Source organism: Streptomyces sp. YIM 121038 (genome assembly GCF_006088715.1).
GTDB lineage: Bacteria > Actinomycetota > Actinomycetes > Streptomycetales > Streptomycetaceae > Streptomyces.
Window position 1 is genome coordinate 2402534 of sequence record NZ_CP030771.1, and the last position, 114834, is coordinate 2517367.

Sequence of the window (114834 nt, forward strand, 5' to 3'; positions counted from 1 at the left end):
CCGGTCCTCGCCCTCGAGGACCTGCACGCCGGAACGCGTCACGGACCCGTCGTGCGTCTTCTCCACCAGCAGCTGCCGGTCCGCGAACGCCGCCACCTGCGGAAGGTGGGTGACCACCACCACCTGCGCGGACTTCGCGAGCTTCGCCAGGCGCCGGCCGATCTCGACGGCGGCCTTGCCGCCGACGCCCGCGTCGACCTCGTCGAAGAGGTACGTCGGCACGGGGTCCGTCCCGGCGAAGACGACCTCCACGGCGAGCATGACGCGCGACAGCTCACCGCCGGACGCGCCCTTGGCGATGGGCCGGGGCGGCGCCCCGGGGTGGGGCGCGAGCAGCAGCTCGACCTCGTCGACGCCGGAGGGGCCGTAGGCGACGGTCCGCCCGTCGATCTCCACGCCCTCGGGGTCATCGGTCTGCCGTACGTCGATCGTCACGCGCGCGTGCGGCATCGCCAGCGAGGCCAGCTCTTCCGTGACGGCGGCCGCGAACCGCGCGGCGGTCTCGGCGCGCGCCTCGGTCAGCTCCCGCGCGAGCCCGGCGAGTTCGGTGCGCAGCGCGTCCCGCTCGGCGGTGAGGTCCTCGAGCCGGTCGTCGTCGCCCTCCAGCTCCGCGAGCCGCGCCGCCCCGGCCTCGGCCCAGGCGAGCACGGCGCCGACGTCCTCGCCGTACTTGCGCGTCAGCTGGGTGAGCGCCGCCCGCCGCTCCTCGACTGCGGCGAGCCGCAGCGGATCGGCGTCCAGGTCGTCGGCGTACCCGGCGAGCTCGCCCGCCACGTCGGCGAGCAGGATGCCGACCTCGCCGATGCGCTCGGCGAGGGCGGCGAGGGCGGAGTCGTGGGACCGCACGGTCTCCAGGACCCGGTGCGCGCCCGCGACGAGCGTGGAGGCGTCGACGCCCTCGGGGTCCTCGGGGTTGCCCGCGAGCGCCGCGTGGGCGGCGGTGGCGGCGGAGGCGAGCGCCTCGGCGTGGCCGAGCCGCTCGGCCTCGGCGGCGAGTTCGACGTCCTCTCCGGTGCGCGGCTCCACGGCGGCGATCTCGTCGAGGCCGAAGCGGAGCATGTCGGCTTCCTGGGCGCGCTCCCGCGCGCGCGTGGTGATCTCGTCCAGCTCCGCGCTGACGGCCCGCAGCCGCCGGTACGCCGCCGTGTACTTGTCCAGCGGCCCGGCGACGGCGTCCCCCGCGTACCGGTCGAGCGCGCCGCGCTGCCGGGCGGGCTTGAGCAGGCCCTGCTGGTCGCTCTGGCCGTGGACGGCGACGAGGTCGTCGGCGAGCTCGGCCAGCAGCCCGACGGGCACGGACCGGCCGCCGAGGTGGGCCCGGGAGCGCCCCTCGGCGGAGACGGTGCGGCTGATCAGGAGGGCGCCGTCGTCCAGTTCGGCCCCGGCCTCCTCGGCGCGCAGGGCCGCGGCGGCGCCCGCGGGCACGGTGACGCGCCCCTCCACCACCGCCGACTTGGCGCCGATCCGCACCAGCGCGGGGTCGGCGCGCCCGCCGAGCAGCAGCCCGAGGCTCGTGACGACCATCGTCTTGCCCGCTCCGGTCTCGCCGGTCACGGCGGTGAAGCCGGGCGACAGCTCGACCACGGCGTCGTCGATGACTCCGAGCGACCGTATCCGCATCTCCTCCAACACGGACAAGACCATACGAGGTCAGGGCGGCGGTGTGCGACGTGCCCTGGTGTCATCGCGTAGCTGTTCTGTGAAGGCGCAGGTAAGGCGTGCCGTGCCAGAGCCGCCTGTCACCCACGGGAGTGGGGATATCCCCCGGGAAATCCTGAGGCGATCTTCATGGTGGACGGTGGTCCTGACACCCCACCATGATCTGTATGAGTACGGGACTGGCACGGGCGGCGCTGCGGGCGCACCGCCCCGCGTTCATCGGCACGGCCGTGGCGGCGCTGTTCGCCGCGACGGTGGTGAGCGCTTCGACGATGGTGCTGCGCAGCACGAGCACGAGCGGGCTCCCCGCCGCGACCCGCCACCGCCTCACGGAGAGCGGCGTGGGCGAGATCGCCACGGTGCTCCTGATCGGCTCCGTCTATATGTCGATATTCGTGGTGGCGTCGACCATGGGCACGGCCGTCGTCCAGCAGCACCGCGAGCTGGCCCTGGTGCGCTCCATCGGCGCCAGGCCCCGGCAGGTCCGCCGCGCGGTGGCCGGACAGGCCCTGGCGGCCTCGATACCGGCGGCCCTGGCCGGCTTCGTCCTCGGCGGTGTGCTGGCCCGCGTGTGGTTCACGGGGATGGTGGAGCACGGCCTGGTCCCGGCCGAGGTGCCCTTCCGGTTCAGCTGGCTGGCGCTGCCGGTGTGCGTGGGCGTCGCGGTGGTCACCTCCGCGCTCGCCGCCGTGCTGTCGGCGCTGCGGTTCTCCCTGCTGCGCCCCGCCCGCGCGCTGGCCGAGGCGACGGCCGGGAGACGCGGCCTCGGCCGGCTGCGGGCCCCGCTCGGGCTGCTCGCGGTGGCCGGTGCCGTGGCCCTGTCGGTGCTGCTCTCACGGCAGGACGCGGCCGAGGCGAGCGAGGGCGCCTTCCTGGTCCTGATCCTGTTCTGCGTGGGCGCGGGGCTGCTCGGCCCACGGCTCATCGGGCCCGCGGCCTGGCTGGTGTCGGCGGCGGTCGGCCGCCTCGGCGGCGCCTCGGCCCGGCTCGCGATGGTCAACGTCCGCTCCCAGCCCCGGCGCTTCTCGGCCGCGGTGGTGCCGCTGCTGCTCGTCGTCGGCTTCGGCGTCACCAAGATCGCTATGCATACGACCGCCGAGCACCACACGGGCTCCGCGGGCACCACCGGCGAAGTCTGGATGGACTACATGGGCACGGGCCTGTACGCGGGCTTCGCCGCCATAGCCTCGGCGAACACACTGGCCATGATCTCCTTCGAGCGCCGCCGCGACCTGGCGCTGCTGCGCGTGGTCGGCTCCCAGCGCCGCCAGGTGCGGGCGATGGCGGCGTGGGAGGCCGTGGTCGTGGCCGGGACGGCGCTGCTCGTCGGCGGCGCGATAGCCCTCGCGACGCTCGCGCCGATCCTGAGTACGGCGTTCGGCTCGGCGGTGCCGTATCTGCCGGGTGCGGTCGTGGCGGGCATCGCTGCGGGCACGCTCCTGCTGACGCTGGCCGCCACCGGCCTGCCGGTCGCCTCGGTGCTGCGCCGCCGCGCGATAGCGGTGGTGAGCGGCACCTGATCCGCGGGCCCGCAGACGGAGCGCTCTTTCAGGGGCGCGGGGAGCTGCGCGACCCGTGACAACGAACCCGCGGGCGATCCACACGCCGCCCCCCCGCAGCCCCAGCGGCAGCGTCAGTGCGGCGCTCCCCGCCACCCGGACACCGGCAGGGCGAATTTGGCGACGAGCCGGTCCGTGAACGAGGCGTGGTGCAGCCGCGCGAGCCGTACGGGCACGGCCCCCCTGCGCACCTCCACCCGTGCCCCGGCGGGCAGTTCGACGGTCCGCCGCCCGTCGCACCACAGCACTCCGTGCGGCGTGTGCGGCTGCACCTCGACCGCGAGGACCGAGTCCGGCGAGGTCACCAGCGGCTTGGCGAACAGGGCGTGGGCGCTGATCGGCACCATGAGCAGCGCCTCCACCTCGGGCCACACCACGGGCCCGCCCGCCGAGAAGGCGTAGGCCGTCGAGCCGGTCGGGGTCGCGCACACGATGCCGTCGCAGCCGAAGCCGGTGACGGGACGGCCGTCGATCTCCAGGACGACCTCGAGCATCCGCTCGGCCGACATCTTCTGCACGGCGGCCTCGTTGAGGGCCCAGTCGCGGTGGACGACATCGCCGTTGCTGTGCACGACGACGTCGACGGTCATGCGCTCCTCGACCTCGTACGCCTTGGTGACGACGCGGTCGACGACCTTGTCCAGGTCGTCCCGCTCGGCCTCGGCGAGGAAGCCGACGCGGCCGAGGTTCACCCCGAGCATCGGCACACCGGAGGCGCGGGCGAACTCGGCGCCCCGCAGCAGCGTCCCGTCACCGCCGAGGACGATGAGCAGCTCGCACCCGTCGAGGCAGGCGGGCGTCGCCTCCTTGACGGTCTGCACCGAGTCCGGCAGCGGCAGGTCGGCCGCCTCCGCCTCCAGGACCCGTACGCCGAGACCGCTGCGCAGCAGCCCCTGCACGACGAGTTCGGCACTGCGGATGGCCGCGGGACGGCCGGTGTGTGCAAGGAGAAAAACAGTACGAGCTCGGCTCTGACTCAACGGGGCCCCTCCGCCACGGCACGGTCGACGTCCGCCGGGTCGAGTTCCGGCGCCCCGGCGCGCAGCCACAGAAAGTACTCGACGTTCCCGGACGGTCCCGGCAGGGGGCTCGCGGTGACGCCCCGCACCCCGAGGCCGAGTTCCTGCGCCTGCCGCGCCACGGTGCGCACCATCTCGGCCCGCAGCTCGGGCGAGCGGACCACGCCGCCGCTGCCGAGCCGCTCCTTGCCGACCTCGAACTGCGGCTTGACCATCAGGACGAGGTCCGCGTCCGGGGCCGCGCAGCGCACCAGGGCGGGCAGCACGAGCCCCAGCGGAATGAAGGAGAGATCGCCGACCACCAGGTCGACGGGGACGCCGTCGATGAGGTCGAGCGTCAACTCGCGTACGTTCGTACGGTCCTTGACGGTGACCCGGTCGTCACTCTGCAGGGACCAGGCGAGCTGGCCGTAGCCGACGTCGACGGCGACGACGTGCCCGGCGCCGGAGCGCAGCAGCACATCGGTGAAGCCGCCGGTGGAGGCGCCCGCGTCGAGGGCGCGCCGGCCCTTCACCACGAGGCCCTCGGGGACGAAGGCCTTCAGGGCGCCGGCGAGCTTGTGGCCGCCGCGCGAGACGTAGTCGGGGTCGCCGTCGTCCTGGGCGACGACGATCGCGGCGGCCGTCTCCACCTGGGTCGCGGGCTTGGTCGCGACGGTCTTGCCGACGGTCACGCGACCGGCGGCGATCAGCTGGCTCGCGTGCTCGCGCGAGCGCGCGAGCTTCCGGCGCACCAGCTCGGCGTCGAGGCGGCGGCGTGCCACTCCTGCCACGTTCGGTTCAGCTCCTGTTGTCGTTCGTGGTCGGTGCCCCTGAGGGGGCCGGGGGCCCGGGGCGTGCGTCCAGCGCGGTCAGCGCGTCGCGCAGGCCCCGGTGCACATCCTCGTACACCTCGATGTGGCCGTCCGTGGCGAGGTGGTCGGCGTCGCCGAGCCGGTCGAGTCCGGCGTCCACGGCGGCGTTGCCGGTGGGGGTGCGGGGCACGCCGAGGGGGGCGGGTGCGGCCGGGTCGACGGGCTCGGCGAGGGCCTCCCCCGCCGCGTCCGCCAGCTGCGGAACGGACACGTCCGCCTCTGTGACCTCGGGCTCGGGGCCCGGCGTCGAGTCGCTCATGCCCCGACGCTACCTCGAAGCCCTGCGGTACTGTCGATCACGATGGCGACCATGGCGGAGTGCCGCAGCGCACTGGACGAGCTGTCGGCGAGCCTGGCGGCGGCCGACGGCGACGTTCGCGGTGCGGCGGCGCTCGACCGCTCGCTGAGCTGCCACATCAAGGATCTGGACGCCACCTTCACCGGCCGTCTGGAGAACGGCCGGATCGAGGTGTCGGGCCACCACCCGGGTCCGCCGCGCGAGCGGGCCGAGGTCCGGCTCGCCCTGACGGGCGACGACCTGGTGGCGCTGGTGTCCGGTCGCCTGGACTTCGCCAAGGCCTGGGCCGCGGGCCGCGTCCGCCTCGAAGCGGGCTTCCGCGATCTGCTGCGCCTCAGGAAGCTGCTGTAGCCACCGCGGTCCTGCGCGCCCGCCGGGCCGCGGGCACCACCAGCGGCGTCCCGGTCTCGGGGTCGTCGATGACCTGGCAGGACAGCCCGAAGGCCGCCTCGACGAGATCCGCCGTGACGATGTCGCGGGGCGCGCCCTGCGCGATGACCTTGCCGTCGCGCAGCGCGATGAGGTGCGTGGCGTACCGGGCGGCGTGGTTGAGGTCGTGCAGCACGGCGACGAGCGTGCGGCCCTGCTCCTCGTGGAGCTCGGCGCACAGGTCGAGTACGTCGATCTGGTGCTGGATGTCGAGGAAGGTGGTGGGCTCGTCGAGCAGCAGCAGCGGCGTCTGCTGGGCGAGCGCCATCGCGATCCACACGCGCTGGCGCTGGCCGCCGGAGAGCTCGTCGACGTACCGCTCGGCGAGCTCGGCGACGCCGGTGGACTCCATCGACTCCCGCACGATCCGCTCGTCGTCGGCCGACCACTGGCGCAGCAGCCCCTGGTGCGGGTAGCGGCCGCGTGCCACCAGGTCGCCCACGGTGATCCCGTCGGGCGCGATCGAGGACTGCGGGAGCAGCCCCAGGGTGCGCGCGACCTTCTTGGCGGGCATCGAGTGGATGACGTCGCCGTCCAGGAGCACCCGCCCGGCCGACGGCTTGAGCATCCGGGACAGGGCGCGCAGGAGCGTGGACTTGCCGCAGGCGTTCGGGCCGACGATGACCGTGAAGGAGTTGTCGGGGATCTCGACGGAGAGCCCCTCCGCGATGACGCGCTGGTCGTAGCCGAGGGTCACGTCGTCGGCGATGAGCCGGTTCACTGGGCACGCTCCTGGTCGTGTGCTTCTTCGTACGAGGGGGTGGTGCGCGGGCCGGTTCGCGCCCCGTCGCGCGCGGTGCCGCTCTTCCCGGTTCCGTCGCGCGCGGTGCCGCTCTTCCCGGCTTCGCCGCGCGCGGTACGGCTCCGCGCGGGCCCGCCGCGCGTACGGCTCCGCCCGGTTCCGCCGCGCGCCGTGCGGCTCATATGCGCCCCGCCTTGCGCTCGGTGGCGAGGAGCCACAGCAGATAGACGCCGCCGAGGACGCCCGTGACGACGCCGACGGGCAGCTGGTCGGCGCCGAACGCCCGCTGCGAGGCCCAGTCGGCGACGATCAGCAGGGTGGCGCCCATGCACATCGACGGCAGCAGGTTCGGCCCCGGCGAGCGGGTGAGGCGGCGGGCGAGCTGCGGCGCGGTCAGGGCGACGAAGCTGACGGGCCCGGCGGCGGCCGTCGCGGCGGCGGTGAGCAGCACGGCGGAGCCCATCAGGGCGATGCGGGTGCGCTCGACGGGCACGCCGAGCGCGTACGCGACGTCGTCGCCCATCTCCAGCATCCGCAGCGGCCGCGCGTGCGCGACGACGATCGGCAGCAGCACGACGCACAGCCAGAACAGGGGCCACACCTGCTCCCAGTCGCGGCCGTCGAGCGAGCCGGTCATCCACACGACGGCGCGCGCGGCGTCGACGAAGTCGGCCTTGGTGAGCAGATAGCCGTTCACGGCGACGGCGAGGGCGTTCATGCCGATGCCGACGAGGACGAACCGGTAGCCGTGCACGCCCCGCTTCCAGGCGAGCAGATACATCGCGGCGCCGGTGACGATGCCGCCGACGAGCGCTCCGGCCGCGACCTGGGCCGCACCGCCGGAGAAGACGACGATCACCAGGAGCGCGCCCGCGGTCGCGCCCTGCCCGAGGCCGAGCACGTCCGGGCTGCCCAGCGGGTTGCGGGAGATGGACTGGAACAGGGCGCCGCCGAGCCCGAGGGACGCGCCCACCAGCAGGCCGACGAGGACCCGCGGCAGCCGCAGGTCGTTGATGATGAACTCCTGCCCGGCGTCACCGTTGCCGAGCAGCGTGCGGATGACGTCGGCGGCCGGGATGGGGAAGTCGCCGGTGCCGATCAGCACGACGCTCGCGGCGAGCCCGGCGGCCACGAGCGCCGCCACGACCACGGCCGTGCGGACGTCGAGGCGGACGGAGAGCCCGCCCTTGGTGCGTATCGCCTTCACAGCTGGGCCATCCTCTGCCGTCGTACCAGGAAGATGAAGACCGGGGCGCCGATGGCCGCGGTGACGACGCCGACCTGGAGCTCCGCGGGGCGCGACACCACGCGGCCGAGCACGTCCGCGCCGAGCAGCAGCACGGGCGAGAGGAGCGCCGCGTACGGCATGATCCAGCGCATGTCGGGCCCGGTGAAGGAGCGCACGACGTGCGGCACCATCAGGCCGACGAACATGATGGGCCCGCAGGCGGCGGTGGCGGCCCCGCACAGCAGCGTCGCGGCGGCCATGGAGAGCGCGCGGGTCCGGTTCAGCCGGGCGCCGAGGGCACGGGCGGTGTCGTCGCCCATGCCGAGCGCGTTCAGGGGCCGGGCGAGGCCGAGCGCGATGAGGGTGCCGAGGACGAGGAACGGCAGGACCTGCTGGATGGTCTCCGTCTTGGCCGAGGCGAGCGAGCCCACGGTCCAGAAGCGCATCTTGTCGAGCGCGGTGTTGTCGGTGATCATCACGGCCTGCAGATAGCCGGTGAGCGCCGCGGTCAGGGCCGTGCCGGCGAGCGCGAGCCGCACGGGCGTGGCGTTGCGGGTGCCGCCGAGCATGTACACGAGTACACCGACGATCGCGGACCCCGCGAAGGCGAACCACACATAGCCGCTCAGCGAGGTGACGCCGAAGAAGCTGATGGCGGTGACGACGGCGGCCGAGGCGCCCATGTTGATGCCGAGGAGTCCCGGGTCGGCCAGCGGGTTGCGGGTCAGGGCCTGCAGGACGGCGCCGGAGAGGCCGAGGGCGACCCCGACGAGCACCCCGAGCAGCGTCCGCGAGACCCGCTCGCCGACGACCACGTCGGCGTACGTCCCCGAGTCCTGGAAGAGACCGTGCCAGACCTGGCCCATGGACAGCGGTTTGGCTCCGACGGCGATGCTGGCGAACACGACGGCCAGCAGCAGGACGGCGGAGAGGAGCAGCCCGACGCCGCGCAGCGCGCGGCGGTTGGGCGGCGCGGCCGGGGATTCCGCGCGGGGTTCGGGGGGACTGTCGACCAACACGAGGTTAGGTTAGCCTACCCTCCCATTGGCCCCCTGCTGGCTCGATGAGAGAAGAACCACGCATGCCCCGGTCCCCTCGCGCCCTCCGGCCCGCCGCCCCCTCCCGGCGCGCACTGCTGTCCGCGGGCGCCGCCCTCGGCCTCGGGGGCCTGCTCACCGCCTGCGGCAGCGACGACGGCGAGCCGTCGCGGAGCACCGGCGGGGGCTGGAGCTTCACGGACGACCGCTCCGAGGTCGTCAGGACCGACGCCGTGCCCGAGACCATCGTGGCGTTCATCAGCACCGCCGCCGCCCTGCACGACTACGGCGTCGAGTGCACCGGCGTCTTCGGCCCGTCCCGTCCCGTCGACGCAAGCCCGACCCGCAGGCGGGCGACCTCGACGTCAGCAAGCTGACCAGCCTCGGCGAATCCTGGGGCCGGTTCAACGTGGAGAAGTACGCGGCCCTGCGGCCGGACGTGCTGATCAGCAACATGTTCCCGCCGCCCGCCCTGTGGTTCGTCCCCGAGGAGAGCGGCAAGAAGATCGCCTCCCTCGCGCCCACCATCGGCATCAACGGCGCCCGCGTCTCCCTGCTCGAACCGCTCCGGCGCTACGCCGAGCTGGCCGCGGCACTCGGCGGCGACCTGGAGTCGGCGAAGGCGCGGGCCGCCAAGTCCCGCTTCCAGAAGGCCGAACGGACCCTGCGCAAGGCCGCGGCGGCCAACCGCGGCCTGAGGGTCCTCGCCATGACCGGGGACGCCGACCAGATGTACGTCGCCGTCCCCGACTCCTACTGCGACCTGAACTACTTCAAGGACCTCGGCGTGGAGTTCGTCGAGGGCAAGAAGAGCGACGAGTGGGGCTTCTGGGAGTTCCTCAGCTGGGAGAACGCGAACAAGTACCACGCCGACCTCATCATGGTCGACAACCGCTCCACCGCCCTGTCGCCCGGGGAACTCGCGAGGAAGCCCACCTGGACGAAGCTCCCCGCGGTGAAGGCGGGCCAGACCGTCCCGTGGTCCATGGAGGAGCGCTACAGCTACGCGGGCTACGCCCCGGTCCTGGAACGCCTGGCCGAGGCCGTCACCCAGTCCGGGAAGCTCGCGCCCTGAAGACCGGGGCGGCCCCGGGAAGGGCGCCCTTCACAGCCCGAGCCGGGCCAGCGCCTTCTCCCCGTCGAGCCCGCACACCCCGTCCCCCGCTTCGCTCCAGGCCACCGCGCACAGCGCCCGCAGCCCGTCGAGCGCGGCGCCTTCGCCCTCGAGGGCCAGCGCGTCCCCGCGCGCGGAAGCGCTCCAGCCCCCGCACGCGAACCCGCCCTCGACGGCCTCCACTTCGGGCTGCCCGCCCAGCAGCCCCCGCAGATCGGCGTCGACGTACGTCGGCCGGTGCTCGGGCCGCGCACCGAGCAGTGCCGCCCCGTCCGTCACGCCGGTGAGGACGAGCAGCGAGTCCACACCGCCGTTGAACGCCCCCTCGATGTCCGTGTCGAGCCGGTCGCCCACCACCAGCGGCCGCTCCGCCCCGGTCCGCAGGATCGTCTCCCGGTGCATGGGAGGCAGCGGCTTCCCGGCCACCTGCGGCTCCGCTCCCGTGGCGATGCGGACCACCTCCACGGCCGCGCCGTTCCCCGGCGCGATGCCCCGGGCTCCGGGGATCGTCAGGTCCGTGTTGGAGGCGAACCACGGCACCCCGCGCGCGATCGCGTAACAGGCCTCCGCGAACCGCCCCCACGGCAGCTCGGGCCCGCCGAACCCCTGCACCACCGCCGCCGGCGAGTCGTCCGCCGACTCCACCGGCTCCAGGCCGCGCTCACGCAGAGCGACCCTCAGGCCCTCCCCGCCGACCACCAACACCCTTGCCCCGGTGGGCAGTTGGTCACTCATCAGCCGCGCCACGGCCTGCGCCGAGGTGATCACGTCCGTCGGCTCGGCGGGGATGCCGAGCTCGGTCAGGTGCTCCGCCACCGCTTCCGGGGTGCGCAGCGCGTTGTTCGTCACGTACGCGAGATGCATGCCGCCTGAGCGGGCCGTTTCGAGCGACTCCACGGCGTGCGCGATCGCGTGCCCGCCCGCGTACACCACCCCGTCCAGGTCGAGCAGTGCCGTGTCGTACGCCTCGCTCAGCGCACGCGCGCTGCCCGCGGGCCGGGTCCGGACGCTCTGACCGCCGGTCTGGCTCATTACGTATCGCTCCTCGTGAGATCCACTACACCGATCATCGCGCATGCCACTGACACACTTACGATGCACTAATGAACACAGTGGGTCACACGGACGTCCAAGGCCTCGACCTGATTCCGTTCCGCGGCGTGCGCTACGACCCGCAGCAGGTCGGCAGTCTCGCCGCCGTGACCTCACCTCCGTACGACGTGGTGGTACGGCCCGACGGGCTCCTGGAGTTGGAGTCCTCCGACCCGCACAACATCGTCCGTCTCATCCTGCCGCAGGCCACCACCCAGGCCGCACGCGACCAGCAGGCCGCGGACACCCTGCACGACTGGCTGAGCGAGGGCGTCCTCGCCCCGGACGCGCTGCCCAGCCTGTACGTGTACGAGCAGCACGACGGCGACATCCTGCAGCGCGGCATCATCGGCGCCCTGCGCCTGTCCGAGCCCTCGCAAGGCGTCGTCCTGCCGCACGAGGACGTCATGCCGCACGTGATCGACGACCGCGCCGCCCTGATGCGCGCGACGGCGGCGAACCTCGAACCGCTGCTCCTGACCTATCGCGGCGGCGCCACCCCGGGCGGTGCCGCCACCGCCATAGACCGCGCCATACTCCACAAGCCGTTGCTCTCGACGACCACGGAGGACGGTTTCAGCCACCGCCTGTGGGCGGTGACCGACCCGGCCGAGATCGCCGCGATCCAGTCAGATCTGGCCCGCCACCAGGCCCTGATCGCCGACGGCCACCACCGCTGGGCCACCTATCTGCGGCTGCGCGGCGAGCACGGCTCGCCGAGCCCGTGGGACTTCGGTCTGGTCCTGCTCGTGGACACCCTCCGCTATCCGCTGCGGGTCCGCGCCATCCACCGCTACCTCCACCGCCTCCCGGTCGCCGACGCCCTGGCGGCCCTGGACGGCTCGTTCCGGGTACGCACGCTGGAGTGCCCGCTCGGCCAGGCCCTGGACGCCCTCGCGGACGCCGTCTCGGAGGGCAACGCCTTCCTCCTGGCGGGCGACGGCACGTACCACCTGATCGACCGCCCCTCCCCGGACCTGATCGCCCGGACGGTCCCCCTCGGCCGTCCGGAGGCGTGGCGCACCCTCGACGCGACGGTCCTGCACGCCACGCTCCTGGACCACATCTGGCGCATCCCGGACGCGCCCGAGCACATCGCGTACATCCACCACACGGAGGCCACGGTCGAGAAGGCCGAGCGCGAGGGCGGCACGGCCGTCCTCATGCACCCGGTCCGTGAGGAGGTCGTCCGCGACCTGGCCCGGCAGGGCGTCACGATGCCCCGCAAGTCGACGTCGTTCGGCCCGAAGCCCGCGACGGGCGTGGTCCTGCGCGACCTGGCGTTCTAGCCGGGCGTCGGCGGACACTGCGGCGGTCCACCGACGCGTCTGTACGTGTCTTGTACGTCTTGTCATGCGTTACGCCGCAGGGGCGGCCCTCCGTGTGGAGGGCCGCCCCTGTTGCTCACTGCTCTTGCTGCTCTTGCCGCTCTTGCTGTTCTTGGACGTCAGTCCTCGTTCCGCTCCGGGGTCTCGGCGTCGGCCTCGGTGTCGGTGTCGGTGGCGGCCTCGGCGGGGGCCTGCGGCTCGTCGCCGTCCGCCGCCGGCTGCTCGGGGGCTTCGCCTTCCGTCACGAGGGCGTCGACGAACTCGACGCCGTCCAGCTCGGCGAGCCGGTCGGAGGCGTCCGTGCTGCCGTCCTTGTCGGACTCGACGGCCTTGGCGAACCATTCGCGCGCCTCGTCCTCGCGCCCGGCGGCCAGCAGCGCGTCGGCGTACGCGTACCGCAGCCGCGCGGTCCAGGGCTGCACCGAGTTGGAGGCCAGCTCGGGGCTCTGCAGCGTCACGATCGCCGCGTCGAGCTGCCCCATGTCACGCCGGGCTCCGGCGGCCACGAGGCGCATCTCGACCTGCCCGGCCTTGTCCAGCTTGTGCACCTCGGGCGCACCGGCCATCTCCAGGGCCTTCTCCGGCCGGCCGAGGCCGCGCTCGCAGTCGGCCATGACCGGCCACAGCTCCACGTTGCCGGTCATCCGCCGGGCGGTGCGGAACTCCGCCAGCGCCTCGCTGTACTTCTGGTTCGCGTACGCGGCGAAGCCCGCGGCCTCGCGTACGGCCGCGACGCGCGAGGCGAGCCGCAGGGCGACCTTCGCGTAGCCGTAGGCCTGCTCGGGGTCCTCGTCGATGAGCCTGGCGACCATCACCAGGTTCTTGGCGACGTCGTCGGCGAGCCCCTTCGGCATGCTCTGGAGCTCCTGCCGCACGTCCTTGTCGATCTCCTCGCCAGTGACGTCCTCGGGGATCGGCAGCCGCTTGACCGGCTCGCGGTCACCGCGGTCGTCGCGCCGGTCGTCACGGCGGAAGCCGCCGCGGTCGCCCCGGTCGTCGCGGCCACGGAAACCGCCGCCGCCCGGCCGTCCCCGGCCGTCGTCGCGCCGGGGCCCGTTCCCACGGAAGCCGCCGCGGTTGTCGTCGCGGCGGAAACCGCCGCGGTCACCGCGGTCGCGGTCGTCGCGACGGTCGTCGCGCCGGTCATCGCGGCGATCGTCCCTGCGGTCGTCACGCCGGTCGTCACGTCGGAAGGCCGGACGGTCGCCGTCGCGGCGGAAGCCGCCACGGTCGCCACGGTCGCGGTCGTCGCGCCGGTCGTCGCGACGGAAGCCACCGCGATCGTCCTGGCGGAAGCCACCGCGCTCACCGCGCTCGCGGTCGTCACGACGGTCATCGCGACGGAAGCCGCCACGGTCACCGCGGTCGCGGTCGTCACGACGGTCATCCCGGCGGTCGTCGCGCCGGTCGTCGCGGCCACGGAAGCCACCACGGTTGTCATCGCGGCGGAAACCGCCACGGTCGCCACGGTCATCGCGGCGGTCGTCGCGACGGAAGGCCGGACGGTCACCGTCACGACGGAACCCACGGTCCCGGTCGCCACCACGGCTGTCATCACGGCGGAAACCGCCACGGTCGCCACGGTCATCGCGGCGGTCATCTCGGCGGAAGGCCGGACGGTCGCCGTCGCGGCGGAAGCCGCCACGGTCACCGCGGTCGCGGTCGTCGCGCCGGTCGTCGCGACGGAAGCCACCGCGATCGTCCTGGCGGAAGCCACCGCGCTCACCGCGCTCGCGGTCGTCGCGGCCACGGAAGCCACCACGGTTGTCGCCACGGTTGTCGTCACGGCGGAAGCCGCCACGGTCGCCACGGTCATCGCGGCGGTCATCGCGACGGAAGGCCGGACGGTCACCATCACGACGGAACCCACGGTCCCGGTCGCCACCACGGCTGTCATCGCGACGGAAACCGCCACGGTCACCGCGGTCGCGGTCGTCACGGCGGTCATCCCGGCGGTCGTCGCGCCGGTCGTCGCGGCCACGGAAGCCACCACGGTTGTCGTCACGGCGGAAGCCACCGCGGTCGCCACGGTCATCGCGGCGGTCATCGCGACGGAAGGCCGGACGGTCGTTGTCGCGACGCGGTCCGCTTCGGTAGCCGCCCCGGTCGCCACCGTCCCGGCGGCGCTGCTCGCGCTCCGGTCGCTCGTCGGGAGAGTTGGTGGACATCGGTGACTCCTAGTCTTCGGTACCGCAGTCATTCTGACGCAGCCGCGTAGTCTGCGCCCTTCGGCAAAAACAAAAAGGACCCTTGGTCCCAGCGTGAACGCTGGGACCAAGGGTCCTCCAAAAATTGTTCGGCGGCGTCCTACTCTCCCACAGGGTCCCCCCTGCAGTACCATCGGCGCTGTAAGGCTTAGCTTCCGGGTTCGGAATGTAACCGGGCGTTTCCCTCACGCTATGACCACCGAAACCCTATGAATTCCCGCCGCGAAGCGGGACCTCAAACAGGGCAGCGAACAAGCACACTCTTCAATTAAGTGGTGTTGTTCAGCCGACACGGCTGTTCGTGGTTTCAGAACCAACACAGTGAACGCGAGCAACTGAGGACAAGCCCTCGGCCTATTAGTACCAGTCAACTCCACCCGTTACCAGGCTTCCATATCTGGCCTATCAACCCAGTCGTCTACTGGGAGCCTTACCCTCTCAAGGAGGTGGGAATACTCATCTCGAAGCAGGCTTCCCGCTTAGATGCTTTCAGCGGTTATCCCTCCCGAACGTAGCCAACCAGCCATGCCCTTGGCAGAACAACTGGCACACCAGAGGTTCGTCCGTCCCGGTCCTCTCGTACTAGGGACAGCCCTTCTCAATATTCCTACGCGCACAGCGGATAGGGACCGAACTGTCTCACGACGTTCTAAACCCAGCTCGCGTACCGCTTTAATGGGCGAACAGCCCAACCCTTGGGACCGACTCCAGCCCCAGGATGCGACGAGCCGACATCGAGGTGCCAAACCATCCCGTCGATATGGACTCTTGGGGAAGATCAGCCTGTTATCCCCGGGGTACCTTTTATCCGTTGAGCGACGGCGCTTCCACAAGCCACCGCCGGATCACTAGTCCCGACTTTCGTCCCTGCTCGACCCGTCAGTCTCACAGTCAAGCTCCCTTGTGCACTTACACTCAACACCTGATTACCAACCAGGCTGAGGGAACCTTTGGGCGCCTCCGTTACCCTTTGGGAGGCAACCGCCCCAGTTAAACTACCCATCAGACACTGTCCCTGATCCGGATCACGGACCCAGGTTAGACATCCAGCACGACCAGAGTGGTATTTCAACGGCGACTCCCCCGATACTGGCGTACCGGGTTCACAGTCTCCCACCTATCCTACACAAGCCGAACCGAACACCAATATCAAACTGTAGTAAAGGTCCCGGGGTCTTTCCGTCCTGCTGCGCGAAACGAGCATCTTTACTCGTAGTGCAATTTCACCGGGCCTATGGTTGAGACAGTCGAGAAGTCGTTACGCCATTCGTGCAGGTCGGAACTTACCCGACAAGGAATTTCGCTACCTTAGGATGGTTATAGTTACCACCGCCGTTTACTGGCGCTTAAGTTCTCAGCTTCGCCACCCCGAAGAGTGACTAACCGGTCCCCTTAACGTTCCAGCACCGGGCAGGCGTCAGTCCGTATACATCGCCTTACGGCTTCGCACGGACCTGTGTTTTTAGTAAACAGTCGCTTCTCGCTGGTCTCTGCGGCCACCCCCAGCTCAGGATGTAAAACCCATCACCAGGCGTGGCCCCCCTTCTCCCGAAGTTACGGGGGCATTTTGCCGAGTTCCTTAACCATAGTTCACCCGAACGCCTCGGTATTCTCTACCTGACCACCTGAGTCGGTTTAGGGTACGGGCCGCCATGAAACTCGCTAGAGGCTTTTCTCGACAGCATAGGATCATCCACTTCACCACAATCGGCTCGGCATCAGGTCTCAGCCTTAATGTGTGACGGATTTGCCTATCACACGGCCTACACCCTTACCCCGGGACAACCACCGCCCGGGCTGGACTACCTTCCTGCGTCACCCCATCGCTTACCTACTACCACCTTGGATCGGCGGCTCCACCACTCCCCTTTGCCCGAAGGCTCCAGGGCGGCTTCACGGCCTTAGCATTAATGGGCTCGATATTGGGCGTTTCAAAGCGGGTACCGGAATATCAACCGGTTATCCATCGACTACGCCTGTCGGCCTCGCCTTAGGTCCCGACTTACCCTGGGCAGATCAGCTTGACCCAGGAACCCTTAGTCAATCGGCGCACACGTTTCTCACGTATGTATCGCTACTCATGCCTGCATTCTCACTCGTGAACCGTCCACCACTGCCTTCCGGCGCAGCTTCACCCGGCACACGACGCTCCCCTACCCATCACAGTCCCCGTTGGGGGTATGTACTGCAATGACACGACTTCGGCGGTACGCTTGAGCCCCGCTACATTGTCGGCGCGGAATCACTAGACCAGTGAGCTATTACGCACTCTTTCAAGGGTGGCTGCTTCTAAGCCAACCTCCTGGTTGTCTCTGCGACTCCACATCCTTTCCCACTTAGCGTACGCTTAGGGGCCTTAGTCGATGCTCTGGGCTGTTTCCCTCTCGACCATGGAGCTTATCCCCCACAGTCTCACTGCCGCGCTCTCACTTACCGGCATTCGGAGTTTGGCTAAGGTCAGTAACCCGGTAGGGCCCATCGCCTATCCAGTGCTCTACCTCCGGCAAGAAACACACGACGCTGCACCTAAATGCATTTCGGGGAGAACCAGCTATCACGGAGTTTGATTGGCCTTTCACCCCTAACCACAGGTCATCCCCCAGGTTTTCAACCCTGGTGGGTTCGGCCCTCCACGAAGTCTTACCTCCGCTTCAGCCTGCCCATGGCTAGATCACTCCGCTTCGGGTCTTGGGCGCGCTACTCAATCGCCCTATTCGGACTCGCTTTCGCTACGGCTTCCCCACACGGGTTAACCTCGCAACACACCGCAAACTCGCAGGCTCATTCTTCAAAAGGCACGCAGTCACGAGACACCAAGCAAGCTTGATGTCCGACGCTCCCACGGCTTGTAGGCACACGGTTTCAGGTACTATTTCACTCCGCTCCCGCGGTACTTTTCACCATTCCCTCACGGTACTATCCGCTATCGGTCACCAGGGAATATTTAGGCTTAACGGGTGGTCCCGCCAGATTCACACGGGATTTCTCGGGCCCCGTGCTACTTGGGTGTCTCTCAAACGAGCCGCTGACGTTTCGACTACGGGGGTCTTACCCTCTACGCCGGACCTTTCGCATGTCCTTCGCCTACATCAACGGTTTCTGACTCGTCTCACAGCCGGCAGACTGTGAAAGAGAGATCCCACAACCCCCCAAGCGCAACCCCTGCCGGGTCTCACACGCTTGAGGTTTGGCCTCATCCAGTTTCGCTCGCCACTACTCCCGGAATCACGGTTGTTTTCTCTTCCTGCGGGTACTGAGATGTTTCACTTCCCCGCGTTCCCTCCACACCGCCTATATATTCAGCGGTGGGTGACAGCCCATGACGACTGCCGGGTTTCCCCATTCGGAAACCCCCGGATCAAAGCCTGGTTGACGACTCCCCGGGGACTATCGTGGCCTCCCACGTCCTTCATCGGTTCCTGGTGCCAAGGCATCCACCGTGCGCCCTTAAAAACTTGGCCACAGATGCTCGCGTTCACTGTGCAGTTCTCAAACAACGACCAACCACCCGTCACACACCACCAAAATGGCGCTTCACCGGGGTCGGCATTGAGGTCGGAAAGCAAGTTCCGTACCCTCAGATACCCAACAGCGTGCCCGACCCGGTCCCGCCCGGAGATCATGCGTTCCACGCTCTTACGAGCAGTACTAGCAGCCTCCGACCCGTGAACCAGGCCGAGTAGTCAACGTTCCACCCATGAGCAACCAGCATCAGACATTCGCTGATGTACTGGCCTCTGGACTGTCAGCAGAGCCGGCAGCCAAGAAGTGCTCCTTAGAAAGGAGGTGATCCAGCCGCACCTTCCGGTACGGCTACCTTGTTACGACTTCGTCCCAATCGCCAGTCCCACCTTCGACAGCTCCCTCCCACAAGGGGTTGGGCCACCGGCTTCGGGTGTTACCGACTTTCGTGACGTGACGGGCGGTGTGTACAAGGCCCGGGAACGTATTCACCGCAGCAATGCTGATCTGCGATTACTAGCGACTCCGACTTCATGGGGTCGAGTTGCAGACCCCAATCCGAACTGAGACCGGCTTTTTGAGATTCGCTCCACCTCGCGGTATCGCAGCTCATTGTACCGGCCATTGTAGCACGTGTGCAGCCCAAGACATAAGGGGCATGATGACTTGACGTCGTCCCCACCTTCCTCCGAGTTGACCCCGGCGGTCTCCCGTGAGTCCCCAGCACCACAAGGGCCTGCTGGCAACACGGGACAAGGGTTGCGCTCGTTGCGGGACTTAACCCAACATCTCACGACACGAGCTGACGACAGCCATGCACCACCTGTACACCGACCACAAGGGGGCGACCATCTCTGGCCGTTTCCGGTGTATGTCAAGCCTTGGTAAGGTTCTTCGCGTTGCGTCGAATTAAGCCACATGCTCCGCCGCTTGTGCGGGCCCCCGTCAATTCCTTTGAGTTTTAGCCTTGCGGCCGTACTCCCCAGGCGGGGCACTTAATGCGTTAGCTGCGGCACGGACGACGTGGAATGTCGCCCACACCTAGTGCCCACCGTTTACGGCGTGGACTACCAGGGTATCTAATCCTGTTCGCTCCCCACGCTTTCGCTCCTCAGCGTCAGTATCGGCCCAGAGATCCGCCTTCGCCACCGGTGTTCCTCCTGATATCTGCGCATTTCACCGCTACACCAGGAATTCCGATCTCCCCTACCGAACTCTAGCCTGCCCGTATCGACTGCAGACCCGGGGTTAAGCCCCGGGCTTTCACAACCGACGTGACAAGCCGCCTACGAGCTCTTTACGCCCAATAATTCCGGACAACGCTCGCGCCCTACGTATTACCGCGGCTGCTGGCACGTAGTTAGCCGGCGCTTCTTCTGCAGGTACCGTCACTTTCGCTTCTTCCCTGCTGAAAGAGGTTTACAACCCGAAGGCCGTCATCCCTCACGCGGCGTCGCTGCATCAGGCTTTCGCCCATTGTGCAATATTCCCCACTGCTGCCTCCCGTAGGAGTCTGGGCCGTGTCTCAGTCCCAGTGTGGCCGGTCGCCCTCTCAGGCCGGCTACCCGTCGTCGCCTTGGTGAGCCATTACCTCACCAACTAGCTGATAGGCCGCGGGCTCATCCTGCACCGCCGGAGCTTTCCACACGAAGATCATGCGATCCCGTGTCATATCCGGTATTAGACCCCGTTTCCAGGGCTTGTCCCAGAGTGCAGGGCAGATTGCCCACGTGTTACTCACCCGTTCGCCACTAATCCACCCCGAAGGGCTTCATCGTTCGACTTGCATGTGTTAAGCACGCCGCCAGCGTTCGTCCTGAGCCAGGATCAAACTCTCCGTGAATGTGTACCCGTAATCGGGTGCAACACCACGAGAGCGGAACAACCAGGAGGAATAATCCCGGTCGTTCACAGCGTCCTCGCTGTGCGCCTCCCACAGTGTGGAAGGACTTTTTCAAAGGAACCTCGCCGCCGGAACTGATGTCCGGCAGACGGGGTATCAACATATCTGGCGTTGACTTTTGGCACGCTGTTGAGTTCTCAAGGAACGGACGCTTCCTTTGTACTCACCCTCTCGGGCTTTCCTCCGGGCGCTTCCCTTCGGTATTTCGTGTTTCCAACCCTACCAGATCCGTTTTCCGTTCCGTTCCCGGTTCGGATTTCATTTCCGGTGGCCGTTGGAGGGCCTTTGCCTTTCGGCGTGGTCACTACTTTAGCGGATTCTCCCGGCGACTCATAATCGAGTCTGCGGATTCGAATTTCGGCATGCGGACATGCGAAATAGGACCCCGCGAAGGGGAAGTCGTAGGTAGTGGTTGGCCGCTTCCGGCTGCAGGCTGAATGCCGTACCCGGGTCAAGCGGCTCGGGCCACATTACGGACCTGCCAACGCCACGTCAAGTTCGTCGACGCCGGGGCGTATGAGCCCGATAAGGGCTGACCGTGGGGTCGTTGGCCGCCCAGAAGCGCCAGGGGTGGACGCCACCCTCGCCGCCGACTCCGGTTCGGGGTCCGCTCTTGACCTGGTCGGGGTGGGTGGGCGTCCCGGTGAGGAGGCTGAGCGGCGCCCCGGGGCCCGCGCAGAAGTCGGCGCCGTTGAGAGCGCGGTCCACGTCGAGGGCCGTGGCCAGGCGTGCGGGCCCTTTGGCCAGTTCCTTGTCGTTCCGGGCCGAGAGTCGACGTTTGCGAGCCAGCTCGGCGCCTTCGACCACCTCGCCCGCCCGCAGCAGCACTCCGCTCGCGGTGCCCTCCGGGCCGCACACGACGTTGAGGCAGTGCCACATGCCGTAGGTGAAGTACACGTACGCGTGCCCGGGCGGGCCGAACATCACGTCGTTGCGGGCGGTGCGGCCGCGATAGGCGTGCGAGCCGGGGTCCATCTCCCCCGCGTACGCCTCGACCTCCGTGAGGCGCAGCTCGATCGGGCCGTCCGGGGAGGCACGCACGAGGACGCGGCCGAGCAGGTCGGGAGCCACCTCCAGGACGGGCCGGTCGAAGAAGTGTCGGGGCAGGGGCGTACGGTCAGGTCCCGCGATCATGCCGAACGAGCGTAGTGCACCGGATGTGTGCGGGTTCGGCGCGGAGGGCGGGCGGAGCCTGGCCCGAGGGCCTTCTCGCCGCGAGGGTGAGGACGCGAGGGTGAGAGCGCGGAACCACACACGCGCTGGTCGCGTTTGTACGGATCGAAGTCGACGATCCGATCGAATCAAGCCACAGGCAGGGTCCTGGGGAGGAGAGTCATGGGGTTCAAGAAGCTCCTTGCGAGTCTGGGTGCCGGCGGCGCGTCCGTCGAGACGGTGCTGACCGAGGCCAATGTCGTGCCGGGTGGTGTGGTCCAGGGCGAGGTGCGCATCCAGGGCGGCTCCGTCGACCAGCGGATCGAGGGACTCTCCGTGGGTCTGCAGGCCCGGGTCGAGGTCGAGGGCAACGACCAGGAGTTCAAGCAGGACATCGAGTTCACCAAGCAGCGCCTCGGCGGTGCCTTCGAGCTGAAGGCGAACGCGGTGCACGCGGTGCCGTTCGGGCTCGACATCCCCTGGGAGACGCCGATCACCCACTTCGCCGGGCGCGAGCTGCACGGCATGAACATCGGCGTGACGACGGAGCTGGCGATCGCCCGTGCCGTGGACTCCGGTGACCTGGACCCGATCCACGTCCACCCGCTGCCCGCGCAGCAGGCCGTCCTCGACGCCTTCGGGCAGCTGGGCTTCCGCTTCAAGAGCGCCGACATGGAGAAGGGCCACATCCGCGGCACGCGCCAGAAGCTGCCCTTCTACCAGGAGATCGAGTTCTTCCCGCCGGAGCAGTACCGCGGTCTGAACCAGGTCGAGCTGAGCTTCGTCGCCGACGACCGCGAGATGGACGTCATCCTGGAGATGGACAAGAAGCCCGGCCTGTTCAGCGAGGGCAGCGACTCCTACAAGTCGTTCACGGTCGGTCTCCACGACTTCCAGGGCACGGACTGGGCCGCGTATCTGAACGCGTGGCTGTCCGAGGTCGGCAGTCGGCGCAACTGGTTCTAAGGCCTAGGCTCGGCAGCGCGGGCGACCGTCGTGAGGGTGGCCGGTCGCCGCGTCGACGAACCGTTGTCTGTACCGATCAGTCCCTACCGATCAGTCCCTACCGATCAGGAGGTGTCTACGTGGCCGAGGTCAACAGGCCGCCGCTGCCGCACGACTTCCACCCGCCCGTGCCGTCGTTCACGGTCGTGAGCGCGGACTTCGAGGCGGGCGCGACGCTGCCGGACGCTCAGGTGTACGCGGCCGGGAACACGTCGCCGCAGCTGCGGTGGGAGGGGTTCCCGCCGGAGACGAAGAGCTTCGCCGTGACGTGCTTCGACCCGGACGCCCCCACGGGGAGCGGATTCTGGCACTGGGTCGTGTTCGACGTCCCGGCCTCGGTGACCGAGCTGCCGACCGGTGCGGGCACCGGCAAGTTCGACGGCCTGCCCGAGGGCGCGGTCCAGGTGCGCAACGACTACGGGACGAAGGACTTCGGGGGCGCCGCCCCGCCGCCCGGTGACCCGGCGCACCGCTACGTCTTCACCGTGTACGCGGTCGACCAGGAGAAGCTGGGTCCTGACGCGGACGCCACGCCCGCCGTGGTCGGCTTCAACCTGCGGTTCCACACGCTCGCGCGGGCGCACGTGGTCGCCGAGTACGCGGCGCTCGCGGAGGACTAGCACCCGCCGACCGTTCATGGAACGTTTGCCCGCCCCTGGTCTTGGAAGTGATCAGGGGCGGGCATCTTTTATTGCGTTGTCCATCCCGGCGCGCCCGGCCAGAGTTGATCCAAGCCCGCCAGGGGGTGGGCCGGTGCACACGGGAGGTGGGCGAGATGCGAGACACGCTGGTCCTGAACGCAAGCTTCGAGCCGCTGTCGACGGTGACGCTGAACCGCGCCGTCGTGCTGGTCCTCCAGGACAAGGCCGTCGTGGAGCACGCCCACCCCGGGCTGCGGATGCGCGCCGCCGACCTGGATCTTCCGGTGCCCCGGGTGATCCGGCTCTGCCGGTACGTACGCGTGCCGTTCCGAAGACGCGCTCCGTGGTCACGGCGCGGTGTGCTGGTGCGCGACCGGCACCGCTGCGCGTACTGCGGCAGGCGCGCGACGACCGTGGACCACGTGGTGCCGCGGTCCCGGGGCGGCGCGGACAGCTGGCTGAACACGGTGGCGTCGTGTGCGCTCGACAACCACCGCAAGGCGGACCGGACGCCGGAGCAGGCGGGGATGCCGCTGCTTCGGCAGCCGTTCGAGCCGACGCCCGCCGACGCGATGCTGCTCGCGCTCGGGCGTGAGGACCTGGAGGCCCTGCCCGACTGGCTGGGACAACCGGCCGCCTGAGCGCCGGTACGAGGCTGGGGCCGCACTCTTCGAAGAGTGCGGCCCCAGCCTCGTACCGTACGGGTGTCAGTCGATGGGCGGCTGTTCGCGGCGCTCCACGCTGCTCGGGGTCTTGGGGGCGGGACCGCCGCCGCCGATGGGGCCGAAGTTGCCGAGCGCGCCGCCGAGGCCCTTGAGGGCGTCGCCGATCTCGCTGGGCACGATCCAGAGCTTGTTGGCGTCGCCCTCGGCGATCTTCGGGAGCATCTGGAGGTACTGGTAGGACAGCAGCTTCTGGTCGGGGTCGCCCGCGTGGATGGACTCGAAGACCGTGCGGATGGCCTGGGCCTCGCCCTCGGCGCGCAGCGCGGCGGCCCTGGCCTCACCTTCGGCGCGCAGGATCGCGGACTGCTTCTCGCCCTCGGCGCGCAGGATCTCCGACTGCCGGACACCTTCGGCCTGGAGGATCGCGGCGCGCTTGTCACGGTCGGCGCGCATCTGCTTCTCCATCGAGTCCTGGATGGAGGTGGGCGGCTCGATGGCCTTGAGCTCGACGCGGTTGACGCGGATGCCCCACTTGCCGGTGGCCTCGTCGAGGACGCCGCGCAGGGCCGCGTTGATCTCCTCGCGGGAGGTCAGGGTCCGCTCCAGGTCCATGCCACCGATGATGTTGCGCAGCGTGGTGACGGTGAGCTGCTCGATCGCCTGGATGTAGCTGGCGACCTCGTACGTCGCGGCGCGGGCGTCGGTGACCTGGTAGTAGATGACCGTGTCGATGTTCACGACCAGGTTGTCCTGGGTGATCACCGGCTGCGGCGGGAAGGGCACGACCTGCTCGCGCAGGTCGATGCGGTTGCGGATGGAGTCGATGAACGGGACGACGATGTTCAGGCCCGCGTTCAGGGTGCGGGTGTAGCGGCCGAAGCGCTCCACGATGGCGGCGCTGGCCTGCGGGATGACCTGGATCGTCTTGATCAGGGCGATGAAGACCAGCACCACCAGAATGATCAGGACGATGATGATTGGTTCCATCGTGGTTCCCCACTACCCTTCGTGCTTCGGCTTGTCCGGAGGATCTTGGCGATCTCGCTGCGAGTCTGTCAGAACGCCGCCTGCCCCGTGAGGGGTTCCGATCACCCGGCGGCGTCGTACGGCGGCCCGGCGGACGGCTTCGCGCCGTCACATGACGACGGCGGTCGCTCCGTCGATCTCGACGACGTCCACCTGCTGGCCGGCCTCGAAGATCTGCTCGGTGTCGAGCGGACGGGCCGACCACACCTCGCCGGCGAGCTTGATGCGCCCCCCGGAGGCGTCGACCCGCTCCAGGACGACCGCGGACCTGCCCCTCAAGGCGTCGATTCCGCTGGCCAGTTCGGGCCGTTGGGAGCGGTGGCGGTTGGCGATGGGCCGTACGACCGCGATCAGGGCGACGGAGACGGCGGCGAAGACGATCGTCTGCGCCGCGACTCCGCCGCCGACGGCCGCGGTCGCCGCGGCCGCCACGGCGCCGACGGCCAGCATGCCGAACTCCGGCATCGCGGTCATTACCAGCGGGATTCCCAGACCGACCGCGCCGATCAGCCACCACACCCATGCGTCGATGTCCACATAATCATGGTAGGGCCGCGGCTCCCGTTACGGACAGGGCGTACCGCGTCAGCCGAGCGGCAGGCCCTGCGCGCTCCAGCGGTCGCCCCGCTGCTCGACGACCAGCGGCAGGCCGAAGCAGAGCGAGAGGTTGCGCGAGGTCAGCTCGAGCTCCAGGGGGCCCGCGGCGAGGACCTCGCCCTGGCGGATCATCAGGACGTGCGTGAAGCCCGGGGCGATCTCCTCGACGTGGTGCGTGACCATGATCATCGAGGGGGCGATGGGGTCGCGGGCGAGGCGGCCGAGGCGGCGCACGAGGTCCTCGCGGCCGCCGAGGTCGAGGCCCGCGGCGGGCTCGTCGAGGAGCAGCAGCTCGGGGTCGGTCATCAGGGCGCGGGCGATCAGGGTGCGCTTGCGCTCGCCCTCGGAGAGGGTGCCGAACCGCCGGTCCAGGTAGTCGCTCATGCCGAGGCGGTCGAGGAAGGCGCGGGCGCGCTGCTCGTCGACGTCCTCGTAGTCCTCGCGCCAGCCCGCGGTCATGCCGTACGCGGCGGTGAGGACGGTCTGCAGAACGGTCTGGCGCTTCGGCAGCTTGTCGGCCATGGCCATGCCGGCCACGCCGATGCGCGGGCGCAGCTCGAACACGTCGACCTTGCCGAGCTGTTCGCCGAGGACGGTGGCGGTGCCCTTGCTCGGGAAGAGGTAGCTGGACGCGACGTTGAGGAGGGTGGTCTTGCCCGCCCCGTTCGGGCCGAGGATGACCCAGCGCTCCCCCTCCTTGACCGACCAGGAGACCTGGTCCACCAGAGCCCGGCCCTCGCGGACCACGGATACGTCCTTAAGCTCCAGTACTTCGCTCATGAGCGCGGTCTCTCCCATTGCAGTCTCGGCTGTCGCGGCGCCCGTGGATTTCGCTGTGGACGCAGCCCCCGGATAAAACCTACGCCACTGGCCGACCGTTCCCGTGCTGAGGCCGGTCCTTAGGCTGTGTGCATGCTCTCGGAACCACGCTCAGGACGCTTGGCCGCATGGGGAAACGCCCTTTTGGCCGGACTTGTTTCACCGGACGACGCGGTGCACGCGATCGTGGATGACGACGCGGTGCACCGCGTCGAGGGGCTGCCCGGGGAGCCGGCGCCCGTCGGTCTGACGCTCGCGCTCGGGCGGCTGCGGGGGCTCGGCGTGACCGGGTTCCGGGTGGCGCTGCCCGTGCCGGGCCATCCGCTGGGGCTGAGCGGGCCGCCCGCCTTCAACGAGCGGGCGCTGGAGGCCGAGGAGGCCGTCGTCGCGTCCGGCGCGGCGTTCGGTCTCGTGCCCGAGGTGTACGAGGCGGGCCCCGAGGAGGCCGCGGACGCCGAGGACGTCCATGTGGAGGTCGTGTGGCACTGCCTGCCGGTGCGGGAGGCGCCGCCCGCCGACGTGCCGTCGCTCGGTGAGGCGGAGCGGGAGCTCGCGGAGGCGATGCGGGAGGCCACGCGGGTGCTCTCGCGGCTCGACGTGGCGGCTTCGGGGCCGCTCGCCGAGGCGGCGCTCGACGCCTACCGGGCGCGGGCGGAGCGGGGGCGCGAGCTCCTCGCGCCGGGGTATCCGCCCCGCGCGGTGCGGGTGTTGGAGCTGGCGCAGCGCGTGGGCCTGCTGGTGTCGATGGCCTACGACCACGGGCACGGCGGGGCCGTGAGCGCCTCGGAGATGGCGGCACGGGCGGGGGCCCTGCAGCCGGTGGAGCGAACGGCTCGGCGGGCACAGGTCGCCGCGTACAACGCGTACGTGGAGGTGTTGGAGGGCGGGCGGGGGTAGCGCGGCCTCTGCTGCCGGGGCGCCGGCGCGGGGCGGGTGCCGGGGCGTCAGCGCGGGCGGACCCGCTGGTGGCCTCGCGCGGGGGCCTCGCGGGCGGGGCGCCAGCGTGGAGCGGATACCGCGGGACTCAGCGCGGGCGGACCCACGGGGCGGGGGCGCGGGGGCGGGCGTGCCGGGGCGGACACGCAGGAGCAGCCACGCACCAGCAGAGACTCAGGAGCGGGCACGCGGGAGCAGACACACAGGAACGCACGCGCAGGAGCGGGCGTGCGGGAGCAGCCACGCCGGAGCGGACAAGCGAGAGTGGGCAAGCGAGAGCAGCTGCGCGGGAGCGGACACGCGGGAGCGGACACGCGGGAGCGGACACGCGGGACCCCGCGGACTGTGGTCCGCGGGGTCCAGGGCCCGTGGGTGTCGCGCGTCAGTGGTTCGCCGACTGGTTGCCGAACGCGGGGTTGAGGATGCCGACCACGTTCACGCTGTTGCCGGTGGCGTTCACCGGGATGTGGATCGGGGCCTGCACGAGGTTGCCGGAGCCGATGCCCGGGGAGTGCTTGGCGTTGCCGTCGGCGTGGGCGTCCGTGGCGGAGGCGGCCCCGGCGGAGGCGCCCGCGGCGATTCCGGCGACGGCTACGGCCAGGGCGGCCTTCTTGGCGATGCTCATGGGTGTGTTCCTTCTGGTGGCGGGGGTGGCGGGGGCCCCGGCCGTGCGGCCGGGGGCTGTGCGGGGCGACGCCGACGCGCGCGGCCGGGGGGGGAGGCCGCGCGCGAGCGGGTCAGACGTTCTCGCAGACGTTCCCGAAGGTGGGGTTCAGGATGCCGACGACGCTGACGCTGTTGCCGCAGGCGTTCACCGGGATGTGCACCGGGGCCTGGACCAGGTTGCCGGAGACGACACCCGGGGAGTTCTTGGCCTCGCCGTTGGCGTCGGCGCCACCGTGGGCGGAAGCCATACCGGCACCGGCGACCAGCAGGCCACCCGCCATCATCGTGATGGCCGCGGCCTTCTTCACGTTCTTCACTGCTGAAACCCTCCTAGCGGAAGCTGCGGCTGAGGCGCCGCAGCACGCACTGGAGAACGGCCGGGCACCCCGGGGGATGCGCCATCCGGGGGACATCCACACGACGGTATGAATCTCAGCCCGGAACGCGACGGTCCGTACTGACCGCGCCCGGTGTGCGCCCGGGGCGCTCGCCGCCCCGGCGCACCAAGGGGAATCAGCCCGCCACGCCGTGGCGCACGGCCCAGAGGGCGGCCTGGGTGCGGTCGGCGAGGTCGAGCTTCATGAGGATGTTCGACACGTGTGTCTTGACGGTCTTCTCGGAGAGCACCAGGGCGCGGGCGATCTCGCGGTTCGAACGGCCGTCCGCGATCAGGCCGAGCACCTCGCGCTCCCGCTCGGTCAGGGAGCCGCCCCTGCCCTGTGAGTTGTTGGCCTCCTCCTGGGACAACAGGGCGCCCGCCACCTCGGGCTGGAGCAGGACGTGTCCGGCGTGCACGGAGCGGATGGCTCCGGCGAGGGCGTCGGGGTCCACGTCCTTGTACACATAGCCGGCGGCGCCCGCGCGCAGGGCGGGCACGACCGTGCGCTGCTCGGTGAAGCTGGTGACGATGAGCACGCGCGCGGGGTTGGCGAGCTCGCGCAGCTTGCGCAGGGCTTCCACGCCGTCCATGCCGGGCATCTTGACGTCCATCAGGACGACGTCCGGCTTCAGCTCCTCGGCGCGCGCGACGCCTTCGGCGCCGTCCGAGGCCTCGCCGACGACCTCGATGTCGTCCTGGATCTCCAGGAACGTACGCAGGCCGCGGCGCACCACCTGGTGGTCGTCGACCAGGAGCACCCGGATCCGCCGTGTGACCGGGGCGGGCACCGCCCCTTCGTTCTCAGCCACCGGGAACCTCCATCTCGATCGTCGTGCCCTTGCCGGGCTCCGATGCCACGGTCAGCCGTCCGCCGACCCCGCCGGCCCGGTCCCGCATGGAGACCAGGCCCAAGTGCCGCCCGGCGCGACGCGTCGCGCGCGGGTCGAATCCCTTGCCGTCGTCCGTGACGCGCAGCACCGCGCCCGTGCCGTGCCGCTCCAGGGCGACGCCCACGCGCTGCGCCTCGGCGTGCCGCAGCGCGTTGTGCAGGGCTTCCTGGGCGACGCGCAGCATGGCCTCCTCCTGGGCCGCGGGCAGGGCCCGCACGCCGGTGTCGGCGAAGGTGACCGTGGCCGAGTGGGCGCGGTCGAGGACCTGGACGTGGGTGCGCAGGGTGGCGACGAGACCGTCCTCGTCGAGGGCGGCGGGGCGCAGCTCCACCACGGCCGCGCGCAGCTCGTCGGCCGCCTCGGCCGCGAGCGCGGCCACCTGCTGGAGCTCGCCCTTGGCGCGGGCCGGGTCCCGGTCGACCAGGGCGGTGGCCGCCTGGGCCGTCAGGCGCAGCGAGAACAGCTTCTGGCTGACGGCGTCGTGCAGCTCGTGGGCGAGCCGGGAGCGCTCCTCGGCGATGGTCAGCTCGCGGCTGCGCTCGTACAGCCGGGCGTTGGTGAGGGCGATCGCCGCGTGCTGGGCGAGGATCGAGAGCAGTTCCTCGTCGTCCTCGTCGAAGCCGCAGCCGCCGGTGGGCTTCGAGCAGTTCTTGTTGGCGAGGAAGAGGGCGCCGAGCGTCTCGTCGCCGTGCCGGATGGGCAGGCCGAGGAAGTCGGACATGTCCGGGTGGGCGGAGGGCCAGCCCTCGAAGCGGGGGTCCTCGCGGACGTCGGCGAGCCGCTCGGGCTCGGCCTTCTGGAGCATCGCGGCGAGGATGCCGTGCTGGCGCGGGAGCGGGCCGATGGCCTTCCACTGCTCTTCGGTGACGCCGTCGACCACGAACTGGGCGAAGCCGCCGTGGTCGTCGGGGACGCCGAGTGCCGCGTACTCCGCGGAGAGCAGCTCGCGGGCCGAGACGACGATCGTCTTGAGGACGTCGCGCACCTCCAGCTGGCTGCTCATGGCGAGCAGGGCCGAGCTGACCGCGTACAGCCCGGACCGGGGACCTTGACTCATGCGCCCACCGTACCGGCGGGGTGTGACAGGCCGTATCCGACCTGTGGCGGCACGGAGGTAGGGCGCTGGGACTAGGTCGTGTGGCCCTCGTTCCCCTCCTCAGGACGGCCCGGCGCCTTGGGCCCGACGGCCGGGGCGCCGCCCGTGCGCGGGCGGGCCCTGAGGGGCCGTCCGCCGACGGTACGGGGAGCGGGGTGATGCCGAGGCGGTACGCCGTCTCTACCCGTGGCAGGAGTCCGGCGTCGTACGCCTCATCCTCGGGGAGGAGTTTGCTCACTGAGAGCATTGCTTCAGCAACGGATGGTGAAACTGTTACGCGTCCGATGTGAGCCCGCGCATAGGACGCACATCACGTACGAAGCATCTTAGTGGAGGGCGGGACGCAGTAAAGGAAGGCTAAGCGCGGGTCTCGGCACGGGCCGCCGACCCCCCGGTCCACTATCGCGGATCGTACGTCGCAGCTTTGCCACCGAATTTTGCGCCCGCTAAGAATTGCTCCCGTCGCTCGGCGCCGCGGTCCTCGCACCGCGGCGTTTTGCCGGTAGCACCACGTCCCCCGCCGGCGCCAGGGCGGCCTCCCGATACGAAGAGGTCCACTCCGCATGTCCAAGCGCACCCCCTCTGGTCATAGTCGCTCGACCCTGACCAAGGCCCAGAAGTTCTCGATCGCCGGTGTCGCCACGCTCGGCGCCGCCGCCCTCGCCTTCTCCATCGCGCCGGGCAGCTCCCAGACCGAGGCGACGCGGACCGAGGCCCTCGGCGCCCACGCCGCCGCCTGGTCCGTGCCCGCCAAGACGCAGCAGGCCGTGCACGAGAACGTCAGCAAGCAGCACGCCAACGCCGACAAGCAGGCCAAGGACGCCGCCGCGAAGAAGAAGGCCGAGGACGAGGCCGCGGCGAAGAAGAAGGTCGAGGAGGACCGCAAGGCGAAGGAGGCCGCGAGCCGCGCGGCCGCGCGCAAGCCGGTCTACACCAACAACCTCGACGGCTGGATCCGCCAGTCCCTCGACATCATGAAGAGCAGGGGCATCCCCGGCTCGTACGAGGGCCTGCACCGCAACATCATGCGCGAGTCCACGGGCAACCCGAACGCCATCAACGGCTGGGACATCAACGCCCAGAAGGGCACCCCGTCGATCGGCCTGCTCCAGGTCATCCAGCCGACGTTCAGCGCGTACCACGTCGAGGGCACCTCGACGAACATCTACGACCCGGTCGCCAACATCACCGCCGCCGCCAACTACGCGGCCCACCGGTACGGCTCGATCGACAACGTCAACGGCGCCTACTGAGCCCCACCTCCAGGACCGGACCTCCCCCGAGGCCGAGCTCACAGACGCCGAAGGGCGGCACCCCGCGTGGGGTGCCGCCCTTCTTCGTGTCCGCTCCGCTCTTCGTGTCCGCTCCGCGTGACTCCGCGCTGGGCGTGTCCGCGCGAGCGGTGCTACTTGCGCATGACCTCCGGCTCGTGGCGGCGCAGGAAGCGGGCCACGAGGAAGCCGCAGAACGCGCCGAGGGCGAGCAGCGCGGCCATGTCCATGACGTAGGCACCGCCCTCGTGGTCCCACAGCGGGTCGGTGCTGCCCGGGTCGTCCGGGTTGGGGCTGATCCGGTTGAAGTCCAGCGTGCTGCCGGCGGCGGCCACCGCCCAGCGCGAGGGCATCAGATACGAGAACTCGTTGACGCCGACCGTGCCGTGCAGGATGAACAGACAGCCGGTGAACACGACCTGGATGATCGCGAACATGACCAGCAGCGGCATGGTCTTCTCGGCGGTCTTCACCAGGGCCGAGATGATCAGGCCGAACATCATCGAGGTGAAGCCGAGGCCCATGATCGGCAGGGAGAGTTCGAGCAGCACCTGGCCGCCGAGGACCAGCCCCTTCTCCGGGATCTCCCGGGTGGAGAAGCCGATCGCGCCGACCAGGGCTCCCTGGAGCACCGTGATCATGCCGAGGACGATGACCTTGGACATCAGATACGCGGAGCGCGACAGGCCGGTCGCGCGCTCGCGTTCGTAGATCACCCGCTCCTTGATCAGCTCGCGTACGGAGTTCGCGGCGCCCGCGAAACAGGCGCCGACCGCGAGGATCAGGAGCACCGTCGTGGCCGTGCCATTCGGGATGATCTTGCCGGTCTTCGGGTTCACGACCGGCAGCAGGCCCTTGTCCGGGTCGATGAGCAGGCTGACCGCGCCGAGCACCGCGGGCAGGATCAGCATCAGCGCCATGAAGCCCTTGTCGGACGCGATGACCGACACATAGCGGCGGATCAGGGTGATCAGCTGTGAGCCCCAGCCCTGCGGCTTGGGCGGCTTGATCGCCTGCGGCGGCGGCATGTGTACGGACTGCGCGGCGACGGCGTCGATGTCCGCGGCGTACATCTGGTAGTGCTGCGAGCCCTTCCAGCGGCCCGCCCAGTCGTAGTCGCGGTAGTTCTCGAAGGCGGAGAAGACGTCGGCCCAGGTGTCGTAGCCGAAGAAGTTCAGGGCCTCCTCGGGCGGACCGAAGTACGCCACCGAGCCGCCCGGCGCCATCACCAGGAGCTTGTCGCACAGGGCCAGCTCGGCCACGGAGTGCGTGACGACGAGGACCGTGCGGCCGTCGTCGGCGAGCCCGCGCAGGAGCTGCATGACGTCGCGGTCCATGCCCGGGTCGAGGCCCGACGTGGGCTCGTCCAGGAAGATCAGCGACGGCTTGGTGAGCAGCTCCAGGGCGACCGAGACGCGCTTGCGCTGGCCGCCGGAGAGGGAGGTGACCTTCTTGTCCTTGTGGATGTCGAGCTTCAGCTCGCGCAGGACCTCGCCTATGCGCTGCTGGCGCTCCTGGTCGCTGGTGTCGGCGGGGAAGCGGAGCTTGGCCGCGTACTTGAGCGCCTTGTTGACGGTCAGCTCCTTGTGCAGGATGTCGTCCTGCGGGACCAGACCGATGCGCTGCCGCAGCTCGGCGAACTGCTTGTACAGGTTCCGGTTGTCGTAGAGGACGTCGCCCTGGTTGGCGGGCCGGTAGCCGGTCAGCGCCTTGAGCAGGGTGGACTTGCCGGAGCCCGACGGGCCGATGACCGCGATCAGGGACTTCTCCGGGACGCCGAAGGAGACGTCCTTGAGGATCTGCTTGCCGCCGTCGACCGTGACGGTCAGATGGCGCGCGGAGAAGGAGACGTCACCGGTGTCGACGAACTCCTCGAGACGGTCCCCGACCAGGCGGAACGTGGAGTGACCGACGCCGACGATGTCGTTCGGCCCGATCAGGACCGTCGACGCCTTGGCGATCGGCATGCCGTTGACGTACGTGCCGTTGTGCGAGCCGAGGTCGCGCAGTTCGAAGCGGCCGTCGGGCGTCGAGGTGAACTCGGCGTGGTGCCGCGAGACCTGGAGGTCGGAGACCACCAGCTCGTTCTCCAGGGCGCGGCCGATGCGCATCTTTCGGCCAAGCGCGAACTGGTGGTACGTGGTCGGGCTGCGGTCGCCGTAGACCGGCGGGGCCCCCGCCGCGCCACCGGGTCCCACGCCCGCGCCCGGGCCCTGCTGAGGTGGCACCTGCGCGTGCTGCGGCTGCGGTGCGTGCTGCTGCGGCGCCTGCTGCCAGGCCTGCTGCTGCGGCATCTGCTGCTGGTGCTGCTGATACTGCGGCGCCTGGTGCTGCGGCTGCGCCGCCCAGCCCGGGGCCTCCTGATGGCCGGGTCCTGCCTGGCCAGGGGCCTGCTGCGGCGACGCGTGCGCCGCCTGCGGCGGGCCGTGCTGCGCCTGCTGCGCGCCCGGCGCGGACACGGCAGCGGCGGCGGCGCCGGGCGCGCCGCCGGAGAGGACGAGCTGCGGCCCGTCCGTCGCGTTGCCCAGATGGACGGCCGACCCGGGGCCGATTTCCCTCTGGTGGATCCGCTGCCCCTGCACGAAGGTGCCGTTGGTGGAGCCGTGGTCCTCGATGACCCAGCTCCGGCCGCTCCAGCTGATCGTCGCGTGCCGCCAGGAGACCCTGGCGTCGTCGAGCGCGATGTCACCCTGCGGATCGCGTCCGAGGGTGTAGGTCCGGGACGCCTCCAGCGTCCAGGACCTGCCATTCAATTCCAGTACGAGTTCCGGCACTCCATGCCCCACTGAGTTGTCCCCCGAGTTGCCCCCATCTATGGGGAGTCTAGGGATGTCGAACATCGGGAGGAACTATTTCAGGCGGAGGCCTCTGACCGAAAGTCGGGCCTTGTGAAGACTGCGTACGGGCCACTATGACTGCCCCGTTGACGGGGCAGATATCGCCTCGGAAAGTGGTAAGGGCTCTCAGCGAGTACGGATCACGAACATGCCGCACATGTCGACCATGTCACTCATGTCGTCGATGTCGCCCCTGTCGTGCGTCCGCGGACCGAGGGCGACGCGCGGCGAGCTCGGGGGGTCTGATGGTGAGCGGCGGGTACGAGGGCGGGCGGCGGAGCGTGCCCTGGGGGGACGTCCTGCTCTCCGCGATCGCGGCGGTCAGCTGGGCGTTGATCGGCATGGCGGGCACGGCGGCCCTTGGTCTGCACCTGCTCGGCGCGGACGCCGCGGCGTCGCTCGGGCCGATGACGGCGGCGGCGATCGCCCTGGGCGTCGGGGGCTCCATCACCCCATCCGGTGATGTGTCGGCCTTCGGCCTCAAGGGTGCCGAGGCGACCACGGCCATTGACGTGGCGCCCCTGGGCGTGGGGCTCGCCGGGGCGGTCCTCCTCTCCTACTTCTTTTTACGTTCCCTGCGCGGCGCGGGAGTTGTGATCTCACCCGCCGAACTCGCGGCGCGCGCCGGTGCGGTGATCGCGCTCTTCGTCGGGATGCTCGGCGGACTCGCCTGGGCCGGTCACGACATCATCACGATCAACGGCGAACAGCTGGGCATCGACAAAGGAATTGACAAGGGAATCGACAAAGGGCTCGGTGACCTTCCCGGGGGCATCGGCGACCGGATTCCCGACGGCCTCAAGGACATCGGCGGCATCGGTGACATCGGCGGGCTCCTGCCCGACCGGCTGCGCGACCTCGTCGAGGCGAAGGCCGCGGTCGGCTTCACCGTCGACACCGGAGCCACCTTGCTCGGTGGCGCGATCTGGTCGGTCGTGGTGCTGCTCATCGCGCTGCTCGCGTCCCGCCGGACACCGCTGCCGCCCGGCTTCGACGTCGTCCACCGGCTGCTGCGGCCCGCGGCGTCCGCCCTCGTCGCGGTCGTTCTGATGGCCGTCGTCGCGGGGCTCGCCGCGGCCGCGTACGCGGCGATCGGCGACGACCACCCCAAGCGGGTCGTGGGCGGCGCGCTCCTCGGCACCCCCAACGGCGTCTTCCTCGGCCTGCCCGTCGGTCTCTTCGTCCCCTACGACGGCGAGGCCTCGGGCGCCCTGACGCGGTTCCTGCCGGACCCGGTGGACGATCTGCTGAGCGGCTCCGACAAGCCCCTGACGCTGGGGCGGCTCGCCGAACTCGACGGCCGGGTGTGGCTGCTCGGGGTCGCGACCGCGGTGATGATGCTGTTCGCGGGGGTGCTCACGGCGGTACGCAGTCCGCTGGCGCGGGAGGCCTCGGGGGCCCCGGCCGGGGACTCGCGGGGCACCGCCGGATTCGTCGCACGCTGTGCCCTGACGCTCGGGGCGGTCACGGCGGTGGCCCTGCCCCTGATGGCATGGCTGACCGGGGTGTCCGCGGACGCCTCCCTCTCCGTCCTCGGCTTCGACGCGTTCGGGGCCGGGCTCGAACTGCACGGGAACCTGGCGCTCGCCGCGGCCCTCGGCGCGGCGTGGGGCGCGGGGGCCGGGGCGGCCGGGGCCCTGCTCGCGCGGGCCACCGGGGCGGCGGGGGGCCGGGTGGCGCCGCCGGCCCGGGCCTCCGCGGAGGCGTCGCCGCCGCAGGTTCCGGGGCCCTATCAGCAGAGCACCCCGTACCGGCCGCCGCGGGCGGAGACCAATCCGTACCTGCGGGTCCAGGACGGGGGGCCTGGCCCTGGCGCGGGCGGGCCGCCCTCGGGCAGCGGGACCCCGACCGCCGCGGGCCCCGGGGCACCGCCGCCGGGCAGTGGGGTGCCTACCGTGGCCACACCTGTACCGCCGCCGGACGGGGCGAAGCGGGGGCGCCGGGGGGCGCGGGAGTGGCCGATGCCCCCGCCCCCGCCTCCTCCCCCACCGCCACCTCCGAAGCGGAGGCCCTGAGCCGGCCGGGGCGGTAACGCCGGGCACCGGAGGGCGCTATCCGCAGCGCTCCGCGCCGGGGCCGGGCCCCGGGAGCACTCCGTGTCGGGGCCCGGTCCGCGAAGCCAGGGAGATACAGGCGGGCGGGTGGGAGAAGTCCCGGCAAGGCCGGGGAGTGACAAGGAAGCAGGGCCAGGGCGAGCCCGGCGGAACCGGGGGATGAACAAGGGGGCGAGGGGGTGTCCGGCAGCCGGACACCCCCGTCACCCGGCCCGCGCCGCCAGCTACCGTGGGGATCACCATGAGTGCCTCCACGCCCCCCGCGCCCCCCGGCGCCACCGCGCCGCCCGGCACCCCCTCGCCGGCGGGCGCCAACGCTGATCTCCCCACGCTGCTCGTCAAGATCTTCGGCAAGGACCGCCCCGGCATCACCGCCGGCCTCTTCGACACGCTCGCGGCGTACTCCGTGGACGTCGTCGACATCGAGCAGGTCGTCACCCGGGGCCGGATAGTGCTGTGCGCGCTGGTCACCGCACCGCCGCACGGCCTCGAAGGGGATCTGCGGGCCACCGTCCACTCGTGGGCGGACTCCGTGAGCCTGCAGGCCGAGATCATCTCGGGCCGGGGCGACAACCGCCCGCGCGGCCTCGGCCGCTCCCACGTGACCGTCCTCGGCCACCCGCTCACCGCCGAGTCCACCGCCGCGATCGCGGCGAGCATCACGGGGACCGGCGGGAACATCGACCGCATCTTCCGGCTCGCCAAGTACCCGGTCACGGCAGTGGAGTTCGCGGTGTCCGGCACGGAGACCGAGCCCCTGCGCACGGCGCTCGCGCTGGAGGCCGCGGCGCTCGGCGTCGACGTCGCGGTCGTCGCCGCGGGGCTGCACCGCCGCGCGCAGCGCCTGGTCGTGATGGACGTCGACTCGACGCTGATCCAGGACGAGGTGATCGAGCTCTTCGCCGCGCACGCGGGCTGCGAGCAGGAGGTCGCGGAGGTGACGGCGGCCGCGATGCGCGGCGAGCTGGACTTCGAGCAGTCGCTGCACGCGCGCGTCGCCCTCCTCGAAGGGCTCGACGCTTCGGTGGTCGACAAGGTCCGCTCGGAGGTGCGGCTCACCCCCGGCGCGCGGACGCTCATCCGCACCCTCAAGCGCCTCGGCTACCAGGTCGGCGTGGTCTCCGGCGGCTTCACCCAGGTCACGGATGATCTGAAGGAACGTCTCGGCCTGGACTTCGCCCACGCCAACACCCTGGAGATCGTCGACGGCAGGCTCACCGGCAAGGTGACCGGCGAGGTCGTGGACCGCGCGGGCAAGGCCCGGCTGCTGCGCCGCTTCGCCGACGAGGCGGGCGTCCCGCTGGAGCAGACCGTCGCGATCGGCGACGGCGCGAACGACCTCGACATGCTGAACGCCGCCGGTCTCGGCGTCGCGTTCAACGCCAAGCCGATGGTCCGCGAGGCCGCCCACACGGCCGTCAACGTGCCGTTCCTCGACACCGTCCTGTATCTGCTCGGCGTCACCCGCGAAGAGGTCGAGGCCGCGGACATGCACCTGGACCACGACTAGGCCGCCGCTCTCCGTACCGGTCGGGCCCGGCACCCCTGGGGTGCCGGGCCCTTCGCATGGGTCGGTGGGTCCTGCCGTGTGCTATTCGGACGGCGCCCAGTAGTCCACCAGCGTCGCCGTGCCGGGCTCCAGGCCCTTCCACGAGCCGGTGTACGTGAGGACGGCGAAGGCCGAGGTGGGGAAGCCGCGACGGTTCATTCGCACCTGGGCGTCGCCCTCGGCCTCTCCGGCGAGGACGTCGGCGAGGCCGTGGACACCGGGGTTGTGGCCGATGAGGATCAGGTCGCGCACGTCGTCCGGTGTCTCGTTGAGCACGGCGATCAGCTCGCCCGGGGAGGCTTCATAGACCCGGTCCTCGTACACCGTCCGGGGACGCTGCGGGAGTTCCTGGACGGCGAGCTTCCAGGTCTCCCGGGTCCTGGCGGCGGTCGAGCACAGGGCCAGGTCGAAGACGATTCCGGTGTCGGCGAGTTTGCGGCCGGCCACGGGGGCGTCCTTGCGGCCGCGCTCGGCGAGCGGACGCTCGTGGTCGGACACCTGGGGCCAGTCGGCCTTCGCATGCCGGAAAAGGACAATCCTGCGGGGTTCTGCGACGCTCATGCGTCCCAGCTTCGCATGAAACACGCCATCGGGCGCAGGGAGTTGGCGGGCTCTCCCGCCAGGGGTGACGGGGCGTTCACCGGGTGTCTCCTGAGGTGGTGAGGGCGCCCGCGACCAGGCACGAACGCCTTACTGGAGGGAGGCGAGGAGCTCCCTGACGCGCTCGAAGAGGTGGGTGACGACGGGCTCGCCGCCGGCCGCGTGGGCGTCCACCGGGTTCAGTATCAGCAGGAGCAGGGCGGCGAAGGCGATCGCGGGCAGGGCGATGGCCCACCACGGGAGCTGGATCTCGACCGCGGCCGGCTCCGCCCGCTCTGCCGGGTCGCGTCGGGTGTGCGCACGGGCCGACATGCCGCCTCCAAGAACCTTCGAGTGCTCCGTGCCGCGTTGTCGCGGCCACATCTCGAAGGTACGGAGTTCCGGTCCCTCGGCCCATCCGGTGATCCACCCAGATAACCCTGACACTGGCCCCCTAGGGGATGGTGGGGCTAGCACCACCATCCCGTGGTGGAGGACTGGTTCGCCGATGGTCCGGCGGGGCCTCAGGGCGAGGCGACGGACGCGATGATCCCGATGATCACGGTGATGGCCAGCATCGCGCCGAGCACGATGAGGAGCTTCTTCTGGCCGTTCTGGGGGTTCGGGTCGAGCACTGGCATGCCGCAAGTCTCCCATCCCGGGCCCGTGGGCCCGCCGTCGGGGTGCCCGCCGTCGGGGTGCGCGGGGCCGGGCAAGGGTGCCGACACCCGTCTTCTGCCCGCGGCGGCCCGCCCCCCGGCCTGCGGCGTCCCACCCTCCGGCCGACGGCGTCCCGCCCTCCGGTTTGCTGCGACCCGCCCATGGTGGCGGGCGGGCCGCCCGGGTCAGGCGGCGGCCTTCGCCGCCACCTCGTCCTCGATCGTGCGGTCGCGGCCCGCCAGGAAGCCGACCGCGATCTGCGGCACCATCAGGCCCGCCATGAGCGCGAGCGGCAGGCCCCAGCCCCCGCTGTGCTGGTAGAGGACGCCCACCAGGAGGGGGCCCGGGATCGAGATCAGATAGCCGGTGCTCTGCGCGAAGGCGGAGAGCTTGGCCACGCCCGCGCTGCTCCTGGCGCGCATGCCGACCATGGTGAGCGCGAGCGGGAAGGCGCAGTTGGAGATGCCGCACAACAGCGCCCACGCCCAGGCGCCGCCCGCCGGGGCGAGGTACAGGCCCGCGTATCCGGCGAGGCCGCAGGCCCCGAGGACGACCACGACGGGGCCCTGGTGGGGCAGCCGGGTCGCCACGCGCGGGATCACGAAGGCGAGCGGCACGCCCATGGCCATCGTGACGGCGAGCAGGACCCCGGCCTCGCTCGCGGGTACGCCCGCGTCCCGGAAGATCTGCGGCAGCCAGCCCATGGTGATGTAGGCGGCGGTGGCCTGGAGCCCGAAGAAGCAGGCGAGGGCCCAGGCCGTGCGGCTGTGGGTGATGCGCAGCGCGTCGTCCTCGCGCCGGACGGCGGCCGGGACCCGCTCGGCGGCGGCCGCCCCGGTGCCGCGCTCGCGCACCAGCGGCAGCCACGGCACGACGGCGACGACCGCGAGCACCGCCCAGACGCCGAGCCCGGTGCGCCAGCTGCCGCCGAGCGCGTCGGTCAGGGGCACGGTGACGGCGGCGGCCAAGGAGGTGCCGAGCGCGAGGGCCATCGAGTACAGGCCGGTCATCGAGCCGACGCGGTCGGGGAACCAGCGCTTGACGATGACCGGCATCAGGACGTTGCTCACGGCGATGCCCATGAGGGCGAACGCGGTGGCGGCCAGGAAGCCCGCGGTGCCGCCGACGAAGGGGCGGATCAGCAGGCCGGTGGCTATCGCGGCCATGCCCGCGCACACCACGGCGCCGGAGCCGAAGCGCCGGGCCAGGCGCGGGGCCTGGCTGCCGAACAGGGCGAAGCACAGCGGCGGCACGGAGGTGAGCAGCCCCGCGAGGGTGCCGCTCATGCCGAGCCCGTCCCGCACCTCTTCGAGGAGTGCGCCGAGGCTGGTGATGGCGGGCCGGAGGTTGAGGGCGGCGAGGACGATGCCGACGACGATCAGTCGCGTCGCCCACGCGCGCGGGGCGGTCGTTCCACCCGGCTCGACCGGCGCGTCCGCGGCGCCGCGCGCCGGTCCGCCGCCGTTCGCACCCGCCGGGCCCTCCGCGGCGGCCGCCTGCCGCACGGCCGCTCCGGCCGGGCCCGGTGGTGTCATCGTCCCGCGTGTCGTATCCGCTTCCTCACTGACCATGAGAGCCATCATAGAATCATGGGATGATTACCTGTCCAATCCCCGCCGGGCACACCGGGCACACCGGGCCGCCAGGCTGACCGGGTCCGCCAGGCCCACCCGGCGCAGTAAGCCCCCCCCCGTGCACGACGACAACACCGCCGACCTCGCCGAAGGAAGCACATGCCGCTGACCACCCCGCGCCGCTCCGCGCTGTCCGAGCAGGTCATCGCCGCCCTGCGCAATCAGATCTCGTCGGGCGAGTGGCCGGTCGGCTCCCGCATCCCCACCGAGCCCGAGCTGGTCGAACAGCTGGGCGTGGCCAGGAACACGGTCCGTGAGGCCGTGCGCGCCCTCGCCCACAACGGCCTGCTCGACATCCGGCAGGGCTCGGGCACGTACGTGGTCGCGACCAGCGAGCTGGCGGGCGTGATGCAGCGCAGGTTCGCCGACGCCGATCCGCGGCACATCGCGGAGCTGCGCGCCACGCTGGAGTCGAGCGCCGCGAAGCTCGCCGCCGAGCGGCGCACGGAGCGGGACCTGAAGCAGCTGGACACCCTGCTCGCGCGCCGCGAGGAGGCGTGGGCGTCGGGCGACGCCGAAGCGTTCGTGGCGGCCGACGCGACCCTGCACATGGCGGTGGTGGCCGCGTCCCACAACGACGTCCTGACCGCCCTGTACGCGGACCTGGGCGAGGTGCTGCGGGACTGGCTGCGCGAGGACATCGGCAAGGAGCTGACGCCGGCGGCGTACATGGACCACGGCCGTCTCGTCGAGGCGATCCGCGCGCGGGACGCGGACGCGGCGGCCGCCGAGGCGGCCAGCTACCCCTACCTGTGCCACCCGGAGCGGCTCAGCGGCTGAGCGCCCCCAAGGTCAGCGCTGGTGGCTGATCCACACCGAGCGGACCTCTTTCCAGCAGCGGCCCGCGAGCCGCACCGTCATGGCGGGCCCGGCCACGACCGGGCGGCTGTCGCTGTCGATGTCCCACCACCGGTCGCACTCGATGTGCAGCCGCAGGCGGTCGGTGTCGGGGTACGGGTTGTGGCAGTACGCGACGACGTGGGAGCCGACGACGTTGCTGCGGCACTCCGCGCCGAACGGCCGGTCCGCCACGGCCGGACGCGGGTCCGGGGCCGCGCTCGCGGGCCGCTCCTGGTGCCCCCGCGCGCGCTGCCCGGCCGCGTGGGACGCCGCGTGGGACACGGCGTCGTACGGCAGGGTGATCAGGAGGGCGAGCGCGGCGAGCGCCGCACCGGGTGACCAGCGCACACTCCAGGGTGCGCGGCCCGGCCCCGGCGCCGCCCGGCCAGCGGGGCCGAACGGGCGACGCCCCGCCCCCGCGCGCTGCGGGAACGGGGCGTCGACGCGTCAGAGGGGGTCAGGCACCCATCATGTGCACGCCGCCGTCGACGTGGATGATCTCGCCCGTGGTCTTCGGGAAGAAGTCCGAGAGCAGCGCGACGATGCCGCGGCCCGCGGGCTCGGGGTCGGCCATGTCCCACTGGAGCGGGGAGCGGCTGTCCCAGACCTTGGCGAGCTCGCCGAAGCCCGGGATGGACTTGGCGGCCATGGAGCCGATGGGGCCCGCGGAGACCAGGTTGCAGCGGATGTTCCGCGGGCCCAGGTCGCGCGCCAGGTAGCGGTTGGTGGCCTCCAGGGCGGCCTTGGCCGGGCCCATCCAGTCGTACTGCGGCCAGGCGAACTGCGCGTCGAAGGTCAGGCCGACGACCGCGCCGCCCTCCTCCTCCGGCATCAGCGGCAGCAGGGCCATGGTCAGCGACTTCAGCGAGAACGCCGAGACGTGCATGGCCGTGGCCACCGACTCGAACGGCGTGTTCAGGAAGTTGCCGCCGAGCGCGTCCTGCGGGGCGAAGCCGATGGAGTGGACGACGCCGTCGAGGCCGCCGAGCTCCTCGCGGACCAGGCCCTCCAGGCGGGCGAGGTGCTCCTCGTTGGTGACGTCGAGCTCGATGACCTTGGCGGGCTTGGGCAGCTTCTTGGCGATGCGCTCGGTGAGCGTGGGCCGCGGGAAGGCGGTCAGGATGACCTCGGCACCCTGCTCCTGCGCGACCTTGGCAGCGTGGAAGGCGATGGAGGACTCCATCAGCACACCCGTGATCAGGATCCGCTTGCCGTCGAGAATTCCGCTCATGGTGATCAGTGACCCATGCCCAATCCGCCGTCAACGGGGATGACGGCTCCAGTGATGTACGAGGCGTCGTCCGAGGTGAGGAACCGCACCGTGGCGGCGATCTCCTCGGGCTGCGCGTAACGGCCGAGCGGCACCTGCGCCACGATGCCCGCGCGCTGCTCGTCCGTGAGCGCCTGGGTCATGTCGGTGTCGACAAAACCGGGCGCGACGACGTTGAAGGTGATGTTGCGCGACCCCAGCTCACGGGCGAGCGAGCGCGCGAAGCCGACCAGGCCCGCCTTGGAGGCGGCGTAGTTCGCCTGGCCCGCCGAGCCGAGCAGCCCGACGACGGAGGAGATGAGGACGACGCGGCCCTTCTTGGCGCGCAGCATGCCGCGGTTGGCCCGCTTCACGACGCGGAAGGTGCCGGTGAGGTTGGTGTCGAGGACGGACGTGAAGTCGTCCTCGGACATGCGCATCAGAAGCTGGTCCTTGGTGATGCCCGCGTTCGCGACGAGGACCTCGACCGGGCCGTGCTTCTCCTCGATCTCCTTGTAGGCCTGCTCCACCTGTTCGGCGTCGGTGATGTCGCACTTGACGGCGAGCACACCGACGGCGGTGAGGTCCTTGGGCGGCTCACCCGAGCGGTAGGTGATCGCCACCTTGTCCCCGGCGTCGGCGAACGCGCGCGCGATGGCGAGGCCGATGCCCCGGTTTCCTCCGGTGACGAGAACCGAGCGGCTCAAGGGATCACCCTTCTCCTTGACTGTGTGGTCTCCCGGAAACCTATCGGTCCCGTACGCGATCCGGAGAATCGGCGTCCGACAGTGGCGCAGATGACTCGCTGTTGGATCCCTACAGAAAGGTATGGCCGAGCAGCCGGTTCGCACGCGATGATCGGACCTGACCGGTGCCCGGGGGTGGCCGTGGACCGGAGCAGACGGCGGCGGACCGGAGCCGACCGCAGATGACAGCAGGGAGACGTTCCGTGCCTCATTCCATCGATGAAGCCTTCACGGCGCTGCCGCTGCGGGCGCTGGCCGACGCGGCGCTCGCCCGCGCGCGGGCCCTCGGCGCCGAGCACGCGGACTTCCGCCTGGAGCGGGTGCGCAGCGCCGCCTGGCGGCTGCGGGACGCCAAGCCCGCCGCGTCCCACGACACCACGGACCTGGGGTACGCGGTACGGGTGGTGCACGGCGGCACCTGGGGCTTCGCCTCGGGCGTGGATCTGACCATGGACGCGGCGGCGCGCGTCGCGTCCCAGGCCGTGGCGATGGCCAAGCTGTCGGCCCAGGTCATCAAGGCGGCCGGGTCCGACGAACGCGTAGAGCTCGCGGACGAGCCGGTGCACGAGGACCGGACGTGGGTCTCCGCGTACGAGATCGACCCCTTCTCGGTGCCGGACGAGGAGAAGACGGGGCTGCTCGCGGACTGGAGCGGGCGGCTGCTGGCCGCCGACGGGGTCGCGCACGTGGACGCCTCGCTGCTCACCGTCCACGAGAACAAGTTCTACGCGGACACGGCGGGGACGGTCACCACGCAGCAGCGCGTGCGGCTGCACCCGCAGCTGACGGCGCACGCCGTGGACGAGTCGACCGGGGAGTTCGACTCCATGCGGACCATCGCGCCGCCGGCCGGCCGCGGCTGGGAGTATCTGACCGGCACGGGCTGGGACTGGGACGGCGAGCTGGAGCGGATCCCCGGGCAACTGGCCGAGAAGATGCGCGCCCCGAGCGTCGAGCCCGGCCTGTACGACCTGGTGGTCGACCCCTCCAACCTGTGGCTGACCATCCACGAGTCCATCGGCCACGCCACGGAGCTGGACCGCGCCCTCGGCTACGAGGCGGCGTACGCGGGCACCTCCTTCGCCACCTTCGACCAGCTCGGCAAGCTCAAGTACGGCTCGTCGCTGATGAACGTCACGGGCGACCGGACGGCCGAGCACGGCCTCGCGACCATCGGGTACGACGACGAGGGCGTGGCCGCGCAGTCCTGGGACCTGGTCAAGGACGGCACGCTCGTCGGCTACCAGCTGGACCGGCGCATCGCCAGGCTCACCGGCTTCGAGCGCTCCAACGGCTGCGCGTACGCCGACTCCCCCGCCCACGTGCCGGTCCAGCGCATGGCGAACGTCTCGCTCAAGCCGGATCCGGCGGGCCTGTCCACGGACGACCTGATCAGCGGCGTGGAGCGCGGCATCTACGTGGTCGGCGACCGGTCGTGGTCCATCGACATGCAGCGGTACAACTTCCAGTTCACCGGCCAGCGCTTCTACCGGATCGAGAACGGGCGGCTCGCCGGGCAGCTGCGCGACGTCGCCTACCAGGCGACCACCACCGACTTCTGGGGCTCGATGACGGCCGTCGGCGGCCCGCAGACGTACGTCCTCGGCGGCGCCTTCAACTGCGGCAAGGCCCAGCCGGGCCAGGTCGCCGCCGTCTCCCACGGCTGCCCCTCCGCCCTCTTCCAGGGCGTCAACATCCTCAACACCACCCAGGAGGCCGGGCGATGAGCCCTCGTACGAGCAAGCCGCACGAGATCGTCGAGCGGGCCCTGGAGCTGTCGACCGCCGACGGCTGTGTGGTGATCGCCGACGAGGAGTCGACGGCGAACCTGCGCTGGGCGGGCAACGCCCTGACCACCAACGGCGTCACCCGGGGCCGCACCCTCACCGTCATCGCCACGGTCGACGGGGCCAAGGGCACCGCGTCCGGCGTCGTCTCGCGCTCGGCCGTGACCGGGGACGACCTGGAGCCGCTGGTGCGGGCCGCCGAGGCCGCGGCGCGCGCGGCCGGGCCCGCCGAGGACGCGCAGCCCCTGGTGACCGGCGCCCCGGCGGCCCCGGACTTCACGGACGGGCCCGCCGAGACGTCCTCGGCCGTCTTCGCGGACTTCGCGCCCGCCCTCGGCGAGGCCTTCGCCCGCGCCCGGGCGGGCGGCCGCGAGCTGTACGGCTTCGCCAACCACGAGCTGACCTCCAGCTACCTGGGCACGTCGACGGGTCTGCGGCTGCGCCACGACCAGCCGAGCGGCACCCTGGAGCTGAACGCGAAGTCCCCGGACCGCACCCGTTCGGCCTGGGCGGGCCGGGCCACGCGCGACTTCAAGGACGTCGACCCGGCGGCGCTCGACGAGGAACTGGCCCAGCGCCTGGCCTGGGCGCGGCGGCGCGTGGAGCTGCCCGCGGGGCGGTACGAGACGCTGCTCCCGCCCACGGCGGTCGCCGACCTGCTGATCTACCAGCTGTGGTCGTCGGCGGCCCGGGACGCGGCGGAGGGCCGCACGGTGTTCTCCAAGGCGGGCGGCGGCACCCGCGTCGGCGAGCGGCTCACCCCGCTGCCCCTGACGCTGCGCAGCGACCCGCACGAGCCGGGCCTGGAGGCGGCGCCCTTCGTGCTCGCGCACGCCTCGGGCGACGACGCGTCGGCCTTCGACAACGGCCTGCCGCTCACCCCCACCGACTGGGTGCGCGACGGTGAGCTGCGGCACCTGATCACCACCCGGCACAGCGCCGCCCTGACCGGTCTGCCGGTGGCCCCGGCGATCGACAACCTCATCCTGGAGGGCGGCTCGGACCGCTCCCTGGAGGAGATGGTGGCGGCCACCGAGCGCGGCCTACTGCTGACCTGCCTGTGGTACATCCGCGAGGTCGACCCGGCGACGCTGCTGCTCACGGGCCTGACCCGGGACGGCGTGTACCTGGTGGAGAACGGCGAGGTGGTGGGCGAGGTGAACAACTTCCGGTTCAACGAGTCGCCCGTGGACCTGCTGTCGCGGGCCAGTGAGGCGGGCCGGACGGAGAAGACGCTGCCGCGCGAGTGGGGCGACTACTTCACCCGGGCGGCCATGCCCGCGCTGCGGGTCCCGGATTTCAATATGAGTTCGGTCAGCCAGGGCGTATAACCTCGTAGACCGCACCCTTGAGGTGCACGTACTGATCACTCCCGAGGAGACAAGAGACCTGTGACGGACATCGTCGACGAGCTGAAGTGGCGGGGACTGTTCTCCCAGTCCACCGACGAAGAGGCACTGCGCAAGGCGCTCGCGGACGGTCCCGTCACGTTCTATTGCGGCTTCGACCCGACCGCGGCCAGCCTGCACGTCGGGCATCTGGTGCAGGTCCTGACCGTGCGCCGCCTCCAGCTCGCGGGCCACCGCCCGCTGGCCCTGGTGGGCGGCGCCACGGGCCAGATCGGCGACCCCCGCCCGACGGCCGAGCGCACCCTGAACGACCCGGAGACGGTCGCGGGCTGGGTGAGCCGGCTGCGGGCGCAGATCGAGCCCTTCCTGTCCTTCGAGGGCGAGAACGCCGCGCTGATGGTGAACAACCTGGACTGGACCGCGGGCCTGTCCGCGATCGAGTTCCTGCGGGACATCGGCAAGCACTTCCGCGTGAACAAGATGCTCACCAAGGAGTCCGTGGCCCGCCGCCTGGAGTCGCAGGAGGGCATCAGCTACACCGAATTCAGCTACCAGCTGCTCCAGGGCATGGACTTCCTGGAGCTGTACCGGCGCCACGGCTGTGTGCTCCAGACCGGCGGCTCCGACCAGTGGGGCAACCTCACGGCGGGCATCGACCTGATCCACCGCCTGGCGCCGGAGGCGACGGTGCACGCCATCGCCACGCCGCTGATGACGAAGGCGGACGGCACCAAGTTCGGCAAGACCGAGGGCGGCGCCGTCTGGCTCGACCCGGAGATGACGACGCCGTACGCGTTCTACCAGTTCTGGCTGAACGTGGACGACCGGGACATCTCCCGCTACCTGCGCATCCTGTCCTTCAAGTCCCGCGAGGAACTGGAGGAGCTCGAGCGGCAGACCGAGGAGCGCCCGCAGGCACGCGCCGCGCAGCGGGCGCTCGCCGAGGAGCTGACGACCCTGGTGCACGGCGCCGACCAGTGCGCCGCCGTGATCGCCGCGTCGAAGGCCCTCTTCGGCCAGGGCGACCTCGGTGACCTGGACGCGGCGACGCTGGCCGCGGCGCTCTCCGAGCTGCCGCGCGTCGAGGTCGCCGAGCTGGGCCCGGTCGTGGACCTGCTCGCCGAGGTCGGCCTGGTGGCGAGCAAGTCGGCCGCGCGCCGCACGGTCAAGGAGGGCGGTGCCTACGTGAACAACGTGAAGGTGCCGTCCGAGGACGCCGTCCCGGCCCGCGAGGACCTGCTGCACGGGCGCTGGCTGGTGCTGCGCCGGGGCAAGAAGAACCTGGCGGCGGTGGAGGTCACCGGCTGACCCGGTGAGCGCACGTGGAGGAGGGGCCGGTCCGCGCGGACCGGCCCCTCCTCCACGTGCGCTCCGGGCGCGGCTCAGGTCGTCTGTCTGTTGCCCTTGACGGCCTTGTACAGCATGTCGCCGACCGCCACGACCACGAGCGCCGCGCCGAGCTGGAGCGCGTGCCGCCCCCAGTCGATGCCCTTGGTCTCGTCGATGCCGAATCCCGCGGCCATCCAGTTTCCGAGCACGCCGCCGATGATGCCGAACACGGTCGTCAGCCAGAGCGGACTGTGCTGTTTCCCCGGCAGGATCGCCTTGGCGAGCAGACCGAGCACGAAGCCCACGATGATCGCCCACAACCAGCCCATAGCTGCCTCCTCAGACGGCTCGACATGAGCATTACGCTCAGTGTCGGCCCATCCTCCGTACGGCGCATGTCGGGCTCCGCCATACGTGGCACGACGCACCGGAGACCGTGGGGCGAGGCCGGACCCGGTCTACGCGACGGCGCAGGTGCGGCGTAACGTGGAGGGGTCCAGGCCGGGGAGAGTCTGGCGCGAACGGGCAGGCGGTGGAATGTGATGCGGAAGCAGAACGACGCTCAGGTCTTCCGGATCACAGGGGCCAGGCAGGGCCTCGCGGACGACGTGCGGGGACGGCAGCGGCGCTATGTGATCTCGATGTCCGTCCGCACTGTTTCGGTCATTGCCGCCGCGGTCCTCTGGAACGTCGAACGGCACGTCGCGCTCGTCGCGCTGGTGCTCGGAATACTGCTGCCGTACGTCGCGGTGGTGATCGCCAACGCGGGCCGGGAGAACGCGCCTTCGCTTCCGTCAACCTTCGTACCGGCACCGTCGCGGCCGATGCTGGCCACCGCCGCGCCCGGCGAGCGGAGCGCGGAACCCGTCGCGGAAGAGCCGCCCGGGGCCGCCCGCGAGGAGCCCCGGGCGCCGTCACGGGAACAGGGCTGACCGACGACGTTACGCCAAGCTCAAGAAAAGCTCAGATCAATCATGGAGTTCCGGTGCCAGGCGGCCACGCGGCCGTGACATACTTCGTACGCGCTCCGCATCCCCCGTCGGAGCGACAGACCGACGCCGGGCAGCTCCCCCCGTGGCTGCTCGGCGTCGCCTTGTTTGGGATGAATACGTGACCGACGAAACCCCCGTCTGCTCCGCCAAGGGCTGCCGTGCGGCCGCCGTGTGGGTGCTCGCCTGGAACAACCCGAAGCTGCACACGCCGGAGCGCCGGAAGACGTGGCTGGCCTGCGAGGATCACCGCGAGCACCTGTCCCAGTTCCTCGGTGTGCGGGGCTTCCTCAAGGACGTCGTCACGCTGGCGGAGTGGGATGCCGCGCAGCCGTCCGGGGACGGCCCGGCGGCCTAGGGCCCGTCCGGCGGGCCGGCGCCGGGGTCAGCCGCCGATCGCCGACATGGGGCGCTCGGGCTGGAGGAACGCCGGATCGTCCAGACCTGATCCCGCCTTTTTGCCCCACATCGCGAGCTTCCAGATGCGGGCGATCTCCTCGTCCGTACTGTCCGCCGCGCGCAGGGCGGCCCGCAGATCGGTCTCCTCCGTGGCGAACAGACAGGTGCGGACCTGTCCGTCGGCGGTGAGCCGGGTGCGGTCGCAGGCCGCGCAGAAGGGGCGCGTGACGGAGGCGATCACACCGACGCGGTGCGGGCCGCCGTCGACGAGCCAGCGCTCCGCGGGCGCGGAGCCGCGCTGCTCGGAACCCTCCTCGGTGAGGTCGAAGCGGGTGCGCAGCGAGGCCAGGATGTCACCGGCCGTGATCATGCCCTCGCGCTTCCAGCCGTGCTGGGCGTCCAGGGGCATCTGCTCGATGAAGCGCAGTTCGTAGTCGTGCTCGACGGCCCAGGCCAGCAGGTCGGGGGCCTCGTCGTCATTGAGCCCCGGCATCAGGACCGTGTTGACCTTCACGGGGGTCAGGCCCGCCGCGCGGGCCGCTTCGAGTCCTTCGAGGACGTCGTGGTGGCGGTCGCGCCGGGTGAGGGTCTTGAAGACGTCCGGGCGCAGGGTGTCCAGGGAGACGTTGACCCGGTCGAGACCGGCGGCCTTGAGGGCCGCGGCGGTGCGCTTGAGGCCGATGCCGTTGGTCGTCAGGGACATCCTGGGGCGCGGCTCCAGGGCGGCGCAGCGCTCGACGATGCCGACGAGGCCGGGGCGAAGCAGCGGCTCGCCGCCGGTGAAGCGGATCTCCTCGATGCCGAGGCGGGTGACGGCTATGCGGACCAGACGGACGATCTCGTCGTCGGTGAGGAGGTCGGGTTTGGCCAGCCACTGCAGGCCTTCCTCCGGCATGCAGTACGTGCACCGCAGATTGCACCGGTCGGTCAGTGAAACCCGCAGATCGGTGGCCACTCGGCCGTACGTGTCGATGAGCACGTGGGCCCCCTCCCCGGTCCGGATCGCTGGTGCGTTCGGTAGTACGCCCTTTGACCATGAGCCTACGTGACGTGACCGACATCGACAGAGGCCGTTTCCACAGGACGCGCGCGGCCGCGTCGTAGGGATCTACGACGCGGCCGCGCGACGGCTTTCGGTCAGTGGGCGCCGGTGCCCGTGAGGGAGCGCACCTCCAGCTCCGCGTACTTGTCCTTGTCGGGCTCCTCCTTGGAGAGCATCGTGCCGAGCCAGCCGAGCAGGAAGCCCACCGGGATGGAGATGAGGCCCGGGTTCTCCAGCGGGAACCAGTGGAAGTCGACGCCCTTGAACATGGAGGTCTTCTCGTTGCCCGACACCACGGGCGAGAAGAGCACCAGGACGACGGCGGTGGTCAGACCGCCGTAGATCGACCACAGGGCGCCCTGGGTGGTGAACCGCTTCCAGAACAGGCTGTAGAGGATCGTCGGCAGGTTCGCGGACGCGGCGACGGCGAAGGCGAGGGCCACCAGGCCCGCCACGTTCAGGTCGCGGGCGAGCGCGCCGAGGCCGATGGAGACGATGCCGATGAAGACCGTCGCCCAGCGGGCGGCCCTGACCTCCTCCTTCTCGTCGGCCTTGCCCTTCTTGATCACGTTGGCGTAGATGTCGTGCGCGAACGACGAGGACGAGGCGAGCGTGAGGCCCGCGACGACCGCGAGGATGGTGGCGAACGCGACGGCGGAGATCGTGGCGAGCAGGATCGCGCCCCAGTTGGAGTCGGTGCCTCCCAGATGCAGGGCGAGCAGGGGCGCCGCCGTGTTGCCCGCCGGGTTGGAGTCGGTGATCTCCTTGGGGCTGATCAGGGCCGCGGCGCCGAAGCCGAGGGCGATCGTCATCAGGTAGAAGGCGCCGATGATGCCGATGGCCCAGTTCACGGACTTCCGGGCGGCCTTGGCCGTGGGCACCGTGTAGAAGCGGATGAGGATGTGCGGCAGGCCCGCGGTGCCGAGCACCAGGGCGATGCCGAGCGAGATGAAGTCCAGCTTGGACGTCGACGTGGCGCCGTACTTGAGGCCGGGCTCCAGGAAGGGCGCGCCCTTGCCGCTGTTCTCGGCGGCGGTGCCGAGCAGGTCGGAGATGTTGAAGTCGAACTTCAGCAGGACCAGGAAGGTCAGCAGGAGCGCGCCCGCGATGAGCAGGACGGCCTTGACCATCTGCACCCAGGTGGTGCCCTTCATGCCGCCGATGGTGACGTACACGATCATCAGGACGCCGACGAGCGCGACGATGCCGACCTTGCCGCCGTCGCTGGTGATGCCGAGGAGCAGCGAGACCAGGACGCCCGCGCCCGCCATCTGCGCGAGCAGATAGAAGATCGACACGACGATGGTGGAGGTGCCGGCCGCGGTGCGCACCGGGCGCTGGCGCATGCGGAAGGCGAGGACGTCGCCCATGGTGTAGCGCCCGGAGTTGCGCAGCGGCTCGGCGACGAGCAGGAGCGCCACCAGCCAGGCGACCAGGAAGCCGATGGAGTACAGGAAGCCGTCGTAGCCGAACAGGGCGATGGCGCCCGCGATGCCGAGGAAGGACGCGGCGGACATGTAGTCGCCGGAGACGGCGAGGCCGTTCTGGAAGCCGGTGAACTGCCGTCCGCCGGCGTAGAAGTCCGCGGCGCTCTTGGTCTGGCGGCCCGCCCACACGGTGATGACGAGGGTGGCGACGACGAAGATCGCGAACAGCGTGATGATCAGCGGGCGGTGCTCGCTGGCCTGGCTGGCGGCGAGCACGGTGGAGCGGGCCTCGGGGAAGGCCGTGGCGGTCGAGGCGATCGGGGTGTTCACGCGCCGCCCTCCATCCGGGACTTGATGGCGTCCGCGCGCGGGTCGAGCTTGGTGGCGGCGTGCCGCGAGTACCACCAGGCGATGAGGAAGGTGGTGAGGAACTGGGCGAGCCCGAGCACGAGCGCGATGTTGATGTTGCCGACCACCTTGGTGCCCATGAAGCCACCGGCGTAGTTCGAGAGGAGGACGTACACGAGGTACCAGGTGATGAACGCGATGGTGAGGGGGAACGCGAACGAGCGGTGCGCGGCGCGCAGTTCGGCGAACTCCGCGCTCTGCTGCACCTCGACGTACTCCTCGGTGGAGGGCACCGAGCGGGTGGGTTCTGGGCCGCCCTTCGACGGTGGGGTTGCGTCGGTGGCCACGGAGTCTCCTCGTGGTACGGGGGTGGTGGGGACGGAAACGGAAGCGGTGTGATCCATGTGCTCTGCTCTCGAAGTGACGCGGATCACGTGGGCCGAGGATGGTGATGTTAGGCCCAGGGGACGTGATCCGACAGGGGGTTGATATTGCTTCTCCGCGCTGTTCAACGTCACGACGGCGCGCCCGGAGCGGCTCGAACGGGCGCTTTCCCGGCCTTTTGCAAGAAGTCATTGCTGGCCCGGGAGCACTGGGGTTAGCTTCACCCTGCACCACTAGTCATGCACCTGGCACCACCCGTCAGCATCTGCCCGAGCACCAGCAGTGTTCGGGCAGTTCCGTATCCGGATGATGTGGAGAACCCATGGCTCATCTGCGCTCCTCGCGCCCGTCCCGCTCCAGACGGCTCGCGCTCGCCGTGCCGCTCGGTGTCGCCCTCGCCGCGGCTGTCGGCTTCGGCCCGGGCGCGGCGGCGGCCCCGCTCGACAACCCGGGGCCGGCCGCGGCGCGGGCCGTCGAGGCGCCCGCGGCGGGCAAGCTGGCGTACGTCGTGAACACCCGCACCGACGCCAAGACCATCGCCGCCGTGAAGAAGGCGATCGCCAGGGCCGACGGCACGGTCGTCGTGACGTACCGGAAGATCGGCGTGATCGTCGCGCACTCGGCCAACCCGGACTTCGGCAAGCAGCTGCGGGCGGTGCGCGGCGTGCAGTCCGCGGGCGCCACCCGCACGGCCCCGCTGACGGCGGCCGGGACGACCGAGGAGGGCGCGCCCACCTTCCTGTCCAAGGAGCAGGTGAGGCAGGCCAAGTCGGGCGGGCAGAAGGCCGGTTCCGGCAGGGGTGCCGCCGAGCCGCTGGAAGCCGACCAGTGGGACCTGCGGGCCATCGGCGCCGACAAGGCCGCGCAGATCGACCCGGGCAGCAAGAAGGTCACCGTCGGCGTCATCGACACCGGCGTCGACGACACCCACCCCGACCTGGCGCCCAGCTTCTCCGCCAAGCAGTCGGCGAGCTGTGTCGGCGGCAAGGCCGACACCTCGCCCGGCGCCTGGCGTCCGGCGAAGAAGGAGCACTACCACGGCACGCACGTGGCGGGCGAGATAGCCGCGGCCCGCAACGGCATAGGCGTCGCCGGGGTGGCACCCGGCGTCAAGGTCGCGGGCATCAAGGTGGCCGACCCGGTCAGCGAGCTGTTCTACCCGGAGAGCGTCGTCTGCGCCTTCGTGTTCGCCGCCGACAACGGCATCGAGATCACCAACAACAGCTACTACGTGGACCCGTGGCTGTACAACTGCAAGGACGACCCGGACCAGCGGGCCATCCTCGACGCGGTCAACCGGGCCCAGCTCTACGCCCAGCGCAAGGGCACCCTGAACCTCGCCTCCGCGGGCAACTCCAACCACGACCTGGACGCGGACGAGATCGTCGACGAGTCGAGCCCCGACGACTCCACCCCGGTCAAGCGCACCATCGACCCGCACAAGTGCCTCGACGTGCCCACCCAGCTCCCGGGCGTCGTCACGGTCAGCGCGACCGGCGTGTACAAGGCCAAGTCGTACTACTCGACGTACGGCAACGGCGTCGTCGACATCGCGGCCCCCGGCGGTGACCGCCGCTACCAGAAGCCGACCGACACCCCCTCGAAGGACGGCGGCATCCTCTCCACGATGCCGGGCGGCGAGTACGCCTGGCTGCAGGGCACCTCGATGGCCTCGCCGCACGCCGCGGGCGTCGCCGCCCTGCTGAAGTCCACGCACCCCAAGGCGAGCCCGGCCCAGCTCCAGAAGCTCCTCAAGAAGCAGGCGGACAACCCGGGCTGCCCGGACAAGCCGTACGACCCGGACGGTGACGGCAAGGTCGACGCCGTCTGCAAGGGCGACAAGAACCGCAACGGCTTCTACGGCTACGGAATCGTCGACGCCCTCGACGCCGTGACGAAGAAGTGAAGGGGAGTACCTACGTGACCAGGCACTCCGCATCCTTCGGACGTCGTGCGCTCGCCCTTCCCCTCGGTGTGGCCGTGGTGTCCGCGCTCGCCTTCCTGCCGGGCACGGCGGCGGCGCAGCCCGACGCGCCGTCCGTGCCCGCCGCGCAGCAGCCGAAGGCCGAGGGATCGGCCATGAGCTACGTCGTCAACGTCCGTGAGGGACACGGCGGCTGGACGGCGAAGTACGTCAAGAAGGCCATCGCCGCGGCGGGCGGCGAGGTCGTCATCGCGTACGACCAGATCGGCGTCATCGTCGTGCACTCCTCCGACCCGGACTTCGCGAAGAAGATCCGCCAGGTCAAGGGCGTGCAGTCGGCGGGGGCCACGCGCACGACGCCGCTGTCCGCCCAGTCGAGCGACGACGTCGACGCGGCGCGGCCGCTGTCCGCGAAGGAGGCCCGGGCGGCCGCGGGCACGGCGGCCGACGGCCAGGACGAGCTGGAGCCGCTCCAGTGGGACCTGCCCGCCATCAAGGCGGACCAGGCGCACAAGGAGTCCCTGGGCAGCCCGAAGGTGACGGTCGGCGTCCTCGACTCCGGGGTCGACGACACGCACCCGGACATCGCACCGAACTTCGACAGGAACGCGTCCGCGAGCTGTCTGGGCGGTGTGCCCACGCAGAAGGACAACGCCTGGCGGCCGGTGGCCAAGGAGAGCGACCACGGCATGCACGTGGCGGGCACGATCGCCGCCGCGAAGAACGGCACCGGCGTCACCGGCGTCGCGCCGGGCGTGAAGGTGGCGAGCCTGAAGGTGGCCGAGCCGGCGACCGGCCTGTACTACACGGAGGCCGTCGTCTGCGGCTTCGTGTGGGCGGCCGAGCACGGCGTGGACGTCACGAACAGCAGCTACTACACGGACCCGTGGCTGTTCAACTGCCGTACGGACGACGACCAGCGGGCCCTGGTCGACGCGGTCGGCCGCGCCAGCCGGTACGCGGAGCGCAAGGGCTCCGTGAACGTGGCGGCGGCGGGCAACGCCAAGACGGACCTCGCCCAGGAAGAGATCGTCGACAAGTCGAGCCCGAACGACTCGACGCCGGTCGAGCGCACCATCAAGACCGCGGACTGCTTCGACCTGCCGTCGCAGCTGCCGGGCGTCGTGACGGTGTCCTCCACGGGCGCGAAGGGCCTGAAGTCCTCGTTCTCCAACTACGGCAAGGGCGTCATCGACATCGCGGCCCCCGGCGGCGACTCGACGGCGTTCCAGAAGCCGCAGCCGCCCGCCACCAGCGGGCTGATCCTGTCGACGCTGCCGGGCGGCAAGTTCGGCTACAAGGCGGGGACGTCGATGGCGTCGCCGCACGCCGCGGGCGTGGCCGCGCTGATCAAGTCGGCGCACCCCAAGGCGTCGGCGGCCCGGGTGAAGGCCCTGCTGTACCGGCAGGCCGACGCCGTGCCGTGCACCGACCCCTACGACATCGACGGCGACGGCAAGGTCGACGCGGTGTGCGAGGGCGGCAAGAACAGGAACGGCTTCTACGGCGTGGGCATGATCGACGCGCTGGACGCCGTGCGGAAGTAGCCCCCCACGGGAGCAACGCCGGACCGCTGGGAGGCGGTCGGGGCCGGGCGGTTGCGGACCGCCCGGCCCTTCGCGAGAGGATGCCGCCCATGTACGCCTACCGAGACTCGTCATTCGTCCACGAAGGCCCCGACCAGTGGCGCGCCGAGCCGGTGCGCCCGACGTGGCAGCTGGCCCTGCGGTTCCTGGTCACGGTGGTCGTGCTGCCGGTGTGGTGGCTGCTGCTCCTCGTCCTCGCCGTCGTGGCCCTCGTGATCGCCCTGTTCGCGGAGATCCTCACCGTGATCCCGGGCTTCGAGAGCGGCGCCGAGCGCGTCATGGACCGGGTCCTCGGCCTGATCGCGATCTGGCCGCGCTGGACCGTGACCTGGCCCGAGCTGCGGCACGAGGGCGACGACGGCTTCTACCGGGCCCGGGTCGACGGATACCTGGACACCTGGACGGAGCGGGCGTCGAAGCCCAAGGAGGACAAGAAGCCCAACCCGCCGGTGGAGTGCGAGGTGCCGCTGCGCAAGTACCGGGGCGTGGGCGGCGGTTACGTGGTCGAGGCGGCGGCGGCCCGCGGCTGGGAGCTGCGGCCCTCGGACCCCGCGGAGGAGATCCGGCTGTGGTGGTCGGCGGCCTCCGAGCCCGGGACCACGGGACCCACGCCATAGTGACTGTATGACACAACCACCTTTGCCCGACGGGGAGTCGACCGCCGGGGCCGCGTACGCGTGGGCGGCGCTCGGCGGCGCCCCGGAGGCCCTGGCCCGCCTCTCCCCCGTCGTGCGCGACGACACCCTGGCCGCACGGCTTCCGGTACGCGCCCTCGCACGGGCCTGCGTCGGCGCCTGCGCGCTCGCGGCGGCCGAGCTCGCGGCCCTGCGCACGGGAGGGCCCGTGCCGCACGCGCGCGTGGACGACGGTGCCGTGGCCGCCGCGTTCACCAGTGAGCGGCAGCTGCTCGTGGACGGGCGCGCGCCGGTCACCTTCGCGCCCCTGTCACGGTTCTGGCGCACCGCGGACGGCTGGGTGCGCACGCACGCGAACTATCCCCACCACCGGGAGCGCCTGCTCGCCGGCCTCGGCCTCACCGCGAGCACGGCCGACGCGGACAGCGAGGCGACCGTGCACGCGGTGGCCGCGCGGCTCGCCGCGCTGCCCGCCGTCGAGGCCGAGGCCGCGGTGTACGCCGCCGGGGGTCTCGCCGTCGCGCTGCGCACCCCGCGGGAGTGGGCCGCGCACCCGCAGGCGGCGGCCGTGGCGCGGCTGCCCCTGGTGGCGCGCGAGCGGCTCGGCGACGGCGCGCCGCGCACCCTGCCGCCGTCCGCGGCGGGGCCGCTGCTGCCCGCGGCCGGGGTACGCGTCCTCGACCTCACCCGGGTGATCGCGGGCCCGGTCGCGACCCGCACCCTCGCGCTGCTCGGCGCGGACGTGCTGCGCGTGGACCCGCCGCACCGCTCCGAGCTGCCCGACCAGCACGCGGACACGGGCTTCGGCAAGCGCTCCACGGCCCTCGACCTCGGTGGCCGCGCGGGCCTGCGGACGTTCCGGGACCTGCTCGCCGGGGCGGACGTGGTGGTGACCGGCTACCGGCCCGGCGCCCTCGACCGGTTCGGGCTCTCCCCCGACGCACTGGCCGAGCGCCGCCCGGGTCTTGTGGTGGCGCAGCTGTCGGCGTGGGGCGCGGCGGGTCCCTGGGCGCGCCGGCGCGGCTTCGACAGCCTGGTGCAGGTGGCGACGGGCATCGCCGCCACGGAGGGCTCGCCGGAGCGGCCCGGCGCGCTGCCCGCGCAGGCCCTGGACCACGGCACGGGCTATCTGCTGGCCGCGGCGGTCCTGCGGGCGCTCACCGAACAGCGGACGAACGGCGCGGGCGGCACCCGCCTCGCCCGGCTCGCTCTGGCCCGGACGGCGGCGTGGCTGACCGGGGCGGTGGACGGCGAGGGCGCCCCGGGGCGCGCACCGGGGCTCGCGTCAGGACCCGCGTCGGGGCTCGCGTCAGGCTCTGCGTCGGGGCTCGCGACCGGGCTCGCGGCGGGCGAAGGATCCGCCGCGGACGCCCCCGCGGGCCCGTCCGACCGCACGCACGCGTACGACCCCGCGGACCGGCTCGCTCACACGGACAGCCCTCTCGGGCGGCTGCGGTACGCCCGGTCGCCGGTCGCCTTCACCGGCGGCCCGGTGAACTGGGCGTGCCCGCCGGGCCCTTGGGGCGCGGACGCACCCGTGTGGCGCTGAGCGGACCCCGCCGGGCGGAAGGGCACCGCACCAGTTGTTTGCCCGGACTTGCCCCGAAGTGGGATGACTGGTGAAGATCGTGTAGTGACCATACGACCGTCCGTGGAAACCGGAGACTCCCTGGCGGCAGGAGCCCCCTCGGCGGGAGGCGAGGCCCCGTCGGAGGCGGCCGCCGCCCCGCGCGCGGGGCACCGTGCCGCGCACCGCCGCGCGTCGTCGGGACGCGCCGTGGCCGTGCTCGTGCTCGTGGCCGTCGCCGCGGTGGTGCCGCTGCTGGGCCCCGCGGCCGTGCTCGACGGTACCGGCGAGGCCGAGGCGCCCGGCACGCAGGGCATCACGTTTCTGCGGACGGTCCTGTTCGCCGCGCTGTGCGTACAGCTCGGCGAGGTGTTCATCCGCCGGGTCGCGCGCCGGGTGCCCGGGGCTCCGATGGCGTCGGCGCCGCGCGCGTGGGGGTGGTGGGCCGCGGGCGCTGGCCTCCTCGCGGCGCTGGGGCTCGCGTCGGTCGTGGCCAGCGGCAATCTGGTACCGCACCAGCCGTCGGACCTGGACCTCGGCGGTCTGTACGCGTCGCGGGACGGTCGCCTCGCGCTCCTGGAGGCCAACGCGTTCCTCCTGGCCGCGCTGTGCGCGCGCACGCGCCGCCCGGACAGCGCGGTCCTGCCGCTGGCGGCGGTGGTCGTCGCGGAGGCGCTGCGCGCCCACCCGCCCGCGGAGGACGCCGCCCTGGCGGGATCCGGCCTGACCCTCGTCCATCTGACGTGCGCGGCCCTGTGGGCGGGCGGCCTGCTGTACGCGCTGCGGACCCTGTGGCGCTGGCGAACGTCCGCCCCGGAGGCGGCCGTTGCCGTACTGAGCCTCTACGCGCGCGTGGCGGCCGTCCTGTTCGCGGCGATCACCGCGACCGGGATCGTCAGCACGCTGCGCCGCATGCCGCCGGACACCGTCGTCGACCAGCTGACGACGACCGCGTACGGCCGCACGATGCTCGCCAAGCTGCTGCTCGTGGCCGTCGTGGCCGTCCTCGCGCTGCTCGCCCGGCGCCGTCTGAAGCGGTGTTCCGGCGGTGACCGGATCGCGGCCTACGCGCCCGCGCGCGCCGAGGTGCTCGTGCTCGGCGCCGTGGTCGCCGTGTCGGCGCTGCTCACCGCCGTGCCGCTGCCGATCCGCTGGTGAGGACGGAGCGGACCAGGAGGGCCTGGGCCGCCAGATAGGTGAGCATGATCCAGAAGTCGGGGCGCGGGGCCTGCGGCCAGTCGGCCACGTCGGTCGCGATGAGCGTGTCCGAGAGCAGGAACAGCGCGCCGCCCGTGGCCGCCGTGAGCCCCAGAGTGGTGGCACCGCCCGCCATCGCCGTGAGCAGCAGGCTGTAGCCCGCGACCGGGAGGCGCATATCGGGCGGCAGGTCGGGCCAGAGCAGTGCCACGGTGACGCCGAGCGCCGCGCCGTACGCGAGGACCAGCCCCGCGCCCCGGGGCCTGGGGTGGGCGGTCCCCCACCGCCGGAACAGGGCGAGGTAGCAGACGTGGCCCGCCGCGAAGGACGCCATTCCGGCGAGGAACGCGGGGTCGGCGTCCGCCAGGAGGAGGGTGTCACCGCCCCAGCCGAAGGCCAGCGCGGCCACGAGGAGGCGGGGGCCGCCGCTGAACACCACGTAGAGGGCGAGCGCCGGCATGAGGAGGGGCTTCAGGAGGGTGTGGGCGAGGCCGGATCCGGCGGCCACGCCGACCAGGTCGCCGAGCGCGAGCAGGGCGAAGGCGGCCAGGGCCCAGGGGGCCCGGCCCTGGTTTCCGGCGCGGGGCGGCGTGGGCTGTGCCCACCCTTCCCCAAGCTCTCGGCTTCGCTCGAGCAGGGGACACCCCGCTCGCCCTGCGGAACGATTGCCCACAGTGGGCGTGGGGCGGGTCATGCCGCGCGCTCCGGAGTCTTCTGCGGCTGTGGGGCGGCCGTCGGCTCGGGCGGAGGTGTCGGCTGCCAGCCCGGGCCCCGGAAGACGTGGCCCGCGCGGGCGCGCCAACTGGTCGCCCGCTTCACGTCCCTGGCGATGGCCGCGTACTCGTGGGTGGCCACGCGCAGGGGGTTGTACGTGGTGATGTCCTTGGTCAGGCCGTACACGGGGCGGTCCGTCTCCGGGACCCAGGAGCCGAAGAGGCGGTCCCAGACGATGAGGATGCCGCCGAAGTTGCGGTCCAGATAGCCGCCCTGGGACGCGTGGTGCACGCGGTGGTGCGAGGGCGTGTTGAAGACGTACTCGACGGGCCGCGGCAGCTTGCCGATGCGTTCGGTGTGGACCCAGAACTGGTAGACCAGGTTGGCCGACGAGCAGAAGGCGACGGCCGCCGGGTGCACGCCGCACAGGATCATCGGCACGTAGAACGGCCACACCGTGAGGGACGTCCACGGCTGGCGCAGCGCGGTCGTCAGGTTGAACTTGCGGCTGGAGTGGTGCACCACGTGACAGGCCCACAGGATGCGGACGACGTGGTGCCCCCGGTGGGACCAGTAGTAGAAGAAGTCCTGCGCGAGCAGCATCAGCGGCACCGTCCACCACAGGACGGGCACGCGCAGCGGCGTCAGGGAGTAGAGGGCCGAGTAGACCGCGACGATCGGGATCTTCCACAGCAGGTCGAAGACGAGGCTGCCGAGCCCCATGGTGACGCTGGTGGCCGCGTCCTTCGTCTCGTACCCGGCGGCGTCCTCGTCGGGGTGCACGCGGACGCTCACCATCTCGACGACGGTGAGCAGCACGAAGGCCGGGATCGACCAGAGCACCACATCGGGCAGGTTCGGGGACGACATGCCGTCACCGTAGGCGGGCTCCGGCCTGCTGCCTAGAGGTTGTTACCGACAAGTATTACCGGCGGTACGCCCTCAGTTGTTGGCGATCTCCGCCCTTGCCCCTCAGACTCCGGCCGCTCCCAGGAGCGCTCCCGCCGCGTAGGTCACCGCCATCGCCAGGGCCCCGCCGAGGACGTTCCTGAGCACCGCGGGGCGCACGCGGGCCGCGCCCAGGCGGGCGCTCGCCAGGCCCGTGAGGGCGAGCGCGGCGAGGACCGAGACGACGGTGACGGGCAGGCGCCAGGAGGCCGGCGGCAGGACGATCGCGAGGAGCGGGAGCAGGGCTCCGACGGTGAAGGCGACGAAGCTCGCCCACGCGGCGTGCCAGGGGTTGGCGAGCTCGTCGGGGTCGATGCCGAGCTCCACGCGCGCGTGGGCGCGCAGCGCGTCCCGTTCGGTGAGCTGCTGCGCGGCCTCGCGGGCCACGTCGCGGCTGAGCCCGCGCCCGGCCAGGAGGTCGGTCAGCTCCGCGAGTTCGGCCTCCGGCTGCTCGCGCAGCTCGCGCTTCTCCTGGGCCAGGGCGGCCTTCTCGGAGTCGCGCTGCGTGGACACCGACACGTACTCGCCCGCCGCCATGGACATGGAGCCCGCGAGCAGGCCCGCGAGGCCCGCCGTCAGGAGGGTGCCGCGGTCGTCGGTGGCCCCGGCGACGCCGACGACCAGGCCCGCGGTGGAGACCACGCCGTCGTTGGCGCCGAGCACGGCGGCCCGCAGCCAGTTGAGGCGGGACCCCAGGGCGCCGCCGTGCGCTTCCTCGTGGGTGGCTTCCGTCACAGGGGGAGCATGGCACCGCCCGTGTCACCAGACGCGGACCGACCCTCCGGAGGCGAACACCGGGCTCGTGGCGTCGGCCGGGGCCTCCTCGAGGGGTTCGGCGAGCTCCTCGACCGTGGGTCCGACCTCGGCCGCGAGGGCGCCGAGGCGCTCCAGGTCGAAGCCGTACACGCGCGCGGCGTTGCCTCCGACCATGGCGGCGACCTCCGCGTGCGGAAGGCCCGCGTAGGCGGCGCGCAGGCCCTCCCGGGAGTACGGGTAGGTCCCCTCGTCGTGCGGGTAGTCGCTGCCCCACATGACCTTGTCCAGGCCGATGCGCTCCCGCAGGGCCGCCTCGTGCGGGCGCATGAAGCTCGCGCCCACGAAGCAGTTCTCCCGCCACACCTGCGAGGGGCCCTTGCCCATCTGCTCCGCGAGCCCGGCCCCGAACTTGGACTCGGCGGTGTCCGCCCGCGTCGCCGCCGCGACGAGCCGCCCGTGGTAGTAGTCCAGCATCTCCAGGACGCCGGGGATCCAGCCGGAGCCCTGCTCGGTGAGGACGAGGCGGAGCCCGGGATGGCGGCGGAAGGCGCCGCCGAACATCAGGTGCCACAGCGCCCGGTGCGAGAACCACGTCGTCTCGACCATGAACACCGCGCGGGCCGCGGGCTCCTCGCCGAGCGGCGGCGACGCCGAGCCCGCGTGGTGGTTGACCGGCACCCCGAGCTCGGCGCAGACCGCCCAGATCGGGTCGTACGCGCGCGCGTGCAGCTCGGGCAGGCCCGAGCCCGGCGGGGTGCCCGGGAGCAGCAGACCGCCGGTGAGCCCCGCCGCGACGGCCCGGCGGATCTCCTTCACGGCCTCGTCGACGTCGTTGAGCAGGATCTGGAAGACGCCCGCGCGGCGGCCCGGGGCGGCCGCGCAGAAGTCGGCGAGCCAGCGGTTGTGGGCGCGCAGGCCCGCCCAGCGCAGCGCGTACTCCTCGCGCGTCGGGGCGGGCGCCATGAGGGACGCCGACGGGAAGAACGGCGGGATGGTGTTGGGGAAGACGACCTCGGCGACGATGCCGTCCCGCGCAAGATCCGCCAGGCGGCGCTCGGAGTTCCAGTTGCGGTCGGCGGTGTCGGCGAGGAGGTCCTCGTGCGGATTGACGTACGTGGCCGCCCAGGCGTCGAAGGCGTCGTGGTGGCGGGACTCCAGATAGGGCCGGTAGTCGAGGAGGTCCGCGCCCGCGTGGCAGTCGGCGGAGATGACGGTGTGGCGCTCGGTCATCGGTTCACCCCAAGGGTCGGGAAGTCGTGGCCGGTCAGCCAGTGGCGGCCGACCTCGCGCGAGCGCGCCCAGGAGGCGGTGACGGCGTCCTGGTCGGGGTCCTGGCCGAGTTCGGCGGGGGTCGGCCCGATGCGGCGGGCCAGCGGGGCGAGCCGCGCGGTGTCGAAGCCGAACACCTCGGCGGCGGCGAGGCCCAGCATGCGCCGGGTCTCCGCCACCGGGATGTCGTGGAAGGTGTCGCGCAGCCACGCGCGCGTGCCGGGCCAGGTGCCCTCGGGGTGGGGGAAGTCGCTGCCCCACAAGATGTTGTCGACGCCGATCTCGTAGCGCTGGGCGAGCTCGCGGCGCTTGGTGTTGGTGGCGCAGACGAACACCTGCCGGTCCAGATACGCGTGCGGCGGGCGCGTCAGCTCGGCGAAGGGCGACAGCTTCTTGCCGCCGTGCGCGCCCAGGTAGAGGCGGTCCATGAACCACAGGAGGTTCGGCAGCCACCAGCAGCCGGACTCCGCGACGCCGAACCGCAGCCCCGGGTGGCGCTCGAACACCCCGGACCACAGCAGGAACCACAGGGGCCGCGCGGGCCACCACGTCACCTCGGAGACGTAGACGCCGAGGTGGTCGCCGTACTCGTGCCGCGGCGCGGCCCCGGAGTGGGTCATCACCGGCATCGCGCACGCGGCCGCCGCGGCCCACACGGGGTCGTAGCGGCGGTCGTGGTAGGGCGGCTTGTCGACCCACATGGAGGGGATCATCAGCGCGCCGAGCCCCGACTCCCTGGCCCGGTGGATCTCGGCCACCACGCGGCCGGGGTCCGCGGTGACGGGCAGCAGGGCCACGCCGCAGTGCCGCTCGGGGTGCTCGGACACGAAGTCGGCGAGCCAGCGGTTGTGCGCCCGCGCGCCCGCCATGCCGAGGTCGGGGTCCTGGTCCCCGGAGAGGCCGAGGCCGACCCCGAAGGGCGCCGCGGTCCGGCTGTCGACGGCGTCGGCGTCCGGGAAGACGACCTCGGCGGCCACGCCGTCGCCGTCCAGCTCCTTGATCCGCCGCCCGGCGTCCCAGCCGCCCTTCAGGCCCTCTTCGTTGTCGCTGAACCACTTCGCGGCGAAGGCCTCGTTGCGGATGCCCAGCCGCGTCATCTCCTCGCGGCGCCGCTCGCGCCCGGCCAGGAACGCGTCGAACTCCCGGTGGTACCGGGCCTCCAGATAGGGCCGGTACTCCTCGGTGGGCAGACCGGCGTGGCAGTCCGAGGAGATGACCAGGTACGGGTCGTGGGCGGCGGGGCCGTCGGGGGCGGCGGGAGCCTCGGGGGTCGCGCGGGTTTCGTACGTCTCGTACGTCTTGCACGTCTCGTGCGTCTCGTGCGGCGTGTGCGTCTCGTGCGGGTCCGTCATCGGGACTCCTCAGTCGAGGATGAACTTCTCCAGGTAGTCCGGCGCGGAGCGCTCCAGCATGGACCGCGCCCGCGCCCTGATCTGCCGGTCGCTGTGCTCGCTCGCGGGCAGCAGCCAGAAGCGGTCCGCCACGATGCCCTCGACCACCAGGTCCGCGACCTCCTCGACCGGGGTGAAGACGACCTCCTGCCCGGCCTCGCGCAGGGCGGCCTCCCACTGGCCGAGGGTGCGGTACGGGGCCTTGCGGGGGCGCTGCTTGGCGTACCGCTCGGGCCGGTTGCGGTGCGACTCCCACAGGCCCGTGCGGAGCATGTGGGGCCCGGGGAAGAGCACGGACGCGCCCACGCGCGCGTGCTCCGCCCGCAGATGCGCGTACAGGGACTCCGTCATGGTGACGACGGCCGCCTTCGTGACCGCGTACACGGAGGCCGTCGGCAGCGGTGCGATGCCGCCGTCCCCGGAGGACGTGTTGACGACGTGCCCCGGCTCTCCCCCGGCGATCATCCGGGGCACGAACGCCTGGATGCCGTGGAAGACCCCCCACACGTTGACCTCGAAGGCCCACTTCCAGTCGTTCGGCTCGTGCTCCCACATGCGGCCCTCCGCGCCCGAGCCGACCCCGGCGTTGTTGCACAGGACGTGCACCGCGCCGAACCGTTCGTACGTGTCCTCGGCGAGCGCGTGGACCTGCTCGCGCACGCCGACGTCGACCACGCGCGCGTGGACCGTCGCCCCCTCCGCGCGCAGTCCGTCCGCCGCCTCGTGGAGGGCGCCCTCCTCGACGTCGGCGAGCACCACCGTCAGGCCCCGCGCCGCGAACCCGCGCGCGAGCGCGAGCCCGATGCCGCCGGCCGCGCCGGTGACGACGGCCACCTGTCCCGTCGCGAGCTCCATCAGGCACTGCCCTCCGGAGGCCCGTCGAGCACCTGCCGGGCGTCGTCGTAGCGCTGGTGGACGTACGGCAGGAGCGCCTCGGGGCTGACCCGCTCGACGACCGTGCCCCGCTGGTCGCTGGTCTTCTCGCCGATGGTGATCTCCACCAGGCGGCGCACGGGCAGGTCGGCCACCGGGTCGTACATCGACTCGCGCAGGACCACGTCCCCGGTGATCCGCTCCAGCTTGCGGACCTTCTCGTTGCGGACGCAGTGGACAAGCACGGGGTCCGTGTCGAAGCCCGAGCCGTCCACCGCGGGCAGGAACTTGAAGTAGAAGTCGGTCTTGCGCGTGGGCTCCGGCAGCGGCAGGGGGCCGCTGACGCCGCCGCGCACCTCGACGAACGCGATGCCGTGCCGGGCGAGCGCCGCGCGGACGACGAGGCCGTCGCGCTCGACCGTGACCTCGCCGAGCTTCTTCGGCTCGCCGAAGACCTCGCGGCCGCCGGTCAGGGCCCGCTCGTGGGTCATCGGCATCACCAGGGGGTACCAGCCCGCCACCGCCCCGTGCTCGGCGGCGACGGCGACCGAGCCCGCGCCCAGGGGGTAGCCGGGCAGCTCGACCTTGCTGATGTTCACGCGCACCAAGGGGCGCGCGGTGGGCTTCAGGGGCGGCGGCAGGACCGCCGCGACCACGTCCGGGTCGCTCTCCCAGAGGGCGACCACGCCCGTGGACCAGATCTCCGGGAGCCGCGCGTTCGCTGTCCGTGCCGCGGCCAGCTCCGCCTCGGTGCGCGCGCCGTAGCGTACGCGTGCCATGTCGTACCGCCCTTCGTTGACGATCCGTCAGGTGTCTGCGACGTCTTGCGGGAGGTTCTGTAACACAGTTACAACAGAGCCCGTGAAGGGTAAAGAGACGCGGACGGCCCACCTCGACCGGGACCAGGTCCTGGACGCCGCGGCGGGCCTCGTCAAGCAGCACGGCCCGCGCGCCCTGACCATGCGCAAGCTCGCCGCCGAGCTCGGCACGGCCGTGACCTCCATCTACTGGCACGTCGGCAACCGCGAGTCGCTCCTGGACGCCCTCGTCGAGCGCACCCTCGCCGACCTGGGCGAGATCCGGCCGCGGGGCCGCACCCCGGCCCAGCGCGTGGTCTCCGTGGCGCGCGCCCTGCGCCACCAGCTGCGCGACCATCCCCATCTGGTCGCGATGGTCCACGAACGCGGCCTGACGGACCGCATGTTCCTGCCCGCCCAGCGGGTCCTGGTGCGCGAGCTGCACGCGGCGGGGCTGCGCGGCGCCCGCGCGGCCGACGCCGTGCGGGCGCTCCAGGTCCACGTCGTCGGCCACGTCCTGGTGGAGCGCAACCGCGAGCGCGCGCCCGTCCAGCGCCCCGGCGAGCACCGGCTCTGGGACGCGGGCGCCGCGGACGCCGACCCCGCGCTCGCCCGTGCCCTCACGCGCCCCCTGGACGCGGAGCGGCTCTTCACCCTTTCGGTGCGGGCCCTGGTGAGGGGTCTGCTCGGCCCGGCGCCGTGACGCGGAGGGCCGGGCGCGAGGGGAGGTAGGTGGCCCACGGGCGTGACTGTCAGTCGTGGCCCGTATCCTCAGGGACCATGCTCGAAGACCGCACGCTCGCCGCGTCCGCAGACTCCTGGCCGACCGCCTACCCGTCGAGGTACGCGGTCGTCGACGTGGAGACCACAGGGCTGTCCAAGGACGACCGGATCATCTCCGCCGCGGTCTACCGTCTCGACGCCCGCGGCGAGGTCGAGGACCACTGGTACACGCTGGTGAACCCGCAGCGCGACCCGGGCCCGGTGTGGATCCACGGCCTGACGAGCGACCAGCTCGCCGGCGCCCCGCTCTTCGCGGACATCGCCGAGGAGTTCGGCGAGCGCCTGCGCGACCGCGTCCTCGTCGCGCACAACGCGGTCTTCGACTGGTCCATGATCGCCAGGGAGTACGCGCGCGCGGAGCGCACCGCGCCGGTCCGCCAGCGCCTGTGCACCATCGCGCTCTCCAAGGAGCTCGGCCTGCCGCTGCCCAACCACAAGCTGGAGTCGCTCGCCGCGCACTTCGGCGTGGTCCAGCGGCACGCGCACCACGCCCTGGACGACGCGCGCGTCCTCGCCGAGGCGTTCCGCCCGAGCCTGCGCGCGGCCGCGAGCGACGGCGTGCGGCTGCCGCTCCTGGAGTGCCGCCCGCTGACCGAGTGGGCCGACGGCGCGGCCCGCATCGGCCGCCAGGCCACCGGCTCCCCGGCGTCCGAGTCCGCGTACCGCGCGCAGAGTTGGCGCGCCTCCCGCAAGCGCCCCGCCTGCCCCTACCCGAACCCGGGGCGGTACGAGCCGGGCGAGCCCCTCAAGCAGGGCATGCGCGTCGCCTTCTCCGGCGACACCTCCGTGGACCGCGAGCTCCTGGAGGACCGCGCCTTCGACGCGGGCCTGCACATCGCGACGAGCGTGTCCCGGCTCACGAGCCTGCTCGTCACGAACGACCCGGACTCGGGCACGTCCAAGACGACGAAGGCGCGGTCGTTCGGCACCCCGGTCATCGACGAGGCGGCCTTCGGCCAGCTCCTCCAGGACGTGGCCCCGGCCGACGGCACGGCCGCGGGCGCCGCCCGCCGCGCTCAGCCCCCGGCGTCAGACGGGTGATTGCCGGGCGACTCGCCCGCCCGCCGCTCGCCCCGCACCGCCGCCGGGTCCCACCCTGTGGCGCATGGCACGTTGCGAGGTCTGCGGAAACGACTACGGCATGTCCTTCGAAGTCCACGCCCAGGGCGCGGTACTCCTGTTTGACTGAGTTGGCTACTCGGCCATACAGTCGCCCTCGTTCGAGCTATCGCGCATCTGTGCGCGCCAGAGAGGGGGGCCTCATGCTGGCCAAGCCCGTCGGCGGCTACTGCCGCATCTCCGATGCAGACCTAGCGGACATACGCAGGGCCGTGAAAGCCGGGACGCTCACGCCCGAGGAAGCCGCCGAGGAGGAGCGCAAGGGCGTCCTACGCCAGCGCGAGGACATCGAAGGCCTCTCCGGAGGCGTGCCGGTCAGGTGGTACGAGGACAACAACCTAAGCGCCTTCAAGCGCAACGTGAAGCGTCCAGACTTTGAGCGGATGGTCAAGGACCTCAAGGCTGGTCGAATCTCGGGGATCCTCGCCTACGACATCGATCGCGTGTACCGGCAGCCACGTGACCTTGAACGGGTCATCGACATCTACGAGGTCTCGAAGGAATCGCTGATCTTCAAGACGCTCTCAGGCCAGAACTTCGACCTCACCGCCTCCGACGGACGATTCTCGGCACGCCTGTTCGTGAACATCGCCAACAAGTCCTCAGAAGACACGCGGCGACGGGTAGTTCGCGCAAACGTCGCCAAGGCTAAGAAGGGGAAGTCTCACGCGTCAGGCCAGGTCTTCGGCTGGCTGGAAGACGACCCAAGCAAGCTGGACGCGCAGACTGCATCGATTCGACGACAAGCAGTAGAGAAGTACATCGCAGGTGATCGCGTGGCCACAGTCATGAAGTGGCTCGCATCAGAGAATGTGATCAATCAGGCCACAGGAAAGCACTTCACCTGGGGCGGCACCAAGGCCATGATCCTCGCCCCCCGCAACTGGGGCATCCGCACATACAACGACGATCTGATCTATGACGATAATGGGGAGATCGTCATGGGTGACTGGGAAGCGCTGTTCCAGAACCTCGAAACCTGGCACCAGATTCAAGCCCTAAAGGGCCGTGATGCCAAGGGAACCGGCGAGTCAAACGTGAGCTACTTGCTGACCTCCATCGCGCGGTGCGGTCGATGCGGAGGAAGCCTCAAAGGGCACCCCAAGTGGGCGAAAGGCAAACGCACGTCGGGCTACAACTACAACTGTAATAAGCAGCGACCGGAGCAATGCGGGTCTCTCTCCATCAATGGCCCTCAGTTGGATGAGATGATCCAGAACTTCGTATGGGCGCAGGTAATCAAGGCCAGCAAGCAGAAGAGGACGCTGGAGCCACCCGAGCCGTGGGCCAGGGAATCCGAGCTAAAAGACGTTGAAGAACAGATGGATGAGCTTCAGGCGCTCTGGGAAGCCAAGAAGGTGCGTGCGGGCTCGTACGTGACGGCGCTCGACGACCTAAAGGCCCAGAAGAACGAGCTTTTGGCTGACCGCGCCGTCCACGTGATCCCGTCGGGGACTCGGGCTATCTCTCAAGAGCTGCTTGCCAAGGGTTGGGAAGGCCTCTCAATCGAGCGCCAACGGCTCATCGTCCGCAAGGTTCTGCGGGCCGTCATCGTGTACCCGGCAAAAAGCCGGGGTGGACGGTTCGATCCGAGTCGTGTTGAGCCCGTGTTTCACTGAGTGTCCTAACAGCACCAACGGCCCCTGTCTCATGACAGGGGCCGTTGTGTTAGCCGATAGAACCGCTTGCGCTCCCCACCTTGTCGACGATGCCCACCCGCCCCTCCGCGCGCGAGCAGTGCGCCCCGCAGTACCAGTGCCCGTCGGCCTCGACGCCCTGGCCGATGATGCGGCACCGGCAGTGCTCGCAGATCGGCGCCATGCGGTGGATGGCGCAGGAGAAGCAGTCGAAGACGTGGCGAGCACCATCCTTGGTCTCTACGGTGAATGACAGCTCATAATCATTCCCGCACACTTCGCAATGAGTCATATGCGGAATCGTTAGGGGGCGGGTCACGACAGGCAAGCTGCCCTCACACTCGCGCAAAGAATTCCACCCGGTCGGCGTAGCAAACCGAAGATCGTCACTGCTTCGGCTTCAGGTCCATTAGCTCAAGGATCTCGTCTACTTCTTCATCAGTCAGGGGCGGGGCTTGGGCCAGCCACTTAACGAGCCACTCCTCACACGACACAGCGCAACACCCCTGCGGCCGCCCCTCCGTCACGCACCGTCGTAGCCGCGGAAAAGCACCTCCCAGAGATCGGATGCGATCTCGTCTGTGACTGCCTGGCTCAGACCGGCGCCTTTCGCCGCCCGAGCCACCTCCCCAATCAGTCCCAGACGCTTGATGGTCACCCGCTTGAAGTGCTCCAAAGCGACGTCATCCAGGCCATCCTTAAGATCCCGCACCATCTCAGCAAATTGGTCCTCGTCCATGCCCCTCCTCAGTGTTTGCTGTCTACGTGCTTCCAAGTGCGGTTCGGATTACAGGCGTCATAGATGGTCCACTTACTGACGCCATACCTTCTTGCCAGTGAGTCCACCGATTCGCCATCTGAGCGCAGAGATCGAATAGCAGCAACCTCATCGTCCGCGAGCTTTGAACCGGGGTGCGCGCTTCCACGAACCCTCGTCCCATGCGCGTCCGTGTCGGCCATGTTCTCTTGCTGTGTCGCCCACCTCAGATTCTCAACGCGGTTGTTTGCCGGGTTTCCGTCATTGTGAGCAACTATCGGCTTCCTATCCGGGTTGGGGATGAAGGTTGAGGCAACCAACCGATGCACGAGAAACAGCCGGTTAGCCCCATCGCGTTTGATTCGAATCTGTAGGTGTCCGTGCTTCATGCGGGTTGGCTTTAGGATTCTCGGTTGCGGACGAGGCTTGAGCCCCTGCCTGGTTGGCATAACCCAACTCCTCACCTTGCCGCGCGTCGACACCTGATAGGAGCCTTCACAACCTGGCACCCATTCCCACAACTCGCCTATCAGTGTTTAGACTCCCCCGTCTCAAGCACGGAGCCCCAGCTTCGGTCACCGATTTCTGCATCAGCCGGGATCAAGAGGCCCTTGTATGTGAACTCCATAATCCGAGCAGCCTTCTCAGCCAACCCCTCAGCACGCTCCTCCGGGAAACTGAATACGATCTCGTCATGAATCACGAGTCGCATCCAGGGAGTGAATCCAGCTTCGTGGAGCTTGATGACTGCTCGGGCCATGATGTCGCGACAGCTTGATTGGATCCGGTAATTCATGGCTGCGTATGGCCGCTTAGGGTCCGTGAGGATCCGTCGACCGGTGACGGTGTAGATGAAGCCGTCCTTACGCGCCTCCTGCGTGCACTGGTCTGAGAGTCGCCTCGTAGCCGGATAGGTCGCCCAGAATCCACGTACGGCCTTCTTGGCGTCTCCCTCGCCGATATCCCATTGCTCGCTTACGGCCCGCCAGCCACCCCCAAAGCACACCGTGTAGTTGGTGCCCTTACCGGCTTTGCGCTTCGGGTGGTGCGTCTCGCCCTCCGGTATCGGTCCGAATGCCGCCGCGGCCGTGATGTCGTGCAGATCCTCGCCTTGCTTGTAGGCCTGCAACATCCGTCGATCGCCGGAGTCTGCGGCGAGGAACATCAACTCCATGGAGGCGTAATCGACGGTGACCGTCACATGCCCCTCTTCCGCAAGAAAGGAATGACGCACGTAGCCCGTCCCCGCAGGAAGCGTCTGAGCGGCTATCGCCCCCGTAACCGTCATCCGCGCCGATCTGGCTTGGCACGAATTGATGGTTACGTGTACCCGACCATTCTTGTCCCGGCCTTTTAGAGCAGCCTCAAACCACGTCGTCCGCTTCTTATGCGCGGCCTTCGCCTTGATGATTGCCTCGGAGAGCGGGTGATCGATCCCCTTCAGAACCGAGTCATCCATAGACCATTGGCCTTCGGGGTGGTTCTTACTCGGCTTCGTACGCTTGGTCAGCTTGAAGCCCAGGCCGGTGAAGGCCTCGACGAGCTGAGGCGTAGACCCAATGCTGTCGACACCATACTGAGCCGCGACAGCCTTCCAATCAGCCTCCTCCTTGGTCAGCTCATCGATTCGTTGCCGGGTGTACTCCTCATCGACGAGGTAGCCAGTCCGCTCCATCTGGTACGTGACCCAGTGAAGTCGGTGCTCCCATCCGATAAGGCCTTGCCGTCTCGAACGAGCCGGAATCTTCGGGAGCAGGATGTTCAGCAGCCGGAAGGCGAATACCGGATCCATGCCTGCGTAGAGCGAAAACTCATCATCGAACAACTCGACAACGGACCAGATTTCCGTCTTCTTGACCTTGTACCGGCGAGCGATCTCGGTCATGGACTTCTTGACCTTCTCGCCCGTCTCCGCACAGATGTAGTGCGGTACAAGCTCTTCGAGCTTGAGCCCAGGTCCACCTTCTTTGCGGGCACGGGAATCGACGAGATGGGCGAGGGTCTTCGTGCAGAAAGTCTTGCGTACGAGCACTTCCGCGGAGATTCCGAAACAGGACTCCAATACGTGGATGTCGAAGCCGCGGTTGTGGGCTGCTAGCCGCTCCGCCTTGTGCACGGCCCAGGTGACAGCATCGACGTACGGAGCCCCCAACTCGACGGGTATGACCCACGCTTCGTCGGCGTTGCCGAACTGGACGAGGCGGCAGCGGAAGCCGTCTCCGGCGTTCCACCAGTCGAGCCCTGTCGTCTCGGTGTCGAAGCCCATCACGGGGTTACTGCTGACGAACTCGTAGAAACCGGCGAGGTCTTGCTCAGTCTGGACGACGTTGATGCGGATACGCTGCCGCTTGAGGGTGTAGGTGATGACCTTCAGATAGCCCCCTCTCATGAGAAAGGGGGCCGAGAATCCCGGCCCCCCACCTCAATCAACAATCAAGCTACTTGACCCACTGAATGAAGTCGCATCCGGCCGGGTCTCGATAATCAGCAACCTTCTTGGCGCACTTGTAGGCGCGGTTCGGCTGGCCGGGGTTGTATCGGGACTGTCCCCACTCTGTGTAGGCCGATGGCGCACCGCACTTGCACGGCGGCCCTGGAGGCGCGCTCTGGGCCTGGGGAGCCGCCACAACGCGGCCGTTCTCGAACGTCTTGGGTGTGACTGCGGCCGGGGCCGCTCCGCCAGCGGCGTGTGTCTCTCGCATCTTGGTCGCCGCCGCGGACACCGCCTGAATCACCTGGTACTCCGCGAGGGCCTTCACCAACTCGACCACGCTCCGGGCTGCCTCAGCAGCGGTCCAGCCGTACACACGAGGCGTGAGCCATTCGGCCTCGAACCCTGCGGCGGCCTTGAGGGTGATGCCGATTTCGAATGGGCGCTGCGCCGAGGTCTCCGTAGGCGAGGCTGGGGCGTCTCCGGCCTCCTTCGGCTTGGCGTTGTCGGTCTCGCCCCACGGGGAGGGGCCATCGAACGGGCTCTGATACGTCAAACTGGTCTCCTTCTATCGACTACGTATGTCTCGGTTCATTTGTCGGGCCAATGCGTCAACCGCCCTATTCGCCGCCCTGCGCTCCGAGTCGTCTGCCGGAGGCAGACCGTAGACGTAGCGGCGCATCAGTACTTCTCGCGTGGCCTTGGGGAGCTTGTTGATGGCGTTGGTGGCGTCCATGCGGGCGCTCACCACGTTGTCAGTGATCCGGCACTTCAGCAGGTCATCCTTCTTGCCCAGGGATGCGGACAGTTCGGAATCGGTGTAGACGAAGGTTTCCAGAATCGCGCGAGCCTCAGGCGGCGTGTAGTAGTACCGGTCATCCTCAACATCCCGTGCGTCTCGCACCTTTGAGGCGTACTGCTTAGCGGCTGTGCGCGAGAACTTCCAGAGGAATTCCTCCGTATAGTTCTCCTCAATCAAAGGACGACGCTCATACGCATGCAACAGAATCTCTTGCTTCACGTCGTCTTTCTCAACGATGGGCCAGGAGGCGGCTGTTGAGCGGGCTACCTTGTCAGCGATCGAGGCTACCCATGCCCAGTCGATGACGATCACCGGCCGCTCCTGCTGACGAATCGGCCATTAGCAGCTCGGGCAACGCGGCCGTACGACTCGCCCTCGACGATGAACGAGCCGTCGGCCGCGATGTCGATGCACTGCGGGGCGACCTGAACGTCATCGACGTACAGGATTCCGAAGCCCGTTTGCCAGTTGGCGACGCCACCAGGGCCTAGGTATGAGGCCTTGGAGGGCGCCATGAGGTGGCCGACCTCCATCCCCCAGCGGACAGTTCGCTTGCCGCCCTCGTAGCCCGTCCCGGCCCGCACGACGCCGAGCCGATGTGTGTGCCCCATGATCACGTTGACCCCGGCCTTGAGTGCGTGCCGTAGAGCTGTGCGACCTGCCTCCTGGCTGAGGCCCTTCACCTCGTGGCCGTGCAGGAGCACGGTGTCAGGGCCCACCTGATGGAAGGGCGGCACGAGGCTCACGCTGAAGCCGTCGAAATCCAAGAGCTTGGCAAAGTGGAAGTCGATGGCGTACTCCGCCAGTGCCGGGGCCTTCGAGGAGAGGTAGACCCGCGGTCTCAGGTCGTGATTGCCCTCCAGGATCCCGAACGGGCCGTCGTAGACGCTCCTGATGGGGTCGAGGAATACCCGCTTCGTCGCCTCGGAGTCGGCCTTTACGCGCTGTTCGTACTCTCGGCGTGTGCCCTCACTCCACCTCGACGGCGTGGGGTAATCGCAGAGGTCACCGATCTGGTACAGCTCGTCAGGCTGGTAACTGCCAATGAACTCAACTACGTTCTTCAGATACCGTGGATCGTGATACGGAATCTGAGTGTCGCTGATGACTACGATTCGCTTCAAGCATCCTCCCCTGTGGTTTGCCGATAGGCCTCTCCCCATGACACGCCGTCATCCTGAAGACCCTGAACGCTGACGAACGTATTGGTAGCGGAAATCGAAATATCATCGAAGAATTGGAGTAGCGGCACGGCTGCACCCTCACCCTCATATCGCGCGATATCTTCCAGAGAGATCCCAAGCCGATGAAGGACGGCGCCCACCAGACATCCCGGCTCGCTCGGGTCGCCGTCTTCAGTCGAGTGCACGTAGAAGCAGGAATACGTTTCGCCACCCGGCATGTGCTCCGGCTTGGCGTAGATCCGATCCGGGGACTCCTTCACCACACTGCGCAGCGCCTCAAGAAGTCGCTCATCTGTTTCGCTCAATGGCCGATCCTTTCCAACAGGGCCGCTCGGCCCGATTTGAGGAATGTCGCGTTACTATCCAGATCTCCCGGCATGGTGATGACCCGGGAATTCGGGAGGTCGGCAGCGATGCTGTCCATGAACGTCAGGCCGGGGCCGTCCTCGGCGATGAGGTAGACGGTGCGGTAGCCGCGGAGCGGCCCTGTCCAGTAGGCCGCCCATGTCCCGGTGCCGGGCGCTGCCACTGCGGGCACGCCCACCAGGGCCCACGTCATGGCGTCCAGCTCGCCCTCAACGACGACCATCGTGGGCGTCGGCTCGATCAAGGCCTGCGTGTTGAACAGCCGCGGTAGGTCGCCCGGCAGCGTCAGGTACTTGCCGTGGCCCTGGTGCTGCTCCTTCTCGGCCTGGAGGACCAGGAGGCCGCCGTCAGGGGCTCGTACGCACTCATCGGCGATACAGCGGTACCGGACGGTCGCAACCCCGTCTTCGCCCCCTGCGGGCCTCAGGTACGGGATGGCGAGGTATCCCCGGTACCGCTCATGACCAGGTATCGCCGAACCGACGTAGCCGAGGCCGAACTGGTCGGCTGCCTCTCCGAGCCCCCTCGCCTTGATGTATTCCTCTGCCGGGCTCCCCCGGTACTGCTCGTGATACGTCCGGGCTGCCAAATCCGAGCCCGGCACGTGCGCGTTCTTGGGCGTCAGCGAAACGAACCCCCTCCTCCCGCATGATTACGTCGTAGCTGTCTTCGCTGAGGTTGCAGGCAAAGCAATTCCAGCGATTCTTATCGAGGTCGACAGACGCAGATGGATTCGAGTCCAGATGTGACGGGAGGGGGCAAGCAATTTTCACCCGCCCCCTCGTTGCCGTCAGCGTGAGCCCGTAGTAGTGGGCTAGGACTCTAGCGATCGGTGGTTTTGATGACCTGTCGTCTGCCATCAGGCCCGACCTTGTATGTCGTCACCGGGAAGTCGTACTTGCGGTACGAGTTGATCCAGGTGGCGCGGTCACCACGCCAACGCCTCGTGTGGGATCCCCTACTCATCTGTTCGTCGCTGGCCATTAGAAGGACATTCCCGTGACAAACTTCCGCGCCTCAGAGAATCGAAGGGTGCCCGTGAGGAGATGGGTCGGGTCCCCTTCCTGCGGGTAAAACGAGGGAACTACTTCGTCCAGAGTCTTACGGATCGCGTCAACGTGCTTTCGAGGGCTGCGCTGCACCGATCCGCCCACTCGGCCCAGAACTGCGCGCAGAACCGCCACCTCTTCCATGGTGAGCGTCAGAGCTACGCCCTCGACTTCCTCAAGCTTCATCACAGTCGTACGCTTAGCGTCAGCCATTTGATTCTCCTTCAGGCGTGTATCTCGGCTCGCCCAGGGCTTCCCAGGCGGGATATTGCTCTAGGTAGTCCGCTGCTCGACGCAGAACATCGGCACGGTCCCGCGCTCCGCGAGCTAGGAGAGTCCCATTGCAGCGGGCACAAAGGAGGCCTCGCACTGCATTCGTCTTGTGGCAGTGATCGACGGCGAGATTGGTTCGCCGAGTCTCCCGGCAGATAGCGCAGCGGCCACCTTGGAACTTCAGGATCTGCTCGTAGTCGTCAGCAGACAGACCGTAGGTCTTTCGGACTCGCGCATTGCGGGCAGATGATCGCCGACTCGCCTTTCGGCAATTGAGGCAGACTCGGCCCCGCGGAGTGTAGAACCGCTCCGCTCGGTTCTTACCGCACTTGGTGCACTTTCGGTATCCCTTACGGGCAGGGGCCACTAGGCCGCCAGCCGGACGCGGTACTCAGCCTGGAGCTGGGCCCGCTCCTCCTGGCTCGCGTCCACATGCATCCACAGGGCGAAGACGGGAAGAGCAACCGGCTCGCATCCTGGCCGCACGACTACAGCCGTCTTGACGCCTCCGCTGGCAGCCCCGATGAGCAATCGTCCGAGCTTCCACACATTCAGCTTGCGGGGGTCTCCGACTCGGACAACGAGGGCCAACCCGCTCGTGTCCACGTCTGACAGGTCGATGCCCGGAAACCGGGATTCCAAGTGAAAACCAAACTCCCGCTCGACTACAAATCCCCCACTGACCATGCTTCGCATCTGCGTCATGCCGCCCCTCCCTGGGCTGTCCTTCAGCTGATCGAATCGAACTCGAAACCGCCGTCTAGCTCCTCCAGGCGCAAATTGCTGCTGTTGAGCCGGAAGCTTGCAAATGTCCTGCCGCTCGGATCTGCGAAGCCCTCACGATTCTTCACTGGAGAGATGTTCAGAATCCGCCCTCCAACCCCGTCATCCTCCTTGTGCATTGTCAAGATGAGAGATGGAACCCGTGAGACTTTCCCTTTCACTCCACTTAGCGGGATCGGGCTCGTGCCGTCAGAATGTTCCCCCGTGGTGTGGTGCATCCCTAGCACATGTGCATTCGTCGATCGAGCCATATCCGACAGGTACTCGCAAAGCGCTTCCAGCCCGAATGTGTAACTCTCAGCGTCTCGCACATTGCCGTAGTCAACATTCGTAACGTTGTCGACGCATATCAAGTGGGCTGAGGTACCCAGTACCTCCAGGTAGCCGAGAAGGTCAAGCTCCATGGATTTTGGTGTCGGCTGTGCGTCGTAATTCATACGGATCCACCACCGCTTTCCCAACTTCCCCTCGAAGAGCGAGTTGCGCCCAGCGGCCAGCGCGGCCTTAATCTCCCTCACGTCCGCCCCGGTGATGATGGCCGCGGCCCTGGAAATCTGCGTTGCTGCGCTGGAGTCGGCCGAGAAGTACAGGACTGGCATACCGCCCCGCATCGCCAGGTTCGCGGCCAGCAGCGACTTACCTGTACCAGGCCCCGCCACCACGAGCGAGAATTCGCCCCGCCGAAACTCGACCTCCAAGCGACTCAACGACTTGAACGGGTGCGGGATCGGCTCGCCCCCGGCCCCCTTGATGTCTGCCGACTGGAACAGTGTGAACACTACTCACCCCCGTCTTCGAAACACAAGTTTTTGGATAAAAAAATAGGCCCCTCAGGGCTCGCTTAGATCGAAATACACCGCTCACCGTCTCGCATAGTTGCATGCATGTGATACATCACAGAACCTGCAATGAAAGCCGGGCCGCGCCGGGAACTCCCCCGCCTTTATCCCTCGATCCAACTCAGCGTAGGCGCTCCCAACCGCCTCCTCTGTCGCATGTGACAGGTCGACCCTCCGGGACAGTCTCCCCGTCTTGGCCATATACCAATCCCCACCGTTGGTTTCTACCCCCAGAGCCTTTCTGACCAAGACAGCATATGTTTCTAGCTGAAACTTCGAGCGAGAGCTACCCGTCTTTAGATCCCGAATTCTCGCTGAACCGTCGGCCTCCACAATGAGCTGATCAATAATCCCCCTAACCTTCACGCCACAGATTTCATGTGCCAAATCCAGCTCAACGCCAGGCGCCCCATCGGCCCCCTGCCATATCCGAGGCCCCTGCCCCCGAGACCACTGGACATAGCTTTCCGTCTGCTTCAGGCCAAGACGATATCGGTTTTCGATATCTGCACCACCAGGGGGGCCAGCAGTCATCCACCGATCTAGGTTGGGTTCCTTATTCAAAGCCGATTTCGTGAGTCTGGAGTACTCGCGCCCAAAGACCTCTTGCACCTCGCGAGCTGATGATTTACGCCCACCCAGCTCGAAGGCCTCGATAGCAGAATGGAACGCGCTTCCTTGATGGGACCAGGCCGCCGGTCGGGGTTCAACTCGAACCACTCGCCGAAGACGGTACTGCTCCGGGCATTTCAGGTACTGCTCTGCCTGACTCGGAGACCTCGGAATGTCGAATACATCTGCATGGCCTGTCATACCCCTCCGTGTGATCTTTATCAGCAAACTGATGCCACCGTATACACAGTGAATGACTTAGAGCGCAACAGCCCGGGGTGAGGTCGTTCGAATGTGGCAGCGTGAACAATCCTATTCCGCCATGGTCTACCGGTGCCTCCGCCGGTGATCGCCTGAGCCGCCCCTTCATCTTCGTGCGGCATGCCGTCGCCTGCCACCAACATGTAATAGACGCCCCCCTGTCGAGTTGTCACCTGATTTACGAGCAGTGCGTCAGAGGCATACACCTCACACACTTCTGCGACCCCCGCGGACCGAACCTCAGCCAGCCCGGCACCTGACTTCGGCGCACTTCTGCCCCCGCCCCTAGCCATCCCCACACCCACGTTCGCTCACCGCCGCGCGTTCGCGCGCTCCAGCAAATCAAGGCCCCCATCTCGCTGCCTGAACTGCCCGGAGATCCGATGGTTCTCCGGGCAGGGATCTCTAGATGTTGATGTCGCCCATGGCGCTCCGCGCGCCTAGCTCCGTAGCCCCAGAGTCCGCCGTGGACGACTCGGACGTTTGCGCCGACCCGCCTCCCCCTGCGGAGTCTTCAGCCATCAGAACGGCCGGAGCCGCAGCCAAGGCCGTAACGGCGGCCGCAACCGCGAACGCCAGTCCGATCGTCTTCCGTATCGCTTGAGCGTTGATCATTTCGTCTCTCCCTCTAGTGGTGATCATGAACCGGTACCAGCCCCAGGCGCTGACGCGCCGTGACGGACGGCCCGCGCCAACTGGTCGCGCTCCTGGCCCGCTTGGGTCAGGAGCCTGCGCCAGGCGGGCGACCTCGAAGGCATCGAACCTACGTGCGACCCTAGCCACCGTGACTCACCGTACGTACTGTGTACCGGCCAGTGCTGAATGTGCCTGTGGCACGAGCGAACGGCAAGGGGATTCCGGTACGGGATGACGCAGGGTGCGGAGACCCGCAGCGCAAAGGGGGGTCAAATGGACAACTACGACAGCGGAGATCGAGGCGTCTCGCCAGAGGCCGTGCTTCTCTACGCCGAGATCGCTTCGGGGAGGGACGTTCCGTCCGATCACCCAGCACTGGCGGAGCTGGAGGCGTACGGCCTGGTCACGCCTGACGCGCAGCGCCCCGGGCGGCTGAGTCCCCAGGACCCGTTTCATGCCGCCGCTCGTCACGTAGAGGCAGAAGTCAGCCGGACAGTCGCCTCGCTGCAACGCCTTGCCAAACTGCCGAGCGCCCTTCGGGAGCTAGTCCCGCTCCATCGACAAGGGAGCTGGTTTTCCGCCAATGGGAGTGAGTTGTTGACTTCCAGCGAAGTGAGCGCCCGAGTGGCTGCCGTCGCAGAGGCAAGCACGGAAGAGGTGCTGACGGCCCACCCGGACGTTCGTGACCCTAAGCGTCTGCGGCGGTCGCTGACGCAGGAGGAGATGCTTATCCGCCGCGGCGCTGCCCTGAAGACGATCTATCCCAGTGGTGCGCGCGCACGTGAAGCCGAGCGGGAGTGGGCGACCTCCGTGAGCGGTCTCGGCGCTGAGGTGCGCACCCGAGAACCTGAAGGCATCATTCAAATGGTGCTCTTCGATGGCCGCTGCGCCTTTGTCCGCCCGCGGAACACGGGGCAGGAATACGTTTGGTACATCACAGATCAGCCCATCGTTGCCGTTCTGCGAGAGATCTTCTTTGTCATGTGGGAGGAGTCATCACCTTGGCTTGGAGGGAAACGCAGTAACCAAGATGGGATGGCGACGAATGAGAAGCAGCGAAGGATTCTCTATCTTAAGTGTGCGCACGGAAAATCCTACGAGGCTATCGCCTCTGACCTCAGCGTCAGCAAGAGAACGGTAGAGAACCACCTTGCGCGACTTCGCGAGGTCCTGGACGTCCCGTCTATCGAGGGCGTTTATGCATGGTGGGGCGGTTCAGCAGATCGTGGCTATTTCATGAAACATGAACGGCACTAAAGGAAACGTTCACCTAGCTGAGCGAGCCGGTGCCGGTCGAAGGTGAGCTTGTCCAACTCCCTCAGCGGCCTTGCGCCATCAGGCCAACGAATGACGAGGTCGCCGTCTTCCGTAGTGCGCGGCGTGTAGTAGAACCCCCGTTCGTCATCGAATGCAAGCACCTCACCACTTTCTATGTGCCCAACGAAGGCCCTAAAGTACACCATTGCGTTATCAGTGACTTTTTGCCCCCCTTGCAGCAACAGGAAGGCTCGCAGCCCCCTGAAGGGCGCACGCGACACAAACCGAGACCTCTGCGGGTGACCATCAATAGGCCAAGGAAGCGCCCTATTCGAATCCGAATTAGGTCCATTCGTGTGGATTCTCATATTCTTAAGGCGCTCTGCAACCGCCTGCTGCGAAGCCCCAAAACGGCTGCCTATCTGGGCTTGGGTTTCATCAGCCAGAAGGTAGACCAACAGCTCATGATCACTAGTGGGCAACTTACTCATGAACCAAGTCTCCCAAGGACCGAGGCGCCACGTCTCCACACCCGATGGACCCTAGCCACGCCACCCACCTGCGGCAAGGCGGCCCAGGCCAGCACCGATCCCCAGTGTGACCTACCCCACAAAGCTACCCCCCGGTGTCCCGGTGCCCCTCAGCGGACACGTACGTAGTAAATGAAAGCAAGAGTAAAGACATTGAAGTTGACCAGTCGAGCCTTACCGATCAATCAACTAAACAGTTGAACTCCCTTCTCTTAACTAAAGAGAATCAATCAATAATCAACTAATTAATAGATGTCTCTGTAGATCTACCTGGTGATCACCTGTTGGCCTAGGTAGATGGTCCAGAGGGCGGCCCCGGCGCCAGATCAGTATCCGCCGGGGCCGCACAGTCGATCAGGCTCGGAGGTCACGATGCCACGAGCCGCACAGGTCTGCTACCACGTACGGTGTACGGATCGCGTGGTGTATCGGGGGCGTTGTGCCGCCCATGCCCCTCCCGCCTGGGAGACCAAGAGCGCGAGGAACCGAGCCCGAGACTCCGCCTGGGAACGTCTGATCAGGCCTCGGGCCCTGGTCCGCGACGGCTTCGCCTGCGTGTCCTGCGGGGCCCGTGAGGGCTTGGAGGTCGATCACATCATCCCTGTCGCCCGCGGAGGCACCTCGACCCTCGACAACGCTCAAACTGTGTGCCGGGGCTGCCACCAGGCCAAGACTGCACAAGATCGTCACAACAAGACCTGAGGCCCCCCGCGGGGTCCGACGACCCCTAGCTCAGCAGTGCAGAGCGCCGGAGTGACATCCCGGAGGGCGACGGTTCAAATCCGTCGGGGCCGACTGTGGGGTAGCTCCCCTATTCCCGAAACTCCCCCTGATCAGGGGACGGAGGGAATGCGCGTTTCGTCTAGTGGTCTAGGACCCCTCCCCTTCAGGGAGGCGACGCGGGTTCGAATCCCATAGCGCGCCCCAATATCCACAACCAAAAGCATCGGGGCCCGCCCCTCATTCGCATGAAGGACGGGCCCCGTTCTTTCTGGCGATCATCCCGACCTTGTCGGCCTGGATTGCGTGGGGACACAATGCCCCCACAACCGCCGCGCGCGCCTCTCAGCACCTGGAACTGCGCGCAGTCAACATCATGTGCATCCCCCGATCTCAACGGGACCTTGAATCCCTTCGCCTATGGAAGTCGGGTAGTGGAGGAATTTTCGGCAGCTCCAGCCTGTTGTTCTTGGCTGTCCTCTGCCGTATCCCCCCAGCGAATCTGAAGTCTGATCAACCTTAAGCGAGCCTCGCCGTGCGGAAGACCGTCCCGCCGTGCCATTTTGGCACCCAGGTAGGTCAGGACGTCGAGCACGAGCAGTACAGCTACGAAGCTCCCTATCCAGAGAGCGACCGTCGGGTACGGGGTTTTTGCAACCCACTCAATGACGGCAGCTCCCATAGCTGATCTAGCTCTTCAGCACATGACAGGACATCAAAACATTCACCTGTCTTCAGTTGTGTATCTCGGCCCCGGACGGCCGGGACACCTCGCAAGGAGTATCTAGCAGCGGGGCGAGCGGCATCAAGGCTGACGGCCGCCCTGGTCAACCGCTGCCCCTCAGCTGGTCGTAGCTCAGTCGGTAGAGCGCCTGGTTTGGGACCAGGAGGCCGCGAGTTCGAGACTCGCCGACCAGACCAACCAACCGGGCCCCGCAGCAGTGGGGCCCTTCTTCATGCCCACATCCGGGAGAGCAGTGACGTACGACGAGCACCAGGACCAGGCCGCGGAACACCTCGCGTCAGCACCCGGGCCCTCCAGGGCCCGCGCCAAACGGGACTGGCATCAGGAGGCCCTGTTCGAGCTTGAGGACCTGGGCGACCTCGATGCGTACGAGGGCCTGCCAGAGGTGCGACTGTGACACGAGGGCCTGCGCCGAAGCCCAACTCTCAGAGGCGCAACGTCCATCCCCACGCGCAGCAGCTCCCCGCCGAGCCTCAGCCCGGCCGGGAGCTGCCCAAGGCCCTCGGGATCAAGACCACCGGCGCCCGCCGCTTCTGGAAAACCTGGAGCACAGCGCCCCAGACAGCCGCATGGACTGAGACCGACTGGGCTGAGCTGGAGCTGACGACGAAGCTCGTGGACGGCCTCTTTCAAGGTGACATGAAGTTGGCCGGAGAGATCAGGCAGCGAACTGCCAAGTGGGGCGCGACAGTTGAGGACCGGGCACGGCTTCGAATGACCATCGTCGAGCCCGATGATTCGTCTGGAATGGCTGGGCCGGCTCCCGGGGCACCTGACCCTCACCAAAGCGATCTGGTGCCCACAGAAGTAGGCCTCGACGAGGAACTGTACAAACTTCTGAACGGCGGATCTTAGCCCTTGAAGTCGCGCTCGCCGCGGAGCTATAGGGGTCAGACGCCGGTGGCCTTCGGCACCTCGTCCCACTTATGCCACTCTCGCACTGGCCACTCAGCTGGGGGGACCGGCGCCAGGCCGAGCGCATACCGAACAGCTTCGTCCTCTCCGCACGGCCCACAGATCTTGATGTCGCGCTCAACACTCATTCGAGAGCTCGCCCCGATATCGCCTACGAATTGCTCGAAGACGCTTCCGCAGCGAGGGCAATAGGTTGGCAGTTCTGAAGAACCTGTTTGACTCATGGTGGGGACGCTACCACCGGACTAGGCCGGGGGTGGTCGTTTGTCTCAAACTGGCAATCTCCCAGCCGGAGTTCCCAAGCCCACTGAGACGTTGGGCTATCAGATCATTCGGTGGTGCTCCAGGTACATCGTCCAGCCTGATGGTGATCGAGCCGGTGAGCCCTGGCAGTTCACCCCCGAGCAGTTGAGGTTTGTGCTGTGGTTCTACAGCATCCGACCTGACGGGAGGTGGGCCTACTCAGCCGCAACGCTCCGACGAGCGAAAGGCTGGGGCTTAGCAAGACTCCATTGCTCGCCGCCCTCGCCATCGTCGAGTTCCTGGGCCCCTGTCGTTTCTCGCACTTCGACGCCTACGGCCTGCCGGTAGGCAAGCCGGTCCCGCTGCCCGTCGTCCAGGTCGGCGCCACGGCGCTGGACCAGACCGAACAGACAATTGATATGTGCAGGGCGATGCTGTCCGAGTCGCCTGCTGAGTCTGCGTACGGTCTGGACATCGGCAAGACCGTCGTGCAGTTCAAGAGCGGTAAGCCTGGCAGCATCAAGCCGAAGGCCACCGCGGGCCGCACCAACGAAGGAAATCGACCATCTTTTTGCCTCATGGACGAATGCCACCATTGGGTGGGTTCGACAGGAGGCCCGGAATTCTTCCAGACCTTGAAGCGGAATATCGAGAAGACCGCGAAGGCTGGTTCCCGTTGGGTCTCAACGACCAATGCCTACAATCCCAACGAAGACAGCGTTGCGCAGATCATCCATGAGTCCGAGATGGTGGCACAGGGCCACTGGCTCTATGACTGTCTCGAAGGCTCGATTGCTCTCGACGACCTGCGGGACGAGGCCAAGGTACGCGCCGCCCTCATCGAGGCGTACGGGGACGCGAGTTGGGCCGACATCGACGGCCTCACTCGGACGATCCTGTACGACCGGACAACGCCGGACAGTACGTACCTCCGCTTCTACTTCAACGCCATTGCCGAGAGTTCCGATGGCTGGATGTCCAAGACGGAGTGGGACGCCTGCCTGGACGAGGACGATCCGATCCTGCCCGGCGACCTGATAGCCGTCGGATTCGATGGCTCGATCCGCGGTGACTCAACAGCCTTGTGCGGAGTCCGCCTACGGGATGCCAAGGTCTTCATCCTCGGCCTCTGGGAGCGCCCAGAGAAGGCACCCGATGATTGGGAAGTTGACGTTCTGGCGGTTGAGGCTGCCGTAGCCCAGGCCTTCAAGGCTTACCGAGTCGCCTGGATGTACGCCGACCCGCCGTATTGGCAAGAGAACATCGGTCGTTGGGCGTTGGAGCACGGGGAAGACACAGTTTATGAGTTCTGGACCAACAAGCCCACGCGCATGGCCGCTGCCACTGAGCGTTTCCGTACCGCAGCCATGGTCGGAGATCTGAAGCATGACGGCGACTATCGCCTAACTCGGCATGTTCTCAATGCTGTTACCCGCGAAGTCCCTCAAGGGATTCTGATTACGAAGGACAGCCCACGCTCGAAGCGGAAGATTGATGCCGCGGTGGCGGCCATCATCGGTATGGAGGCTAGGGCCGACGCGATAGCGGACGGTCGACTCAATCAGCGTCGGAGCCGTGTCGTGGGCTTCTGATAGGAGGCCCATTGGTCGTAAATCCAGGCGGGCTTGGCCCGTTCATAGGAAAGCCGGAGACTCCCGAGCAGTGGCTGATGTACTTGCACAGCAAGCTACCGGGCCCCCACTCTCCAGCCGCTCGGTACGTCAAGTATTACGAGGGCGAACAGCAAAAACTCGCCTTCTCCCAGATGCGCTATCGCCACGCATTCAGCGAGGTGTTCGCACAGTGGCGTGACAACTTCTGCGGCATGATCGTGGATGCCTCAGCCGAACGCCTGCACGTCGACTCCTTCCGCCTCCCCGATGCCCCGGGAACTGACCGCGATTCCCGCGACTTCTGGCAGCGGAACCGCATGGACGCGTTCTCTGGGGCGGTCCATCTGGACACGCTGATTCGGGGCTCGGCCTACGTGCTCGTCTGGGCTGACGCAGCTGGTGAGCCGACCATCACGCCTGTGTCGTCTGAGCGGATGGCCGTCTGCTACAAGGCCGGGTCGTTGACCGAGCTGGAGGCCGCGGCGCGGTTCGAGGTCGACGACTGGGGCCGCCAGCTGGTCACGCTCTGGACCGAGCGCTACGTATACGAGGTGCCGTGGGGCATGGCCGAATGGCACCTAGGCATCATCTACCCGAACCCCCTCGGCGTGGTCCCCGTCGTACCGTTCGAGTCGAAGCCGCGCCTTCTGGCCGATCCCGTCTCGGACCTGGCCAACGTCGTGCCCATTCAGGACGCGATCAATAAGACCGTCAGTGACGCTCTCACGACGTCTGAAGCGGCGGCTTTCCCGCAAAGGTGGGTTACCGGTTTGGACATCGTGGAGGACGCACAGGGTAATCCTGTTGAGCCTTTCGATATTGGCGCTGACAAGCTTCTCCAGGCCGAGGATCCCAATGCACGTTTCGGTTCCATGCCTGCTGCCGACCTGTCTAACTATGTCTCTTTGACGGATATGCTGGTACAGCACATGGCCAGCATCTCGAAGGTGCCCAGCACGTATTTCCTGGTCAACAACGGCGCCAGCGCCCCCTCAGGTGAATCCAACCTGTCTGCGGAAGCCGGGCTCATCGCCAAGGTGCGGGAGTTCATGGATCCCCTTGGGGAAAGCTGGGAACGAGTTATCCGCCTCTGCTTCGCAGTGAAGCAGGACAAGCGTCAGGACGCGTACGCCATGGAGACTCGATGGAAGGATCCCGAGTACCGGACTGAAGCGCAGCATATCGATGCTCTGCTGAAGCAGAAGCAATTGAACGTGCCTGAGCAAGTCCTCTGGGAAGAAGCTGGCTACTCCGCTACCCAGATCGCGACTTTCCGCGCGATGCGCTTGGAAGACGCTCGGGCAGCCGCGGAAGTGCAGCGCCTCATGCCGCAGCCTCAGCAGGAATCAACACCAAAACCACCGCAGGGAAACTCTGGTAACGGTAACCGGAGAATTCACGAGCCTGCCTAGAACACGTATGGAGCTGACATGTCCGAAGAGACCGAGACTCCGGCCCCGGAGCCGACTGCACCTGTCCCGCCTTCCCCCTCTACTCCCCCGGCCCCCTCCGCGCCTCCTACGCCTCCGCAGCCGCTCACCTATGACGAGCTCCTGGCCGAGCGCGACAGATGGCAGCGGGCAGCCACTGAGGCCCAGGCCTCCCAGGCGTCTGCCGCCGAGCAGGCTGCCCAGGCCGCCCGCGGTGAGGTGCTGAGCCAGCTTGGGCCGGAGCTGATCAACACCGCCCTCCGCCTCCAGGCGACCACTGAGGGCGTGGAGCTGCCGAACCCTGAGTACCTGGCGCTTGACCGATTCGCCGGTGAGGACGGCAGGCCCGACACCGAGGCGATCCAGAAGTTCGTGACCTCGCTCCCCAAGAGCCGTCCGGCCTTTCCGCAGCTAGGCGGGACTCAGGTGAGCCCCGGCGGTGGCGCCTCGATGGCAAACATGGACCCCGAGGCCCTTGCTGACTTGATCGCAGGCAACTCCATTATCTGATCCGCTCTCCCTTCCTTAGTTCGAGCCCCCTCCTTGGGGGCCTTTTTCATGCCCTTTTGGAGGTTCGCCTATGGCTCCAATGACTACGCACCATTTCAACTTGGACCCGGTCCAGGTGACCATTGCTGCGCTTGGTCTGCTTGACCGTCAGCTCACCCTCGGCGGTATCCCCGCCCGATACTCCGAACTCAACTTCCGTGGCGGCATCGGTGACGTGATCAACGTCAATCGTGAGTCGCGTGGTATCCCTGTCCAGGCTTCGGGAATCTCCGCTCCGATTGATAACCCGACCAAGGGTGATAAGAACAAGTTCGCTGCTGCCTCGGATCGTCCCCTTCCGACTGCGGACCGCCGGGCGCCGAACGGCTTCATCAATGAGTCCAGGTTTCCAGTCCAGCTCACGACCTTGGCGCAGAATGGCACGTCGCTGAGCATGGAACAGGTCGCCTTCGATCTGAAGAAGTTCGGGTCTCAGGTGCTGTCCAAGCTGACTCGCGGTTTCGCCGAGTATTTCGACGACACCACGGCTGCATTCATCAAGCAGAATGTGAACCGCACCGGGCTGACTGCCGCACAGGCTAAGGCCATTGGCGGTGACATAGCGGTGACGATTCCGACTCAGGACGGCACCGCGGCGACCATGACTCAGCGGGCCCTCGGGATTCGTACCGCCCTCGTTGATGCGCGTATGGCCCTGAACATCGCGGGTGTTCCCGTTTCTGAGCGCTATCTCGTCTGTGGTCCGGAGGTAGAGGCGATCCTCCTCAAGGACCCGGAGTTTGTTGCAGTTGACTATAGCGGTGACACGAACGCCCTTCGCAGGGCGACTGTTGGCACGATCTACACTTTCAGCATTGTCCCGCACAACTCGTTCGGTCTTGAGATGTACGTCTTTCACAAGAGTGCGATGCTGCTTGCTTCCGCCTGCCCAGCGATTCCGATGGGTGCCGTAACCGGCTCCACTCAGAACATCAACGGAATTGCTACCCGTATGCTGATCGATTACGACTACGGCAAAAAGTCCGACACCGTCGGCCTCGACACCATGTACGGCCTGGCCACCGTCAAGGAAGACCCGGATTACTCGGTTCGCGGAACTCCTATTGGTGAGGCCTTTGTTCGGGGGCTGAAGATCAGCATCACGGAGAAGGCTCCGACGGGCTGACATGACGAAGGGGCGGCCCCCGAAAGAGCCGCCCCTGAGCGTTAGCCGTTCTGCCTATTGATGTAGGTAACGGCAGCCATACCGATACCAAAGCATCCGGCGACGGCAGCGCCACCAGCGCATACGGCTGTCAATGCGCTAGCGCCGAGCGCGCACAGTGCGAGTCCCCCCAGGAAGCCAAAAATCACGGACACCTGGATAACGATCACTACCTCGTAAACACGGCGGCGTAGTTCCGCCGGTGACTCAGCAGACAACGATGGTCCTTCCGAGAAGATCCAGAACATCGGTGCCAGGTATAAGCGCTCACACACATATCTCTGAACGACCGATGCCCGCGATTCTTGGTCGCGGTAAGAGCGCCGAAATTGAGCATCGCCGCTGTAACCGCTCAGCAAGAGATGGCAAGGCGTCCGGCCCCCTTTACCCCAGGTCCACTGTGCGTGATGACGCCCGACAGCGTATCCCAGCTCCACCCAACACCAGCTAGTAGCAAGGGAGTTGATCGCCTGCTTGCGTCCCTGAACGATGTGGCCGATCGGCTAGGTCGACCCATAAGCCCAGATGAGCGCGCCCGGATCGAAGCTTTTGTGAGAGACGTCACGGGGCTCGCAGAGGATCACTGTGCGCGCGACCTAGTCCGCCGTGAGCATCAGGACCTGACGCTGACGCCCCAGGGCGGCACGGTCCTCCGTATCCCACGTCGGCACACCGCCTACCTCACCGTCAGCGCCGTCCACCAGGACGGCCAAGCCCTCAACGACTGGACACTTCAGGGCCGCGTCCTGGTGCGCGATGCCGGGTGGTTCGGGCAGCTGGTCACGGTCACGGCCTCTTGGGGCTATCCGACGGCCCCGGCCTCGCTAACTGCGGTCGTCTGCTCGGAGGTCATTCGCTGGCTTGCCGTCTCCCCCGGGATCGAGAGGGAGCGTGTTGGAGAGGTCGAGGTGTCCTTCTCGGGCGGCAGCTCGGGGCAGTCGCTCAGCTCCGCGGCACGGGCCGGGCTCCGGCCCTACCGCCGTCCTGGCCTCGGAACCCTCACCCTCCGCAGAGCGGAGCCGTCATGTACTCGATGACGACGCCCGTCGAAGTCTGGCGGGCGCCGACCATGGAGACGGCATACACCTCTCGTCGGGACTGGGACCAGGCCGTCATGGTCTGGTCCGGCCTCGCCAGCGTCCAGCCCGCATCCACGCACGAGGATCCGTCTCCAGCACGGGACGTGTCCCAAGAGCGGCTGAGGCTCTACCTGCCCCTCTCCGCTGTCGTCGAGCACACAGACCGGCTCCGCATCGAGGGCCGGTGGTACGAGGTCGAAGGAGAGCCTGAGCGACATTCCCAGACCTCTCGTCGGCATACCCGACTGACCCTCTGGAGGTGTGTGCCCTGACTCGTGTCCGAGTCCAGATCAATGACGGCTGGGAAGACAAGGCCTTCCAATCCCGGGACATGCGACGCCTGGTAGCTCTGCACACACTCCGAATCAAAGCGGAAGCCGTCAAAAAGGCCCCGCGGAGAAAGCACGCAAGTCGCCAGTCCTGGAACTCAATTACACACAACATCGACGCCTACGTACGCCGGGACCGGCGAGGCTGGTACGGCAATGTCGTCGTCGAGCAGAATCCCCGAGTGCGTCACGCGATGCTGCAAGACCAGGGATTCCGGAACTCGAAGACCGGCAGACGCCATCCGGGCCGCAAGTTCCTTAAGGCCGCTCTGATGAAGTCGAGGATCCCATGAGAATCGACGTAATCCAAGGGCTCGTTGCCTATCTCAAGGTTGTCCACGGGATTCCGAAGGATGCCCCGAAGGGGGACATGCAGCGGCATACGGCAGGAGACACCACGGTCTATCTGGAGCACTCCGGAGGCCTGCGCCTGGTCCGGGATCGCATGGACCGTATCGACGTCGAGTATTCGGTCTACGCGATCGACAGGAAGGCGTGCATCGATCTGGCGATGGTCGTCCGCGAAGCCTTCCTCGAAGACCTCCCTTACACCGCCTCCGCGCCGCTCATGACCGTGCTCGACGTCGAGGAGATAGCGGCCCCGTCGTACTACCCGGACGACGAGTCACGCGAGCACATGTACGGCGGGGAGGTCGCCGTCTATCTGACTGCAACTGACTGACATCAACTTCCGTCGATGGCCCCCTCCTTGGGGCCCTTTCTCATGCCCTCAGGAGGCTTCATGGCCAATGACCCCAAGAAGATCAGATTCGCCAAGAACGGCGCCCTCTACATAGCCCCCGCCCCCGTAGAGGGCGGCACCGGCGGAACCGTCCCGCCGACGGCCCTCGGTGACGGTAAGACGCCTCCGGCTGGCTATAAGGCCCTCGGCTATGCGGACGAGAGCGGTGTCACCCTCACTCCCGCAGTGGAGAGCCAGCCTGTGCCCGCCTGGCAGAGCGCAGTGCCGGTCCTGTACAACGTCACGTCGTCGTCCTTCTCCGTGAAGGCCACGCTGATTGAGACTAATGAACTCACCACGGAATTGTTCTTCGGAGCACAGTGGTACGAAGTCATGAATGCGGAGAACAAGCCGACGGGCGTCTACCGCCTCGATCTCTCCTCCAACCCAACTTTCTCGGAAATCAGTCTCGTTGTGGATTGGAACCAGGGCGGCATTCTCTATCGCTGCGTCATTCCTCGGGTAACCGTCTCCGACCGCGGAGCCATTCAGCTCAGCCGGACCGAGGCCGGGAAGTTCGAACTCACCATGGAAGCACTGGACTTCAAGGGCAACCTTGGGTACGTGCTCACGAACGATGACATTACGAAGACTGCCTGAGACCTCCTCTTAGCCTTCCCGTCCTAACGCCCCACTGAGGGGCTTCTTTTATGCCCTGGAGTAGACACATGAGCACGAGCAAGAAGACTGCCAAGAAGGCCAAGGAGACCACGGCTGCGGCTGATGCGGCCAAGGCCGAGGCCACGGAGGGGCTGATCGTCTTCGAGCACCGCGGCCTCACCTTCGAGCTGCCGCACCCGCTTGACATGCCACTTGAGCTACTGGAGACGGACGACGAAGTTACGGCCATCCGGCTGATGCTCGGTGACGAGCAGTGGCAGGCCTACAAGGCCACCCGGCCTAAGGTCCGTGATTTCGGCGCCCTGGTCGACGCCATCTCTGAGGCCCAGGGCGGAGACGACGAGACGGGAAACTGATTGCGGTCGCCCATGCCGTGAGGACGTATCACGCTGAACTAGAGGCCGACCTTTTGGAGTTCTTCGGCGTTGACCTTCTCGACTTGTGGCGTGGGCGGCTCTCTCTTCGCCGTGTCGGCGTGCTCATCAAGTCCCTGATGCGCAAGCCCGGTCGCTCGTCCTTCCTGATGGCCGCCGACGGACGAGCCGAATGGGACGAGACGACGTACCTTCTCGCCCGTTCCTCCGATGCTCTCGAACTGAACAACTTCCTCTTCCTCTCGGCCAATGTCAGCGACGAGGACAGAGCCCATCTCGATATGCCAGAGCCGATCACTCGTCCTGGCGCCACCGAAACAGATAAGAAGGCGCCAGCTGGAGAAGAAGAGTTTGCCTCGGGCCAAGAGCTCACGGACTTCTTTGGGCGCATGAATAGCCTGTAGGAGGTCTCATGGCTACTGAGGGCCGTCTCCCCATTCGAGTAGGCACAGGCCTCATCGAGGTCTCACCAAAGCTGTCCGCACAGGACATGGCGAAGCTTCGTCGGCAACTCGTCGCAGAGCTTCAGAAGGCTGGTGCTGCTGCTGGCAAGGAGATATCTAAGGCGGCTAAGTCGGGCCTGGCTCAGCTTCCCGGAGAGGTAGCCAAACAGGCTAAGAAGGGCGCCAAAGCGGTTGAGGGCGAGGCCCTTGACTCCGAGAAGACGCTGAAGCGCATCGAGAAGCGGCTGACGAAGGAATACGGGGACGAAGTCACCAAGCGTTTCCGGGCCTTTCGGCAGGCCGAGGAGCGCAAGGAACGACTCCTGTCTGAGACCTCCGCGGCCACGCGTCGAGCCCTCGCTCAGACCGTGCGCCAGGAGGAGCAGGCTGCCCGTGATCGGGAGCGGGCCGCCGAGCGCCTGGAGCGCGAGCGTATCCGCCTCCAGGAGCAGGCCCGCAGGGCGCATGAGCGTGCCGAGCGGCAGCGCACTCAGGAAGTGCAGCGTCAGGCCCGCCTTCAGCTTCAGGCCCAGCGCGAGGCGCTGCGACAGCAGGTAGCTGCTCAACGCGCAGCCACACAGGCTCAGATAGCCGAGATCCGGCGCCAGGCCGCCGAGGAGCGGGCCCGGATCCAGGACAGCATTCGGGCCCAGCAGAGGCGTATAGCCGACCTGCGGAATCAGATCCGTACGGCCCGCCGAGTCATCGCTGACACTGACTCAACCACGGCTACGTTCTTCACCCGCGCCGGTACTGGAATCAAGCGGGTCGGCACCTGGTTTGATCAGGTTGGCCAAAGCATCAATGAGGCCGGAAATATCCTCACCACCCGTTTCCTGGCCCCTCTGGCTACTGCCGGAACTGCCCTCGCCACGATCGGCGTTACGAACGCCGACAAACGCATCCTCGGCCAGCTCGGTCTTAGCGCAGCCGGTGTTTCAAAGCGGGCCTCTGCTGACCAGTTGAGGGCAGCACAGCAGTACGCGATCAACACCCCTTACTCGATTGATGCCATTCACGAGTATCAGACCAAGCTCATTCGGTCCGTCGCTGGTGCAGACAAGAACTGGTACATGGGCGGGTCGAAGAGAACCAATGCCGCCGACAAGGCAGCACGCAAGGCAACAGACCTCATCTTCGCTATCGGTGACTCTTCGGCTCGTGCGGGCAATCTGGACCCGGAGCAGTTCCGACGCTCGCTCTACGCCATTGACCACATCCTGGATCTGGACCGAGCGCCGACGAGGAACCTCAAACAACTTGCCGCATCCTCCGGCATCCCGGCATCCGAACTTGCCCAACTCCTCGGTTTCAAGAGCAGTCAGGAATTCTGGAAGGTCGTCGGCACTCCGGCGAACAAGGCGAAGCCCGGACAGAAGGCGGGCGTATCGGGTACTGAGATCGTGGATTCCCTTCTCAACTACTGGAATCCGGAGAAGTACCCTGGAAGAACCAAGCGTCAGGGCTCTGTCGGCTATGCCGAGAAGCTAACCAACCAGACGATCACGGGTCGTGTTCAGCAACTCAAGGAACGGGCAGTATTCGAGCTTGGCAACCTTTTCGCCGAAGAGGGCAAGGACGGCCAGTACCGCTACACCGACCTCGGCAACAAGCTCGCGGGCAAGGGCGGGATCCTAGACCAGGTCGAAGCCCTTGGTAAGAAGTACGGGCCGGACATTGAAAAGTTCCTCGGTTTCTTCCTCGCCTCGATCCAGCGTTTCATCAAGGTAATTGACAGCATCGCCAATCTGATTCGCAGCAACCCCGTCATCACGGAACTGATTGCGGGCATCTCCCAATTCCTTCTGGAATGGGGGCCGCTGATCCTGGCCGTAGGCCTGCTGTCGAAGGTGATCGGCAAAGTCGTCGGCATCATCGGCCGCCTGCTGTCTCCTGCGGCTGCTCTGGTCCGCGGTACGGCCCGTGCAGCGTCCGGCACTCGGAACGTTGCCGCACAACGGCAGGCCCGAACTGCTGCGCGACGGGACGCACGGCAGGCGGGCGGCTCACGCTCCGACGTGCGGCAGGCAGGTCGAGACGCCTACCGCCAGCAGCGGACACAGCAGCGCGGCGGAGACGACCGCGGACCAGGCCGACGCGCCTGGGACAGCGTCCTGGGCCGTAATTCGAACCAGGATGGCCAGCGCCGTCAGATCCGTGAGCTTGAGGACCAGATCGAGGCGGCTCGCAGGGAAGCGGCCGAACTCCGTGACGAGCTGCGTGAGGTCAACCGCGAGTCCATGCGGCAGATCGCGCAGGCCCTCGCGGGTAACGGCGCCAACTCCGTGCAGGGAGCCGCGACCCAGGCCCAGGGCGCTCTGACCAACGTCAGGCAGGCGGGCCAGCGGCTCAACAACCTCCCCCTGAACCAGCTCGACCAGGAGCTGACTCAGACCAAGGAAAGGGCCGACCGGCTCACCTCGGCAGTCAAGGACGCGGCCGCGGAAGTGCAGCGCCTCAATGACCGGCGCCTAGGTTCTCTCCGGGTGCAGCAAGTCGAGACGACGACGAAGCGTGTCGAGACCCTGAAGAGCCAAACAGGCAAGGCTTCTGATGCGGTGAAGACGCTCAACGGAAAGTCATTGTCTTCGGTTCGCACTCAGTTCAAGGACACGACGACCACGGCGAGCGGAACGACCAAGGCCGTTAAGGGCACGAGCGAGGCCGTGAACACCCTTAAGGGGAAGTCACTTCGACCGCTGCGGGAATGGTTCGACAAGGTCACATCGTCTGCTAAGGACACCTCGAAGGTAGTCGGCACAGCCGGTAACACCTCGTCCCTCAACGGCCGTTTGAAGACGCTGTCCGACCGTTCTCTGACTCGCCTCAACAAGCATGTGAAATCTCTGGAGGAAAACCTTCGGGATGCCAAGTCAGAGGCTGACGGGCTCGATTCGGCACTCGGCAGCATCTCTAGGAAGTCCCCCGGAGGAGGCGGGGGCGGGAACGGAAAGGGGAAGAAGAAGGGCCGCGCCCGCGGCGGTCTTATGCGTACGTCTGACGTGACGAGCGTGCTGCCGGGCTACTCACCATGGGTCGACTCCATTCCGGCCGTCCTGTCCCCCGGTGAGGCTGTTCTCAGGCCTGAGGTCACCAACGCCATCGGCGAAGGGACAATTAACGCCTGGAACGCTATGGCCATTCGAGGCCAGATCAGCCGTCACGCTCGCGGTACGAGCGGTGGCGGTGGCCGGATCGATTTGGACCGAATCAAGGAGCTGATCGAGCTCCAGAACATCGCGCCAATCGGCAAGGCCATGGCCCAGACGATGACGATGGACGGCACGTCTGACCCTCTCGGGGGCAGTGTGCAGGGCGGCATTCTCTCGACGGGCGACGGCTCGGCCCGCTACGGCGGCTCGGTCGCTGCTGGCCGTTTCAAGGGCATGTACGGCTGGCTTACCAAGGACGTGTTCGCGCTCCTCAAGAGGACGCCAACACTGGCCGGTCAAGCTGCCGGAGTTCTCGGAGGGTCACTGAGTCCCGTCCTAGGCGAGTATTTCTGGGACGATGTTTGGCGAGGTTCCGGGAACGTTGTCCAGAGAGGCAATCGGTTCCTTGGTCACGTCTTCAGTGCGAAGACGTTGGGCAAGGTCTTCGAGAACCTGTTCAGCGGAATCAAGGACAGTGCTGGTGCGATCTGGGATGCAGTCACCAGTGACCCGCTTGAAGCTTTCTCGGACTCTTTCGATGACATCAGTGACGTTGTCTCTGACTCGTACAACTCGCTGATCGGCATGGTTCAGACGGTCAAGGACATCCGCGAGGCCCCCAAGGCCTATGCGGGTCGCGTCTTCGACCAGTTCATGAGCACTGCTGAAGAATCGATGCCAGTCACTAAGGGGCTCTTCGACTTCGACAAGGGCGCCAAGGTAAAGGCTGACGTGGACACCTCTTTCGGGGGTGGCTTCTCAGCTCCCGGTAAGGGCAAGGGCGCTCAGAGATGGGCGCCCGTCGTGTCCCGAGTCCTTACGGCACTGAGGCTCCCGCAGTCGGCCAAGGGCACGGTGCTCTACCGGATTGGCTTCGAGTCAGCCGGTAATCCGAACGCAGTCAACAAGTGGGATATCAACTGGCAGTCAGGACACCCGTCCGTTGGCCTCATGCAGGTGATTGGGCCGACCTTCGCCCGCTATGCGGGACCCTTCCGCGGAACGAAGCCTCAGATGTACGGAGTCGCTACTGATCCGTTCGCCAACGTATACGCCGGAGTGAACTACGCACGAGACCGTTATGGCTCTCGCTGGCTGTCGATTCTCGCGGGCAACAAGGGCTACGCCAACGGCACACTCAGTGCCTCGCCCGGCCTCGCCCTGGTGGGCGAACGTGGCCCCGAATTGGTGGACTTCGGCCGCGGCGGACAAAGGGTCTTCACCAACGAAGAGACGAACGCTCTCTTCTCCGGCCGTCCCATTGAAATCCATGTCCATGAGGCTCGGAATGAGCCGACGCCTCAGGCCGTCATGAGGGCTCTCCGGCAGGCCGAGGCCTTGCACTCGCCCCTGTAGGAGGTCGCATGCCCATACCGGTGACAGCTCGTCCCACAGCTCCTGGCCCCATGGTCGACGAGCCGCCGGAGCCGGAGGCCTGGAGCCGCACGCAGGTCACCATCACAGGGAGAGGTGGTGAGGGGTGGGAGCTGCCCCTCACCGCTTCCGGCAGCTCGGCGTGGCCACAGGCCATCATGCTGCCAGGGGCCACGGGGCTCGACGCCCCGCCCTTCGGGCTCTTCTCCGATGACAGCCCCGGCCTCGATGGCTCGATCTTCCGATCTGCCCGTGCTTCAGCACGAGAGGTCATGATCCCGGTCTATCTCCACGGAATCGACCGGCCCACAATCAATGCGCTGAAGCGCAGACTCTTCAAGGAGCTGAACCCGAAAGCAGGTCCATGCGTCCTGCGATTCACTGAAGGCGACAACTCGACCCGCCTCCTGACTGCCTATTACAAGGGCGGCATGGAAGGCGCCGAGGGCGACTCTTCCGGTTTCACATGGTCGAAGTACGGGCTCACATTCGTTGCGATGGATCCCTGGTACTACGACGAGCGGGAGATATCGAAACGCTTCCTCTTCGGTGAGGGTGATCCACTGCTGAGCCCCACTAAGCCCTTCTTTCCCATGAGGATTGCTGATGGCGTTCTTGGTGACGGTTACTACTTCGTCGACAACCCGGGCGACATCGAGGCGTGGCCCATCTGGCGACTGAAGGGGCCCATCAAGAGCTTCAAACTCAGCACTGAGAGCGCACCGGGGGAGGTCTCCGCCATCAAGGCCACGGCTCCCGCCGATGGCTCCGACATCGTCCCCTCAGGCCGGACGCTGACCATCGATACGCGCCCCGGCCGGAAGACCGTCGCCGACGACCGCGGAGTCAACTACTGGGCCAAGCTGGACACGAACCCCACCTTCTGGCCTCTCGAATCCGGAGGCAATGCACCGCAGCTGTCCGTCGTCACCGGATCCGGAAAGGCATCGGTGACTCTGAACTTCACACCGAGATACGCCACTTACGCTTAGGGGGTCCATGGGATACCGAGTCGAGGTCTTCGACAAGGACTTGAGGCGGGTAGGCGAGATTGATGAATGGATCTCACTCGACTTCACGGTGAAGCTCCGTCAGGAAGGGTCCTGGCAGATCCTCATCAAGGACGGCACGACTCAGTCAGACCTCATCGAGAAAGGGGGCGGCATAGCCATCTGGCAGGAGGGCGTAACGCGCCCGATCCTGTCCGGCCAGGTCGACACCTTTCAGAAGTACTGGACCAAGGTCCAGCACACGGGACCCGGTTCTCTGTACATCGCCGGTAAGTGCCATAACACCTTGGCCTATAGGCGTCTGGCTTTCCCGGATCCCACCAAGCCAGTGAATCAGCAATACCTGAGCCGGCTCGCCCGTCGCATGGTTTATGAACCGACGGTCGGGAACGCCATCTACAAGGAACTCCTCAGCTGCCTCGGGGCCGGTGCTCTGCCGGATCGGAGGATCGGGAACGTCATCTTGAATGACGCGTCAGTCGGCTCAGGTAGACGCTTCGGGGCCGTCCTTCAGTGGGACGTTGTGGGCGAGGTCCTGGAGCAGTGGGGCGAGAAGCGCAGCGCCGCGCACCGCTTCATCTACAACCCCGAGACGCAACGAATAGACGTCGAGATCTTCGCTCCGCGGGACCGGTCCAAGGAGGTCCGCTTCTCCCCCGAGCTAGGGAATCTCCGCGAATACATCTGGACGTTGAGCGCACCGAAGGTAACGCGGGCCATCATCGGCTGTGCCGGAGAGCAGCAGGGGCGCTACGTATCGCAGACGATCGACAAGGAGTCTGAGGCCGAATGGGGCCTGAGCATAGAGCAGTTCGTAGACCGCCGTGACATCGCGCTGAAGGCGGACCGGGAATCAGGTCAGCCAGTCAGGGCCGAGGCTTCGATGACGGCCGAGGACTATGAATCTGCTCTGGCCACCCTCAAGGAGGCCGCGACCGACGCTCTCCGCGAGGGCGAGCGAAACGGCAACTTTCAGATCTATCCAATCGATACAGAGTTCTGCCAGTTCGGCCGCGACTACTTCGTTGGCGACAAGGTGACGGTAGCTGTCGACGGGACCGAGTACAGCGACATCGTTCGCGAGGTTGTGATCTCCGTTGATGATGCCGGAAACACGAACGACGTCGCTCCCAAGATTGGCCAGCAGGGCACCGGCGAACCGCTGAACCTCTACAAGGTCGTCTACGAGATGCAACGCAAACTACGGCGCCTAGAAGCGAGGATGTGAATTGGCAGAATCCAGTTACCCCTTTGATGCGAGTAATTCGAGCGGCGGCACGGCTGTCGTCTCTCAGACGCAGTGGCAAGACATGGCCGTGCGGTGGGCTCCTGATGGCATCGACTACCGGCTGACGGGCCCGAGCCCGACAGACCTCCCCTTCTCCGCGGCCGTCGTCAACGGCCGCCAGGTCCAAGTCCGGAGCGGAGCTGCGTGGGTCGGCGGCTTCTACTACCGCTCTACCGCGACGGTCTCTCTCGACATCGCGGAGACGACGACGAAGGCCCGGAAGGACCTGATCGTGATCCGGCTGGACATGGCCCAGTCAGCGGCAAGGCTCGCCGTCCTCAAGGGCGTTGAGTCGGCCACGCCGACCGAGCCCCGCCCCACTCAGGTCCGCGGTGCCATCTGGGAAACGCCCCTGTGGGCCGTCGACGTCCCCGCAGCCAACGGCGCCGTCACGGTCACGCGGCGGGGCCCCTTCGCAATGCCCGCCCCGGTGGCGTACCCATGGGGAGCCGAGGACAGCGCCCTTCTGGTCCCGCGGAACACACTCGCCTACGACCTCGATGCGAACAACGACGGTGGCCAGCAGGAAGCCTGGCACGGACACGACGGCTACGCCGTGACTCGGCACCTGGGCAAGTCGGAGACGTACACCCCGAGCACCATCAACACCAGCTTCCAGCTCCCAAGCGCCGACCGAGTCGGGCGATGGCGCTGGATCGCTCCTAACGTCATGTGGTTCCAGATCACCATTCGGAACTCGCTTGATCAGGGAGCGATGGTGAAGGGCGGCGAATGGCGAGTCGGTGTGACGCTGCCAAGGAAGTGCAATCCCCGGGGAATTCAGGTCCTGCACGGCTATATGTCGAATCCTGACCTCTCCGGCAACTTGCCCAACATGATTTCGGTGACGGCGACTACGGAACCAGGAACTTCGACTCTTCTCCTCCACACGCCCAACAACAAGACGCCCAGCGAAGGCCTTGATGGTCTGCGCGGCTTCCCCGCGAAGTCGACGTACAGCATCTCCGGCGTCCTCGAAGCCAACGAGTTGAAGGAGTAGGCGCATGCGGCATCTCTACGGCGGCACGGCCGCCGACGTTGCTGAGGACGCCTCTGGCGTACGTGTCCCCGGGGCGACAGGAACCGTCTGGACTGGCCCCGGCGAGGGCGCCACTCAGATCACTGACCTCCTGGCGCTCGACGGCGCCCCCATGCAGCAGCTCGTAGCCGACTCCGCGGGCATGCTCCCGGCCTTCTACGGGCCGGAGAGCAAGACACGGGTGTGGGTCGACTTCGGTGGGGCTCGGGTGGCTTTAGTCGCCACGGACACCGCAGACAGGCTCAGCGAGCACCAGGCCGCGGCGGACCCTCACGGCTCCACCACGGCGGCCGTCGAGGCGATCCAGGCCCGCATGGGCCGACCGCTCGGCTTCGCCCAGCTCGACGAGAACGGCCGTGTCCCGGCCTCGCAGCTCCCGCTCTGCCCCTGCCAGACGAAGCCTCCGCAGACGGCTGCGGAGTAGTCAGCCAGCCGTCACGGGGTGAGGCTGACTCGGGGGCAGTCCGGTAGGCGCCCTACAAGAGTTCGCCGTCCTTGAGTTCATTGAGCGCTTCACAGACCCGGTCAGCGCGGGCCTGGCCCTTGTACCGGTGCACCACGGTCTGTGTGCCACGGCTGTTCACGCGCCTCACCTCAAAGTGATGCCCCCACTTCTCATTCCACTGCTCTCCGCTTACTTCGTAACGCTCAACGCTCAGCATGGCAGGACGCTAGCACTCAACTGCCGCTCTATGAGGGCCTGTTCGATCATTCGCTGTCCCCGAACGTGTCCTGAGGCGGGTCGAGCGTCTTGATTGCGAGCCACAAGCCCGGGGCGTTAGTTCGCCCAGCTGTCTCCGTAAGTCCGTGGAGTTCCTGAGCCGCCTCCTTCCGAATTGCTTTACGAAGACCCTCTTGAGCGTTCTCGACTTCGCTCATCACGCTCCCCTTTCCCTGCCAAACGATGCGGCCACAGGCTACAGCCCTGAGGGCCGCATTTTCTATGCCCTCGGAGGCTTATGACCTTCGCTCAGATCCTGTCGACCTCTGCCGCCCTCGCCTCTGTCACTGCCGCGGCCGTCGTCGTTCTCGCTTCCTTCCGAACGAGCGCCGCACGCGTATGGCGCGAAGAAGCCGAAGCCCAGAAGGAGAGGGCCGATCGCCTTGCTGGTGACCTCGACGAGATCAAGGCTCGCCTAGCCCGTATTGAAGCCGAGAATGCCCGGCTCATAACTCTTCTTACTTCTCTTGACCCTGCCCGTCTCGCTGTCGTGCGACTGACGGATGACTCTTCGGAGGATTAATGGCCACACCGATGACACCTGCTCAGATAAAGGCCCAGCTCCGCAAGTTCGGAGTTCCGTTCAAGGAGTTCCGATCCTGGGCATCCCACAATCGGAATCACAAGGGTTCCTGGGGGCCCGTGAACGGTTTCATGGTCCACCACACGGGCTCTGACGCCGACGATCAGCGAGCGATGCTCTACGAGGGCATCAGCGGTCTTCCGGGCCCGCTCTGCCACTTCGGGCTCGACCAGGACGGCACCGTTCACCTCATCGGCTGGGGCCGGGCGAATCATGCTGGCTCCGGTGACCCTGACGTTCTCCGGGCAGTTCAGAACGAGGACTACGGCAAGAACCCTCCGGCCGACAACGAGTCGAGCGTCGACGGCAACGCCCGCTTCTACGGTGTGGAGATCTGGTACTCAGGCTCTCACCGGATGTCTGACGCTCAGTACAGGACGCTGCTCAAGCTTGCTGCTGCTGTCTGCGACTTCCACGGCTGGTCGGAGAAGTCCGTCATCGGGCATGGCGAGTGGGGCTCTCCCGGCAAGTGGGATCCGGGTTACAAGCCGGGCCACATGATGGACATGGCCGCGGTGCGGGCCGACGTGAAGGCGGCCCTCAAGCCGGGCGGCAAGCCGCCCACGAAGCCGAAGCCGGACAAGCCGAAGCCCAAGCCGCCGACGAAGCCCGGCCCCTTCCCCGGCGCCGCGTACTTCCGTCCAGGCGCCAGAAACAAGTACGTGACCCAGCTCGGCAAGCGGCTCGTGCAGCGCGGCTACGGCCGCTTCTATGCCGAGGGCCCAGGCCCGACGTGGACGAGCGTCGACCGAGCCGCAGTACGCGCCTTCCAGCACGACCAGGGATGGTCTGGCAGCGACGCCGACGGATACCCAGGCCGTGAGACGTGGCGTCGCCTGTTCAGCTAGTTACAGCCTTGTCGGATCGTTGCTCATCAACTTGAAGTTATCGCAATACCAGCCAACGCCTGCGGGTACTCCAGCGTTCTCAAGAACCATTTGCACCAAGGACAGATAGATGTCGTGCGTGCTCTGCCCATTTCCCGGAGTGAGCGTTCCATGCGAGCCATGGAGTTCCGAAGCACTCTCAAAGCCTGACGGGATTCTGAGAGTGATTGAGAAAAAGAGACTGCCCGGTTCCGCCAACTCGCCCGGAAACGACTCTCGATTGATCTGCACTATGCACCTTCCATCAGTTAACTCACATCAAGGAGTGATGAATCATTATCACTGACTTCATCTCTGCCCATGCTGTCCGGCTCCATTCCATCCTGTCCGCGGTTCTGATCTCCCTGCCGATCATCTGGCCAGACATCGACTGGAAGGCCCTTGCCGCGGCTGCTGCGGCCCTTCTCGGTACCGGTGTGGCTGCGGCCCGGCACGAGGACACCAAGACGGCTGCGGCGCTGGCTGTGCCGCCGGACACCAACTGGTGATCGAGCCCTGAACATGCGAAAGCCCCCGGCTGGTAGCTAGCCAGCCGGGGGCCTGCCTCGCCTGAGGGCTTCGCGCGTCCACAGTGGCCCGGAGGCCCACCGTCAGGCATGTTGCCGTCCCGCGTGGTCCAGGTCCGAGAGAGCCCCGGCAAGCGGCTCCAGCGCGGGTGGGAGGTGGCGTCAGTCTATCGGACCAGGAGCCACCCCGTCCGCCGCATGCCTGACTCCCTGAAAACACGAAAGCCCCCTACCCATTTCGGGTAGGGGGCTTCTTTGCGTTTCGGTCACTGCCTTTCAGCTAACTCCGTGCGCGACCGTTCCACGTCCCAATGCGCTCGGCCGCTAGACACAAGTTCCTGAAACTTCTCGCACACCTCGGCTGTGTGTGGCTTGTACGGAACTGGCGCGACGTAGTCACTACCTCCACCGGGGCCTCCATGCCTTGTAGCATCTAGGTGGCACAGGTAGTAACGGTCAGTCCTCTTCGACTTCACCCAGGCCAGGAATGGGTACGTGCACCGCTTGCAGACTACTCGGCCGTCGTAATTGTAGAGGGACACAGACTCTCCTCTTGAATTTCCTAAACTCGTTCCTGCGGTGTGCCGTTGCCGTCCACGTAGAGCGTTCCCAGATCTCCGAAGGTCCCCGAGATTACCACCTTGGAAGGGTCATACGGATTGGGCGCGTTCTCGTGCCGCGGAATCGCTTCGCTCGCAAAAGCCGACATGGCCTTTCGCGCAAACCGTTCCGTGAGTCCGCTCTCTGTGGCGAGAGTGACCCGAGCGCACCCGAGATCGATATACCCATCTCCTGACGGGTTCTTGTGGTAGAAGCTCAGCATTACATCCACGTCGAACAGCTCCTCTGCTGGTGCTCGATGACGGGTGCACACCGTCAGACGCCTCAGCGCCCCACACGAGGCGGCATGTCGACGGGCCACTCATCCGGACCGATGGGGGGCTTACCTAATGCGTCCCGCGCCGCCTCGTGCTCGCCACATTCGCTACAGATTTCGATCTTTGCCACCCTGGACCGCGCGCCTACGTCCTCTCCGGGTTCGAGGAGAGGGCCGAGGCATCGAGGGCACAGCTTCATGTCATCTCCGGTTGTATCCACCTTCACCTTGGCTTCCTCAGTGCAGGGGCCTGTTGCCTGCCTGGCCCAGTGCCGTCAGATGTACAGGAGGCCCGCCCCCTGTGTCCGGGGATCGGGCCTCCTGGTGCTCGTCGTCGAGCTGGTCACTGCTAGGTGGTGAACGACCCTACGAACGTGTGGGCCATCTTCCGCTACGCCGTCCACGCTAGGTAGGTCGGCCAGTCCTGCGGAGGCGGTGTTCCGGGGGCAGCAGGTCGAGGCTCGCAGGCAAGATGGACGGTCCCTGAGCAGCCGCAGAAGAGGTGAGCGATGTCCCCGTACGTCGTGTGCTGACTCTGGCAGTGCCCACACTCGTACACATCAGCCATCCGTGCGGCCCCTACTTCCTCTGCTCGAACATGTTCATGGCCTCGTAGGCAACGAACGCGACGAACGAGTGCGGCTGTTGGCTGTTCCTCCTGCCCCAGAACCTCACTCCGTGCTCCTCAAGCTCGAACCCTTTCGCCTCAACTTCGCGCTGGCTGCCGTCTCGAAAGAGCACTACATAGGTGTGCACTGCTGCTCCCACGGAATGCGTATGGTGAGGGCCCGCCCCCAATCCGGAGTGCGGGCCCTCCTGGTCCTGGTGCTCGCTGTCAGCCGTTGGCCTTCTCGTAGGCCTCACGGATGTTCGCCGGGACACGGCCGCGGTCGTTGACCTCGAAGCCGTTCTCCTTCGCCCAGGTACGAATTGCTGCCGTGTCCTGGTTGCCGCCCTTGCCCTTGCCCGCAGCCGTCTTCGTGCCCCGGCTGCTGCCCGTCTTCCGGCCGCTCGTGACGTACTGCTCCAGGAGGCCGCGGAGCTTGTCGGCGTTCTTGGTGCTGAGGTCGATCTCGTACTGCCGACCGTCCAGGCCGAACGTCACGGTCTCGTCGGCCGTCTTGCCGTCGAGGTCATCGATCAGCTTGATTTCAACGCGCTGTGCCATGGTGGTGCCTTCCTCGAAAAGTGTTCGCTGATGATAGGTGACCTACAGATCACCAGGTCTCTTGAGGGCCCTTATCTGCTGATCGGCTCGACGCTGGATCAGCACGATTGCCCGTATGAGGAGCACGGTCGCTAGGACTGCTCCCACGTAGATGCCCCAGTACATGACGGTGCCGAGTACTGGTGTGTCCCTGAGGACCGATGTCGCGATGAGCCAGACGGCGCCGCAGGCGAACCATAAGGATCCTGCCCGCTCCGTCTCCCGCTTCGCGCTCTCCCGTATGGCGTGCTCTTCCGTCTTCAACTCGGTGACCCCCCAAGCGATTTGGGGGATCATCTCAGAGGCAAGGTAGGTCCGCTAGCGGGAATCCCGCTTCCGCGGATCGAGAGGCGGCTCGACCTCCAGCATGCCGAAGAGCCTCAAGACGGTCTGAAGCCTCCACGCGCGATCCAAGTACTGATTGAAGTATCCACGGCATACCGCTTCTCCGAAGTCCGGATATGGCCCGTACGGCATCGTCTCGTGGCACGTCACCCAGCCGCCCTTGTCGCTGGCGGCACGTGTTACCCGCTTCACGGCTCGTTGGTCGTGCGCTATCCCTGGCCGGAGAATGCACGTGGCGCACTTGTCCGAGAGGACTCGGATCTGCCCCGTCTCCTCATCGAGTACGCCCCGGGGTGGAGGCTCCGGTTCGTCGTCTACGACAGGGTCAGTCATCCTCGTTCCAGCGCTCTCCGGCATATGTCGGGTCGAAGCCGGGCGGTGGGACCGGCGAATCCGGGTAGCGCTCCTGGACCTGGCGGGCGTGCTCGTCGGCGGCCCTATGGCCCGCCTCGCAGTGGTAGATGATCGTGCCGGTGCCAGCGTGCGACGGCTGTCCCGTGACAGGGCCCTCGCAGGCATGGCCGCTACCGCTGTCGATGCACCAATCCCCTTCATGCCCTTGGACAATCGCCGCTTCTGCCATTCCGCTCTCACATCTCCTTCAGTTGCCGGATCACGTCCCGTGCCGCCTCTATGTCGATGTCCAGCGCTTCAGCAACACGCTGGCGGAGCTCTCTCGCAGCCCGTGACGGCGGCCCCGCCCACGTACGCCCTGCGCTCCGAACTTCTCCCACCAGTCCACTCGGAACGATCAACTGGCCATTCTTCAGAGTGACTTCGGCTGCGGCCAAGGACTTGAGAGCTGACTCTGGGAAGTTGACGAGCTTCGTCACTTCGTCCGCAGTCACACCCGCCCAGATCTCAACGACGCACAGGCGACGAGATCCGTCATAGACGGTCAGCAAGCGGCCGTTGAGACTGCCAGTCCGCTCCCCGTCGCCCTGATATTCAGTGGCCTCCGCGTCCTGCCCCGCTTCTTCCGCCTTGGTTGTTCGCCCCTCGTAGGCCTTCGCAATCTCCTGTGTGATGTGCGCCGCGCGATCCTTGTCGATCTCTGGGAGCTTGGCGCCCGCTGCATCCACCAGCCGGGCGAAGTCGCCCTTCGACAGGTGCAGCACGTACCGCAGAGCGTCGCCCTCAGCCTCCTGGGTGGCCTTGGCCTCCATGAGCCCTTGGTTGATGCGGTCGCGGGCCGCGCGGTTCGCCTCGCCCCTGGCTCGCCGCCACATCTCCGTAGGGACCGCACACAGGGCGCCCCAGTCTGCTTCGGTGAGGCAGAGCGAGTACCGGTTGATGACCCTGTCAGCCTTCTGCTTCTCTAGGTACTCATTGGCGGCCTCTACCACCTCCCAGACCCGATCATCAGAGATGTCGTACTCTTCCCAAATGGAACGGTCAGGGAACCCTACAAGCCCCTCAACATAATCCAGGATCTCGCACAGGATCGTGTGAGGTCCCCGAAGTCTGGCTTTACGCCTCCTACCAACCCCTGAGTACACCGCAGCTTGCACCGCAGCTAGGACCGCTTCCTCCTCCGGATCATTATTGCGGAAGGAATCCATATCGTGGAGCCCGTCCATGATTTCCGCTGGAAGCACGATTTCAAAATCGGGCTTTCCGGCCTTCTTCGGCTGCTCTTCGCCCGGTGACTGCCGAGTTGGCTTCTTCGGCTCGGGTAGCCCCTTGAGGATCTCCTGAATCACGTCAATGCTGTGGAATTCGTCAGGGGTCAGAAACCCTACGATCTCTTCTTTCCACAGAGCGTGATAAACCGGCCTGCCGAACTCCTCCGGCACTTGGACCGGGCCTCGCCCCTCAACGTCGACGAAGTACGGCGGGCCTTCCCTATCGCTCCGCTCGGATGCCACCGGCTCGCCTTTCCTGTATGTGAAGCGGACCTTCGTCCACGTCATGCCCTCATGGCTATCGTTGCTGACCTCAGGTTCCATCCCCCATGAGCGCACCTCACCCGCGATCCGCTCGCCTACTGCGGCATGGTCGGGCAGGTCGATGAGGACGGATACGAAGTCCCCTGCCGCCCTCACATAGATGCCATCACGCTGATGCCGGGCAGCAGAGGGGGACACGCGCCATCCAGCCGCGCGCAGTCTTCGTGACACAGTCGCCCCGTACCGCTCGGGCCTCTTGTTGCCCGGCGCGGGCAGACGTCCAGCCATGCGGTCCTTCCTAGACGAGGTGCCCCAGCTCGATGCGATAGGGGTCCCTGGAGGGGCCCTTGCCCCCCTTCTTCGGCGGCCGCGGCGGTCGAGCTGGAGGAGCCAGCGACGCGGCGGGGACGACCCTCAGACTAGGCCGACCAGGAGCCGACTGGGACAGCAACCTGAAGATGATCGGCTTCGTTCCCGGGTTGCCGGTCGATACCCGTTCCCACGTCACCCGGGGATCCCTGTCAGCCTCGTCTCTGATCTGCTGTGCGCCGAAGCGCGAGCCGACTGCCCTCAGCATCTCGGTAGCGGTCATCTCTCCGCCGTGTCGGTCGAGAGCATCCGCCATGAGGTCGGCCAGGGGACGCGGGACACGCCCCGGCTTCGGTGCCTCCTCCAGTACTCCTTTGATCGACCTGTTTGCGTAGCCCACGAAGGCCGCTGCCGCATCAACTGCCTTGCCGCTGATCTCCTCCTTCATGTTCGCTGCCGACAGGATCGTAGCGACCCTCAGCGTCTGCTCGAACGCCCTCTCGTAGAAGACGCTCACTTCCTCCGGCGTCGCCTCCAACTCAGCGCGGAGGACAGGCCGAAGGGCGTTGAGACGGGCTACAGCTTTGGCCGACCAATGCATGGTGCGCGGTTCGCTCGTCGCCCACCGGTAGGCATCGCGCAGTGCCGTTGCTGGCTTTACGTCCTCCAAAGGCGCCCGCTCTTCGAGGGGAATCGGAATTTCTTGTGATGACTGCACGCGAATGAAGAGCATGCGGTTGAAGAGACCGCTGGCTGCACTCTGCGGCTTGGCCACCAGGCGGAAGGTAGCAGGCTGGATATGCGCATAGAGACCCAGCAGCGGGGCGGGGACCACGGTTTCAACGTTCCCCTTCGAGGTCTTGACCGTGTTCGAGATCCGCTTTCGCTCCCACGCCTTAATCAGAGTGCTGCCGAAATCGGTGTCCTTGTTCACCGCCTTCAGAGTGTGGGACAACTCTTCTTCGAAGAGAAGGGCCCGACCGTCGGCTCCCTGTTCCGACCTCTCCGTGTCCTCTTCCAGCTCCGCAAGGCTCTGCACGATCGCGGCGCCCGATTTGAACGAGTCCCGCACGCGAGTGGACAGGAACCGCGTCAAGGACGGCCCCATTAGGCGCCACGCCGCGTCAGCCGTGACGCCCTTCGCCCCCGTGCCAGATCGCCCTACCAGGACCGCCCAGACGACCGCGGGACGGCCTGAACGAGGCTGGCTTATGTGCCCCTGCACGGCGGCTGACCAAAGGGCCAGCAGCGAAGCCAGGACGCCGACCGGATCGGCCTCCGTGTGCGGCATCGCTCGCCGCACCGCATGTCCTATGGCCCCGTACGCCATGTCATCAATGCTGCCGTACTCCTCCATCGCTCCCCCTCTCAGGCGGCCTCGTACGCCGACTTCGGCAGAGTGCAAATCTTCTCCAGCTCATCAGCCATCTTGTCCCCGTGCGGCTTGCACAGGAGATGCTTCTTGCCTCGGAACGTGATCTCGTCCGTCGCCTCTGCCTCCTTTCTGTTCGCGTGGCAGATGTCGCACAGGTCGAGACTGACCGTCTTCGTTGCCATGAATCCTCCTTCGGCATAAGTGCCCATGGAAAGGGCCCGATACGCCGTAGCGCATCGGGCCCAACCAGTAAGAACTCAGCTCAGTACTGCACGCGTCCCAGGACCGCTACCTGAAGGATGGTGTCAGCAACTCCCGCGTCAATGCTGGCGATACACCCGTCAGCATCGGAGAGGAGATCGCGACTCCCCCGCTTCACTGCGTCGGCAGCCGGGAAATCCTTCCTTCTGATCTTGCGGGCAGCGCTCATGATGTCCTCGTGGGTGACCCTGTGTTGCGAAATCCGCCCCGGTTCCTCGACGTCGCAGTAGCGGGCCTGAACATCCGTGTACATTCGAACGATCCACGACCACCCGTCAGGCGCCCCTCGATTGGTGCCGTAATCCCAACCATCAGGCTCGCACGTCTCCCACCATGAGTACGCCTCGATGGCTCCCGAGCCGAAGATGGCGCTTTCGCTTTCCTGTTGATTCGCTGCTCTGGCCGTGCTGATCACTGCCTGTCTCCCGTCCCTCCGCCGACGGCTCCCCAGAAGCCGCCCTGCACGCTGCCGAACCGCACCCTACTCCGCAGGGCAGTCCTCGTGTTCCTCGTGGGCGTCGAGCGTGACTTGCTCCTCGCCAGAAGGCCAATCCTGATAGACAACGAATGCTTCCTTGCACTCCTCGCATCTGTAGATGACGTTTACGCCCGTCGCCTTACCTGGCACCTCTGCCCCGCCCTTCCGTCTGGTAGGAGATCACTCAGTCTCTGCCATCTCGGGCAACGCCGCGACGATAACGCGTTTCGCCCATCCCCGGCATGTCTCCTGATCGACATCGCGCGCGTCGTCTGACCATGTCCATACTGCATTGGTTCCGTATGTCTCGTACTGCTCCCGCACCGCCTCCATTATGCGGGTGATCGGAAGCCTTTCGGGAAGACTCCCTAACTCCTCCGCAGGCGTGTTGCGCGCGTACGCGGAACACAAAGCGTTGGCCATATCGTCCAAGCTCAGATGATGCACAACCTGGGCCGTGATGCGCTTTGTATGCTTCCCTGTACGCCTGTTCACCCAGGTGCGGACCACTGGACGCGCCATTTCCGTGCCTCCCCTATCTGAGCGGCCACAGCCTTACTCTATCGGTGTACTCCCTGAACGGGGCGGGGATCCAATTATTCTCCCGCCCCTCCCTGAGCATGAAGGCGTACTGTCGTTGCCACTCGCCTACGCGTGGCGTCATACTCCAGCCGTCCATTCGATGCTGTCTGGCTCTTATCCTGGCCCGCTGGAACTTGCGGCCCTTATGCCAGCGGCAATAGATCGGGCGACCAAGTGACGTCTTGTTCTTCTCGTGTTGTCGCTTACGCAACTCCGCCTCGCGCTTCAACAACACTTCAGCCCTCACTCACTGTGTCCGTGCCGACGGCTTCAATGCTGCCCGTCGACAGGTCGAGTTCGTAGCCCTTCTCCAAGAGCATGAGCCAGACCTGACGCTTCACCCTGCGGGCAGAGCGTAAAGGGTGCGCGGAAACTTCCATTGAAACCGTTCTGCGCTGCGGACCCGGATCCGAGTAGTAAACGAACGTGACCCTGTATGCAATCCACTCTTCTGGCATTGTGACCTACTTCGCTAGCTTCTCCGGCACCCAATAGAAGTCCCCGTAATCGGCCAGTTCCCAAGCGGCCGTTTCCTTGTCTTCCAGGTAATCGGGAGCATCCGCACCGACGTGGCATTTCCGGAGAATGCCCATGACGACATCATTCAGTACGAGATTGCTCGGAGTCCCCAATGCGATGAAGCTGTCCGGACACTCTTCCGCCCCCAGGAAAGTGCAGCCCTCATCCTGCCGAAGACTCAGACGCACGCCCTTGACTCCGGGAGTCCATTCGATATCTACCCAGACGTCAAATAGGTTCGGGCTGATACCAACTGCCTTGTGTGTGTAGCTCATCTGCCTACTTTCAGAGCCGGTTGGAATGTCCGCGCGCATGGACGAGATCAACGCTGCCGCCCCGGCAGTGCGGGCACGGCGCCGATACGTCGTTCTGCCATTGCTGCTTCGACACTTCGACCCGTTGCCCACACGCACCGCACGGAATGCGGATTCGGCACGACTCGCAGTAGCGGCAGGGGTCGACTACTCGCACCCCATCCTCAAGGGCCTCAGCCGACCATCCGTCGGACAGCTCCGACTCATCTCCCGCACGTACCCTGTCCATTGCCTCACGCCAGAGGCCATGCCCGAAGGGGTCAGCGGCCTCCCACTCCGCCAGGACTTCGTCACGCCGCCGGGCGTTCTCGGCCCGCTCTGCGGTGGTGTAGGCAACCGACACCGGTGCCGTGCCGCTGCCGTTCGGGTAGGTGTGGTAAACCGCCCCCGCCTCACTCGCGTACAAGTGAAAGCGAAGGTCCATCGCGATTGCCTGTGAACTCCGGTGCATCAGGCTTCAGCCCTTCTCGATCGGTCGGTAGATAGTGTTCCGCTCACCTTCACACCCGTGCGTCTCACATCGGGGCTCGCAATAGAAGTGCTTGTCCCCATATCGCTCCGAACAGGCCCAATGCGTCACCGTCTCTTCGCACGATGCACCGCACCTGATTCCATACTGAGCAACGAAGCTGTTGTAGTGCGGGCCGACCCTCTTAGACATTTCCCCTCCTAGGTACAGAGCAAAGGACGCGGTAGGAACTTCTCCGCTCCACGCCCTTTGCTCCGTGGCTAGCGACGTAACTTGCATCTGCTTCTGTCGTTAGTTGGTGGCAAACCCGTCCAGCTCAGCCAGGATCATCAGCGCTTCGCTGACCGTGCTTACGTGATACGCAGGGTTGCCCTGCCGTTTGCGAATCAGATCCTGAAGACCGTTCGATGAGGCAGGCAGATAGCGGGCAATCATGATGTCTAGCGCGCCTACCCGCGTCTGATAGGTCCCGTGCTCACCCTTGAGGGTGATCACGTCGTATTCCGCCATTCTCATACCCCTGCCTGCATGGCCTCTGAGCGGTTCTCTAGAGGCCCAACACCGGGCGCAGGTCAAGTTGGCCGCAACCTCACGGCCAAGCTCTTCTGCGCCCGATATTGAGTCGCTAGTAGCGCGTCACGTCGTTGTCACCCAGGTACTCAATTTCGAGCGCCGTACCGGGCGAGAACCCTGCCGCGTACTTCTTAGCCGATGCTTCGGCCCGCTCCCGTGAATGCCAACTCGACTTGATCTCTGCACACTTCCGCCCGTCAGGCCCTGTCCAGCGGATTGCAACGGAATGTTTCGGCATCAGTCTTCCCTCTCGTTTCGTTCCGAGCATGAAGAAGGGGCACAGCCAACTACTCTGTGCCCCAAGTTCACGGCCGGAACTACATATCGACGAGGATCCCGCGTACCTCATCTATCAATCTCGGTCCGTCCTCGCCTAGCTCGTCGTCCCTTACGTACGTCTCATAGGCTTCCTGACATGCCGCCCTGTGTTTCTCAACGAGAAAGGAAGCCGCCCACCCGTTCTTGTTGTTGCCGACCGCTTCGTCTACCAGCGCCTTGAAATCCTCTTTCGAGGTATCGTCAGGAAGCTTCGCGGACGACTCGATGTGGAGATTTCCGGCACAGTCCAACCAGCCCGTAAGCAGAATCACCGTGCGATCACTTCCCCCACCTAGTCCACCAACCCCTGATCTCATCAGGAGTCGCGTCCGGATAATGCTCTTCAACCACCTGAGCAAAGGTTGCTTCGGGGTTCCGGAGGAGAACCCTCACGGCATTCATTGCCAACTCGATTACGTCAGACTCCGGACCTTCGGCAGATAGGTCGAGTGCATCCGTAATCAGGTCCTTACCTTGATCCAGAAGCTCGAACAGGTCGTGATCTGATGTGCCCATGGTTACGCCCCCTTCAGTTCGTTGATCCCGTCGCCCTTGCAGGCCGGGCACTCGCATTCGTGGACCCGGTGAAGCTACTCAGCTACCGCCGTACGCAGTAGACAGGAAAGGGCATGGAATCGACCCATGCCCCAATCCGTCGACTACGGAATTCACCTCACGCGAACGACTCCGGAAGTTCCTCGGTTATGTACGGCGCTTCACGGTGCCGGACGAATATCACAGCGTCCAAAAAGCGCTGAAGTGTCGATAGCCTCAAAGTCACGACATGCTCTCCCGCAGGAAGGAAGTCGAAATGTTCGGGCCGACGATGGCATATGACGCGGATACTCCGGTCATCCATTTGCACGACATCTTTTCGCGCAAGTGCTTTCGACTCCCCCAGAATGAACGGCTTACGCCGGACAACCTTGTGAAGAATCACCTTGTTCGTGTCCAGATCAATCATTGACTCTCCCTTTCCGAATGTCTGCCCCGGTCGAGACGTGCAGCACTTCCCCGTATTCATGCTGGGGGTGCCCCATCTCCTGATTTCGCAATCGGAGGTACGGGCCCAAGAGGTCATGCCCGTACCCAATCACCCGCGCTATTACCTCCATCCCTTGGCGGGGTTGGTAGATGACGAGGTCAGTGCAGCGATGCACGTTGTCAGCGAGCCTGATGCTGCAATTTCCCGTACTTGTTGATCCAATCCAGCACCTTGCAATTGCCTCGAATTGGGTTCCAGCACGTGAAGCACAGAGCTTCTTCCTTGCCAGTTTCGTAAAGTCGCACAAGTTGGCCAGGATGATTGCAACCACACCGGTCGCACTTCCTGTACGGACCGTACTTTTCGTTGGGGATAGGCATTACTCCGCCCCCTCTTCCGGACCCTGAGAATCCTTATTGTTCGAGATCGGTAACACCTTCGCACCGAGGATTCGGCCCCACATGCTCTTGGGGAAGATCTTCCGGGGGTCTGGCGCATCCAATGCCGCACTGTAGGCGTAGCGGTAGCCCGTATCCCCGTCGTCGTCCTCGAAGATGACCTCCCCATACCAGCGCGCTCTTCCCGGCTCTGACTGCCAAGCCATGCCAGCACCCCTAATACCGAGTGATGATGAATGCCGCTACAGCGAGCGCAGCGACAGCGAGAAACATGAACGGCCATGCGCCCATGCCAGGTCACCGGCCCTTTCGGGAAGTCGGTACGGCCGGAATCACTAATGCCTCATGGATGTGCCCCAGCGGAATATCCTCAACGAGACATCCCTCTGCCCGTACGCTCACCTTCGAACCCATGGATATCAGCACCCCAAAATGCATCTCACCTGCCCTGTCCGCGTACGACAGACCAACGGATTCCGAGGCACGCTTCCCCTGGAGCATTGCCCGTAGGGTCGCATGGTTGTACTTCGGTGCAGTCTTCATAACCCCTCCTACTGCATATGCCGACACTCCCCCCGGCCCACTCCCCGTCGGCGCTTAGAGACGTACTCAGACGGCATGGCGAGTGTCAGTCACCGTGCCGTAGTCGTCTTGCCGCATTCCTCTGGCGAGTGAGCCGTAGGCAATCTCAGTCGTGCAGTGCACCGGTACAACCCCGATGCTGGTGCGAGTGTCATTGGTGGCGTCATGCGCTCCCCGTTTCCGGGACTACGTGAACCCTCTGCACCTCACTGCGGTGCAGTCTCAGATGACGTTCTGAGCGGACGTTCGGCCTTTGGTGGCGTCAGCCTCCGACGCTGACCCCTTTCGAGCCTCAGAGACGCTTACAGACCCCGCCGCATAGTCCCGACGGTGGGAGCGGCTAGGCCGCTGCCTGTGTAGGTGTGACGCATAGTCCCGTCACTGGGAGACAGACGTTTCCGTGCTGTCACCGTGCGCCCCTGAGTAGGGAATGTGTGGTGGGTATCGAGCCTGAGCAGACCTAGCCACTCAGCGCCCGTGCATGTAGCGACCCACGCTTGGTGATCATTCAATGTTGGGCATCTCTGTTCAGTTATCAAGGTTCGACCGACCACCCGTCACCCAGTCGCGTTC

At 67.4% G+C, this 114834-nt stretch carries 105 protein-coding genes, 3 tRNA genes, 3 rRNA genes and 1 pseudogene (1 of these 112 running past the window's edge); 45 read left to right on the plus strand and 67 right to left on the minus strand.

Going from position 1 to position 114834, the window contains the following annotated elements:
* Window positions 1-1644, minus strand: the 5' portion of a protein-coding gene (recN, locus tag C9F11_RS09780; RefSeq protein ID WP_138958896.1) for a DNA repair protein RecN. Its footprint begins 99 nt before the window's first position; 1644 of the gene's 1743 nt are visible here — the first part of the coding sequence; its start codon is at window positions 1642-1644; its stop codon lies off the left edge, out of view.
* A 182-nt stretch (window positions 1645-1826) separates the two neighbouring features.
* Between recN and C9F11_RS09785 the strand changes: the two genes are divergently transcribed.
* Window positions 1827-3179, plus strand: a complete 1353-nt coding sequence (locus C9F11_RS09785; protein WP_249401662.1) for an FtsX-like permease family protein — start codon at window positions 1827-1829, stop codon at window positions 3177-3179.
* 113 nt (window positions 3180-3292) lie between these two features.
* On the opposite strand, the gene C9F11_RS09790 is transcribed toward C9F11_RS09785, so the two are convergent.
* Genes C9F11_RS09790 through C9F11_RS09800 form a run of 3 tightly spaced genes read right to left on the minus strand, consistent with a single transcriptional unit; the run spans window position 3293 to window position 5350 of the window.
* A complete protein-coding gene (locus tag C9F11_RS09790) occupies window positions 3293-4198 on the minus strand; it encodes an NAD kinase (RefSeq protein ID WP_138958898.1) in 906 nt (301 codons plus the stop codon).
* Window positions 4195-5010, minus strand: coding sequence for a TlyA family RNA methyltransferase (locus C9F11_RS09795; protein ID WP_138958899.1), 816 nt, complete (start codon window positions 5008-5010; stop codon window positions 4195-4197). Before C9F11_RS09795 ends, C9F11_RS09790 begins: the two co-directional genes overlap by 4 nt.
* Window positions 5011-5017: 7 nt before the next feature.
* On the minus strand, window positions 5018-5350 hold the full coding sequence (locus tag C9F11_RS09800) for a hypothetical protein (protein WP_138958900.1): 333 nt from the start codon (window positions 5348-5350) through the stop codon (window positions 5018-5020).
* Between the two features lie 42 nt (window positions 5351-5392).
* Here C9F11_RS09800 and C9F11_RS09805 point away from each other — a divergent pair, with 42 nt between their 5' ends.
* On the plus strand, window positions 5393-5740 hold the full coding sequence (locus C9F11_RS09805; RefSeq protein ID WP_138958901.1) for an SCP2 sterol-binding domain-containing protein: 348 nt from the start codon (window positions 5393-5395) through the stop codon (window positions 5738-5740).
* Here the strand turns inward: C9F11_RS09805 and C9F11_RS09810 are convergent.
* From C9F11_RS09810 to C9F11_RS09820, 3 genes are all read right to left on the minus strand, one after another.
* Window positions 5724-6539 (minus strand): ABC transporter ATP-binding protein, encoded by an 816-nt coding sequence (locus C9F11_RS09810; RefSeq protein WP_138958902.1) that lies wholly within the window; start codon window positions 6537-6539, stop codon window positions 5724-5726. The genes C9F11_RS09805 and C9F11_RS09810 overlap by 17 nt on opposite strands.
* Window positions 6540-6738: 199 nt before the next feature.
* Window positions 6739-7767 (minus strand): iron chelate uptake ABC transporter family permease subunit, encoded by a 1029-nt coding sequence (locus tag C9F11_RS09815; RefSeq protein ID WP_138958903.1) that lies wholly within the window; start codon window positions 7765-7767, stop codon window positions 6739-6741.
* A complete protein-coding gene (locus C9F11_RS09820; RefSeq protein WP_138958904.1) occupies window positions 7764-8807 on the minus strand; it encodes an iron chelate uptake ABC transporter family permease subunit in 1044 nt (347 codons plus the stop codon). The genes C9F11_RS09815 and C9F11_RS09820 overlap by 4 nt, the downstream gene beginning before the upstream one ends.
* A 62-nt stretch (window positions 8808-8869) precedes the next feature.
* Here C9F11_RS09820 and C9F11_RS09825 point away from each other — a divergent pair.
* Window positions 8870-9900: pseudogene (locus tag C9F11_RS09825) on the plus strand (ABC transporter substrate-binding protein).
* 30 nt (window positions 9901-9930) lie between these two features.
* Here C9F11_RS09825 and C9F11_RS09830 read toward each other — a convergent pair.
* A complete protein-coding gene (locus C9F11_RS09830) occupies window positions 9931-10971 on the minus strand; it encodes an HAD-IIA family hydrolase (RefSeq protein WP_138958905.1) in 1041 nt (346 codons plus the stop codon).
* A 71-nt stretch (window positions 10972-11042) separates the two neighbouring features.
* On the opposite strand from C9F11_RS09830, the gene C9F11_RS09835 reads away from it, so the two are divergent.
* Window positions 11043-12320, plus strand: a complete 1278-nt coding sequence (locus C9F11_RS09835) for a DUF1015 domain-containing protein (protein WP_138958906.1) — start codon at window positions 11043-11045, stop codon at window positions 12318-12320.
* Between the two features lie 158 nt (window positions 12321-12478).
* Here C9F11_RS09835 and C9F11_RS48110 read toward each other — a convergent pair whose 3' ends face one another.
* From C9F11_RS48110 to C9F11_RS09865, 6 genes are all read right to left on the minus strand, one after another.
* Window positions 12479-13234: a tetratricopeptide repeat protein gene (locus tag C9F11_RS48110; RefSeq protein ID WP_346347238.1), complete on the minus strand. Its 756-nt coding sequence runs from the start codon at window positions 13232-13234 to the stop codon at window positions 12479-12481.
* Entirely contained in the window at window positions 13171-14406 is a 1236-nt protein-coding gene (locus tag C9F11_RS49915; protein ID WP_346347240.1) for a hypothetical protein, read from the minus strand. The genes C9F11_RS48110 and C9F11_RS49915 overlap by 64 nt, the downstream gene beginning before the upstream one ends.
* Window positions 14407-14653: 247 nt before the next feature.
* Window positions 14654-14770, minus strand: a 5S ribosomal RNA gene (rrf, locus tag C9F11_RS09845).
* A gap of 133 nt (window positions 14771-14903) precedes the next feature.
* A 23S ribosomal RNA gene (locus C9F11_RS09850) occupies window positions 14904-18027 on the minus strand.
* Between the two features lie 318 nt (window positions 18028-18345).
* A 16S ribosomal RNA gene (locus C9F11_RS09855) occupies window positions 18346-19871 on the minus strand.
* Together the 16S, 23S and 5S rRNA genes form the textbook arrangement of a ribosomal RNA operon.
* A gap of 552 nt (window positions 19872-20423) precedes the next feature.
* The gene (locus tag C9F11_RS09865) at window positions 20424-21065 is read right to left on the minus strand and encodes a DNA-3-methyladenine glycosylase (protein ID WP_138958908.1); all 642 of its coding nucleotides are present in this window, start codon (window positions 21063-21065) and stop codon (window positions 20424-20426) included.
* A 201-nt stretch (window positions 21066-21266) separates the two neighbouring features.
* Between C9F11_RS09865 and C9F11_RS09870 the strand changes: the two genes are divergently transcribed.
* From C9F11_RS09870 to C9F11_RS09880, 3 genes are all read left to right on the plus strand, one after another.
* The gene (locus C9F11_RS09870) at window positions 21267-22049 is read left to right on the plus strand and encodes a sporulation protein (RefSeq protein WP_138958909.1); all 783 of its coding nucleotides are present in this window, start codon (window positions 21267-21269) and stop codon (window positions 22047-22049) included.
* 119 nt (window positions 22050-22168) lie between these two features.
* Window positions 22169-22708, plus strand: a complete 540-nt coding sequence (locus tag C9F11_RS09875) for a YbhB/YbcL family Raf kinase inhibitor-like protein (RefSeq protein WP_138958910.1) — start codon at window positions 22169-22171, stop codon at window positions 22706-22708.
* Between the two features lie 155 nt (window positions 22709-22863).
* On the plus strand, window positions 22864-23370 hold the full coding sequence (locus tag C9F11_RS09880) for an HNH endonuclease (RefSeq protein WP_138958911.1): 507 nt from the start codon (window positions 22864-22866) through the stop codon (window positions 23368-23370).
* A gap of 66 nt (window positions 23371-23436) precedes the next feature.
* Here the strand turns inward: C9F11_RS09880 and C9F11_RS09885 are convergent, their stop codons facing one another.
* The 3 genes from C9F11_RS09885 to C9F11_RS09895 all read right to left on the minus strand — a co-directional run bounded on the left by C9F11_RS09885 (window position 23437) and on the right by C9F11_RS09895 (window position 25797).
* The gene (locus C9F11_RS09885; RefSeq protein WP_138958912.1) at window positions 23437-24381 is read right to left on the minus strand and encodes an SPFH domain-containing protein; all 945 of its coding nucleotides are present in this window, start codon (window positions 24379-24381) and stop codon (window positions 23437-23439) included.
* Window positions 24382-24528: 147 nt separating this feature from the next.
* Window positions 24529-24957, minus strand: coding sequence for an NfeD family protein (locus C9F11_RS09890; protein ID WP_138958913.1), 429 nt, complete (start codon window positions 24955-24957; stop codon window positions 24529-24531).
* Window positions 24958-25005: 48 nt separating this feature from the next.
* Entirely contained in the window at window positions 25006-25797 is a 792-nt protein-coding gene (locus tag C9F11_RS09895; protein WP_138958914.1) for an ABC transporter ATP-binding protein, read from the minus strand.
* 132 nt (window positions 25798-25929) lie between these two features.
* Between C9F11_RS09895 and C9F11_RS09900 the strand changes: the two genes are divergently transcribed.
* Window positions 25930-26733 carry a hypothetical protein gene (locus tag C9F11_RS09900; protein WP_138958915.1) on the plus strand — a complete coding sequence of 268 codons (804 nt, stop codon included), beginning with the start codon at window positions 25930-25932 and terminating at the stop codon, window positions 26731-26733.
* A 421-nt stretch (window positions 26734-27154) separates the two neighbouring features.
* On the opposite strand, the gene C9F11_RS09905 is transcribed toward C9F11_RS09900, so the two are convergent.
* The 4 genes from C9F11_RS09905 to C9F11_RS09920 form a co-directional block, all read right to left on the minus strand.
* Window positions 27155-27397 (minus strand): chaplin, encoded by a 243-nt coding sequence (locus tag C9F11_RS09905; protein WP_138958916.1) that lies wholly within the window; start codon window positions 27395-27397, stop codon window positions 27155-27157.
* Between the two features lie 112 nt (window positions 27398-27509).
* On the minus strand, window positions 27510-27755 hold the full coding sequence (locus tag C9F11_RS09910; RefSeq protein WP_138958917.1) for a chaplin: 246 nt from the start codon (window positions 27753-27755) through the stop codon (window positions 27510-27512).
* A gap of 196 nt (window positions 27756-27951) precedes the next feature.
* Window positions 27952-28626, minus strand: coding sequence for a response regulator transcription factor (locus C9F11_RS09915; RefSeq protein WP_249401663.1), 675 nt, complete (start codon window positions 28624-28626; stop codon window positions 27952-27954).
* Window positions 28619-29764, minus strand: coding sequence for a GAF domain-containing sensor histidine kinase (locus tag C9F11_RS09920; protein ID WP_138958918.1), 1146 nt, complete (start codon window positions 29762-29764; stop codon window positions 28619-28621). Before C9F11_RS09920 ends, C9F11_RS09915 begins: the two co-directional genes overlap by 8 nt.
* 602 nt (window positions 29765-30366) lie before the next feature.
* Here C9F11_RS09920 and C9F11_RS09925 point away from each other — a divergent pair.
* Window positions 30367-31056, plus strand: a complete 690-nt coding sequence (locus tag C9F11_RS09925; protein ID WP_138958919.1) for a transglycosylase SLT domain-containing protein — start codon at window positions 30367-30369, stop codon at window positions 31054-31056.
* A 152-nt stretch (window positions 31057-31208) separates the two neighbouring features.
* On the opposite strand, the gene C9F11_RS09930 is transcribed toward C9F11_RS09925, so the two are convergent.
* Entirely contained in the window at window positions 31209-33848 is a 2640-nt protein-coding gene (locus C9F11_RS09930) for an FHA domain-containing protein (protein WP_138958920.1), read from the minus strand.
* Between the two features lie 308 nt (window positions 33849-34156).
* Here C9F11_RS09930 and C9F11_RS09935 point away from each other — a divergent pair, with 308 nt between their 5' ends.
* Window positions 34157-35926 (plus strand): streptophobe family protein, encoded by a 1770-nt coding sequence (locus C9F11_RS09935; RefSeq protein ID WP_138958921.1) that lies wholly within the window; start codon window positions 34157-34159, stop codon window positions 35924-35926.
* Window positions 35927-36206: 280 nt separating this feature from the next.
* Entirely contained in the window at window positions 36207-37475 is a 1269-nt protein-coding gene (gene serB / locus C9F11_RS09940; protein ID WP_249401664.1) for a phosphoserine phosphatase SerB, read from the plus strand.
* 81 nt (window positions 37476-37556) lie between these two features.
* On the opposite strand, the gene C9F11_RS09945 is transcribed toward serB, so the two are convergent.
* The 4 genes from C9F11_RS09945 to C9F11_RS09960 form a co-directional block, all read right to left on the minus strand.
* On the minus strand, window positions 37557-38075 hold the full coding sequence (locus tag C9F11_RS09945) for a histidine phosphatase family protein (RefSeq protein ID WP_138958922.1): 519 nt from the start codon (window positions 38073-38075) through the stop codon (window positions 37557-37559).
* A gap of 129 nt (window positions 38076-38204) precedes the next feature.
* On the minus strand, window positions 38205-38426 hold the full coding sequence (locus C9F11_RS09950; protein ID WP_138958923.1) for a hypothetical protein: 222 nt from the start codon (window positions 38424-38426) through the stop codon (window positions 38205-38207).
* Window positions 38427-38617: 191 nt separating this feature from the next.
* Entirely contained in the window at window positions 38618-38734 is a 117-nt protein-coding gene (locus C9F11_RS49645; RefSeq protein WP_107065829.1) for an SGM_5486 family transporter-associated protein, read from the minus strand.
* Window positions 38735-38938: 204 nt separating this feature from the next.
* Window positions 38939-40324 carry an MFS transporter gene (locus C9F11_RS09960; RefSeq protein ID WP_249401665.1) on the minus strand — a complete coding sequence of 462 codons (1386 nt, stop codon included), beginning with the start codon at window positions 40322-40324 and terminating at the stop codon, window positions 38939-38941.
* A gap of 162 nt (window positions 40325-40486) precedes the next feature.
* On the opposite strand from C9F11_RS09960, the gene C9F11_RS09965 reads away from it, so the two are divergent.
* The gene (locus tag C9F11_RS09965; protein ID WP_138958924.1) at window positions 40487-41167 is read left to right on the plus strand and encodes a FadR/GntR family transcriptional regulator; all 681 of its coding nucleotides are present in this window, start codon (window positions 40487-40489) and stop codon (window positions 41165-41167) included.
* A 12-nt stretch (window positions 41168-41179) separates the two neighbouring features.
* Here the strand turns inward: C9F11_RS09965 and C9F11_RS09970 are convergent, their stop codons facing one another.
* The 3 genes from C9F11_RS09970 to fabG form a co-directional block, all read right to left on the minus strand.
* Window positions 41180-41575 (minus strand): hypothetical protein, encoded by a 396-nt coding sequence (locus C9F11_RS09970; RefSeq protein WP_138958925.1) that lies wholly within the window; start codon window positions 41573-41575, stop codon window positions 41180-41182.
* Between the two features lie 109 nt (window positions 41576-41684).
* Window positions 41685-42458, minus strand: a complete 774-nt coding sequence (gene fabI / locus C9F11_RS09975) for an enoyl-ACP reductase FabI (protein ID WP_138958926.1) — start codon at window positions 42456-42458, stop codon at window positions 41685-41687.
* A 5-nt stretch (window positions 42459-42463) separates the two neighbouring features.
* Window positions 42464-43183 carry a 3-oxoacyl-[acyl-carrier-protein] reductase gene (gene fabG, locus C9F11_RS09980; protein WP_138958927.1) on the minus strand — a complete coding sequence of 240 codons (720 nt, stop codon included), beginning with the start codon at window positions 43181-43183 and terminating at the stop codon, window positions 42464-42466.
* A 242-nt stretch (window positions 43184-43425) separates the two neighbouring features.
* On the opposite strand from fabG, the gene C9F11_RS09985 reads away from it, so the two are divergent.
* From C9F11_RS09985 to tyrS, 3 genes are read left to right on the plus strand one after another with little or no spacing between them, the layout of a single operon-like run.
* The gene (locus C9F11_RS09985; protein ID WP_138958928.1) at window positions 43426-44949 is read left to right on the plus strand and encodes a TldD/PmbA family protein; all 1524 of its coding nucleotides are present in this window, start codon (window positions 43426-43428) and stop codon (window positions 44947-44949) included.
* Complete coding sequence (locus C9F11_RS09990; protein ID WP_138958929.1) at window positions 44946-46340, plus strand: TldD/PmbA family protein; 1395 nt, start codon at window positions 44946-44948, stop codon at window positions 46338-46340. Before C9F11_RS09985 ends, C9F11_RS09990 begins: the two co-directional genes overlap by 4 nt.
* Before the next feature lie 60 nt (window positions 46341-46400).
* Entirely contained in the window at window positions 46401-47666 is a 1266-nt protein-coding gene (gene tyrS, locus C9F11_RS09995; RefSeq protein ID WP_138958930.1) for a tyrosine--tRNA ligase, read from the plus strand.
* A gap of 74 nt (window positions 47667-47740) precedes the next feature.
* Here the strand turns inward: tyrS and C9F11_RS10000 are convergent, their stop codons facing one another.
* Window positions 47741-48016, minus strand: a complete 276-nt coding sequence (locus C9F11_RS10000) for a GlsB/YeaQ/YmgE family stress response membrane protein (RefSeq protein ID WP_030684223.1) — start codon at window positions 48014-48016, stop codon at window positions 47741-47743.
* 213 nt (window positions 48017-48229) lie between these two features.
* Between C9F11_RS10000 and C9F11_RS10005 the strand changes: the two genes are divergently transcribed.
* Both C9F11_RS10005 and C9F11_RS10010 read left to right on the plus strand, forming a co-directional pair.
* The gene (locus C9F11_RS10005) at window positions 48230-48619 is read left to right on the plus strand and encodes a DUF3099 domain-containing protein (protein ID WP_138958931.1); all 390 of its coding nucleotides are present in this window, start codon (window positions 48230-48232) and stop codon (window positions 48617-48619) included.
* Window positions 48620-48797: 178 nt separating this feature from the next.
* Entirely contained in the window at window positions 48798-49034 is a 237-nt protein-coding gene (locus C9F11_RS10010; protein WP_138958932.1) for a hypothetical protein, read from the plus strand.
* A gap of 27 nt (window positions 49035-49061) precedes the next feature.
* Here the strand turns inward: C9F11_RS10010 and moaA are convergent, their stop codons facing one another.
* The 3 genes from moaA to C9F11_RS10025 all read right to left on the minus strand — a co-directional run bounded on the left by moaA (window position 49062) and on the right by C9F11_RS10025 (window position 52239).
* On the minus strand, window positions 49062-50054 hold the full coding sequence (moaA, locus tag C9F11_RS10015; protein ID WP_212767812.1) for a GTP 3',8-cyclase MoaA: 993 nt from the start codon (window positions 50052-50054) through the stop codon (window positions 49062-49064).
* Between the two features lie 158 nt (window positions 50055-50212).
* Window positions 50213-51874: a cation acetate symporter gene (locus tag C9F11_RS10020; protein WP_249401666.1), complete on the minus strand. Its 1662-nt coding sequence runs from the start codon at window positions 51872-51874 to the stop codon at window positions 50213-50215.
* Window positions 51871-52239, minus strand: coding sequence for a DUF485 domain-containing protein (locus C9F11_RS10025; protein ID WP_138958934.1), 369 nt, complete (start codon window positions 52237-52239; stop codon window positions 51871-51873). Before C9F11_RS10025 ends, C9F11_RS10020 begins: the two co-directional genes overlap by 4 nt.
* Before the next feature lie 359 nt (window positions 52240-52598).
* Here C9F11_RS10025 and C9F11_RS10030 point away from each other — a divergent pair, with 359 nt between their 5' ends.
* The 5 genes from C9F11_RS10030 to C9F11_RS10050 all read left to right on the plus strand — a co-directional run bounded on the left by C9F11_RS10030 (window position 52599) and on the right by C9F11_RS10050 (window position 59146).
* Window positions 52599-54182 carry a S8 family serine peptidase gene (locus tag C9F11_RS10030; RefSeq protein ID WP_138958935.1) on the plus strand — a complete coding sequence of 528 codons (1584 nt, stop codon included), beginning with the start codon at window positions 52599-52601 and terminating at the stop codon, window positions 54180-54182.
* A gap of 14 nt (window positions 54183-54196) precedes the next feature.
* A complete protein-coding gene (locus C9F11_RS10035; protein ID WP_138958936.1) occupies window positions 54197-55747 on the plus strand; it encodes a S8 family serine peptidase in 1551 nt (516 codons plus the stop codon).
* A gap of 89 nt (window positions 55748-55836) precedes the next feature.
* Window positions 55837-56403, plus strand: a complete 567-nt coding sequence (locus tag C9F11_RS10040; RefSeq protein WP_249401667.1) for a hypothetical protein — start codon at window positions 55837-55839, stop codon at window positions 56401-56403.
* Window positions 56404-56410: 7 nt separating this feature from the next.
* Window positions 56411-57970, plus strand: coding sequence for a CoA transferase (locus tag C9F11_RS10045; protein ID WP_138958937.1), 1560 nt, complete (start codon window positions 56411-56413; stop codon window positions 57968-57970).
* A 228-nt stretch (window positions 57971-58198) separates the two neighbouring features.
* Entirely contained in the window at window positions 58199-59146 is a 948-nt protein-coding gene (locus C9F11_RS10050; protein ID WP_249402158.1) for a CopD family protein, read from the plus strand.
* On the opposite strand, the gene C9F11_RS10055 is transcribed toward C9F11_RS10050, so the two are convergent.
* The 7 genes from C9F11_RS10055 to C9F11_RS10085 form a co-directional block, all read right to left on the minus strand.
* Window positions 59115-59879 carry a lysoplasmalogenase gene (locus C9F11_RS10055; RefSeq protein WP_138958939.1) on the minus strand — a complete coding sequence of 255 codons (765 nt, stop codon included), beginning with the start codon at window positions 59877-59879 and terminating at the stop codon, window positions 59115-59117. The two genes, C9F11_RS10050 and C9F11_RS10055, sit on opposite strands and share 32 nt — an antisense overlap.
* Entirely contained in the window at window positions 59876-60769 is an 894-nt protein-coding gene (locus C9F11_RS10060; RefSeq protein ID WP_138958940.1) for a sterol desaturase family protein, read from the minus strand. Before C9F11_RS10060 ends, C9F11_RS10055 begins: the two co-directional genes overlap by 4 nt.
* A 102-nt stretch (window positions 60770-60871) precedes the next feature.
* The gene (locus C9F11_RS10065; protein ID WP_138958941.1) at window positions 60872-61582 is read right to left on the minus strand and encodes a VIT family protein; all 711 of its coding nucleotides are present in this window, start codon (window positions 61580-61582) and stop codon (window positions 60872-60874) included.
* Between the two features lie 24 nt (window positions 61583-61606).
* Complete coding sequence (locus C9F11_RS10070; protein ID WP_138958942.1) at window positions 61607-62833, minus strand: amidohydrolase family protein; 1227 nt, start codon at window positions 62831-62833, stop codon at window positions 61607-61609.
* Complete coding sequence (locus C9F11_RS10075) at window positions 62830-64224, minus strand: amidohydrolase family protein (RefSeq protein ID WP_249401668.1); 1395 nt, start codon at window positions 64222-64224, stop codon at window positions 62830-62832. Before C9F11_RS10075 ends, C9F11_RS10070 begins: the two co-directional genes overlap by 4 nt.
* A gap of 9 nt (window positions 64225-64233) precedes the next feature.
* Window positions 64234-65118, minus strand: coding sequence for an SDR family NAD(P)-dependent oxidoreductase (locus tag C9F11_RS10080; RefSeq protein WP_138958943.1), 885 nt, complete (start codon window positions 65116-65118; stop codon window positions 64234-64236).
* Window positions 65118-65915 (minus strand): acetoacetate decarboxylase family protein, encoded by a 798-nt coding sequence (locus C9F11_RS10085; RefSeq protein ID WP_138958944.1) that lies wholly within the window; start codon window positions 65913-65915, stop codon window positions 65118-65120. Before C9F11_RS10085 ends, C9F11_RS10080 begins: the two co-directional genes overlap by 1 nt.
* An 82-nt stretch (window positions 65916-65997) precedes the next feature.
* Here C9F11_RS10085 and C9F11_RS10090 point away from each other — a divergent pair, with 82 nt between their 5' ends.
* The 3 genes from C9F11_RS10090 to C9F11_RS10100 all read left to right on the plus strand — a co-directional run bounded on the left by C9F11_RS10090 (window position 65998) and on the right by C9F11_RS10100 (window position 69454).
* Complete coding sequence (locus tag C9F11_RS10090) at window positions 65998-66636, plus strand: TetR family transcriptional regulator (RefSeq protein WP_249401669.1); 639 nt, start codon at window positions 65998-66000, stop codon at window positions 66634-66636.
* A 77-nt stretch (window positions 66637-66713) separates the two neighbouring features.
* Window positions 66714-67757, plus strand: a complete 1044-nt coding sequence (locus tag C9F11_RS10095) for a DEDDh family exonuclease (RefSeq protein WP_138958946.1) — start codon at window positions 66714-66716, stop codon at window positions 67755-67757.
* A gap of 221 nt (window positions 67758-67978) precedes the next feature.
* Window positions 67979-69454 (plus strand): recombinase family protein, encoded by a 1476-nt coding sequence (locus C9F11_RS10100; RefSeq protein ID WP_138958947.1) that lies wholly within the window; start codon window positions 67979-67981, stop codon window positions 69452-69454.
* A 49-nt stretch (window positions 69455-69503) separates the two neighbouring features.
* On the opposite strand, the gene C9F11_RS10105 is transcribed toward C9F11_RS10100, so the two are convergent.
* From C9F11_RS10105 to C9F11_RS10175, 13 genes are all read right to left on the minus strand, one after another.
* A complete protein-coding gene (locus tag C9F11_RS10105; protein ID WP_138958948.1) occupies window positions 69504-69764 on the minus strand; it encodes a hypothetical protein in 261 nt (86 codons plus the stop codon).
* A gap of 231 nt (window positions 69765-69995) precedes the next feature.
* Complete coding sequence (locus tag C9F11_RS10110) at window positions 69996-70211, minus strand: hypothetical protein (RefSeq protein WP_138958949.1); 216 nt, start codon at window positions 70209-70211, stop codon at window positions 69996-69998.
* A 547-nt stretch (window positions 70212-70758) separates the two neighbouring features.
* A complete protein-coding gene (locus tag C9F11_RS10120; RefSeq protein ID WP_249401670.1) occupies window positions 70759-72618 on the minus strand; it encodes a DNA polymerase in 1860 nt (619 codons plus the stop codon).
* A gap of 49 nt (window positions 72619-72667) precedes the next feature.
* On the minus strand, window positions 72668-73216 hold the full coding sequence (locus C9F11_RS10125) for a hypothetical protein (protein WP_138958951.1): 549 nt from the start codon (window positions 73214-73216) through the stop codon (window positions 72668-72670).
* A 12-nt stretch (window positions 73217-73228) separates the two neighbouring features.
* Complete coding sequence (locus C9F11_RS10130; protein WP_138958952.1) at window positions 73229-73774, minus strand: hypothetical protein; 546 nt, start codon at window positions 73772-73774, stop codon at window positions 73229-73231.
* Window positions 73771-74586 carry a metallophosphoesterase gene (locus tag C9F11_RS10135; protein WP_171075687.1) on the minus strand — a complete coding sequence of 272 codons (816 nt, stop codon included), beginning with the start codon at window positions 74584-74586 and terminating at the stop codon, window positions 73771-73773. The genes C9F11_RS10130 and C9F11_RS10135 overlap by 4 nt, the downstream gene beginning before the upstream one ends.
* The gene (locus C9F11_RS10140; RefSeq protein ID WP_138958954.1) at window positions 74583-74951 is read right to left on the minus strand and encodes a hypothetical protein; all 369 of its coding nucleotides are present in this window, start codon (window positions 74949-74951) and stop codon (window positions 74583-74585) included. The genes C9F11_RS10135 and C9F11_RS10140 overlap by 4 nt, the downstream gene beginning before the upstream one ends.
* The gene (locus C9F11_RS10145) at window positions 74948-75616 is read right to left on the minus strand and encodes a toprim domain-containing protein (protein WP_138958955.1); all 669 of its coding nucleotides are present in this window, start codon (window positions 75614-75616) and stop codon (window positions 74948-74950) included. Before C9F11_RS10145 ends, C9F11_RS10140 begins: the two co-directional genes overlap by 4 nt.
* 379 nt (window positions 75617-75995) lie before the next feature.
* On the minus strand, window positions 75996-76274 hold the full coding sequence (locus tag C9F11_RS10155) for a hypothetical protein (RefSeq protein ID WP_138958957.1): 279 nt from the start codon (window positions 76272-76274) through the stop codon (window positions 75996-75998).
* The gene (locus tag C9F11_RS10160; protein WP_138958958.1) at window positions 76267-76701 is read right to left on the minus strand and encodes an endonuclease VII domain-containing protein; all 435 of its coding nucleotides are present in this window, start codon (window positions 76699-76701) and stop codon (window positions 76267-76269) included. Before C9F11_RS10160 ends, C9F11_RS10155 begins: the two co-directional genes overlap by 8 nt.
* Window positions 76701-77039, minus strand: coding sequence for a hypothetical protein (locus C9F11_RS10165; RefSeq protein WP_138958959.1), 339 nt, complete (start codon window positions 77037-77039; stop codon window positions 76701-76703). The genes C9F11_RS10160 and C9F11_RS10165 overlap by 1 nt, the downstream gene beginning before the upstream one ends.
* A 23-nt stretch (window positions 77040-77062) precedes the next feature.
* Window positions 77063-77896: an AAA family ATPase gene (locus C9F11_RS10170; protein WP_138958960.1), complete on the minus strand. Its 834-nt coding sequence runs from the start codon at window positions 77894-77896 to the stop codon at window positions 77063-77065.
* 81 nt (window positions 77897-77977) lie between these two features.
* Window positions 77978-78769: a PD-(D/E)XK nuclease family protein gene (locus tag C9F11_RS10175; RefSeq protein WP_138966306.1), complete on the minus strand. Its 792-nt coding sequence runs from the start codon at window positions 78767-78769 to the stop codon at window positions 77978-77980.
* A gap of 969 nt (window positions 78770-79738) precedes the next feature.
* Here C9F11_RS10175 and C9F11_RS10180 point away from each other — a divergent pair.
* Entirely contained in the window at window positions 79739-80722 is a 984-nt protein-coding gene (locus C9F11_RS10180) for a sigma factor-like helix-turn-helix DNA-binding protein (protein ID WP_171075688.1), read from the plus strand.
* Here C9F11_RS10180 and C9F11_RS10185 read toward each other — a convergent pair.
* On the minus strand, window positions 80719-81213 hold the full coding sequence (locus C9F11_RS10185) for a hypothetical protein (RefSeq protein ID WP_138958962.1): 495 nt from the start codon (window positions 81211-81213) through the stop codon (window positions 80719-80721). The genes C9F11_RS10180 and C9F11_RS10185 overlap by 4 nt on opposite strands.
* Window positions 81214-81624: 411 nt before the next feature.
* Between C9F11_RS10185 and C9F11_RS49920 the strand changes: the two genes are divergently transcribed.
* The 18 genes from C9F11_RS49920 to C9F11_RS10280 all read left to right on the plus strand — a co-directional run bounded on the left by C9F11_RS49920 (window position 81625) and on the right by C9F11_RS10280 (window position 100507).
* Window positions 81625-81954: an HNH endonuclease gene (locus tag C9F11_RS49920; protein WP_346347243.1), complete on the plus strand. Its 330-nt coding sequence runs from the start codon at window positions 81625-81627 to the stop codon at window positions 81952-81954.
* A 19-nt stretch (window positions 81955-81973) separates the two neighbouring features.
* Window positions 81974-82047, plus strand: a tRNA-Val gene (locus tag C9F11_RS10195).
* A 56-nt stretch (window positions 82048-82103) separates the two neighbouring features.
* A tRNA-Glu gene (locus C9F11_RS10200) sits at window positions 82104-82179 on the plus strand.
* 638 nt (window positions 82180-82817) lie between these two features.
* A tRNA-Pro gene (locus C9F11_RS10205) sits at window positions 82818-82893 on the plus strand.
* 56 nt (window positions 82894-82949) lie between these two features.
* Window positions 82950-83114, plus strand: a complete 165-nt coding sequence (locus C9F11_RS47305; RefSeq protein ID WP_171075690.1) for a hypothetical protein — start codon at window positions 82950-82952, stop codon at window positions 83112-83114.
* 1030 nt (window positions 83115-84144) lie between these two features.
* Complete coding sequence (locus tag C9F11_RS10215) at window positions 84145-85467, plus strand: terminase large subunit (RefSeq protein WP_249401671.1); 1323 nt, start codon at window positions 84145-84147, stop codon at window positions 85465-85467.
* Window positions 85468-85544: 77 nt separating this feature from the next.
* Window positions 85545-86900, plus strand: coding sequence for a phage portal protein (locus tag C9F11_RS10220; RefSeq protein WP_138958965.1), 1356 nt, complete (start codon window positions 85545-85547; stop codon window positions 86898-86900).
* An 18-nt stretch (window positions 86901-86918) separates the two neighbouring features.
* Window positions 86919-87428 carry a hypothetical protein gene (locus tag C9F11_RS10225; protein WP_138958966.1) on the plus strand — a complete coding sequence of 170 codons (510 nt, stop codon included), beginning with the start codon at window positions 86919-86921 and terminating at the stop codon, window positions 87426-87428.
* Window positions 87429-87528: 100 nt separating this feature from the next.
* Window positions 87529-88593, plus strand: coding sequence for a hypothetical protein (locus tag C9F11_RS10230; RefSeq protein WP_138958967.1), 1065 nt, complete (start codon window positions 87529-87531; stop codon window positions 88591-88593).
* A 1817-nt stretch (window positions 88594-90410) separates the two neighbouring features.
* Window positions 90411-90722, plus strand: coding sequence for a hypothetical protein (locus C9F11_RS10240; RefSeq protein WP_138958968.1), 312 nt, complete (start codon window positions 90411-90413; stop codon window positions 90720-90722).
* Window positions 90723-90782: 60 nt separating this feature from the next.
* A complete protein-coding gene (locus C9F11_RS10245; protein ID WP_138958969.1) occupies window positions 90783-91382 on the plus strand; it encodes a hypothetical protein in 600 nt (199 codons plus the stop codon).
* A 68-nt stretch (window positions 91383-91450) separates the two neighbouring features.
* Window positions 91451-91759, plus strand: a complete 309-nt coding sequence (locus tag C9F11_RS10250; protein WP_138958970.1) for a hypothetical protein — start codon at window positions 91451-91453, stop codon at window positions 91757-91759.
* 119 nt (window positions 91760-91878) lie between these two features.
* Window positions 91879-92181, plus strand: a complete 303-nt coding sequence (locus tag C9F11_RS10255; protein ID WP_249401672.1) for a hypothetical protein — start codon at window positions 91879-91881, stop codon at window positions 92179-92181.
* 8 nt (window positions 92182-92189) lie between these two features.
* Entirely contained in the window at window positions 92190-96728 is a 4539-nt protein-coding gene (locus C9F11_RS48575) for a transglycosylase SLT domain-containing protein (RefSeq protein WP_171075691.1), read from the plus strand.
* Between the two features lie 50 nt (window positions 96729-96778).
* Complete coding sequence (locus C9F11_RS10265; protein WP_249401673.1) at window positions 96779-97738, plus strand: phage tail domain-containing protein; 960 nt, start codon at window positions 96779-96781, stop codon at window positions 97736-97738.
* Between the two features lie 7 nt (window positions 97739-97745).
* A complete protein-coding gene (locus tag C9F11_RS10270) occupies window positions 97746-98984 on the plus strand; it encodes a siphovirus ReqiPepy6 Gp37-like family protein (RefSeq protein ID WP_138958971.1) in 1239 nt (412 codons plus the stop codon).
* Window position 98985: 1 nt separating this feature from the next.
* Window positions 98986-100044 (plus strand): hypothetical protein, encoded by a 1059-nt coding sequence (locus tag C9F11_RS10275; protein WP_138958972.1) that lies wholly within the window; start codon window positions 98986-98988, stop codon window positions 100042-100044.
* A 4-nt stretch (window positions 100045-100048) separates the two neighbouring features.
* Window positions 100049-100507, plus strand: coding sequence for a glycerophosphodiester phosphodiesterase (locus C9F11_RS10280; protein ID WP_138958973.1), 459 nt, complete (start codon window positions 100049-100051; stop codon window positions 100505-100507).
* Between the two features lie 52 nt (window positions 100508-100559).
* Here the strand turns inward: C9F11_RS10280 and C9F11_RS10285 are convergent, their stop codons facing one another.
* A complete protein-coding gene (locus C9F11_RS10285) occupies window positions 100560-100745 on the minus strand; it encodes a hypothetical protein (RefSeq protein WP_138958974.1) in 186 nt (61 codons plus the stop codon).
* A 701-nt stretch (window positions 100746-101446) separates the two neighbouring features.
* Between C9F11_RS10285 and C9F11_RS10295 the strand changes: the two genes are divergently transcribed.
* Window positions 101447-102235: a peptidoglycan-binding protein gene (locus C9F11_RS10295; protein WP_346347244.1), complete on the plus strand. Its 789-nt coding sequence runs from the start codon at window positions 101447-101449 to the stop codon at window positions 102233-102235.
* A gap of 2001 nt (window positions 102236-104236) precedes the next feature.
* Here C9F11_RS10295 and C9F11_RS47315 read toward each other — a convergent pair.
* From C9F11_RS47315 to C9F11_RS10355, 12 genes are all read right to left on the minus strand, one after another.
* Window positions 104237-104413 carry a hypothetical protein gene (locus C9F11_RS47315; protein WP_171075692.1) on the minus strand — a complete coding sequence of 59 codons (177 nt, stop codon included), beginning with the start codon at window positions 104411-104413 and terminating at the stop codon, window positions 104237-104239.
* 79 nt (window positions 104414-104492) lie between these two features.
* The gene (locus tag C9F11_RS10305) at window positions 104493-104825 is read right to left on the minus strand and encodes an Lsr2 family protein (protein WP_138958976.1); all 333 of its coding nucleotides are present in this window, start codon (window positions 104823-104825) and stop codon (window positions 104493-104495) included.
* A gap of 709 nt (window positions 104826-105534) precedes the next feature.
* Window positions 105535-105792 (minus strand): hypothetical protein, encoded by a 258-nt coding sequence (locus C9F11_RS10310; protein ID WP_138958977.1) that lies wholly within the window; start codon window positions 105790-105792, stop codon window positions 105535-105537.
* A 7-nt stretch (window positions 105793-105799) separates the two neighbouring features.
* Window positions 105800-107386, minus strand: coding sequence for a hypothetical protein (locus tag C9F11_RS10315; protein WP_138958978.1), 1587 nt, complete (start codon window positions 107384-107386; stop codon window positions 105800-105802).
* 10 nt (window positions 107387-107396) lie between these two features.
* Window positions 107397-108764 (minus strand): DUF3987 domain-containing protein, encoded by a 1368-nt coding sequence (locus C9F11_RS10320; protein WP_138958979.1) that lies wholly within the window; start codon window positions 108762-108764, stop codon window positions 107397-107399.
* Between the two features lie 11 nt (window positions 108765-108775).
* Entirely contained in the window at window positions 108776-108964 is a 189-nt protein-coding gene (locus C9F11_RS10325; protein WP_138958980.1) for a hypothetical protein, read from the minus strand.
* Window positions 108965-109044: 80 nt separating this feature from the next.
* Window positions 109045-109458 (minus strand): hypothetical protein, encoded by a 414-nt coding sequence (locus C9F11_RS10330; protein ID WP_138958981.1) that lies wholly within the window; start codon window positions 109456-109458, stop codon window positions 109045-109047.
* A 1109-nt stretch (window positions 109459-110567) separates the two neighbouring features.
* Complete coding sequence (locus C9F11_RS10335) at window positions 110568-110897, minus strand: hypothetical protein (protein ID WP_138958982.1); 330 nt, start codon at window positions 110895-110897, stop codon at window positions 110568-110570.
* Between the two features lie 799 nt (window positions 110898-111696).
* Window positions 111697-111915 carry a hypothetical protein gene (locus C9F11_RS10340; RefSeq protein WP_138958983.1) on the minus strand — a complete coding sequence of 73 codons (219 nt, stop codon included), beginning with the start codon at window positions 111913-111915 and terminating at the stop codon, window positions 111697-111699.
* A 380-nt stretch (window positions 111916-112295) separates the two neighbouring features.
* Window positions 112296-112568, minus strand: coding sequence for a hypothetical protein (locus C9F11_RS10345; RefSeq protein WP_138958984.1), 273 nt, complete (start codon window positions 112566-112568; stop codon window positions 112296-112298).
* 7 nt (window positions 112569-112575) lie between these two features.
* Entirely contained in the window at window positions 112576-112812 is a 237-nt protein-coding gene (locus C9F11_RS10350; protein ID WP_138958985.1) for a hypothetical protein, read from the minus strand.
* Window positions 112813-112969: 157 nt separating this feature from the next.
* Window positions 112970-113260 carry a hypothetical protein gene (locus tag C9F11_RS10355; RefSeq protein ID WP_138958986.1) on the minus strand — a complete coding sequence of 97 codons (291 nt, stop codon included), beginning with the start codon at window positions 113258-113260 and terminating at the stop codon, window positions 112970-112972.
* Between the last annotated feature and the right edge of the window lie 1574 nt (window positions 113261-114834).

Coding starts and splice junctions, on each gene's coding strand:
- C9F11_RS09945 (WP_138958922.1), bottom strand. CDS start 38,075: ATGAGCGTCGCAGAACCCCGCAGGATTGTCCTTTTCCGGCATGCGAAG.
- C9F11_RS09830 (WP_138958905.1), bottom strand. CDS start 10,971: ATGAGCCAGACCGGCGGTCAGAGCGTCCGGACCCGGCCCGCGGGCAGC.
- C9F11_RS09870 (WP_138958909.1), top strand. CDS start 21,267: ATGGGGTTCAAGAAGCTCCTTGCGAGTCTGGGTGCCGGCGGCGCGTCC.
- C9F11_RS10070 (WP_138958942.1), bottom strand. CDS start 62,833: ATGACCGAGCGCCACACCGTCATCTCCGCCGACTGCCACGCGGGCGCG.
- C9F11_RS09800 (WP_138958900.1), bottom strand. CDS start 5,350: ATGAGCGACTCGACGCCGGGCCCCGAGCCCGAGGTCACAGAGGCGGAC.
- C9F11_RS10305 (WP_138958976.1), bottom strand. CDS start 104,825: ATGGCACAGCGCGTTGAAATCAAGCTGATCGATGACCTCGACGGCAAG.
- C9F11_RS10350 (WP_138958985.1), bottom strand. CDS start 112,812: ATGGGCACATCAGATCACGACCTGTTCGAGCTTCTGGATCAAGGTAAG.
- C9F11_RS10320 (WP_138958979.1), bottom strand. CDS start 108,764: ATGGAGGAGTACGGCAGCATTGATGACATGGCGTACGGGGCCATAGGA.
- C9F11_RS10180 (WP_171075688.1), top strand. CDS start 79,739: ATGGACAACTACGACAGCGGAGATCGAGGCGTCTCGCCAGAGGCCGTG.
- C9F11_RS09865 (WP_138958908.1), bottom strand. CDS start 21,065: ATGATCGCGGGACCTGACCGTACGCCCCTGCCCCGACACTTCTTCGAC.
- C9F11_RS10095 (WP_138958946.1), top strand. CDS start 66,714: ATGCTCGAAGACCGCACGCTCGCCGCGTCCGCAGACTCCTGGCCGACC.
- C9F11_RS10045 (WP_138958937.1), top strand. CDS start 56,411: ATGACACAACCACCTTTGCCCGACGGGGAGTCGACCGCCGGGGCCGCG.
- C9F11_RS10005 (WP_138958931.1), top strand. CDS start 48,230: ATGCGGAAGCAGAACGACGCTCAGGTCTTCCGGATCACAGGGGCCAGG.
- C9F11_RS10155 (WP_138958957.1), bottom strand. CDS start 76,274: ATGGCTGACGCTAAGCGTACGACTGTGATGAAGCTTGAGGAAGTCGAG.
- C9F11_RS09950 (WP_138958923.1), bottom strand. CDS start 38,426: ATGTCGGCCCGTGCGCACACCCGACGCGACCCGGCAGAGCGGGCGGAG.
- C9F11_RS10250 (WP_138958970.1), top strand. CDS start 91,451: ATGAGCACGAGCAAGAAGACTGCCAAGAAGGCCAAGGAGACCACGGCT.
- C9F11_RS10280 (WP_138958973.1), top strand. CDS start 100,049: ATGCGGCATCTCTACGGCGGCACGGCCGCCGACGTTGCTGAGGACGCC.
- serB (WP_249401664.1), top strand. CDS start 36,207: ATGAGTGCCTCCACGCCCCCCGCGCCCCCCGGCGCCACCGCGCCGCCC.
- C9F11_RS10220 (WP_138958965.1), top strand. CDS start 85,545: ATGTACTTGCACAGCAAGCTACCGGGCCCCCACTCTCCAGCCGCTCGG.
- C9F11_RS09905 (WP_138958916.1), bottom strand. CDS start 27,397: ATGAGCATCGCCAAGAAGGCCGCCCTGGCCGTAGCCGTCGCCGGAATC.
- C9F11_RS09965 (WP_138958924.1), top strand. CDS start 40,487: ATGCCGCTGACCACCCCGCGCCGCTCCGCGCTGTCCGAGCAGGTCATC.
- C9F11_RS09990 (WP_138958929.1), top strand. CDS start 44,946: ATGAGCCCTCGTACGAGCAAGCCGCACGAGATCGTCGAGCGGGCCCTG.
- C9F11_RS10085 (WP_138958944.1), bottom strand. CDS start 65,915: ATGGCACGCGTACGCTACGGCGCGCGCACCGAGGCGGAGCTGGCCGCG.
- C9F11_RS09925 (WP_138958919.1), top strand. CDS start 30,367: ATGTCCAAGCGCACCCCCTCTGGTCATAGTCGCTCGACCCTGACCAAG.
- C9F11_RS10055 (WP_138958939.1), bottom strand. CDS start 59,879: ATGACCCGCCCCACGCCCACTGTGGGCAATCGTTCCGCAGGGCGAGCG.
- C9F11_RS10335 (WP_138958982.1), bottom strand. CDS start 110,897: ATGAGCTACACACACAAGGCAGTTGGTATCAGCCCGAACCTATTTGAC.
- C9F11_RS09900 (WP_138958915.1), top strand. CDS start 25,930: ATGCTCTCGGAACCACGCTCAGGACGCTTGGCCGCATGGGGAAACGCC.
- C9F11_RS09835 (WP_138958906.1), top strand. CDS start 11,043: ATGAACACAGTGGGTCACACGGACGTCCAAGGCCTCGACCTGATTCCG.
- C9F11_RS10355 (WP_138958986.1), bottom strand. CDS start 113,260: ATGATTGATCTGGACACGAACAAGGTGATTCTTCACAAGGTTGTCCGG.
- C9F11_RS10110 (WP_138958949.1), bottom strand. CDS start 70,211: ATGGACGAGGACCAATTTGCTGAGATGGTGCGGGATCTTAAGGATGGC.
- C9F11_RS09895 (WP_138958914.1), bottom strand. CDS start 25,797: ATGAGCGAAGTACTGGAGCTTAAGGACGTATCCGTGGTCCGCGAGGGC.
- C9F11_RS10270 (WP_138958971.1), top strand. CDS start 97,746: ATGGGATACCGAGTCGAGGTCTTCGACAAGGACTTGAGGCGGGTAGGC.
- C9F11_RS10105 (WP_138958948.1), bottom strand. CDS start 69,764: ATGACTCATTGCGAAGTGTGCGGGAATGATTATGAGCTGTCATTCACC.
- C9F11_RS10310 (WP_138958977.1), bottom strand. CDS start 105,792: ATGGCAGAAGCGGCGATTGTCCAAGGGCATGAAGGGGATTGGTGCATC.
- C9F11_RS10325 (WP_138958980.1), bottom strand. CDS start 108,964: ATGGCAACGAAGACGGTCAGTCTCGACCTGTGCGACATCTGCCACGCG.
- C9F11_RS10120 (WP_249401670.1), bottom strand. CDS start 72,618: ATGAGAGGGGGCTATCTGAAGGTCATCACCTACACCCTCAAGCGGCAG.
- C9F11_RS09920 (WP_138958918.1), bottom strand. CDS start 29,764: ATGAGTCAAGGTCCCCGGTCCGGGCTGTACGCGGTCAGCTCGGCCCTG.
- C9F11_RS10100 (WP_138958947.1), top strand. CDS start 67,979: ATGCTGGCCAAGCCCGTCGGCGGCTACTGCCGCATCTCCGATGCAGAC.
- C9F11_RS10030 (WP_138958935.1), top strand. CDS start 52,599: ATGGCTCATCTGCGCTCCTCGCGCCCGTCCCGCTCCAGACGGCTCGCG.
- C9F11_RS10315 (WP_138958978.1), bottom strand. CDS start 107,386: ATGGCTGGACGTCTGCCCGCGCCGGGCAACAAGAGGCCCGAGCGGTAC.
- C9F11_RS10240 (WP_138958968.1), top strand. CDS start 90,411: ATGCAGCGGCATACGGCAGGAGACACCACGGTCTATCTGGAGCACTCC.
- C9F11_RS10000 (WP_030684223.1), bottom strand. CDS start 48,016: ATGGGCTGGTTGTGGGCGATCATCGTGGGCTTCGTGCTCGGTCTGCTC.
- C9F11_RS10225 (WP_138958966.1), top strand. CDS start 86,919: ATGTCCGAAGAGACCGAGACTCCGGCCCCGGAGCCGACTGCACCTGTC.
- C9F11_RS48575 (WP_171075691.1), top strand. CDS start 92,190: ATGGCTACTGAGGGCCGTCTCCCCATTCGAGTAGGCACAGGCCTCATC.
- C9F11_RS10040 (WP_249401667.1), top strand. CDS start 55,837: ATGTACGCCTACCGAGACTCGTCATTCGTCCACGAAGGCCCCGACCAG.
- C9F11_RS09805 (WP_138958901.1), top strand. CDS start 5,393: ATGGCGACCATGGCGGAGTGCCGCAGCGCACTGGACGAGCTGTCGGCG.
- C9F11_RS10185 (WP_138958962.1), bottom strand. CDS start 81,213: ATGAGTAAGTTGCCCACTAGTGATCATGAGCTGTTGGTCTACCTTCTG.
- C9F11_RS10060 (WP_138958940.1), bottom strand. CDS start 60,769: ATGTCGTCCCCGAACCTGCCCGATGTGGTGCTCTGGTCGATCCCGGCC.
- C9F11_RS10175 (WP_138966306.1), bottom strand. CDS start 78,769: ATGACAGGCCATGCAGATGTATTCGACATTCCGAGGTCTCCGAGTCAG.
- C9F11_RS10075 (WP_249401668.1), bottom strand. CDS start 64,224: ATGACGGACCCGCACGAGACGCACACGCCGCACGAGACGCACGAGACG.
- C9F11_RS10165 (WP_138958959.1), bottom strand. CDS start 77,039: ATGACGCAGATGCGAAGCATGGTCAGTGGGGGATTTGTAGTCGAGCGG.
- C9F11_RS10080 (WP_138958943.1), bottom strand. CDS start 65,118: ATGGAGCTCGCGACGGGACAGGTGGCCGTCGTCACCGGCGCGGCCGGC.
- C9F11_RS09960 (WP_249401665.1), bottom strand. CDS start 40,324: ATGGTCAGTGAGGAAGCGGATACGACACGCGGGACGATGACACCACCG.
- C9F11_RS09785 (WP_249401662.1), top strand. CDS start 1,827: ATGAGTACGGGACTGGCACGGGCGGCGCTGCGGGCGCACCGCCCCGCG.
- C9F11_RS10245 (WP_138958969.1), top strand. CDS start 90,783: ATGGCCAATGACCCCAAGAAGATCAGATTCGCCAAGAACGGCGCCCTC.
- C9F11_RS09935 (WP_138958921.1), top strand. CDS start 34,157: ATGGTGAGCGGCGGGTACGAGGGCGGGCGGCGGAGCGTGCCCTGGGGG.
- C9F11_RS49915 (WP_346347240.1), bottom strand. CDS start 14,406: ATGACCGCCGCGATGACCGTGGCGACCGCGGTGGCTTCCGCCGTGACG.
- C9F11_RS09885 (WP_138958912.1), bottom strand. CDS start 24,381: ATGGAACCAATCATCATCGTCCTGATCATTCTGGTGGTGCTGGTCTTC.
- fabI (WP_138958926.1), bottom strand. CDS start 42,458: ATGAGCGGAATTCTCGACGGCAAGCGGATCCTGATCACGGGTGTGCTG.
- C9F11_RS49645 (WP_107065829.1), bottom strand. CDS start 38,734: ATGCCAGTGCTCGACCCGAACCCCCAGAACGGCCAGAAGAAGCTCCTC.
- C9F11_RS09880 (WP_138958911.1), top strand. CDS start 22,864: ATGCGAGACACGCTGGTCCTGAACGCAAGCTTCGAGCCGCTGTCGACG.
- C9F11_RS10340 (WP_138958983.1), bottom strand. CDS start 111,915: ATGGCGGAATACGACGTGATCACCCTCAAGGGTGAGCACGGGACCTAT.
- C9F11_RS10265 (WP_249401673.1), top strand. CDS start 96,779: ATGGTCGACGAGCCGCCGGAGCCGGAGGCCTGGAGCCGCACGCAGGTC.
- C9F11_RS10285 (WP_138958974.1), bottom strand. CDS start 100,745: ATGCTGAGCGTTGAGCGTTACGAAGTAAGCGGAGAGCAGTGGAATGAG.
- C9F11_RS49920 (WP_346347243.1), top strand. CDS start 81,625: ATGCCACGAGCCGCACAGGTCTGCTACCACGTACGGTGTACGGATCGC.